This is a genomic window from Cytophaga aurantiaca DSM 3654, assembly GCF_000379725.1.
In the GTDB taxonomy this organism is placed as follows: Bacteria; Bacteroidota; Bacteroidia; order Cytophagales; family Cytophagaceae; genus Cytophaga; species Cytophaga aurantiaca.
On record NZ_KB903665.1, the window covers coordinates 14,328 to 129,670 of the forward strand.

The 115,343-nt window shown below is 37.0% G+C and carries 95 protein-coding genes and 1 riboswitch; of the genes, 55 read left to right on the forward strand and 40 right to left on the reverse strand.

From position 1 onward, the window contains the following. Positions 1 to 348: 348 nt before the first annotated feature. From A3EE_RS0118200 to ettA, 4 genes are all read right to left on the reverse strand, one after another. Positions 349 to 1,830 carry a hypothetical protein gene (locus A3EE_RS0118200; protein ID WP_018344874.1) on the reverse strand — a complete coding sequence of 494 codons (1,482 nt, stop codon included), beginning with the start codon at positions 1,828 to 1,830 and terminating at the stop codon, positions 349 to 351. A 2-nt stretch (positions 1,831 to 1,832) separates the two neighbouring features. Continuing rightward, positions 1,833 to 3,908 (reverse strand): hypothetical protein, encoded by a 2,076-nt coding sequence (locus A3EE_RS0118205; protein WP_018344875.1) that lies wholly within the window; start codon positions 3,906 to 3,908, stop codon positions 1,833 to 1,835. 39 nt (positions 3,909 to 3,947) lie between these two features. Further along, complete coding sequence (locus tag A3EE_RS0118210; RefSeq protein WP_026209860.1) at positions 3,948 to 4,613, reverse strand: hypothetical protein; 666 nt, start codon at positions 4,611 to 4,613, stop codon at positions 3,948 to 3,950. 278 nt (positions 4,614 to 4,891) lie between these two features. After that, positions 4,892 to 6,562 (reverse strand): energy-dependent translational throttle protein EttA, encoded by a 1,671-nt coding sequence (gene ettA / locus A3EE_RS0118215; RefSeq protein WP_026209861.1) that lies wholly within the window; start codon positions 6,560 to 6,562, stop codon positions 4,892 to 4,894. A 218-nt stretch (positions 6,563 to 6,780) separates the two neighbouring features. Between ettA and A3EE_RS0118220 the strand changes: the two genes are divergently transcribed. The 5 genes from A3EE_RS0118220 (at position 6,781) to A3EE_RS21085 (ending at position 11,116) form a co-directional block, all read left to right on the forward strand. Then, entirely contained in the window at positions 6,781 to 7,002 is a 222-nt protein-coding gene (locus tag A3EE_RS0118220) for a DUF2795 domain-containing protein (protein ID WP_011585228.1), read from the forward strand. Between the two features lie 42 nt (positions 7,003 to 7,044). After that, positions 7,045 to 7,689, forward strand: a complete 645-nt coding sequence (locus tag A3EE_RS0118225) for an ABC transporter ATP-binding protein (RefSeq protein WP_018344878.1) — start codon at positions 7,045 to 7,047, stop codon at positions 7,687 to 7,689. A 67-nt stretch (positions 7,690 to 7,756) separates the two neighbouring features. Next, on the forward strand, positions 7,757 to 9,415 hold the full coding sequence (locus A3EE_RS0118230) for a glycoside hydrolase family 5 protein (RefSeq protein WP_018344879.1): 1,659 nt from the start codon (positions 7,757 to 7,759) through the stop codon (positions 9,413 to 9,415). Between the two features lie 233 nt (positions 9,416 to 9,648). Then, on the forward strand, positions 9,649 to 10,119 hold the full coding sequence (locus tag A3EE_RS22215) for a cation:proton antiporter domain-containing protein (protein WP_051081636.1): 471 nt from the start codon (positions 9,649 to 9,651) through the stop codon (positions 10,117 to 10,119). Next, a complete protein-coding gene (locus tag A3EE_RS21085; protein ID WP_281166498.1) occupies positions 10,022 to 11,116 on the forward strand; it encodes a potassium/proton antiporter in 1,095 nt (364 codons plus the stop codon). Before A3EE_RS22215 ends, A3EE_RS21085 begins: the two co-directional genes overlap by 98 nt. A 69-nt stretch (positions 11,117 to 11,185) precedes the next feature. Here the strand turns inward: A3EE_RS21085 and A3EE_RS0118245 are convergent, their stop codons facing one another. Further along, positions 11,186 to 11,854 (reverse strand): pseudouridine synthase, encoded by a 669-nt coding sequence (locus tag A3EE_RS0118245; RefSeq protein WP_018344882.1) that lies wholly within the window; start codon positions 11,852 to 11,854, stop codon positions 11,186 to 11,188. Positions 11,855 to 12,025: 171 nt separating this feature from the next. Between A3EE_RS0118245 and ttcA the strand changes: the two genes are divergently transcribed. Beyond that, complete coding sequence (gene ttcA, locus A3EE_RS0118250) at positions 12,026 to 12,856, forward strand: tRNA 2-thiocytidine(32) synthetase TtcA (protein ID WP_018344883.1); 831 nt, start codon at positions 12,026 to 12,028, stop codon at positions 12,854 to 12,856. 75 nt (positions 12,857 to 12,931) lie between these two features. Here ttcA and A3EE_RS0118255 read toward each other — a convergent pair whose 3' ends face one another. Continuing rightward, on the reverse strand, positions 12,932 to 13,399 hold the full coding sequence (locus tag A3EE_RS0118255) for a hypothetical protein (RefSeq protein WP_018344884.1): 468 nt from the start codon (positions 13,397 to 13,399) through the stop codon (positions 12,932 to 12,934). Between the two features lie 219 nt (positions 13,400 to 13,618). Here A3EE_RS0118255 and A3EE_RS0118260 point away from each other — a divergent pair, with 219 nt between their 5' ends. Continuing rightward, complete coding sequence (locus A3EE_RS0118260; protein ID WP_157447115.1) at positions 13,619 to 16,708, forward strand: AsmA family protein; 3,090 nt, start codon at positions 13,619 to 13,621, stop codon at positions 16,706 to 16,708. Between the two features lie 239 nt (positions 16,709 to 16,947). Here A3EE_RS0118260 and A3EE_RS0118265 read toward each other — a convergent pair whose 3' ends face one another. From A3EE_RS0118265 to A3EE_RS0118280, 4 genes are all read right to left on the reverse strand, one after another. Further along, on the reverse strand, positions 16,948 to 17,547 hold the full coding sequence (locus A3EE_RS0118265; protein WP_018344886.1) for an HAD family hydrolase: 600 nt from the start codon (positions 17,545 to 17,547) through the stop codon (positions 16,948 to 16,950). A 36-nt stretch (positions 17,548 to 17,583) separates the two neighbouring features. Beyond that, complete coding sequence (locus tag A3EE_RS0118270) at positions 17,584 to 17,955, reverse strand: hypothetical protein (RefSeq protein WP_018344887.1); 372 nt, start codon at positions 17,953 to 17,955, stop codon at positions 17,584 to 17,586. 177 nt (positions 17,956 to 18,132) lie between these two features. Beyond that, positions 18,133 to 19,761 carry a chaperonin GroEL gene (gene groL / locus A3EE_RS0118275; protein ID WP_018344888.1) on the reverse strand — a complete coding sequence of 543 codons (1,629 nt, stop codon included), beginning with the start codon at positions 19,759 to 19,761 and terminating at the stop codon, positions 18,133 to 18,135. A 54-nt stretch (positions 19,762 to 19,815) separates the two neighbouring features. Continuing rightward, complete coding sequence (locus tag A3EE_RS0118280; RefSeq protein WP_018344889.1) at positions 19,816 to 20,094, reverse strand: co-chaperone GroES; 279 nt, start codon at positions 20,092 to 20,094, stop codon at positions 19,816 to 19,818. A gap of 209 nt (positions 20,095 to 20,303) precedes the next feature. Between A3EE_RS0118280 and A3EE_RS0118285 the strand changes: the two genes are divergently transcribed. Then, a complete protein-coding gene (locus tag A3EE_RS0118285; RefSeq protein WP_026209863.1) occupies positions 20,304 to 21,026 on the forward strand; it encodes a hypothetical protein in 723 nt (240 codons plus the stop codon). A 255-nt stretch (positions 21,027 to 21,281) separates the two neighbouring features. On the opposite strand, the gene secG is transcribed toward A3EE_RS0118285, so the two are convergent. The 5 genes from secG to miaB all read right to left on the reverse strand — a co-directional run bounded on the left by secG (position 21,282) and on the right by miaB (position 26,286). Beyond that, complete coding sequence (gene secG / locus A3EE_RS20945; RefSeq protein WP_018344891.1) at positions 21,282 to 21,596, reverse strand: preprotein translocase subunit SecG; 315 nt, start codon at positions 21,594 to 21,596, stop codon at positions 21,282 to 21,284. Between the two features lie 6 nt (positions 21,597 to 21,602). Then, a complete protein-coding gene (locus A3EE_RS0118295) occupies positions 21,603 to 22,967 on the reverse strand; it encodes a hypothetical protein (RefSeq protein ID WP_018344892.1) in 1,365 nt (454 codons plus the stop codon). Next, positions 22,968 to 23,501, reverse strand: coding sequence for an LptE family protein (locus tag A3EE_RS0118300; protein WP_245553861.1), 534 nt, complete (start codon positions 23,499 to 23,501; stop codon positions 22,968 to 22,970). It abuts the gene before it with no gap. Continuing rightward, entirely contained in the window at positions 23,476 to 24,744 is a 1,269-nt protein-coding gene (locus A3EE_RS0118305; protein WP_018344894.1) for a sigma-54 interaction domain-containing protein, read from the reverse strand. The genes A3EE_RS0118300 and A3EE_RS0118305 overlap by 26 nt, the downstream gene beginning before the upstream one ends. A gap of 96 nt (positions 24,745 to 24,840) precedes the next feature. After that, a complete protein-coding gene (gene miaB, locus A3EE_RS0118310) occupies positions 24,841 to 26,286 on the reverse strand; it encodes a tRNA (N6-isopentenyl adenosine(37)-C2)-methylthiotransferase MiaB (RefSeq protein ID WP_018344895.1) in 1,446 nt (481 codons plus the stop codon). Between the two features lie 197 nt (positions 26,287 to 26,483). Here miaB and A3EE_RS0118320 point away from each other — a divergent pair, with 197 nt between their 5' ends. After that, positions 26,484 to 27,113: a SatD family protein gene (locus tag A3EE_RS0118320; protein WP_018344897.1), complete on the forward strand. Its 630-nt coding sequence runs from the start codon at positions 26,484 to 26,486 to the stop codon at positions 27,111 to 27,113. Between the two features lie 5 nt (positions 27,114 to 27,118). Then, the gene (locus tag A3EE_RS0118325) at positions 27,119 to 27,478 is read left to right on the forward strand and encodes a hypothetical protein (RefSeq protein ID WP_157447105.1); all 360 of its coding nucleotides are present in this window, start codon (positions 27,119 to 27,121) and stop codon (positions 27,476 to 27,478) included. Positions 27,479 to 27,547: 69 nt separating this feature from the next. Here A3EE_RS0118325 and A3EE_RS0118330 read toward each other — a convergent pair whose 3' ends face one another. Further along, a complete protein-coding gene (locus tag A3EE_RS0118330; RefSeq protein WP_157447106.1) occupies positions 27,548 to 28,363 on the reverse strand; it encodes a hypothetical protein in 816 nt (271 codons plus the stop codon). Between the two features lie 123 nt (positions 28,364 to 28,486). After that, on the reverse strand, positions 28,487 to 30,091 hold the full coding sequence (locus A3EE_RS0118335; RefSeq protein ID WP_018344900.1) for an amino acid permease: 1,605 nt from the start codon (positions 30,089 to 30,091) through the stop codon (positions 28,487 to 28,489). Positions 30,092 to 30,354: 263 nt separating this feature from the next. Here A3EE_RS0118335 and A3EE_RS0118340 point away from each other — a divergent pair, with 263 nt between their 5' ends. The 6 genes from A3EE_RS0118340 to A3EE_RS0118365 all read left to right on the forward strand — a co-directional run bounded on the left by A3EE_RS0118340 (position 30,355) and on the right by A3EE_RS0118365 (position 36,751). Beyond that, complete coding sequence (locus A3EE_RS0118340; protein WP_018344901.1) at positions 30,355 to 31,626, forward strand: hypothetical protein; 1,272 nt, start codon at positions 30,355 to 30,357, stop codon at positions 31,624 to 31,626. 174 nt (positions 31,627 to 31,800) lie between these two features. Beyond that, on the forward strand, positions 31,801 to 33,042 hold the full coding sequence (locus A3EE_RS0118345) for a DEAD/DEAH box helicase (RefSeq protein WP_018344902.1): 1,242 nt from the start codon (positions 31,801 to 31,803) through the stop codon (positions 33,040 to 33,042). Positions 33,043 to 33,164: 122 nt separating this feature from the next. Next, entirely contained in the window at positions 33,165 to 33,866 is a 702-nt protein-coding gene (locus A3EE_RS0118350) for a hypothetical protein (protein WP_157447107.1), read from the forward strand. A gap of 336 nt (positions 33,867 to 34,202) precedes the next feature. Next, complete coding sequence (locus A3EE_RS0118355) at positions 34,203 to 34,844, forward strand: hypothetical protein (protein WP_157447108.1); 642 nt, start codon at positions 34,203 to 34,205, stop codon at positions 34,842 to 34,844. Between the two features lie 79 nt (positions 34,845 to 34,923). Continuing rightward, positions 34,924 to 35,742, forward strand: coding sequence for an SDR family NAD(P)-dependent oxidoreductase (locus tag A3EE_RS20950; protein ID WP_018344905.1), 819 nt, complete (start codon positions 34,924 to 34,926; stop codon positions 35,740 to 35,742). Positions 35,743 to 35,806: 64 nt separating this feature from the next. Further along, on the forward strand, positions 35,807 to 36,751 hold the full coding sequence (locus A3EE_RS0118365) for a bestrophin family protein (protein WP_018344906.1): 945 nt from the start codon (positions 35,807 to 35,809) through the stop codon (positions 36,749 to 36,751). 567 nt (positions 36,752 to 37,318) lie between these two features. Here A3EE_RS0118365 and A3EE_RS0118375 read toward each other — a convergent pair. After that, entirely contained in the window at positions 37,319 to 38,152 is an 834-nt protein-coding gene (locus tag A3EE_RS0118375) for a CvfB family protein (protein ID WP_018344909.1), read from the reverse strand. Between the two features lie 254 nt (positions 38,153 to 38,406). Beyond that, positions 38,407 to 38,509, forward strand: a riboswitch (SAM riboswitch). 126 nt (positions 38,510 to 38,635) lie between these two features. Here A3EE_RS0118375 and A3EE_RS0118380 point away from each other — a divergent pair. After that, positions 38,636 to 39,730 carry a PLP-dependent transferase gene (locus tag A3EE_RS0118380; RefSeq protein ID WP_018344910.1) on the forward strand — a complete coding sequence of 365 codons (1,095 nt, stop codon included), beginning with the start codon at positions 38,636 to 38,638 and terminating at the stop codon, positions 39,728 to 39,730. A 339-nt stretch (positions 39,731 to 40,069) separates the two neighbouring features. Here A3EE_RS0118380 and A3EE_RS0118390 read toward each other — a convergent pair whose 3' ends face one another. Genes A3EE_RS0118390 through A3EE_RS0118410 form a run of 5 tightly spaced genes read right to left on the reverse strand, consistent with a single transcriptional unit; the run spans position 40,070 to position 45,585 of the window. After that, entirely contained in the window at positions 40,070 to 40,927 is an 858-nt protein-coding gene (locus A3EE_RS0118390) for a zinc-dependent peptidase (protein WP_018344912.1), read from the reverse strand. 7 nt (positions 40,928 to 40,934) lie between these two features. After that, positions 40,935 to 42,218, reverse strand: a complete 1,284-nt coding sequence (locus tag A3EE_RS0118395; RefSeq protein WP_018344913.1) for a chorismate-binding protein — start codon at positions 42,216 to 42,218, stop codon at positions 40,935 to 40,937. Next, positions 42,215 to 43,723: a tetratricopeptide repeat protein gene (locus A3EE_RS0118400; RefSeq protein ID WP_018344914.1), complete on the reverse strand. Its 1,509-nt coding sequence runs from the start codon at positions 43,721 to 43,723 to the stop codon at positions 42,215 to 42,217. The genes A3EE_RS0118395 and A3EE_RS0118400 overlap by 4 nt, the downstream gene beginning before the upstream one ends. Positions 43,724 to 43,734: 11 nt before the next feature. Then, positions 43,735 to 44,481 carry a zinc ribbon domain-containing protein gene (locus A3EE_RS0118405; protein ID WP_018344915.1) on the reverse strand — a complete coding sequence of 249 codons (747 nt, stop codon included), beginning with the start codon at positions 44,479 to 44,481 and terminating at the stop codon, positions 43,735 to 43,737. Then, positions 44,482 to 45,585, reverse strand: coding sequence for a Nif3-like dinuclear metal center hexameric protein (locus A3EE_RS0118410; protein WP_018344916.1), 1,104 nt, complete (start codon positions 45,583 to 45,585; stop codon positions 44,482 to 44,484). A 64-nt stretch (positions 45,586 to 45,649) separates the two neighbouring features. On the opposite strand from A3EE_RS0118410, the gene lpxK reads away from it, so the two are divergent. Genes lpxK through A3EE_RS0118430 form a run of 4 tightly spaced genes read left to right on the forward strand, consistent with a single transcriptional unit; the run spans position 45,650 to position 50,144 of the window. Then, positions 45,650 to 46,690 carry a tetraacyldisaccharide 4'-kinase gene (gene lpxK, locus A3EE_RS0118415; protein ID WP_018344917.1) on the forward strand — a complete coding sequence of 347 codons (1,041 nt, stop codon included), beginning with the start codon at positions 45,650 to 45,652 and terminating at the stop codon, positions 46,688 to 46,690. A 56-nt stretch (positions 46,691 to 46,746) separates the two neighbouring features. After that, complete coding sequence (locus tag A3EE_RS0118420) at positions 46,747 to 48,684, forward strand: putative porin (protein ID WP_018344918.1); 1,938 nt, start codon at positions 46,747 to 46,749, stop codon at positions 48,682 to 48,684. A 6-nt stretch (positions 48,685 to 48,690) separates the two neighbouring features. After that, positions 48,691 to 49,167 (forward strand): hypothetical protein, encoded by a 477-nt coding sequence (locus A3EE_RS0118425; RefSeq protein WP_018344919.1) that lies wholly within the window; start codon positions 48,691 to 48,693, stop codon positions 49,165 to 49,167. Between the two features lie 50 nt (positions 49,168 to 49,217). Beyond that, positions 49,218 to 50,144: a tetratricopeptide repeat protein gene (locus tag A3EE_RS0118430; RefSeq protein ID WP_083921294.1), complete on the forward strand. Its 927-nt coding sequence runs from the start codon at positions 49,218 to 49,220 to the stop codon at positions 50,142 to 50,144. A 31-nt stretch (positions 50,145 to 50,175) separates the two neighbouring features. Here A3EE_RS0118430 and A3EE_RS0118435 read toward each other — a convergent pair whose 3' ends face one another. The 4 genes from A3EE_RS0118435 to A3EE_RS0118450 form a co-directional block, all read right to left on the reverse strand. Further along, positions 50,176 to 50,376, reverse strand: a complete 201-nt coding sequence (locus tag A3EE_RS0118435; RefSeq protein ID WP_018344921.1) for a hypothetical protein — start codon at positions 50,374 to 50,376, stop codon at positions 50,176 to 50,178. Between the two features lie 20 nt (positions 50,377 to 50,396). Next, on the reverse strand, positions 50,397 to 51,362 hold the full coding sequence (locus tag A3EE_RS0118440) for a ligand-gated ion channel (RefSeq protein WP_018344922.1): 966 nt from the start codon (positions 51,360 to 51,362) through the stop codon (positions 50,397 to 50,399). Beyond that, positions 51,349 to 53,571, reverse strand: coding sequence for a gliding motility-associated C-terminal domain-containing protein (locus tag A3EE_RS0118445; protein ID WP_018344923.1), 2,223 nt, complete (start codon positions 53,569 to 53,571; stop codon positions 51,349 to 51,351). Before A3EE_RS0118445 ends, A3EE_RS0118440 begins: the two co-directional genes overlap by 14 nt. Before the next feature lie 68 nt (positions 53,572 to 53,639). Further along, positions 53,640 to 55,850, reverse strand: a complete 2,211-nt coding sequence (locus A3EE_RS0118450; RefSeq protein ID WP_018344924.1) for a T9SS type B sorting domain-containing protein — start codon at positions 55,848 to 55,850, stop codon at positions 53,640 to 53,642. Positions 55,851 to 56,151: 301 nt separating this feature from the next. Here A3EE_RS0118450 and A3EE_RS0118455 point away from each other — a divergent pair, with 301 nt between their 5' ends. Then, on the forward strand, positions 56,152 to 57,198 hold the full coding sequence (locus A3EE_RS0118455) for a PorP/SprF family type IX secretion system membrane protein (RefSeq protein WP_018344925.1): 1,047 nt from the start codon (positions 56,152 to 56,154) through the stop codon (positions 57,196 to 57,198). A 42-nt stretch (positions 57,199 to 57,240) separates the two neighbouring features. Next, on the forward strand, positions 57,241 to 59,934 hold the full coding sequence (locus tag A3EE_RS0118460; RefSeq protein ID WP_018344926.1) for a LysM peptidoglycan-binding domain-containing protein: 2,694 nt from the start codon (positions 57,241 to 57,243) through the stop codon (positions 59,932 to 59,934). 518 nt (positions 59,935 to 60,452) lie between these two features. Here the strand turns inward: A3EE_RS0118460 and A3EE_RS0118465 are convergent. Continuing rightward, complete coding sequence (locus tag A3EE_RS0118465) at positions 60,453 to 60,806, reverse strand: hypothetical protein (protein ID WP_245553862.1); 354 nt, start codon at positions 60,804 to 60,806, stop codon at positions 60,453 to 60,455. A 142-nt stretch (positions 60,807 to 60,948) separates the two neighbouring features. On the opposite strand from A3EE_RS0118465, the gene A3EE_RS0118470 reads away from it, so the two are divergent. From A3EE_RS0118470 to A3EE_RS0118485, 4 genes are read left to right on the forward strand one after another with little or no spacing between them, the layout of a single operon-like run. After that, the gene (locus A3EE_RS0118470; RefSeq protein ID WP_033418287.1) at positions 60,949 to 62,982 is read left to right on the forward strand and encodes a BatA domain-containing protein; all 2,034 of its coding nucleotides are present in this window, start codon (positions 60,949 to 60,951) and stop codon (positions 62,980 to 62,982) included. 6 nt (positions 62,983 to 62,988) lie between these two features. After that, complete coding sequence (locus tag A3EE_RS0118475) at positions 62,989 to 64,254, forward strand: dihydroorotase (RefSeq protein WP_018344930.1); 1,266 nt, start codon at positions 62,989 to 62,991, stop codon at positions 64,252 to 64,254. Further along, entirely contained in the window at positions 64,254 to 65,225 is a 972-nt protein-coding gene (locus A3EE_RS0118480; protein WP_018344931.1) for a glycosyltransferase family 2 protein, read from the forward strand. Before A3EE_RS0118475 ends, A3EE_RS0118480 begins: the two co-directional genes overlap by 1 nt. Then, a complete protein-coding gene (locus tag A3EE_RS0118485; RefSeq protein ID WP_018344932.1) occupies positions 65,222 to 66,241 on the forward strand; it encodes a glycosyltransferase family 2 protein in 1,020 nt (339 codons plus the stop codon). Before A3EE_RS0118480 ends, A3EE_RS0118485 begins: the two co-directional genes overlap by 4 nt. Before the next feature lie 567 nt (positions 66,242 to 66,808). Here the strand turns inward: A3EE_RS0118485 and A3EE_RS0118490 are convergent. Then, positions 66,809 to 67,738, reverse strand: coding sequence for a T9SS type B sorting domain-containing protein (locus A3EE_RS0118490; RefSeq protein WP_018344933.1), 930 nt, complete (start codon positions 67,736 to 67,738; stop codon positions 66,809 to 66,811). 661 nt (positions 67,739 to 68,399) lie between these two features. On the opposite strand from A3EE_RS0118490, the gene A3EE_RS0118495 reads away from it, so the two are divergent. The 11 genes from A3EE_RS0118495 to A3EE_RS0118550 all read left to right on the forward strand — a co-directional run bounded on the left by A3EE_RS0118495 (position 68,400) and on the right by A3EE_RS0118550 (position 81,893). Continuing rightward, positions 68,400 to 69,269, forward strand: a complete 870-nt coding sequence (locus tag A3EE_RS0118495; RefSeq protein WP_018344934.1) for a hypothetical protein — start codon at positions 68,400 to 68,402, stop codon at positions 69,267 to 69,269. Position 69,270: 1 nt separating this feature from the next. Continuing rightward, the gene (locus A3EE_RS0118500; protein WP_018344935.1) at positions 69,271 to 69,927 is read left to right on the forward strand and encodes an NAD-dependent epimerase/dehydratase family protein; all 657 of its coding nucleotides are present in this window, start codon (positions 69,271 to 69,273) and stop codon (positions 69,925 to 69,927) included. 9 nt (positions 69,928 to 69,936) lie between these two features. After that, on the forward strand, positions 69,937 to 71,391 hold the full coding sequence (locus A3EE_RS0118505; protein ID WP_018344936.1) for an LptF/LptG family permease: 1,455 nt from the start codon (positions 69,937 to 69,939) through the stop codon (positions 71,389 to 71,391). Positions 71,392 to 71,488: 97 nt separating this feature from the next. Further along, complete coding sequence (rpsO, locus tag A3EE_RS0118510) at positions 71,489 to 71,764, forward strand: 30S ribosomal protein S15 (protein WP_018344937.1); 276 nt, start codon at positions 71,489 to 71,491, stop codon at positions 71,762 to 71,764. A 109-nt stretch (positions 71,765 to 71,873) separates the two neighbouring features. Further along, the gene (pnp, locus tag A3EE_RS0118515; RefSeq protein ID WP_018344938.1) at positions 71,874 to 74,027 is read left to right on the forward strand and encodes a polyribonucleotide nucleotidyltransferase; all 2,154 of its coding nucleotides are present in this window, start codon (positions 71,874 to 71,876) and stop codon (positions 74,025 to 74,027) included. 75 nt (positions 74,028 to 74,102) lie between these two features. Continuing rightward, positions 74,103 to 74,966 carry a sigma-70 family RNA polymerase sigma factor gene (locus A3EE_RS0118520; protein ID WP_018344939.1) on the forward strand — a complete coding sequence of 288 codons (864 nt, stop codon included), beginning with the start codon at positions 74,103 to 74,105 and terminating at the stop codon, positions 74,964 to 74,966. A 442-nt stretch (positions 74,967 to 75,408) separates the two neighbouring features. Further along, the gene (locus tag A3EE_RS0118525) at positions 75,409 to 77,226 is read left to right on the forward strand and encodes a type VI secretion system Vgr family protein (protein WP_018344940.1); all 1,818 of its coding nucleotides are present in this window, start codon (positions 75,409 to 75,411) and stop codon (positions 77,224 to 77,226) included. Then, entirely contained in the window at positions 77,226 to 78,023 is a 798-nt protein-coding gene (locus A3EE_RS0118530; protein WP_018344941.1) for a hypothetical protein, read from the forward strand. The genes A3EE_RS0118525 and A3EE_RS0118530 overlap by 1 nt, the downstream gene beginning before the upstream one ends. Continuing rightward, a complete protein-coding gene (locus tag A3EE_RS0118535; RefSeq protein ID WP_018344942.1) occupies positions 77,990 to 80,011 on the forward strand; it encodes a PAAR-like protein in 2,022 nt (673 codons plus the stop codon). The genes A3EE_RS0118530 and A3EE_RS0118535 overlap by 34 nt, the downstream gene beginning before the upstream one ends. A 5-nt stretch (positions 80,012 to 80,016) precedes the next feature. Further along, positions 80,017 to 81,069, forward strand: a complete 1,053-nt coding sequence (locus A3EE_RS0118540) for a DUF2931 family protein (RefSeq protein ID WP_018344943.1) — start codon at positions 80,017 to 80,019, stop codon at positions 81,067 to 81,069. A 125-nt stretch (positions 81,070 to 81,194) separates the two neighbouring features. Further along, complete coding sequence (locus tag A3EE_RS0118550; protein WP_018344945.1) at positions 81,195 to 81,893, forward strand: sterol desaturase family protein; 699 nt, start codon at positions 81,195 to 81,197, stop codon at positions 81,891 to 81,893. 94 nt (positions 81,894 to 81,987) lie between these two features. Here A3EE_RS0118550 and A3EE_RS21540 read toward each other — a convergent pair whose 3' ends face one another. Then, positions 81,988 to 87,222, reverse strand: coding sequence for a T9SS type A sorting domain-containing protein (locus tag A3EE_RS21540; RefSeq protein ID WP_018344946.1), 5,235 nt, complete (start codon positions 87,220 to 87,222; stop codon positions 81,988 to 81,990). 118 nt (positions 87,223 to 87,340) lie between these two features. Next, on the reverse strand, positions 87,341 to 87,670 hold the full coding sequence (locus tag A3EE_RS0118560) for a hypothetical protein (RefSeq protein WP_018344947.1): 330 nt from the start codon (positions 87,668 to 87,670) through the stop codon (positions 87,341 to 87,343). Positions 87,671 to 87,868: 198 nt separating this feature from the next. On the opposite strand from A3EE_RS0118560, the gene trxB reads away from it, so the two are divergent. Genes trxB through bshB1 form a run of 3 tightly spaced genes read left to right on the forward strand, consistent with a single transcriptional unit; the run spans position 87,869 to position 90,592 of the window. Continuing rightward, entirely contained in the window at positions 87,869 to 88,816 is a 948-nt protein-coding gene (gene trxB / locus A3EE_RS0118565; protein ID WP_018344948.1) for a thioredoxin-disulfide reductase, read from the forward strand. A 10-nt stretch (positions 88,817 to 88,826) separates the two neighbouring features. Continuing rightward, entirely contained in the window at positions 88,827 to 89,858 is a 1,032-nt protein-coding gene (locus A3EE_RS0118570) for a M23 family metallopeptidase (RefSeq protein WP_018344949.1), read from the forward strand. Positions 89,859 to 89,860: 2 nt separating this feature from the next. Next, a complete protein-coding gene (gene bshB1 / locus A3EE_RS0118575; protein ID WP_018344950.1) occupies positions 89,861 to 90,592 on the forward strand; it encodes a bacillithiol biosynthesis deacetylase BshB1 in 732 nt (243 codons plus the stop codon). Between the two features lie 183 nt (positions 90,593 to 90,775). Here bshB1 and pdxH read toward each other — a convergent pair whose 3' ends face one another. Then, positions 90,776 to 91,423 (reverse strand): pyridoxamine 5'-phosphate oxidase, encoded by a 648-nt coding sequence (pdxH, locus tag A3EE_RS0118580; RefSeq protein WP_018344951.1) that lies wholly within the window; start codon positions 91,421 to 91,423, stop codon positions 90,776 to 90,778. Positions 91,424 to 91,697: 274 nt separating this feature from the next. Between pdxH and A3EE_RS0118585 the strand changes: the two genes are divergently transcribed. Together A3EE_RS0118585 and A3EE_RS0118590 are read left to right on the forward strand one after the other, a co-directional pair. Then, on the forward strand, positions 91,698 to 92,246 hold the full coding sequence (locus tag A3EE_RS0118585) for a YqgE/AlgH family protein (RefSeq protein WP_018344952.1): 549 nt from the start codon (positions 91,698 to 91,700) through the stop codon (positions 92,244 to 92,246). Between the two features lie 32 nt (positions 92,247 to 92,278). Then, entirely contained in the window at positions 92,279 to 94,042 is a 1,764-nt protein-coding gene (locus A3EE_RS0118590) for a DUF349 domain-containing protein (protein ID WP_018344953.1), read from the forward strand. Positions 94,043 to 94,141: 99 nt separating this feature from the next. On the opposite strand, the gene A3EE_RS0118595 is transcribed toward A3EE_RS0118590, so the two are convergent. Continuing rightward, positions 94,142 to 95,080: a cation diffusion facilitator family transporter gene (locus A3EE_RS0118595; RefSeq protein ID WP_018344954.1), complete on the reverse strand. Its 939-nt coding sequence runs from the start codon at positions 95,078 to 95,080 to the stop codon at positions 94,142 to 94,144. 280 nt (positions 95,081 to 95,360) lie between these two features. Between A3EE_RS0118595 and A3EE_RS0118600 the strand changes: the two genes are divergently transcribed. The 6 genes from A3EE_RS0118600 to A3EE_RS0118625 all read left to right on the forward strand — a co-directional run bounded on the left by A3EE_RS0118600 (position 95,361) and on the right by A3EE_RS0118625 (position 101,240). Beyond that, positions 95,361 to 96,572 carry an ABC transporter ATP-binding protein gene (locus A3EE_RS0118600; protein ID WP_245553863.1) on the forward strand — a complete coding sequence of 404 codons (1,212 nt, stop codon included), beginning with the start codon at positions 95,361 to 95,363 and terminating at the stop codon, positions 96,570 to 96,572. A gap of 15 nt (positions 96,573 to 96,587) precedes the next feature. Then, positions 96,588 to 98,213, forward strand: coding sequence for a hypothetical protein (locus A3EE_RS0118605; protein WP_018344956.1), 1,626 nt, complete (start codon positions 96,588 to 96,590; stop codon positions 98,211 to 98,213). Between the two features lie 7 nt (positions 98,214 to 98,220). Further along, complete coding sequence (locus A3EE_RS0118610; RefSeq protein WP_018344957.1) at positions 98,221 to 98,523, forward strand: C1orf53 family protein; 303 nt, start codon at positions 98,221 to 98,223, stop codon at positions 98,521 to 98,523. Between the two features lies 1 nt (position 98,524). Further along, a complete protein-coding gene (locus tag A3EE_RS0118615) occupies positions 98,525 to 99,244 on the forward strand; it encodes a Dph6-related ATP pyrophosphatase (RefSeq protein WP_245553864.1) in 720 nt (239 codons plus the stop codon). 18 nt (positions 99,245 to 99,262) lie between these two features. Further along, positions 99,263 to 100,363 (forward strand): DNA alkylation repair protein, encoded by a 1,101-nt coding sequence (locus A3EE_RS0118620; RefSeq protein ID WP_018344959.1) that lies wholly within the window; start codon positions 99,263 to 99,265, stop codon positions 100,361 to 100,363. A gap of 169 nt (positions 100,364 to 100,532) precedes the next feature. Then, entirely contained in the window at positions 100,533 to 101,240 is a 708-nt protein-coding gene (locus tag A3EE_RS0118625; protein ID WP_018344960.1) for a DUF4136 domain-containing protein, read from the forward strand. Positions 101,241 to 101,362: 122 nt separating this feature from the next. Here A3EE_RS0118625 and A3EE_RS0118630 read toward each other — a convergent pair whose 3' ends face one another. Further along, a complete protein-coding gene (locus A3EE_RS0118630; RefSeq protein ID WP_018344961.1) occupies positions 101,363 to 102,169 on the reverse strand; it encodes a hypothetical protein in 807 nt (268 codons plus the stop codon). A gap of 112 nt (positions 102,170 to 102,281) precedes the next feature. Further along, positions 102,282 to 103,922, reverse strand: a complete 1,641-nt coding sequence (locus A3EE_RS0118635; RefSeq protein ID WP_018344962.1) for an ABC-F family ATP-binding cassette domain-containing protein — start codon at positions 103,920 to 103,922, stop codon at positions 102,282 to 102,284. A 437-nt stretch (positions 103,923 to 104,359) separates the two neighbouring features. On the opposite strand from A3EE_RS0118635, the gene A3EE_RS0118640 reads away from it, so the two are divergent. The 3 genes from A3EE_RS0118640 (at position 104,360) to A3EE_RS0118650 (ending at position 106,272) form a co-directional block, all read left to right on the forward strand. Beyond that, a complete protein-coding gene (locus tag A3EE_RS0118640) occupies positions 104,360 to 104,794 on the forward strand; it encodes a hypothetical protein (protein WP_245553865.1) in 435 nt (144 codons plus the stop codon). A gap of 145 nt (positions 104,795 to 104,939) precedes the next feature. Further along, positions 104,940 to 105,800 (forward strand): KPN_02809 family neutral zinc metallopeptidase, encoded by an 861-nt coding sequence (ypfJ, locus tag A3EE_RS0118645; protein ID WP_018344964.1) that lies wholly within the window; start codon positions 104,940 to 104,942, stop codon positions 105,798 to 105,800. 16 nt (positions 105,801 to 105,816) lie between these two features. Further along, on the forward strand, positions 105,817 to 106,272 hold the full coding sequence (locus tag A3EE_RS0118650) for a DinB family protein (RefSeq protein WP_018344965.1): 456 nt from the start codon (positions 105,817 to 105,819) through the stop codon (positions 106,270 to 106,272). 184 nt (positions 106,273 to 106,456) lie between these two features. Here A3EE_RS0118650 and menD read toward each other — a convergent pair whose 3' ends face one another. Genes menD through A3EE_RS0118665 form a run of 3 tightly spaced genes read right to left on the reverse strand, consistent with a single transcriptional unit; the run spans position 106,457 to position 109,789 of the window. Beyond that, positions 106,457 to 108,133, reverse strand: a complete 1,677-nt coding sequence (menD, locus tag A3EE_RS0118655; RefSeq protein ID WP_018344966.1) for a 2-succinyl-5-enolpyruvyl-6-hydroxy-3-cyclohexene-1-carboxylic-acid synthase — start codon at positions 108,131 to 108,133, stop codon at positions 106,457 to 106,459. Positions 108,134 to 108,156: 23 nt separating this feature from the next. Beyond that, a complete protein-coding gene (locus A3EE_RS0118660) occupies positions 108,157 to 109,368 on the reverse strand; it encodes a chorismate-binding protein (RefSeq protein ID WP_018344967.1) in 1,212 nt (403 codons plus the stop codon). 1 nt (position 109,369) lies between these two features. Then, positions 109,370 to 109,789, reverse strand: a complete 420-nt coding sequence (locus A3EE_RS0118665; protein ID WP_018344968.1) for a hotdog fold thioesterase — start codon at positions 109,787 to 109,789, stop codon at positions 109,370 to 109,372. 44 nt (positions 109,790 to 109,833) lie between these two features. Between A3EE_RS0118665 and A3EE_RS0118670 the strand changes: the two genes are divergently transcribed. The 3 genes from A3EE_RS0118670 (at position 109,834) to A3EE_RS0118680 (ending at position 113,112) form a co-directional block, all read left to right on the forward strand. Continuing rightward, complete coding sequence (locus A3EE_RS0118670) at positions 109,834 to 110,454, forward strand: histidine phosphatase family protein (RefSeq protein WP_018344969.1); 621 nt, start codon at positions 109,834 to 109,836, stop codon at positions 110,452 to 110,454. Positions 110,455 to 110,685: 231 nt separating this feature from the next. Then, positions 110,686 to 112,338 carry a pyruvate dehydrogenase complex dihydrolipoamide acetyltransferase gene (locus A3EE_RS0118675; protein ID WP_018344970.1) on the forward strand — a complete coding sequence of 551 codons (1,653 nt, stop codon included), beginning with the start codon at positions 110,686 to 110,688 and terminating at the stop codon, positions 112,336 to 112,338. A gap of 117 nt (positions 112,339 to 112,455) precedes the next feature. Beyond that, positions 112,456 to 113,112 (forward strand): DNRLRE domain-containing protein, encoded by a 657-nt coding sequence (locus A3EE_RS0118680; protein WP_018344971.1) that lies wholly within the window; start codon positions 112,456 to 112,458, stop codon positions 113,110 to 113,112. A gap of 18 nt (positions 113,113 to 113,130) precedes the next feature. Here A3EE_RS0118680 and A3EE_RS20960 read toward each other — a convergent pair whose 3' ends face one another. Beyond that, a complete protein-coding gene (locus A3EE_RS20960; RefSeq protein WP_018344972.1) occupies positions 113,131 to 114,351 on the reverse strand; it encodes a BamA/TamA family outer membrane protein in 1,221 nt (406 codons plus the stop codon). A gap of 160 nt (positions 114,352 to 114,511) precedes the next feature. After that, positions 114,512 to 115,264, reverse strand: a complete 753-nt coding sequence (locus A3EE_RS0118690) for a hypothetical protein (RefSeq protein ID WP_018344973.1) — start codon at positions 115,262 to 115,264, stop codon at positions 114,512 to 114,514. Between the last annotated feature and the right edge of the window lie 79 nt (positions 115,265 to 115,343).

Below are 115,343 nucleotides of genomic sequence, written 5' to 3' on the forward strand. Positions count from 1 at the left end.
GCAAAGTCCCCTTTAGGGGATTTAGGTTTTTTTGCTGTTGTTGGTGTTTCTGCTTGAACAAATGAAACGATAGAGGTAGCGCAATTACGCAGACCACCAACAACCATAGTCTACAACTAACAAGAGCAATGAGTTGTTGGTAGCCCGCGTTGTTCTCGGTTTATTAAAGATACAGTAGAACTGGCGGGAATACCAACAACAGCGTAAGTGGTCAGTGGTCAGTAAACAGTGGTCAGTAAAGTTCTTCTTAAGAATTTTATATTTATCATACTCTCAAAAATTACTTCACAATAAATTGTTGAGCAAAGTCCCCTTTAGGGGATTTAGGGGTAAGCGAATGTTTACTGATTACTGACCACTATTCTTCAACACCTTTACCAATTCAATCAAGGGATGACTTTCACCTGCAAATTTAATTTTAATATTTCCTGTTAGTTGATTGTTCTCTTTTTTTACATGAAGCAGGATTGAAGAAATCTGTTTATACTTTTCAACTGCTTGAAACAAGTCGGCATTTTTTATTTGGGAATCAGCTAATCCTTTCAGTGAAGCAGGATTGACTGTTACCAGCAGGGCTGCATCGAGTGGGTGCGGACCGGGAGTTCTGGCCCATTCAGACGTGTGTTTGTTGTGTACGGTCAACGTATTAGTTGAATTCAGGCTCAGCTCGCTATCAAAGTTTCCATATATAACCGCAAACGGTTGTTTCCCTTTTGACACCAGACCTTCTTTTTGCAGATAGCTTAGAAAATTCTGTGCTGCTGTTTTGTTTTTTTGTTCCAGCGAAATTTTGAAGATGGGTTCAACAATACTTGAATCTTTTTTTTGTAAAACGGTTTCAAACTCATCATTCAATACGGAAGCATAGTAGCTGCTTTTTATTTTTTTCCAACCGTTGAATTCAAGCGTAAGATTGTTCTTATCAACTGCCGTAAGAAAAGGAGCAATGGTTTCTTTTTCTTTTAAATAGGATTGCTGCAAGTCAGGAATTTTGTTGAGGAGTTGCTGTAAACCCGTAGCATTAAAATTACCTGCGCAGAAAAGCGCTGCTTCATTGTTCTGATGTGTAATAGAAGATTGATTGAGTACTGCCGCTAAAAAGCCTTTGTAGGTCCAGTTGATATCCAGCAGATCATCATTGCTCATTACATTGAACGATACCAATGCAGAATCCAATAATGGAGATTTAACAGCAGAGGGTAAAAATAATGTATTGATGTTACCGGATATCAGAATTGTTTGATCGGAAGCGAATTCTAATGTGTCTACATTCGCATCAGATGGAGCAGTAGGTAATGTATCCTTTACAGTAAAAAATCTGCAGGCTGCAAGTGAATCCGATCGACCGGAAACAAATAATAAATTTATTGAATCGTACAGCCAGATTCCTTCATTGCTTCGGAAGGAATAGATTTTTTTCTGATTGACCGTGAAGCTATCGCTTTTAAACGATCGTTTTAATGCGAGATCATTTTCTATTGAAAAGAGCAAGCCTTTATAGAATGTACTGTCTTTGCATACGGAGAAATATTGAATGTTGTCTTGCGCATTAATAGAATACGTATTAGGCGAGCGTACTATTTTAAGTAAGGTATTGCTATTGGTATCTGTTTTGAAAATTTTATTAAAATCTCCATTCAACAGAGCAGACCAGGCTATGTCTTTTTTTATCTGCTGCAGATTGATTGAACCGTAGATCCAGCTGGAATCAGGGATAGCTACACGATGCATAGGGCTTATAACAGACGTATCTCTTTTACACGAACGGTAAAAGAGATACGATAGAGCAAACGTTATAAGGAGTCCCGCAAAAATGAATCCTTTACGCATGATTATTTTTTAGTAAAATGAACATAGATCTCGTCCATCATCTGCGCCAAAATGTTGATACTGTTCTTTTTGTCGTCGTTAAACAGAATCTCTGATTTGGTATGTACATTTGTATTTTCATCAAAATCTGTAGAATAAATAGTTTCATCAAAATACTTAGCAAGTATTTCCAATACTTCAGCCGTTTCTTTGTCTTCTACAAATTGCACCGATGATGCCAGTATTTTTCCTACTTCAATATACGCTCCGGATTGGTGCGTTGTTATGCGGTTGAAGTTTTCTATTTCATACCCACTTTTAGAACCTGTACCATGTTTGGTAGGATTAAAGTTGTTGTCATTGGTAAGAATACATACCGATTTATCTACCCAGATGTATTGATTCATATCGCCAAGTACAACCAGATAACGGTTTTTTTCTTTTTGAATAAATCCTTTCTGGATCATAATAGCCAGATATTTATTGAACAAGGAATCATTGTTGATTGTTGCCGCAAACGAATACAAAGGCATTGGAATGGTATTCGATTTTTCAACTTCAACATAATTGTATTCTTCATCCATTTCGTAGACTTTCGATTTCTTCTCTACACTGGTCATGGCATGATACAGGAATATAAATTCGCCATTAAAGATGCTCCATAGTTCGTCGCCTTTAATGCCTAAGCGTTTATATGTTTGAAACGCAAGGGTGTCTTTGCGATCCCCGATCATAGTATATAAGCTGTCTTGTCTAAGCTCTAATGAATCGAGTTGATACCAGTTTAATGTTTCATGTTCGTATTTGGCATCAGAAGAATTATACTCATACGCGTAGGCGTTTGCATCATAGGTGCCGTTATCCTGATACACTGTTCCTGAATCTGTTATGGTAGAGTTTTCTTCACCATAGGGATTGCTTTCTTCATCCGGTCCATTTACCATATAGTCGATCGTATCAATCTCTTTTCTATAAGCCCGTACTAATGTATCGGTTTCAAAGACATCGCTCTGTTGCTCTCTCAATGCTTTAATAAGCAAGGTATCCATATTGTAGTTGAATGTTTTGTCTACAAATTTTTGTACTTCCACAAAACTGAATGCGTAACTGATATAACTTGTAACAGGTGTTTGATATACAATGCTGGCCAGCTTCGCAGAAGGTTTTAAATTGAATATGGGATTTAAAATATCTGCTAATTTTTTTCCGTAGAATTGATTTCCTGTAAAAGTTATTTTTCCATTATCGAAACTTGCGTAGCTGAAACTGAAATTGTCTGTAAACAGACCTGCATTGATAACCGTCGTATCTTTGATGTATTCACTTTTATTGATCTCATCAAATAACCACGGGGTCTGCATGAACGCATTTGAATTGAATGCATAGGATACGTCCGCATCAACTCCAAGACCATTCAGTAAACGTGTATTGTTTAAGACACTGTTAGATGCGAGAGGTGTTGTAACCAGTGCAACGATCTTTTTTATTTCGGCTTTTGTATAATCGTTTTTGTAACCACGGTATGGAAGTTTGCATAAAAATACTTTATCTGATTTCCATACGATCAGTGAAGTACTGCTTTGTATATAGGAAATTCCTTTACCTGCTTTGGAGATCTTCGCTTTGTTGCGGTACCAAAGATCTTTTATAAAGGAGGCAAATTTGGTGCTGTTTAAAAGCGGAATGGCTACAATATTGATTGGTTCTTCATACGTAGAATAAGTATCATATTCATAGTCGTAATCATAATCATAATCGTCATTCTTTTTCTTTTTAGAAACGTTAGGTTTTTTAACAGTAATGTCTTTGATCGTATAATAATACATATCTGTTTTAATATTTAATCCTGTTTCATCGGGTGTTTCAAACAAGGTTGTAATCGCTCTTTCTTCAGCTGTTTTATTGTTCAGCATTTTGAAAAGAAAATCTTTATACATTTCTGTTGCCCGCAATTCGTCGAAATTGACATTCTTATTTATGCGTGCTCCGTTTATTTTAATAATATATGTTGAGCTTTCAGGAATATAATTTTTAAGATCCTGTGCATTCAAAAATATAGAAGAAGATGCGATGGTAAGAAAAAGGAATATTTTTTTCATAAGAGTATAATACAAGATATACGTATGCAGATTAAAAGATTATTGACCAACCGTAATGACATTGTTTGATATGCCTTTGTCCGCAATGGTTGACCATACATCTTTTTTATAAAGCGTTGCTTTTTTGCTTGGAGATAAAGAGTAATTCATTGAATTACCCACACTGATTGTGGTGTCAAATCTACAGATAACGGTATAGTTTGCTTTTTGTAATAAATCGCGTTCCTGAGAGCCTGCTAACTGTGTCACATGTTCCAGTTCAGAACTGTTTGTGTTGCGTTTGAAAACACCGTTTTCGTAGGAATATAAGTTAAACGTTGCAGGCGCTTTTTTATCGTAGGTTTTCCAGAGATTCAGAATCGCATTATTCAGCGAAGCTACATTTTTGAAGTCACAGCTTAAATGATAAATGTAATTTGTGTGATCCTGCGTTATCACAACATTGCTGATGCCATCAATGGTTTTTAATTTATTTTTTACTTCCGTGATTTTAGCATCGGCCATTTCTATTGTAGGCACTTTAAAATGCAGGATACTGTCTTGTGTACGGATCTTATCTATTTGATTTTTACTTTGACTCAGGTTCACGATGAATTTGTATGTGCCGCTGCCGTTCTTATGAACGGTTACGTCTTCAATAACTTCAAAGCAGGAAGCCATTGTTATTGTTATAAGAAGTAGGATGGTGTGTAAGGTGTATTTCATAATTAAGTGGACAGTTGTCAGTAATCAGTTGACGGTAATTTTGCTTCTGTAGTTTGCCGTGGTTGTGTCTTTTCGACCAACCACTTGCAGGAGACAGGTGGTTGGTCGAAAAGACACAACCACGGCGAAGATAATCAGAATTATATGTAGTCAATTTTTAAAGAAAAGACATTTTAATGACCACTGATAACTATTTTTCAATATAATTGATTTATACGTTAAAAGCGGACAGATGTTAAAAAATAAAGTCACGCTTTTGGCGTGACTTTATTTAGGCATTATTTAACTAATTTTTTATATCGGATACGTTGCGGGCCAACATCACCCAGACGTTTCTTTTTATTCTCTTCGTAATCGGAGTAATTCCCTTCGAACCAGTATACTTGAGAGTCGCCTTCAAAGGCAAGAATGTGTGTAGCCACACGATCCAGGAACCAACGGTCGTGGGAAATAATTACCGCACAACCACCAAAGTTTTCCAGAGCTTCTTCCAATGCACGAAGTGTATTTACATCCAGGTCATTGGTAGGCTCATCCAGAAGCAATAAGTTAGCACCTGTTTTAAGCGTCATAGCTAAATGCACACGGTTGCGTTCACCACCGGATAATACACCTACTTTTTTCTCCTGATCTGAACCGCCAAAGTTGAAACGGCTTACATATGCACGGGAGTTTACTTGTTTATTACCAAGCATCAAATGTTCTGTTCCGCCGGATATGGTTTCAAATACAGACTTTTCAGGATCCAAGCCGGAGTGTTCCTGATCGTAGTAACCGATATCTACCGTTTCTCCGACACCAAACGAACCGGAGTCTGGCTGTGCCTGACCCGTGATTAATTTGAATAGGGTAGTCTTACCTGCACCATTGGGTCCGATAATTCCGACAATACCACCTTGCGGCAGGTTGAAGCTCAGATCATCGAATAATAATTTATCGCCAAATGCTTTAGATACATTTTGTACTTCAATGACTTTGTTACCCAAACGGCGACCCGCAGGAATAAACATTTCCAGTCTGTCTTCTTTCTCTTTTGTTTCTTCGCCCAATAACTTATCGTATGCACTAATACGTGCTTTAGACTTCGCCTGACGAGCCTTAGGAGACATGCGAACCCATTCCAACTCGCGTTGTAAGGTCTTCTGACGTTTTGATTCGGTCTTTTCTTCCTGAGATAAACGTGTTTGTTTCTGATCCAACCAGGAAGAATAATTTCCTTTCCATGGAATACCTTCGCCACGGTCAAGTTCTAAGATCCAGCCTGCAACGTTGTCTAAGAAGTATCTATCGTGGGTTACAGCGATTACTGTTCCAGGATATTGTTGTAAGTGTTGTTCAAGCCAGTCTACAGACTCAGCATCCAAGTGGTTGGTAGGTTCATCCAGTAACAATACATCCGGCTGCTGTAATAACAAGCGACATAAAGCTACACGTCTTTTTTCACCACCTGACAAATGTTCGATCTTAGCATCGCCTGGCGGACAGCGTAATGCATCCATTGCGCGTTCCAGTTTGGTATCCAGTTCCCATGCATTGTGCTGATCCAATAATTCCTGAATGCGGCCTTGCTCTTCAATAAGCTTTGTCATTTGATCGTCCGTCATTTCTTCGCCGAACTTCAAATTGATCTCTTCAAATTGTTTTAACAGGTTCACCACTTCCTGAACACCTTCTTCAACAATTTCTTTAACTGTTTTAGTAGGGTCCAGTTTAGGTTCCTGCTCCAACATACCAACGGTGTAACCCGGACTGAAAGCCACATCGCCAATGAATTCTTTATCAATACCCGCAATGATCTTAAGCAGGGTAGACTTACCCGAACCGTTCAAACCTAAGACACCGATTTTAGCGCCATAGAAAAACGATAGATATATGTTTTTAATGATTTGTCTTTTAGGTGGTATGATCTTACTCACACCAGCCATAGAGAATATAATTTGTTCGCTCATAGTACTGTTTGATTCTGATGGTAAATATCGGAAAAAAGTTGCTAGTTTCTAGCTTCTAGTTGCTAGACTAAAAGCTTATAGGTTATTTTTGTTATTACTCGTCTAGAAACTAACTACTGGTACCTAGTAACTATTTCTTATCCACATTTTCGAAAAATAGTTTGTAATACTAATTAATATTTTATTTTTGCACGGAAGTTCAAAACGAGGAACAAATTATGTATTGGACACTAGAATTAGCTTCCTACTTGGAAGATGCCCCTTGGCCGGCTACAAAAGACGAATTGATTGATTTCTCTGTACGCTCTGGAACACCGCTTGAAGTGATTGAAAACTTGCAAGAACTGGAAGACGATGGTCAACCTTATGAAAGCATCGAAGAAATCTGGCCGGATTATCCGTCTAAAGACGACTTCTTCTTTAATGAGGACGAATATTAATCGAAAACCGGGTAGTATGCCCGGTTTTTTATTTTATATCAATTGAATATACTAGAAATCAAAGATTTATCTGTTGATATTCAAGGGCGTTCCATTGTAAACGCGTTTAATTTAACAGCCAAACCGGGTGATGTAGTCTTTATTACCGGAGACAATGGATCGGGTAAATCGACTGTGCTCAAAACAATCGCCGGATACATTCCTTCTTCAAAAGGTAGTATACATTTTTCAGGGAAACAATCGGCTGAGTATTCTCTTTTGCAATGGCACCAGGTGGTGCATTACCTTCCGCAGCATAATTCTTTGGCTTTTCCTATTAAAGTGAAAGACCTGCTGATAATGGCTTTCTACAGAGATAAGAAATGGTTTGAAGAATATTCTTCTCTGTACCATCAGGCAGTAACGGAATTGGCTCAACGTTTTGGCATTACCCATTTACTGGATCGCAATGCAAAGGAACTTTCAGGTGGTGAGCTGCAATTATGCTGGCTTGTACAATCTTTTTTAGCCCGTCCGGAGGTTCTTTTACTGGATGAACCTACACAATACCTGGATGCTAAAAACAGAACCTTATTTTTTAGTTTATTAAATGAGATGCAAGCGCTCAATCCCTTTATTTGCTTGTGTGTAACGCACGATCTACCTTTCAAAAAAGAAGCCTACGGCACAATTCTCACCCTTTCTTAAATCTTCAATTTATCTTATTAATGGCACATAATCCTCATATAATTCTAAATTATATGTAAATTATGCTATGATAAAAAAACAAGTGATGCATTCAAAATTGATTGTGGCTTTAGCAATACTTCTTATCGGAACAATGAGTTGTCATAAAAAGCACGATGAGCCGACCGGAAATACTCATGCATTCATACATACAAGTGGTACCGATATTTTAGATGCTAACGGAAATAAAATCTATTTGCGTGGTGTAGCATTTGGCAACGAGGTATGGTCCAATGTTGAAGTTCCTACAACACATCATTCAGAAGCAGACTATGGTCGTGTGCATGATATGGGAATGAATGCGGTGCGTTTTTATATGAATTACAAAACGTTTGAAGATGATGCTAACCCCTATGTATACAAGAAGACAGGCTGGGATTGGATTGATCTGAATATTGCCTGGGCAAAGGCACACAATGTATATTTAATTTTAAACATGCACGTTCCGCAAGGGGGCTTTCAATCAAATGGCAACGGCGGTGCGTTGTGGAACGATCAGGCAAATCAGGATCGTTTGAAAGCATTGTGGTTTAATATTGCTAAACGTTATGCGAATGAACCTACCATTGCAGCATTTGATCTATTAAATGAACCGGTGGTTACCACTTCGATTTCTCAATGGTCAACTTTAGCACAGGATATTGTGGATACCATTCGTACCGTGAATGCAAATCAGATGATCATTGTAGAGCGCGTAAATGCTGTGGGTTCAGATTGGTCGAATAATTCGGACATGAACTTTTTTGATCTGAAAGGAGACAACATTGCGTACGAATTCCATTTTTATCAACCAATGGAATTTACACATCAGGGTGCAAGCTGGATTTCACCGGTACCTGCAATCGGACAAACATATCCAGATCCAAGTCGGATTTACATTACAGGAAGTTCCGGTTTTTATACGGCATCGTTCTCTAATCCAACGCTTGCTGCAGGTACGTATGATTGGACACAATATGTTGAATCCCCTAAGTTTACAGTAAATGATCCGCTGATAAAATTGGCAAAGCCTACTTTTGTAAATCGTGAGAATACAGGTAAAGTCTGGATAGATGATATTGTTGTAAAAGAATACGATGCTACTGGTGCTTATGTACAAACGATTCTGTCCATTGATGTTACATCTTTTGATGGTTGGTACTATTGGAGTCAGGATCTCCTGGGTACTGCTGGTACAGATAATACAACTGGACATTCCAATTCCAATTCCATCTATGTGGAAGGTTCAACAAGCGATGCAAATTTGAGTAATTCAAAATATTATTTTATACCGAAACAAGGCTATTCGTATACTGTAGGTGGTTGGGTGAAAGGCGAAGCAGTTACTTCAGGCTCCAAAGCAATGTTCCGTTTGGATTTTGAAAAGCTCAGCACAGGTGGAAGTGCATATGCTTTAAACAAAGATTATTTAGCTGCTCAGGTAGATCAATATTATAATTGGACACAAACGAAAAACAGACCTTTATTTTTAGGCGAGTTTGGTGCCATTCAGTTTGCATACGACAATGATCTTGGTGGTGTGCAATGGACAGGCGATATGATCGATATCCTCAAAGCACGTAATGCACACTTTACCTATCATTGCTATCACGAAGATAACTTTGGTATTTATAGAGGTAGTGGAACAATCGATCCTTCGAATTGCAATCAACCTTTAATTGATTTGTTTAAATCAAAATTGCCATAATGCAATTGGTGAAAAAAATAAAAGGTCTGTATGATAGCGTTATCATGCAGACCTTTTATTTTATGGAAGGATACGATTTTTTTATTGTAGAAAAACAGGATGTTGTTAAGTTTTTATTTTTTAAAAAACGAGCTATTAATAAAATGTGTATCTTCAATACTTAAATTAGTTGAAGATATTTCACAATCTGATTTGTGAAGCAGTGATGTAAAGCCTCGTGTTGACTAACGTTTATGTTAAATCTTGAAGAATTATTATTAGGTCTCTCCACACTTATTTTAGCGAGCATTTTTATTGCACGCATAAGTAATAATTTGGGCGTACCGGTACTATTACTTTTTTTAGGAGTAGGGATGCTGGCAGGTTCTCAGGGACCCGGAGGCATTGCCTTTGAAGATTATGCTCTTGCGCAATCCATTGGTATTACTGCGTTGGTATTCATCTTATTTTCCGGAGGACTCTCTACGCATTGGAAAATTGTAAAACCTGTATTGCTGCCATCATTGAGTCTGGCAACCGTCGGTGTTTTGATAACAGCTGTTTCCATAGCATTGTTCATTGTTTGCGCATTATGTATTTCATGTATCCTTATTGATCAGTTTACTATTGGGATCTATTGTGGCTTCAACAGACGCGGCAGCAGTGTTCTCTATTATCGGTGCACGCAACATAAAGATCAAAGGCAATATAACGCCTTTACTTGAGCTTGAATCAGGTAGCAATGATCCTATGGCAGTCTTTCTTACCATTACACTCATTCATTTGATCAAAGCAACGGAAACTTCTTATGCGTTGCTGGCTCTGCAGTTTGTATGGGAGATGGGTGTCGGTCTGGCAATGGGATTATTATTGGGTAAGGCAATCGTATTTGTTATTAACAGATTGAAAATACCGATTGAAGGGTTGTATCAGGTATTTGTTTTTGCATCGGCATTCTTTGTGTATGCATCTACCAATATGATCCATGGCAGTGGGTTCCTTGCAGTATATGTTGCAGGTATGGTTGTTGGAAATAACAACATTGTACATAAGAAAAACGTGTTCCGGTTTTTTGATGGGATGGCATGGATCGCACAGATCATAATGTTCCTTACCTTAGGTTTACTGGTATTTCCAAGTCATATTCTTACGGCATTCAAAACGGAATTATCGATTTCGTTGGTCCTTATTTTTCTGGCCCGACCTCTAGGAGTTTTCATTTCCTTAATACCTTTTAATTTTAGTATTAAAGAAAAGGTATTTATTTCATGGGTTGGTTTGCGTGGTGCTGTTCCGATTATTCTGGCTACATTCCCTTTGCTTGCAGGTGTTGCAGAGGCGCAGTGGATCTTCAATGTAGTATTTTTTATTGTGATCACTTCTGCATTATTACAAGGCTGGTCCATACCATTTGTATTAAACATGTTGAAATTGAAAGACGATCATACTCCGTTTATCACTTCGCCAACAGAATTTAATCATTTGGATGAAGTAGACAGAGTTCGGATCAATATGGTTGTTCCGGATAGTGATGTATTCAATAACCAGTCTATTGTTTCGATAAAAGCATTGCAGGGCTGTTTGATCATCACCGTGAAGCGTGGGGATACCTATTTTGTTCCAAGCGGAGGGACGATCTTAAAAAGCGGAGATTATCTGCAGGCACTGGTGAGTAAATCAAAAGTAGAAGAACTGGAATATATTTTAGTAGTCTCTCAATAGATTTATAATACTCTCTTAAAAGAATCAGATTTTGAAAAGAAATACCCGAGCAATCTGTAGTTGAAAAAATTACAGGCAGTCTTCTTTTTTTAATTTTTTATAATCACCCGGTTTTAAATCACCTAATACTACATATGTAATACGAATGCGCTTCAGCATCGTAACATTCAAGTCTAGCTTATAACACATTCTGCGGATCTGTCTGTTTAAGCCTTGTGTGAGAATAATCTGAAAAGAATGAGATGAGATTCTTACAACATGAGCCGGACGGGTTTTTTGTCCCATGATCACAATGCCTTCAGCTAATTTTGAAATTGCTTCATCAGTTAGTTCAGCGTCTACTTCAACAACATATTCTTTTTCTTTGAAATTTTCTGAAAATGCAATGTCTTTGTAGAGCTTTCCATCATTGGTTAAAAGGAGTAAACCTTCAGATTCTTTATCTAACCTGCCAATCGGATACAGATGCTCTTCAAATGGAAGCAAGGCCAGCAAATTATTTTCAATAGTGGCATTTAATGTACATTCAATGCCACGTGGTTTGTAGAATGCATAGTATTGATGTTCTACACCTTCCTGAAGTATATCTCCATCCAATTCAACGGAATCTGTTTTCAATACATCTTGTCGTTGAAGAGCTTTTTGTTTATTGATAAACACACGATTTTCGTTAAGCATGCTGCTTGCCTTTTCTTTCGAAATATGGAAGCGCTTCACAAGAAATTCGTTTATGTTCATTTAATTGAATCGTTGTGGTTATTTGTTTGTAAGGTATAACAATCAAAGTTCTATTTAAAAAAGAACTTTCACAAACATGGACTTATATAATCAGTCTGGCTCTGTAGACGTCTTTTTTACTATCACTCATTTATTTGTACCTTTGTAAACAATCCAAATCAATCCGAAATCATGCCTTTGCCAAGTCCCGAAGAGAAGAATACAAACCGTTTGCGTAAATGCTTTTGGGAAGCAATCGACGAGTTTACATTGATCGAACCCGGCGACAAAATTATGGTATGTTTGTCTGGCGGAAAGGATAGTTATACCATGCTTGATCTGTTTTTGCATGTGCAAAGTGTGCGCAAGAATTTTGAGATTATTGCTGTTAATTTAGATCAGAAGCAACCAGATTATCCTGAGCATATTTTACCTGAATACTTAACAAAATTAGGAGTCAATTTTAAAATTGTTGAAAAGGATACGTATAGCATTGTTATTGATAAAACACCTGTTGGAAAAACAATGTGCAGTCTTTGCTCGCGTTTGCGCAGAGGCAATCTGTATGCAACAGCAGAGGAGATCGGTGCTACAAAGATCGCATTGGGGCATCATCGGGAAGATGTGCTGGAAACATTTTTCCTGAATTTATTTTTTAGCGGAAAGATGGAAGCTATGCCAGCAAAATATAGAACAGATGATGGCAAACATGTGGTGATCCGTCCGATGGTATATTGCAAGGAAAATGAAATTGCAGCATATGCGGTTCAAAAAAACTTTCCGATCATACCATGTAATCTCTGCGGCTCGCAGGAAAACATGCAGCGCAAGTTAACGAAGAAAATGCTGTCGGATTGGGAAGTGCAGTATCCGGATCGAAAAGAAGTTATTTATAACGCATTAAAAAATATAAGTCCATCACATTTGTTTGACACGGACTTATACGATTTTAAAAATCTTGAGCATCGGGTAGATGAACTGAATCAAAAAGACTCTCCTAAAGCAGAGGAGTATATACCATAAAATGCTTGATATGCGATAAAAAGAAGAAGCTCATGGGTTAAATCATGAGCTTCTTTTTTATCGGATTGACTCTGTTTATTCAACGTCTTCGGGTGTCAGATCGCCTTCTTTCGGTTTAGTACCTGCGGCTCTGTTCTTTTGATATTCTGCTTTTTTCTGTTTTTTAATTTCATCCCATTTGGTTTTTTGATCTGCAGTCAGAATCGCGTTCAAGCTGGTATTGTAACTATCGCGCACAGATTTAGCTTCTGTTTTGGCAGCTTCCATATTGCCTTTATTCTTTGTACGGATGCTGTCGAGCTGTTTTGCTTTTGATGTATTAAGGGCCGCAACTTTTGTTTGCTGGTCACTTGTTAAATTTAAATTAGTGGTCATGTACTGAGTCAGTTTTGTTGCCTTTTGTTCAGCAGTCATTTTTTGTCCCTCCGGGTGCTGACCGCCACCTGGATGTTGACCGCCTCCGCCTTGGTGGCCATTTTGCTGTGCTAACGATGCGAATATTACGCCCGAAAGGAAAACGATTGAGAAAATGAATTTTTTCATAGAATTTAGATGGTTAATGGTTAAAACTGCCTGTCTTATACTTAGACGCCATTTGAATCTAAATCCTTCGTTTTTTCTGAAATAATTTTCAGGGTCAAAATAAAATTCCAAAAATGGAATGCCATATATTTTTATAATTAAAAGCAATAGAATATACCTTTCATTCAGTAACTTGTTGACACTATTTTGAAGAATGCTAAAATTACATTCGACCCTGGAATGATGTGGAATAAAAATATTCGTAAGTGGCTTTTTATTTTTTTAGGTACTGTTTCAGTGCTGCTGATTGCTCCATTTATTGTTGTTCAGCTTTATAAAGACGAGATCAAAACAGAGATCGAAAAGACCATCGATGAAAATATTGAAGGTACTGTTACGTTTGAAAAAATAAATTATTCCTTCTTTTTTCATTTTCCTCATTTAACATTGGCAATGAACAATGTGGATGTAGTAGGGATTAAAGAATTCGACAAAGACACACTTGCGCATGTTGAACGGATCGATTTAAAGTTAAGCTGGTTAAAAATTATCTTCTTTAATAAAATTGAAGTCGACCGCATCGTATTGAACAGACCAAAAGTTCACATGCACATTTTGCCCGATGGGTGTATGAATTACAATATTTTAAAAAAAGATACCTTAGCCAGTTCGGATGAAAAATTTGCTTCTATTTCGCTGGATGAATTTTCGATACGGGATGGAGTTGTTCAATATTTAGATCAGACAACAAACCGATGGCTTGAGTTGCATGGACTGGATCACGATGGAAGAATTAAAATTGTAGGGGATACGGTTGAATATTTAACAGCCACTACCATTGAACACGTTTCTGCTTCTGATCGGGATATTCATTATATGCAAGATAAAAAACTTGTATTGAAAATGGATATTCAATACGATATGCGTTCAAATATCTGTTTGATCAATGAGAATAGCATTCAATTGAATAAATTAATTTTGGGTTTGGATGGAACGATCGGTTTTTTGCCATCCGGTTATGATTTTGATATTACCGTTGATTCAAAACAGGCATCCTTCAGCGATATTCTGTCTTTAATACCTGCTTTATACAAGCATGGATTCAAGGATATTAAAACCGAGGGCTTGTTAACGTGTTCAGGTATCATCAAAGGAAAATATTTTGATACAAGCGATGTACTTCCCGCTTTTCATCTTGATTTCAATATTTCGGATGCAATGCTGCAGATGCCGGAATTTCCTTCAAAAATAAAAGATATAGAATTCGATCTTGTTATCAAAAACGATTACGGAATTATTGATAGTACCATACTTGATCTGCAGCGTGTGAATATGGACTTCGGTGGACATCCCATCAAAGGCAGGTTCAAGATGCAGGGGTTTCATCAAATTTATATTGATACCGAAATTCTTGCAGAACTGGAATTTGAAAACATTGAAAAAGTTTTCCCTATTGAACATTTTGATGTCAAGGGAAAATTGAATTTTGATTTAAAAGCAAAAGGGATTTATAAGCGTGAGACAACAAAGAATAAATCACACATTACCAGTATTCCTCAATTTGATCTGAATCTCTCTGTTAGTGATGGAACACTTAAATATGATAGTGCGGCTGCAATGTTTCACGGCATTCAGTTCTTTTTAAAGAGCAGTAATTCCGATGGTATACCGAATCATACAAACATTGATCTCAAAGCACTGCAGATGCATTTAGGCGACAATACGCTTTCAGGAAATGTATTGTTAAAAGGACTAAATCCATACTATATAAAATCAGATCTGAAAGCCTCAATGGATTTGGCTGATATCGAAAAACTCTACCCGGCAACCAATAATGTGATAAAAGGATTATTTCAGACAGATGTTTCTATTGATGGAGTATACGACGAAGAAAAGAAATTATTTCCTGCTGTGAATGCTTTGGTAAAACTTACAAACGGTTATTTGAAAAATTCGGATTATGCAGATCCGCTTGAAAATATAGAGATCATTGCCAAGGCTGTTAATCCGGATGGGAAAGCAGAAAATACGCGTGTTGATTTTGATCAAATCAATTTTCTAATGGAAGGAAATCCTTTTTCTGCTAAAGGATATATTGAAGATTTTGTCAAGATGAATTACGACTTTACAATAAAGGGATTATTGGATCTTGATAAACTTACAAAAGTATTTCCAATTGAAGGAGTAGCTATGTCTGGTACTGTTGATACAGATATTGAAACCAAAGGCTCAATAGTTGATCTTGAAAATAAGAATTTTTCGAATATTGCCTGTACAGGAAATATTGTACTTAACAATATCAAATACCGGACAGCTTCTTTCAGAGCGCCCTTGCATTTGAATAAAGCTTTTTTAAAGTTGACACCTGAAAAAATAATCATGACCCAATGTAATGGAAGAGTAGGAAGAACGAATTTTTCTATGACGGGTGATCTAATCAATTACATGTATTTCCTCACATCCAATAACGATATGATCACCGGAGATCTCAAGCTTACCAGCGATACCTTAGACTTAACTCCGTGGATAGATAAAACATATACAGGGAAAAGAAAAAATCTTCCTACTGTAGAACCGGCCCCGGCTCCAATAGTTGAACAGACTGCCTGGGAAGTTCCTAAAAATGTAAACTTTGTTTTTGATTCAGAAATCAAACATGTGTTTTATCAGGATCTTCACATTACAGACTTGAAAGGTGAGATCGTGATACGAAATGGTATCTTAACCTTGAATGAGACGGGATTTAATTCTATGAATGCTTTTTTTTCAGTAGAAGGAATGTATAATACTACAGATATAAAACATCCTGCATTTGATGTGCATCTGGTTGTGAAAGAATTGGATGTAAACAAAGCATATAAAGAGATTGCACTGGTTCGGAAACTGGCTCCAGCAGCAGGAGATACCTATGGAAGAGTATCGATCAATTATAAACTGGCAGGCCTTTTAACACGAAAAGGCAACATAAAATTGGAATCATTGGTTGGTGGCGGAAATATTTCTATTACCAATGCAAAGATCAATGGGATGAAAATGTTTGATGAAATTAGTCGTACTGCAAAAAAACAGGATATAAAAGATCCGGAATTAAAAAACCTTTCAATGGATTCAGAGATCCATGATAATAAAATATTTGTTAAACCATTTTCATTAAAAGTAAATGGTTTGAATGCAGATATCGAAGGATCAAACGATATTACCGGAGGCAATTTAAATTATCTTATAAAGATTGAATTGCTGCCGATCGATAAAATGAAAATTCCGTTTCACGTTACCGGCACCTATGATGATCCGAAGGTGGCGATGGGTAAAGGGAAGAAGGAAGGTTAGTGGTCAGTAGACAGTAGTCAGTGAGCAAAATGAGTATTGAGTACTCTGACGTCGATTTAATAAAGGATAGTAAATGAAATAAGAGTCTTCGATTTGTTTAAGAAAGATTAATTTAACCGTAATGGTCGCAAAGGAGAGACGCAAGGGACGCAAAAAAAACGTCACAACGTACTATACTTCTCTAGTCTAGGAGCTAGTACCTAGCAACTGGAAACAGTTCTACTTACCACTGTTTACCACTAATAAACAGGAGCATGAAACTTCGTTACATCAATCCATTCCATTCCTCCAGCTTCAGCAGCTTTAAAACCATTTACTGCATCTTCAAATACCAGACACTGCTCTGGTGCAATATTCATACGTTTCGCACATTCTAAAAACGTATCCGGAAAGGGTTTGTGTTTGGTAACATCTTCAGCACTTACTAAGATGTCGATGTATTTATCTACTCCGATCTGTTTAATGTTCGGTATGGCAATTTCAAGTGTGCCACCCGTACCCATTGACATCGGTATTTGTCCAACGTATTTTTTTACGATGTTCATTGTATACGATATCGGCAGGATAGAAGGAACTTCCTCTAAATAATATTTCTCTTTTAAGGCTGAAGCATCTTCCGATGAGATATGTGATTTGCCTTGCAGCTTTAACAACTCTCTGAAAACATCCGTTGTAGGGATGCCCGCCATTTTTATAAAGTAATCCAAAGGAAATTCGAAGCCAAATTCTTTTGCAACGCGAACGCTTGCACGGTAATGAGCAGGCATGGTATCGGCTAAGGTGCCGTCGATATCAAAGATAAGCCCCTTGATGTGATCGGGAAGAACGAAGGAACTCATGTAACGGAATTAAGAGAAGAAAGAAGGAGATAGGTATTATTTTAAGTTGTTGATCACTTTTCGGATGAAACGGAACATGATCCAGGCAGGGTTGTTCTCATCATCTTCGCCGGAAATATGACTTAATTGTGTGATTACTTTTTCGCGGATAGCAGGTGTGCGTAAAAATTGTGCGGCATTTTGAGAGATGAAATCCATGCGTTCCTCTTCAGAATGCAATAGAAATTCATTGTATACAACTTCCTGTAAAAGCTTTAGTCTATTGGCATCTACGCAGTTGAACATTTCTGTTGTGATGCGCTGTGTGTCTTCTTTGGTAACGATACAATCCGTATCGGCAATACATAAACTTAAATAATAGAGATAATGTTCGAATACCCAATTCAGTGTTGAAACAGAATGCACCATGTTTTGTTCTGATGTTTAGTACGGTAAATAACTAAATTTTAAACGGATTATATATAACTATAAGTAGGTATTCTTGTGATTATGAGTACAATTTACACATCTGTTTGGAATAAAAACAAAAAAACTCCCCTGAATTACAGAGGAGTTTTTTTAAAAGAATCGATTTTATTACATGAATTACATCATGCCACCCATTCCGCCGCCGCCCATTGAAGGCGCCGCCGATTTTTCTTCCGGTTCGTCAGCCACTACACATTCGGTAGTTAATAGAAGAGATGCTACGGATGCAGCGTTCTCTAAAGCCAAACGAGTTACTTTTGTAGGATCAATAATACCTGCAGCAATCATTGCTTCGTATCTGTCTTCACGCGCGTTGTAACCGTAATCGCCTGAACCTTCTTTTACTTTTTGTACAATTACAGATCCTTCAAGACCCGCATTGTAAACAATAGCACGTAAAGGCGCTTCGATTGCAGTACGTATAATTTGGATACCTGTTTTTTCATCTTCGTTATGGAAAGCAACTTTATCCAAAGCAGCACCTGCTCTGATTAAAGCTACACCACCACCTGGAACGATACCTTCTTCAACAGCAGCACGTGTAGCATGCAATGCATCATCCACACGGTCTTTTTTCTCTTTCATTTCAAGTTCTGTTGCAGCACCAATGTACATGATAGCTACGCCACCAGATAATTTAGCCAAACGTTCCTGAAGTTTCTCACGGTCGTAATCAGATGTAGTATTTTCCATCTGAGATTTGATCTGGTTCACACGTGCAACGATGTTATCTTTTGTACCTGCGCCATTCACAACAGTTGTGTTGTCTTTATCAATATTGATTTTTTCAGCTGTACCTAAGTACTCAAGTGTAGCGTTCTCTAATTTGTAACCGCTTTCTTCAGAAATAACAGTACCACCAGTTAAGATTGCGATGTCTTCCAACATTGCTTTTCTTCTGTCACCGAAGCCCGGAGCTTTAACAGCAGCGATTTTCAGAGCACCACGGATTTTGTTTACAACAAGTGTAGCCAATGCTTCACCGTCAACATCTTCAGCGATGATCAACAAAGGTCTTCCGGATTGAACAACTTGTTCAAGGATTGGAAGCAATTCCTTCATTGAAGAAACTTTTTTATCGTAGATTAAGATATACGGACGGTCTAATTCAACCTCCATTTTATCTGTATTTGTAACGAAGTAAGGAGATAAGTATCCACGGTCGAATTGCATACCTTCAACTGTTTTTACTTCCGTTTCAGTACCTTTTGCTTCTTCAACAGTGATAACACCATCTTTACCAACTTTGTCCATTGCATGCGCAATCATTTTACCAATTTCATGGTCGTTGTTAGCAGAGATCGTTGCAACCTGAGCAATCTCATTTGAGTTAGAGATCTTTTTAGATTGAACTTTAAGATCCGCGATGATTGCAGAAACTGCTTTATCAATACCTCTCTTAAGATCCATTGGATTGGCACCAGCTGCTACGTTTTTCAAACCGGCATTGAAAATTGCTTGTGTCAAAACCGTTGCAGTAGTTGTACCATCACCAGCTTGATCAGCTGTTTTAGATGCAACTTCTTTCACTAATTGAGCACCCATATTTTCAATAGGATCTTTCAATTCAATTTCTTTAGCTACAGAAACACCATCTTTTGTGATCGCAGGAGAACCAAATTTTTTATCTATAATAACATTTCTGCCTTTAGGACCAAGGGTTACTTTTACTGCATCCGCCAATGCATCAACTCCTTTTTTCAATTTTTCGCGGGCATCTCTGTCAAATAAAATTTGCTTTGCCATTTTAGTTTTAAGTTTTTAATATGGTTTGTTAATAGGAAGGAAGTTCTTTAAAAATTAAAGAACAGCGTAGATTTCAGATTCCTTCATGATCAGGTAATCTTTTCCATCTATAGAAATTTCAGTGCTGGAATATTTTCCATAAAGTACTGAATCTCCAACTTTAACCGTCATTGGTTCATCTTTTTTACCTGATCCAACTGCTACTACGATACCTTTAAGAGGTTTTTCTTTCGCTGTATCCGGAATAATAATGCCAGATGCTGTCTTTGATTCTGCTACTGCAGGCTCAATCACAACTCTGTCTGCTAATGGTTTGATGTTTACGTTACTCATAATCTATTTTGAACTTAAAAGATTTATTTTCTTCTGCCTCTCTGTCTACTATCGTGCCAAAGAAGGAAAGCGAAATTATGACACAAAAATAGGCTTTAAACTGACAATATTTTATTATATTTTGGTCGATACGACATTTTGTTGAAAGAAAGACTAACAAAATGACAGTATTGAGCGTTAAGTATATAGACACCAAACCCGCATACGTTATGAAACAACTAGATTCGGATTGGCTTACCAAAGGATTAATCGACTTTGAATACAAGAAATATCTACTTTTGGGGTATTTAAATTCGGTTCACGACGATTTTAGCGCTCGTAGATTATATCCACCTTTATCGGAATTGTATGGGCACTATCAAAGCCTGGTTTCGATACGAAAGAACAAACAATTTTTGAAGGAAAGTTTCCCGAAGGAGATCATTGCAGCAGACCCCGATAAGGTTGAGTTTATGTATCGGGAATTGATTGAAGATGATCGATTGATGAACGAAATCGAAGAGATTCTTGCATTCGCTATTCCTGCTATGGGTAAGGGCTTGAATGAAGGCCGTGAGATTTATGAAAACGTTGAACAGAGTTTGCAGATCGAACCGATTGGATTGGAACCGCTGTATACAGATGCAGGCTATATTCTGCTGAATCAGCCGCCCGATAAAGAAACGCACGTGTATCAATACGACATTACGATCTTTCACCATGCAGATGAGAAGTATCGAGGCATTCACACAAAAAAAATTGATTCGTTTACGCAGTCGATCAGCAATACAGTAAATTCAATGAAGCTGGGTTTGATCCGCAAATATCCGGAACTGCCAAATCCGGCAACCTATCTGATTCAGACACCAATCGGGTATCCGGAAAAAGAAACGGTGATGCCGGTGGCACAACTGGCATTGGTACGCTATCTGGCATCAAAGGCAATTAATTAGTTGCTGTTTCTAGGTTCTAGTTGCGAGACGAAATCTACTGCCTATCCTTAGAGTTAGCGAAGCGATCTAAGGATCAGTAAATGAAATAGAGTCTTTGCTCGTAATTAATAGCACGAGTCAAAGACTCTCAATAATTATTCATCCGTAGAGCCCTACGGAACTCTACGGATAGAGTATGCATAGCGTGCTATAAAAATAAAAAGTCTTCATGCATATTTGCATGAAGACTTTTTATCTTAAAATAAGTTCGGCTTATTACTTAGCTGTATCTTCTGTTTCAGCATCAACGTCTTCTGCTTCAGCATCCGTAGTTTCTTCAGTAGTTTGTTCGTCTTCCGCATCGTTTTCAGAAGGTTTTGCAACATAATTAAATGCTAAACAGATAACCAATATTGTGATTGCTAAACCGATAGAAAGATTGCTTAAAAAATCACCCGTTCTTTTAGCACCAATTACTTGAGTTGAACTGCTAAATCCATCTGCTACGCCACCTTTAGAGTTTTGAGCCAATACCACTATCACCAATAAAACGGCACATAGAATTAACAAAATAGATAATGTAATAATCATTGTATGTTATAGTTTCTTTTTTAATTCTTGAATTCGAGTTGCAAAGTAAGAATTTTTTTCGGGATTTTTCAAAATCAATTCTTCGTATATGGCAATTGCCTTTTCAATTTTACCTTGTTTTTCAAGCATTTTAGCAAATGTCTCTGAAACAAAGGTTGGTTTTGCTTGACTTTGAGTTGGTTCTGAATTTGGATCGTCTTCTTCTTTGCTTGCTTGTGTATAAGATAATGGCGAAATAATTGGGTCTTTTTCTATGAAACGGGAAATGATGGATTTTTCACGCTTTTTATCCGGTTTATTCTTTTTGTTTTTTTGCTCGCGCAGATAATCCAGATAATTCAATAATAAACTCTCACTATTGGCTTCACCTTGTTCTTCCAGTCTGCTTTCTTCTAATTTCCAGTCGTTGTTGTTGAAAGGAATAACAAATGCAGCAGAAGGAGAATCTGAAGGCGTATGATCTTTGGTTGGATCATCTTCAGATGATTTCTCTTTTGATGCATATTCATTGATGTCAAAATAATCTTTAACCCGATTATCAAAACTTAATATCAAATCTAATACATCGTTTCGCTGCACCGTATCTTTTTTCGGTACCTCTGCATCGATCAATGCCGAGAAAGATTTTTTAGGTTTTTCAACCGGTACTTCAGACACAGGTTCAATTGTTGCTGCAACTTGCTGAATGGTTTCTGTCGGTTCTGTTTTGGCAACCGATTCAATTACATCTGTTGTTTGAGTAATAGGAGAGATTGAATTCTCCGTGGTAACCTCAGGTTTTATTTTTTCAACTTCTGTTGTTTTCGGAGTAGGTTTTAAAATTCCTGCAGCGCGTGCCTTAGCTTCTTTTAGCGCTTGAAGGTTTGCTTCGAGCTCACTTAAGAAATTTGTTGCCTGCTTGTCGGCTTCATGCTTGACATTGAATGTTGGTTGTATGTCAACAATCGGATCAAGTGCAGGCTCTTGTGTCTTAGCAACAACAGGTATTTCTGTTTTAACTTCAGAAACATCTGTTGCTGGTATTTCAGTTTTTTTAATTTCTTCTGTTTGCTCTGTCGTAGAAGCAAGTGAAATTATTTTTTCCTGCAATAGTAATTTTGACGTTGCCTGTGCTTCCAACGCATCCGCAGAAACAATCTCTTGAGGTTCTACAAGTTTTTTTAGTTTCGCACGATCAGAAGTATATAGTGCAGCTTTACGCGTAAGCTTTGCCGCATGCATACTACCGCTTTCTGTTTGAATCTTAGCCAGCAATATATGCGCATTCTGACAATAAGGAAATTGTTCGATCAATTCCTCAATGTCGGGTATGTCTGCCTTGGTTATTACCGAAGGATCTTTTAAAAGCGCTATGTACCGTTGCTTATTCAATTACCAGTTGGATGTAGTTTCACTAAATACCATTAATACAAGCTGATCTAAAATCGTATTTACTAATTCTGTTTCTACTTGTGATAAAGACTGCGTTTGTGCAAAATCTGCATAGAACGAAAAATCCTTTTTAAATTCTCTGTTATTCAATTCATCTATAAACGAAGCATTGATGGTAATGGTTAACCTGGTTTGTCCGGCCGTTTGATTTGCTTGCGGAGCAATCGGTTGGACATAATACTTGGTTATCATTCCTTCTAATTTCCAATCACCGTTATCTTTAACAATCAATAGCTTTGTATTGTTTTGATAAAAGGATTTGAACTTCTCTGTCAATTGGAGACTCATAGAAGGAGGCCCATTGCCGGATTGGTTATAGAATGATTGTATTGAAATGGTTTTAATATTCGGAGGAATACTGCCACCAGTAAAGTTATAAGAAACACAACCGCCTGCAAGAATATATATCAAACATGCCAACACGATATTAAGAGAAAGAAAATGTTTGTTACCCATTGCTTTCGTTTTCGTCAATTTGATACAACTTTAATTTACGGTATAAGGTGCGTTCAGAAATACCGAGATCCTGTGCCGCATATTTTCGCTTGTTGTGATTCTTTTTCAATGCTTTTAAAATCATTTCTTTTTCTTTTTCATCTAAAGAAAGTGATTCATTTATATCATCTGTGCTGTGATCAATATCTTCAACAACTTCAATGTCTTCGTCTTCATCACGGGCATTCTTATGGATCACAAAGGCTGGTTTGTTTGCAGCCGCTTCGTCTACTGGTCCGATGCTGTGAAACAGATCACTGTGCTTATTGATGATCTGACTGCCGTATGATTCATTTTGTAATGAATCATAAACCAATTTCTTTAGATCATTCATATCCTTTTTCATATCAAAAAGGATTTTATACAGAATGTCACGCTCAGAGAAATCATCGCCTTTCTTACCGTTGCTTGTTAAAGCTGGTAAATTGCTCTCGCTTGGTAAATACTTTTTTAATTGCTCTGCAGTTATTTCACGGTCAGTCTCCAATACAGACATTTGTTCCGCAAAATTCCGTAACTGACGGATGTTTCCCGGGAAACGATATTTGATCAACAATCCTTTCGCTTCATCATCTAAACGAACAGGTGGTGTTTTATATTTTTCAGAAAAATCGGAAGCGAATTTTCTGAAAATTAATTCAATATCTGCGCCACGTTCTCTTAAAGGCGGTACATAGATAGGCACCGTATTTAAACGGTAATACAGATCTTCTCTGAACTTACCTTTTTGAACCGCTTCATATAGATTTACATTGGTTGCTGTCACAACCCGAACGTCTGTCTTTTGCACTTTAGAAGAACCTACGCGGATAAACTCGCCGTTTTCCAACACACGTAATAAGCGTGCTTGTGTACCTAAAGGCATATCACCGATTTCATCTAAAAAAATAGTACCGCCGTTTGTAACTTCGAAGTAGCCTTTACGCGCATCCTGCGCACCGGTAAAGGAGCCTTTTTCGTGACCGAATAATTCAGAATCAATTGTGCCTTCCGGTATACCACCACAGTTGATAGCAATGAACTGTCCGTGCTTGCGTGTGCTTAAATGATGTATGATCTTGGAAAACGATTCTTTACCGCTGCCGCTTTCACCTGTGATTAACACAGTCATGTCGGTAGGAGCAACCTGAATCGCAATCTGTATGGCATGATTCAAAGCAGGAGCGTTGCCTATAATGCCAAACCGTTGTTTTACGCTTTGTATTTCCTGGTTGAGAGTCATTGGGTAAGTAATAGGTTTAATGTTTTAAGTAATAAGTACTAAGTATAGAGTACTGAGTACAAAGTATAAAATACTATATACTCAGTACTCCGTACTTTATACTTTCTCAACGATTTCTCCGAACAATGTACCGCCCGAACAGCCTGTGATTAACACATCTACATACTGTCCTTTGGTATAATTTTTCTTCGGGAAGATGGCCATCATGTTGCGACTGTTTCTTCCTTTCAGATCGTTCTCTGATTTTTTAGAAACGCCTTCAATCAATATTTTTTGAATCGTTCCTATTTGAGCTTGATTGTGTTCCAGTGATAATTGTCTTTGTACCGTGATGATCTCTGATAAGCGACGCTGCTTCACATCTTCAGGGATATCGTCTGCAAGCTTCTTTGCTGCAGGTGTTCCAGGACGCTCGCTATAAACAAACTGATAACCGAAATCAAATCGTGCAAACTGAATTAACGATAAGGTGTCCTGATGTTCCTCTTCTGTTTCAGAACAAAAACCTGCAATGGTATCGGAAGAAATTCCGCAATCATCACCCAGGATCTCACGGATCTTTGTGATGCGTTCCATATACCACTCGCGTGTGTAGGTACGGTTCATCAATTCAAGGATACGGGTGTTTCCGCTTTGTGCGGGCAAGTGTATGGAGTTACAGATGTTGTCGTACTTTTTCATCGTATACAACACTTCGTCTGTAATGTCTTTCGGGTGTGAAGTTGAAAAACGTACACGCAAGGTAGTATCTACCAGAGCTACCCGTTCCAATAATTGTGCAAAGTTTACATGTTCGCCTGCATCTTCAGCCGACCATTTGTAAGAGTCTACATTCTGACCAAGCAACGTTACTTCTTTGTAGCCATTTGCAACAAGTTCTTTTACTTCATTCAGTATAGAATGTACATCACGACTACGCTCTCTGCCACGTGTATAAGGCACCACACAGAAGGAACACATATTATCGCAGCCGCGCATAATGGAAACAAAAGCTGAAACACCATCGCCGCTTAAGCGCAGCGGATTTATGTCTGCATAGGTTTCTTCGCGTGAAAGAAATACATTCACTGCTTTATGCCCACTGTCAACTTCTTGTATAAGATTAGGCAGGTCTCTATATGCATCCGGACCTACAACCATATCAACAATTTTTTCTTCTTCTAATAGTTGTGCTTTCAGACGCTCTGCCATACAGCCAAGCATACCAACAATCATTGAAGGTTTATTTCTTTTCAGACCTTTAAAATGAACCAGACGGTGACGCACTTTCTGTTCTGCATTGTCACGAATAGAGCAGGTGTTTAAAAGAATTACATCTGCATTGTCAGGTGTGGATGTGGTGTCAAATCCTTCTTGTGTAAGAATAGACATTACAATCTCACTATCAGAAAAATTCATCTGACAGCCATAGCTTTCAATATATAATTTACGCTGTTTTCCGGTATTACGCTCTTCAGTAATCCGGGGTAAGTCGCAGGCTGCTTTTTCCTCTGCTGTTGGGGCAGAAGGAAGTATGTCTAAGTCGTGAACAACTTGTTTCATGTATTGGAAAGGCAATAAAGAGGATTGGTTGATTCCTTATAGCTGTATTAGACGTAAATATAATAAAAATATGCTAAATCTGACAGAATGGCAGAAAGAAATACTTCTTTTTAGTAATTGGTTTTTTGTTTCATTAAATATGAAATAAGTTTAATTATTTCATTATATTTGAAATAATATATAAAATTTCAATAAAAATGAAACATTATATTTTGATGGCTGATATTATTGAGAGTGGGAAAAAGGACTCCAAGCAGCTTATGAAAGATTTTAAAGAACTTGTTGACGAGGTAAATAGCACTTATGTACATGGTGTATTATCGCCGTTGACCATTACATTAGGAGATGAATTTCAATGTGTTTTGAAAGACTTACCTTCATCTATAGATATTATACTTTATTTAGAAGAATTGAAAATTCATAGAAAGAAGAATTTTCAGTTACGATATGTATTGAATCAGGGAAATATCGAAACACCTATAAACAAAGAGGTAGCTTACGGTATGCTGGGTACAGGCTTAACAGAAGCCAGAGAAAAACTCTCTGAGTATAAAAGCACAAGGCATCGGTTTTTAATTTCGATTGAAAATAAAGTGTTGCAGGAGATGCTGATGAACGCATTTATAATTCTTGAAAATATAATTGATAAATGGGATATTGAAAAAGATTATGAAGTAGTTTCTAATTTCATCACATTAAAAGATTATAAATTGGTTTCGGAAGCGGTACATAAAACACGGTCTCAGTTATGGAAACGTGAAAAGACATTAAATATTGAATCGTATAATTCCATAAAAAACATTATTGAGCTTAGCATTAAAAAATAATCAACATGAACGTATTTTATTTTTTACTTTCGATTTGTATGGTTGAAGCAGCCTTGGGATTTTTTTATTATTTAATCACTCCCAAGTCGATGCGGGTTATAGGTAAGGTAGATTACAAGTCTTTAGCTAAAGGAAGTCTGGAACGGATGTTCCTTATGATTTCCTTGATCAATGGCTATCCGCATGCATTAACATTGTTTGGTACGTTGAAATTGGCAACGCGTTTAAAACGGGATTCGGAAGGGGATAAAAAGAAAGAATCTTTGTATAATGATTTTTATTTACTGGGGAATTTCGTGTCGATTATCTGCTCATTTTTTTATGTGTACCTATATGATATGTTAATTATAGCAACGATTAAATAAATGAGGCAATAAAAAATCCCTTATAAAGCAATCAACTTTATAAGGGATTTTTTATTCAGCAGAGTTTGATTATTGTGTTAATATACTGAAGTAGTATGTTTTTGTTGCTTGTCCGGTAGGGGTATTGCTCATAATCAAATTGCCATTGGCCGTAAAACTAATCGTACTTGGATCTCCAGAACAATCCGGTGCTACATCCGTTGAGCTGCCACATATTTTGGTATTTGTATTGTCAGACCATTTCCATTGACCGCTAACTATCGCGACGGTTGTACCAGGTCCATTATATGTTTCAGTCCAATATGTCCCACCCTCAGTAAGTACAAAATGTGCATACATTGTATTCGGGATAGCAGTAGTCGTGGAGCCTTGTCTAAGACTATCCATTTTCCATGCTTTTGCTAATTTAGCTGTTGTATTAACAGAATTGCTTGAAGAACCCCCAACAGAAGTAGTAACAGCGGTAGTGCTGATAGCAATTGGAGTGACAGTCGCATTTAATGTTAATTTGAAAATAAATTGTGTTGCTGAGATACTATTAATCTTTAGCGTGCCGTATTGACTTGTTGTAGAGCTGCCGTTAAATAAAGTAACAATACTATCTGCCGTATTCAGTGTGAACGTTCCGGATAGCAGAGATTTATCTGCTTTGATGATATAATAATTTCCGGCTGCATTAAATTCAAAAGATGCAAAATCGCTTGCTGCGGCATCCGTTGATATTCTTGATGTAGCAGCGCTTGTAGACCATTTCTTATTTAACTCGGTTGAGATGTTTGTTGTTCCGTTATTGTTTGTAGGAGCAGGTGTATCTGTGTTTTTTTTGCATGAAGTAATAAATGTCATACAAAAGGATAAAAGCATTAGATAAAATAATTTTTTCATTTTAATTGGGTGGTTTAAAAAGTAGTATAAAATATTTTCGAGGTGAATTTAATACAAAAAAGAATAAAAATAGGATGTTCGTTATGAAATAAATTCAGATTTCATAACGAACATCATTTCTCTTTAAGCCTTCAGCTTTTGACCTAAAACAGAATGCTTTCTTCCATACCCTAAATACACCACCAGACCTATAATAAGCCACACCACAAAACGGATCCAGTTTTCGTGGTGCATAGTGGATAACAGCAATAAATTCAGGCAAACCCCAATACCGGGAATTAAAGAAAGTTTTTTGATACTTCCATACAGGATTGCCAGGATCATTGCAAAGATGCATGCATAAAGCGGAAGTTGTGCCCATGAAAATATACGTTCTTCCAAGATGGTATGTAGATATAAATATAAAATGGGAATCATGATCAATGGCAATAAATATTGGCCATTGATAAAAGGCACAGTAAAAGATTCTGTTTTTGTGCGATCTTTTTTCAGCCAGATACCTGCACATACAATTAAAAACGCAAACAAGGTGCCAATACTTGTTAGATCAACTACTTCTTTTAGATCAAGAAACAACAAAGGTAAAATGATGCTGACGCCTGTTAATATGGTAGCTACAGAAGGTGTTTTGTATATCGGATGAATCCTGGAAAGTACCTTCGGCAATAAGCCATCGCGACTCATATTCATCCATATGCGTGGTTGTCCAATTTGAAATACAAGCAATACACCTGTCATGGATACAATAGCACTGAATGAAAGTAGGCCGGCAAATTTATGCAAACCTGTTTTCTCAAGTGCATAGGCGAGTGGATCGCCAACATTTAAATCGTGATAGGAAACCATTCCCGTAATAACCAAAGCAATTGCAATGTAGATGATGGTAGAGATCAATAATGAAGAGAAAATTGCGCGTGGCAGGTCTCGTTTGGGATTCACGCATTCTTCTGTGGTTGTAGATATCGCATCGAAACCAATATAGGCGAAGAATACAGCTGCAGTTCCTTTGAAAATTCCCGACCAACCATTGGGAATAAACGGCGACCAGTTTGTTGTATTCACAGTAGTAAAACCTACAACAATAAATAAAAGAAGCACTACGATTTTAAAAATCACCAATACGTTATTGGTGCGTTTGGATTCCTGTATACCGATATAGACAAGGATGGTAATGAGTACTGTAATTAAAATCGCCGGAAAATCGAATATGATCGGATAGCCAAATAGTTTGGGAGCTTGATCATATGCTTGCTGTGCAATGGTGGATTCCTGTTGGATGGCTGTAAAAAAATCCATACTTAACCACAAGGGGAATTCAATATGCAATCCTTTTAAAAATGCGGTGAAATAATCCGACCAGGAAATAGCAACGGCCATATTTCCCACCGCATATTCCATAAACAGATCCCAGCCAATGATCCAGGCGATCAATTCACCAAAACTGATATAGGCATAGGTATAAGCGCTTCCTGAAATAGGAGTAGAGGATGCAAATTCTGCATAACAAAAAGCCGAAAACAAACAGCCAACAGAAGTAATGATGAAGAGAAATATAATGCCCGGTCCTCCGTCGTAGGCAGCTTGTCCAATGGTACCAAAGATGCCCGCACCAATTACCGCTGCTATGCCCAGCGCCGTAAGATCTTTGAAAGTAAGCGTTCTTTTTAATGCAGTAACTTCAGTATGAAGTTCATTGGGATTTTTTGTACGAAAGAATTCTGACCACATAATTTGAAAAGTAACGCAGGCTCAAGTAACGAAAAAAGGTGGGGGAATGCAATGTTGAATGTTTAATTATTCATCGAATACAGTAACTTCTGAATAGGTTCAATTTTTATTTCCTTACATGTTTTATGAAATATTTACTACATTCAACTATAAGTGTTTTCTAATAAATGATTTTTAAATAAAATCTTATAAGGTCACGTCAATAAATTACCTAATTGTTGCAATTGGAATGTATTAAAAGAGTAAAATAATAACTGTTCACGATGAAAATAAATTTAAATATTATTCACTTCTTTATTTTGTTATTTTTCTTTTTTTCTTGTGTTAATAAAGATAGAGAAGTTAAACTAACTAATAATCTCGATTCGCTAGATATCGTTTTAAAGAAGTTCGGATTAAAGGTATTTTTGAATAAGGATGAAATATCTAAGGTTGATAAAAATTATAATTCTTTAGTTGAAAGATACTCCTATTCTTATGCATACCTTACAGATTCTCTTTTTTTAAAAGATAAAGGAGATCTTTTTTATAGCTTAGTACCTGAAGGTGCAGTTTTTGATTTTAATAATGATTATTTAGTATTTCATGATAGATCTAGGGGACCCAAAAATTTAATTTACATTTATAATAGAACAACAAAACACCTGTCAAAATATCCTTTTAAAAGGGATATTTTTGTTGTTTTAAATTTATTAATAATTGGGGAATCCGTTGTTGTATCTGAGGACGATGGAAATCATATATTTAATTTAAAAACTCATAAGTATATTTTTTTTCCGCATGGTGGCTTTTCACTTGATTCGGATTCAAATCAGTTTATAGGAGGGGTAGGCAATAGTGATGATATAATTTATCCATACAAGGGTAATTTATTTTTTAAAAGCAACTATTCTTTTACTAGAAATATTAATCAGAAGGATCAAAATTGGTATCATGATTATTATTTGTCAATTCTGGATCTTCAAAATATGAAAATTAGAAATTTAGATTCTTCTGATTTGATTTATAAAAATGCTGGTATTTCAAAGTCATTTACTATTGATTATTATAATGATTCAATTGGACTGTTGTATCATACAGATTATAATTCACCCCAGTCCTCATGTCCATGCGACACGTTCTATAGATTTGATGTTGAAGAAGGGGAGTATTTATGGAAGATCCCAATTTGTCAAAAGGATAGACAATTGTATGTAAGTATGCCATATTTATATTATGCCAAATTTGATTCTCCTAATACTGAATTTCGATTAGATATTTATGACGTTAGTAAAACAAATTTATTTAAAACGTATACTTTTTTAAGAAAGGATCAAAATGGAATACAATTTTCTAACTTACTTTTTTTTAAAAATATTTTGATCGTATCGTACATTAATAGAAAATCAAAGAATGGATATTATTCTGTAATTAATATCCTTACAGGTGAAAAAATAAATATTAATGACATTTATGATAACTTAGAAGTTATAAGATTTACTGATAAAAAGGGTAAAGATTATTGTTACATTCCTAATTTAGGCGTTTATGAATGATTTTTTATTTTTTTATCATTAGGCCTCAAATGTTTATAATTTCATTGAGTATTTTATTTGTACAAAGGGGTAGGACATATATCCTTAGAGCGCTGCGCTAACTGTAAATATCGAGTACGGACAGAGATTGATGTTTAGTCCAATATCTGATTGTTTTTCCGTACCTTTACAGCAATGAAATTTGAAAATTACGATCTTGCTCCGGCAATCAAGAAAAGCTTGGCAGAAGCTGGCTTTAATCGTCCTACTGATATACAGTTTAAATCGATACCACCTATTTTAGATGGGGAAGATGTATTGGCTATTGCACAAACAGGTACAGGTAAAACAGCAGCCTTTGTTATTCCTGTATTGAATAAATTAATTAACGTTCAGAAGTCTGAACACACCGATATATCTTGTCTGGTAATGGCACCTACACGGGAACTTGCTATTCAGATCTCAGACGTATTTAAAAAGATTGGAGAGCATACACGTTTGCGCACGGTATGTATTACTGGAGGCGTAGATCAGGAGGCACAGATCAAAGCGGCAGATTATGGTTTTGACATATTGGTTGCAACACCCGGACGAATGTTCGATCTCATCTATCAGAAACATATCAAAATCACAAAGGTTAAAATACTGGTTTTAGATGAAGCCGATCACATGCTTGATCTTGGTTTCATCAAAGACATTCAGGATGTGAAGAAATTTTTACCTTCAAAACATCAGACCTTATTTTTCTCTGCAACCATTAATGAAGAGATCAAGAAGCTGGCGTATTCCTTGGTGAAAAATCCGATCCGTATTCAGATCGCACCTAAAGATCGTGTATCAAAAAATATTACGCATTCAGTTGCTTTTATTGGTATGGACGATAAACGGTTTTTCTTAGAACGATTATTGAAAGAGCATCCGGAAAGTAAAGTAATTGTGTTTGTTCGGACACAGGTTCGTGCAGACAGAGTGCAGGCTGCAATGGAACGTGTAGGTATTAAATCTGTTACCATGCATGGTGGTAAAGAACAGGAAGCACGCGAACTTGCGATGGATACGTTCCGAAAGGGAGATGTAAAAGTTTTAATAGCAACAGATATCAGTGCTAGAGGGATTGATATTCCCGGTGTTGAATATGTGGTCAATTACGATATGCCTGAAGTTGCTGAAAACTATGTGCACAGAGTAGGAAGAACTGGTAGAGGTGTTTCTAAAGGAATTGCAATTTCATTTTGCAGCATGGAAGAAAAGCCAGTACTGGATGAAGTAGAAGAATTTTTAGGAAAAGAAATCAATGTGATTGAAATTGGAGGCAAAGAATATGATGCTACGCTTGATTTGACAGAAGATGTCAATGATAACTGGAAGGCTCTTTTAAAAGAAGCAGACGCAGAAGCAAATAAAAAGCCCATTCCAAAGAAGAAAAAGAAGAAATAAAAAAGTAAACAGCTAAATGGGAAGATTGTAACGATTAGACAATTTTCTATAAGAACATCGTTCAGGCAGTTTATACATTTGCATAGAAACAAATCGTTTTGCAAATCTTAAACTTAATGAACATGAAAAGATTATTTACGAGCATCGTTGTTGTATGCTCACTATTAACCGGCAGTACAGCATTTGCCCAATTAAATAAAAATGCCGGTCAGGATGCCGGCACAAATGAAGGCGATGTACTTTTTGATATCGGGGTTGGCTTTGGCGGAGGTGCTTATGATGGTTTCGATTATTATAATTACAGTGATGGTAACGGTTATGGCAATCATTGGAACTCCGGTTATACAAATCAGATTCAAATTCCTACATTATCTTTAACGTTACAAAAAGCAGTATGGGCAGATATTACAATAGGTGGACAAATTGCTTTTAATACGTTTGGTGCAGAACGCGATTATCATCAAAACGATGACTACTATCAGCATTCAAAATTTTTTCAAACAAATAGTTTTTTATTAGGACGTGGAGAATTTCATTTCAACCGTTTAATTGGTTGGGATAGAAAATTTGATTTATATGCTGGTCTGGTTGCAGGTGTTCGAATCAGCACAGAAAAACAAAGTGAGGTGTATGAAGGCTGGGGAACACAAGGACAGTCTGGCAGCTGGAGAAACGATTATCCGGATAGAACATATACGAATATAGGACCCACTGCAGGGCCATTCGGTGGTTTCCGTTTTTATTGGAGCAACAGTATGGGCGTATTTGCAGAAGTGGGCTGGGTGGCAACGAATTTGCGCACAGGCTTGGTTTGGAGATTATAAGTATGTTATTCTAATACAAACAAAAAAGCATTCCTTGTACATGATACAAGGAATGCTTTTTTGTTTGTATTAGAATAAATAATAATTTTTCAATGTGAATTTTGAGTTCTATTCTAATGCCGTTTCGTTGTTTCAGTTAGGATACATTCCTCCTTAATAGTAAGATCGACAACAATTGTGGAAAACAAGAAAATTCCGGAAAGTGCTAAACAAGGCTTAAAATAGAGGGAGTTGCATCAATATCAGCGGAAAAAAAAGTCGGAACAGTTTATACATTTGCATATAATGAAACGTTTGGCTAATTTAAAATCTCTAACCTTAATCGTTAAGAAAAAAATGAAAAAAATATTTACTTCTGTGGCTATTGTATGCTCATTATTTGCTGGTAGTACTGCATTTGCCCAAGGAACAAAAAATGCTGGACAAGATGCAGCAACCAATGAAGGTGATTTGATATTTGATATTGGAGTTGGTTTTGGTAGTGGTTATTACAGCCAGAATTCTTATAACAATAATGGGAGTACGAGTAGCAACGGAGGGATACCTACCTTTTCTGTTTCTTTGCAAAAAGCGTTTTGGGAAGATATTACTATTGGTGGTGAATTAGCGTTTAATTCTTATCACGAAGAAAGTACTCACTATAATGGCAATGGAAGCAAAGCTTCATACAACAAGTATAATCAATCAAATACATTTATATTGGGTAAAGGTGAATATCACTTTAACCGTTTGATTGGATTGGATCCTAAATTTGACTTGTATGCAGGTGCAATTGTTGGTCTAAGAATCAGCGGTGCAAAGAGTGAATTTACCGATTACAACGGTAATGGTTCGAATAATTCAAAAAACAACTATACTGGTTTTGAAACAGGTGCATTTGGTGGCTTTAGATATTATTTTGCTTCAAGTATGGCTGTGTATGCTGAAGTAGGTTGGGCTATTAATCCAGTACGTGCAGGTTTAGCCTGGAAATTCTAATTAATAAAAATATTATATAAAAAAGCAGCCTTTGTAACCTACAAAGGCTGCTTTTTTGTTTACACTTAAAGTAATAATAATGAAGGCTGTTAATTATCGTGAGCTGTCAAAACAATATCCCCTGAAACGTGCTCTGATAACTGGCGCGGGCAGTGGTCTGGGTTTAGAGCTAACGAAGCTGCTGTTGAATGATGGATGGTGCGTTGCTGCTTTGGATATACATGTTCAGGCACTTGAAAAGCAACAATCAGCATTGTTATTTATTTCAGAGATTGATGTTACCAATAGGGCTTCCTTGCAACAGATCATTGACGCATTTTGTAATCAACAGAATGGAATTGATCTTCTGTTTAATAATGCCGGAGTGGGAGAAGGGACGCTGTTTAAAGATTATGCTCTTAAAAACTGGGACTGGATCATTGATATAAATCTCAAAGCAGTTATTGATGCTACGCATTTTGTGTTACCATACATGCACAAAGCAAATTCGGGATTGATTGTAAATATGGCAAGTATGGCGGGTATCGCAAATCTTCCTAGAATGAGTCCGTATAATGTAACAAAGGCAGCTTTAATATCTTTATCTGAAACATTAAATCATGAACTGTGTGATACAGATATTAGTGTTACCTGTGTAACACCAACATTTTTTCAATCTTCTATTATGCAGCACAGTAAAGGAGATCCAGCGATTATTTCATCCGCCAGTAAAATTGTTTCAAGTTCTGCTTTGACGAGTCTGGATGCAGCTAACATCATTTTAAAAAATCTTCATAAGAAGAAAGAGTTTGTACGATTCCCTTTATCTGCGCATACTTTTTTTTATTCCAGAAAATTCATCCCATCTCTGTATAAAAAGATCGTTCGGAAATTTTTATATAAGAGAGCAGATGCATAAAGTATTGTGATTGACTGAATATTGTACTAACTTCAATGAAGTAAAATAAATCTCTAGACCTTTTATGATTGTTAAATTCAGGTTTGTTCCCAATGAAATATTTGAAGTTTCTAAGTACAATCTCATATATTCATTAACCATTGTTTTTTTTGCCGTTATTCTTAAAGTAACAAACTATTATATCGATTGGGGCGTTCCGGTTTCTATTACTGCGGTTTTGGGTACGGCATTATCTATTTTGTTGGGTTTCTCGAACAGTCAGGCTTACGACCGTTGGTGGGAAGCACGAAAGATCTGGGGAAGCATTGTGAACGACAGCAGATCATTTTCCAAACAGGTGATCTCGTTTATTCAATTCGAAGACGATCATCATCATCATGCTACAAAAGAAATAAGAAGAAAAATTATTTACAGACATTTGGCTTTTATTAATGCATTGAGAATGCAATTAAGAGAAGAACAAAATGCTGAAAAATTTACCGCTGTATTAAGTCCATTTTTATCCGAAGAAGAATACAATACGGTTAGAGGTGCAAATAATGTAGCAACCCAGTTGATCAAAAATCAAGCGGAAGATATACGTAAAATGTACGATCGAAAATTACTGAATGAATTTATGTTCATTCAACTTGATCAAACATTGAGTAATTTTTATACTTATCAGGGACAAGCTGAACGGATCAAAAAGACACCTTTTTTACCAACCTATCATTTCTTCTCAAAAGTGTTCTTATATTTCTTTATTACACTATTGCCTTTTAGTTTACTATCCGGTGTTGATAAAGCTGCAACAACCTGGATACTACTGCCGATCACTGTAGCTATTGGGTGGGTATTTCATATTATTTATTTAAATGGCCATGTATATGCTACGCCGTTTGACAACACTCCGTTTGATACGCCTATGACTTCAATCTGCAATACGATTGAAATTGATCTGAAAGAAATGTTGGGAGGGGATGAAGTTATGCCTGCCAAAATGGTTGCTCATAAAGGAATTTTGATGTAATTCAATCCGACAAATCCGGATTCATACAATAACAAACAAAAAAGTCCTCTTTGATATTTAAATCAAAGAGGACTTTCTATTTTATTTTTAATTAAAAAGTGCTTAGTACTGCTTCTTTAATACTACACTTTTGTTTACATCAAAACCCGTATTGTTTAGATTGCTGATGCGTAACTGGTTTGTATTGAATACCTGCGATTCCGGTTCAATACTCTTTGTGATAAATATTGTGATAATAGGATCTATATAGGTTCTATAAATGGAATTATTAATTATCGTTTTATGATTTTTAAGCTGTACTTTTGGAAAAGCCAAGTCGGATAAAATACAATTAAGAAAAGAATACCAAATAAAATATGTTTATTGTTTAAAATACCATCTAAAAATAATTTTACAATGTTGGGGGGACATTCCCATAAAAATTTCTTCATCCTGAATAATTAAGACAAGAGCAAAATCATACATCCTGTTTTTTGTTCTTACAATACGTAAAAAATGTTTCATGAAAAATCCCGGTACTATATTAGTAACCGGGATTTTTTAATCTATAAATTTATTTTAAGATCATTAAACCAAATAAATTCCATCTTCTTCCAAACGGATCAAGCCCTGTTTGTATAAACCACCGATCGCTTTTTTAAAATTCTTTTTACTCATCTGTAAACGGAACATGATCTCTTCTGAATCGCTTTTATCGGTAAGCTTTAACACACCGTTCGCAGCTTTTAATTTCGTTAATATCTTTTCTGAAGAATCTTCTACCTGACCATAGCCAAGCTTCTGAAGTGTAACATCAATCTTACCTTCTTCACGAATGTTTTTAATATAGCCTTCAACTTTATCGCCAATAGAAATATGTGTAAAGAGATCGTTGTGATAGATGATTCCTTTGTACGTATTGTTGATGATCACATTTACACCAAGATCACTTGTATAACAAATTAATAAATTTACTTTTTCTCCAACTTCAAGTTTTACATGTTCTTTTTCTATGAAGCTCTCTATCTTGCTGGACGCAGCCAGTCTGCCGGTACGTTCATCTAAATACAAATAGACAGGATAGCGTTTTCCTGCTTCCATCTTTTTACCTTGCTCGCGATAGGGAACAAGCAGATCTTTTTCTAAGCCCCAATCTAAAAATGCACCTACAGTGTTTACATCTTTACACATCAAACACGCAAACTCATTTAGTTTTATTTTAGGTTCAAGATTTGTTGCAATGATCCGGTCTTCTGAATCTTTGTATATAAATACATCAATGTCATCATCCACGTTAAAATCTTCCGGTACATATTTATTTGGCAATAAAACTTCTTCGCCTTCAGCGTTGCCTAAATACATACCAACGCTTGTCATCCGAAGTGCTCTTAGCACATTGTTTTTTCCTATCTCGATCATCATTTTCTTTATTCGAAAGTAAAATTAACGCTTTAATTTTACTTTACTTTGATTTATTTGTCCTTTTAAAATACACCTTAATTAGAGTATACATATTCAGTAACATAATCTTCAAAATTCATTCTGTGGATATCTTTATTAATTTTATTTATCAGTAAATCAATTGTTTATGATTAATCTCTATTAAATCGATAGAGATACCTGTATTATTAAAAATTATGGCTATCTTTACATTCAGTTAGTGCTAAACAGCGCAACATTTATACAGAATAGGGAAGAGAGCAGGCTCAATGATCCTATAGCAACCGACTTAAAAGAACGGTGCTAAACCTGCCCAAAAATAAAAGGGAACTATAAATTTAACACGTATGAAAAGACCACTTTTACCTTCACTCAAGTTTATTTCAAGCAACATCAGTTGTTGAAATAACACATCGATCTATTTAGGTCATCTCAAAAAAAATAATTATCTAAACGCATTCAATCATGACAGCTATAACAATATCTAACCGCACAAATCAAACCTTTTCTGATATCAATAAAATTGCTCATACAATTTCAACTACAGAATATTTACTTGAAGTAGAAAAGCAAGTTGCAATTATTGAAGGAGGCGTAAATGCAGTAGCAAAAAAATCATTTCGTTCTGCACGTTTTTCATTGATTAAAAATATTCTTTCTGCCGGAGGGAATGTATTAAGTTTTCAATCAAAACAAGCGTGGGAAAACGACGAGATTATTTATAAAAGAAAAAACATTAAGATCATTTACACTGAAAACTATTCACAGGATGAATGGGAAAATGTTTTACAAGATAAAAACATTTCTTTAGTGTATGTACCTACGATAAATCAGGAAAATTTATCGATTCAAGATTATGGATATATCATCCAGAAAGCACACCAGATCAATGTTCCGGTTGTATTCGATAATACACATGGAGGTTTGGGATATATTTATGCTCCGTTAAAAGACGGTGCTGATTTTGTCTTAACAGATCTTTCTTCTTCTGAAATATTTCAAAAACACTTGATCCACTCATTTATTGTTGAAGGATCGAATGGTATTTTGCATTCAAATACAGATAAAATATTGGGAAGAACAGTATTGGATAATCAAAAATATAATCGTGTATTAAACACAAAGTCTACCTATTTTCCTGCAGAACGTGAAGATCACATAGAAAAGACGATTAAGAAAGAAGCTATTAAAAAAGGTGACTATTCTCGCACAGCAAATTATGTTTCCCGTTGGTTAAATAATCAGGAAGAAATTATGGAAATCACGTACGCTGGTTTGAAATCTTCTGAAAGCCATATACACGCTGAGTTGTACTTCAAAGGTGGGTATGGGAATATTTTCAAATTCAGCCTTTGGGATAATGAGTACAGCTACTCATTATTAAGGGGATTTTTTAGATCTGGAAAATTCAAGGGTATTAACATTGAGGTAAATACTAACACCAAAGAGTTCTTTGTTGAAATAGAAACAGAAAACTATATGAACGTGTTGCAATACTTTCAAAAGGTATTTACAATTCTAAAACAAAATGTAGAATTCAGACAAAATCTAATCAAATAAAATAAATTGAAAAGAGTATTTGATTATGAACTGAAACAATTGCTGACTACAAATTCTTATAGAAGAAAAAATTAATACTTGAATTTACCTCTATCTGTTTTTTAAAATAATTGGACATTAAAAAAAATGTGAACTATGATATTTAATAACAACAAATATGAAAAGCGTCAAATTTTCAACTACCATGAAAAAGGTGAAGGTGAGGCAATCATATTCTTACACGGACTGTTTGGAGAGCTTAGTAACTGGAAAGCTACAATTGAGCACTTTTTAATAGAACGTTGTCAATTTGTCTGACCACTGTAAAAGTGGTCAGACATTTTTTATTCGTTTAGCAAGTTATGCTACAACAGGGTTTTGATGGATCATTGGATCAAGATTGAGTATCAATTTTAAATAATTATATACTTCAGGTTCATTTTTTCGTAACTGAGCAGGTGTTTCAAAAAAGTATTCAATGCTTACAGCAAAAAACTCTTCTGAGTTACTAAAGGCATAATCACGCATGAAGGATACTCCTTTGAAATTTTTAATACGTTCATTTGCATAACGATGAAAATTATGCAGTGCTGTTCTATTCATGAAGCAATGTTCCATATCGTGTAAGGTTGCATCTTCGATCTTCAAAGCATGCGCCATCTCGTGATATCCAACATGGATTCCGTCGTTTTGCACGGCTGCTCCTTCGGTAAATGCTTTCCAGGATAATTTAATAACTCCATTTGCTTGTACTTCGCCCAGATGGTATCTTTGTGTGGATCCTGAAAAGTATTTATCCGGATATACAACAATGTGTCTGAAGTGCTCATAAATCGTAGGGAAATGGCCAAAAGCGATTTGCGTAGCAGCAGCTGCTATGAGTAACTTCATATCTTCTGTTACACGACATCCGTCTCTGCCTTCAAATACTTTTTTACTGATAAAATATTTTACATTGCAGGCAAACTTACGTTTGTTTGAAATGCTCAAATTTCTATAAAAAGATATTTTATATTCTAACGTTGCTTTTTCCTGAGGTGATAAAGTATATGTTAGAAGTATATACCGGTCAAATAGAAAATTTGAAAGACCTGTAGCAATTTTGAAAAAAGAAAATCCCAGTAAGGTGAATGTAAGCCAGAAGGCAAGTATAAAAAGAACGATTCCGGGAAGGATGTAGTCTGAATTTTTTACCAATTCTTCTAATTCATTTTCCATTGAAATATTATTTATTGTGTGATAAAATAGTGATCATAGGGGTGATCTTTAAAATACACTCTTCATATTCTTTTGCTGCATCTGCATACGAAGTAATTGCACTTCCAGCTTCCATGAATACTTCATCTGTGGTGCTGTTATAAAAGATACTGCGTATTAATACATTGAAATCAAAATTATCTTCAGGATCCATGTAGCCAACCGTACCCGAGAACGGTCCACGTGCAACAGCTTCAATGTCATCAATTAATTCCATCGCACTTATTTTGGGAGCTCCGGTCATACTGCCCATCGGGAATGCATACTTGATAACGTCAATAGAAGAATAGCTCGTATCTATTTCAGATACTACGGTTGATATCAGTTGATGTACGTTCGGGAATGTATACATGCCGCTTAATTCTGGAACTTGTACACTTCCTGCAACAGCAGTGCGCGATAGATCATTGCGAACCAGATCAACGATCATGGTGTTTTCAGATTGCTCCTTTTGAGAATTTTGCAATATTTTTTTTAATTCCTGATCTTCCGCATCCGTGTTTCCACGTTTGCTTGTACCTTTAATTGGCTGAGATATAATCTTTGCAGCATCTTTTTTTATAAACCGCTCCGGAGATGCAGATAAAATATATTCATTGTGCGATTTATAAAAAACAGAGAACGGCATTGGGGCAACCGCATTTAATTTTAAATACGCATCTACAGGATTCAATATTCCTTTGCCAATAAACGGAATACAATAATTGATCTCGTACGCATTTCCCTCACAAATGTATTTCTGTATTTTTGTTACTTGCTCAATGTAATGTGATCTGGATACCACATGTTCTATAGAAATAGTTGCCTGTTCTTTTTTTACTTCCGTGCTGTATGCGTTGATATTACTGACAATGGAATGGCCAGTACCTTTTAAAATTCGTACTTCATTTGACGTGATTTCCCAAACATGTTCAGGTATACTAAATGTAGCCGTGCTAAAAGAGATCGCTTGTTCTTTGTTAGAAGTAATTTCTTCAACACTATTTTTTCCTTCATACGAAACAAAAACAAATAGCCAATCTTTGGAATACTTATTCCGTATGTCTTTCCAAATATCGAATATGTTTTGATTCAATTCTGCTTGTACAGAAAATTCTGACCCGAATGCAATCAGGTGTCTGAATGGTTTTTGAGGATAATTGGTATAGTTGTTAGGATTTAAATAGGTGATATGATCGTAGCGTTGTTCAAGCCACGATAACGTTTTTGAAATGAATATATCCGAAGAGCTATCTAATGCTACAGTATTCATTTGATTTCGTTCAATGCAATTTTTGCTTTTTGTTCAATACTGTTCTCATATTCGTGATTTTTATAGGCAATAGCCTGATGAAAATACGAACGAGCCACGGTATAGTTTTTTAACTGCGTATAAATGTAGCCCAATTGCAATGAAGAGTTTGGGGCATAGTAGAAATTATTTTTAGTTTCAGCGGATAGTGAAATTACTTTCTTATAATATTGAATACATTCATTTTGACGACCTGTTTTCTGATATAAACGGGCTGCTCTGTAGTAATATTCAATTTTGTCTTTCTTCGTAGTAAGATCACTTAAGTTAGTAGCATTATATATTTCAAATGCTTGTGTGAAGTTTCCTCCATCCGTAAACAACCGAATTTTGGCTAATTGTTTATTAGGAAGTTCATTGCTTAACGCAATTTTCTGCGCATACTTGTCGGACTCAAATGTTGATTGTCCAACGGTTTGTATGGATTTCCAATAAGTCATAGCTGTTGCATCTTCATCCTTCAGCCAATACGATAAAAACAATTTGTATGTAGCGTCTTTAAGTAAATTTTTACCTTTAAATGTGTTGATGTAGCGGTTGAAATAAAACCGTGCTGCAACATATTTTCCCTGCTGCATCAATAAATCTCCGTGCAGATAATCTATAAAAGGAAGTGATAGATAATTATCTTCTACAGAAATGGTTTCGATAATTGTTAATGCATCACTTGAATTTCCGTGCTTGCTGAGAATAGACGCGTAGATGTATCCATATAGAATATTGTTTGGATAGCGGCTGAACAGCTGCTTCATGGATTCCATATTGGAATCTCTGTTCAGAATGTATTGTTCCGTGATAATTTTAATCAGATACCCTTCTTGTAAGTAAATGGTTTTGCTATCAATAACTTCCTGTATCATTTGCATACCTGTAGTTACATTACCTTTGAATCCTAAGGATGATGCGAGCCATGCATGCGAGTTGGGTATGGATCCGATTATAATATTTAAAAGCCCCAATGATTTTTTTGTAGGAACAAAAGTGGGGAATGCTTTCAAATTTTCATTTAATAACACTAAGGCCTGTTTTGTTGAAAGCGCGGCGCTTACTTCGTCATTAAATTTCATTTGGGTAAAGGCCCACTGCAATTTAATTTCTGCCAAACAGAATTTATGATAAGGTGACGAAGGTAAATTATTGGATTGAATAAGTTTTAAGTAGGCAGATTCACCGGATTTTAAACGCTCATATTCACTTAGATCTTCTGAGAATAACAGGCCTGTTGTTTCTGCTAACGAACGCAGATAAATTGCAATGCCATTATGCGGATCACGTACTTGCTCTGTAGCAATACGGGCTTTGGCTTCCGATAATTTAAGCTGAAGAATTTCTTTGTAGGCAGATTCAAGTTCGGTATTAAAATAATAACTTGAATAGGAGGGAAAGCTGAAAAAAAGGCAGAATAAAAAAGGGTGTATCCACGAATACACCCTTTTTGTAATTACATATTTAGAATAATTCCTCAAGGAAGGATTATTTATTTTTTTAATGTTTCCATTACAAATTCAACATTCGCTAAAATACGACCACAGTGTTCGCACACAATGATTTTTTTTCTCTCACGAATTTCACCTTGACGTTGTGGCGGAACTGTGTTAAAGCAACCACCGCAAGCGTTACGCTTAACAGAAACTACTGCAAGACGGTTACGATAATTTTCAACTAATTTTGTATATGAATTCAATAAACGCTCTTCAATTTGCTTAGAAGCTTTTTCGCGTTCTTTATTCAATTTAACTTCTTCATCCTGACTTTCAGAAACGATTACTTCTAATTCTTCTTTCTTGTTTTCAAGATCTTTGCGACGTTCGCTAAGGTTGAAGTCTGTTTTTTTAATTTCTTCCTTTTTAAATTCAATCTGCTGTAAAGCTTCTTTAATTTTTTTGTCAGAAACCTGCATTTCTAATTGTTGCAGTTCAACTTCTTTACTGATCGCATCAAACTCGCGGTTGTTACGCACGTTTTTTTGTTGCTCTTCGTATTTCTTTATAAGTTTTTCAGACTCTTTAATACCATTCTTAAGGTTTTTAATACCTTCTTCCATAGTAGTAATTTCACCTTCATGTTTAGCTAAACGGGTTTCATAACCAGCTAATTCATCTTCAAGATCTCTTACTTCTTCAGGTAGATCTCCTCTTACCTTGATGATTTCATCTAACTTTGAGTCGATTGATTGAAGCTTGACTAAAGCATCTAATTTTTGAGCGATTGTAGATTGTTCCATTTACAGTTTGTAATAACCGATTGGGTTTGTATGAATACTCGATAAAACGACTGCAATATTAACGAATTTTTTTGTCAAAACACTCATTAAAAGTTCTTTTGTGTGAATTTCGCTCTCATAGTGACCAATGTCACATACCAGTATGCGATCTTCTGCATCAAAAAAATCATGATATTTGAAGTCGGAAGTGATTAAAACGTCTGCTTTTGAGGCAATTGCATTTTTCAATAAGAAGCTGCCCGAGCCACCACACAGGGCTACTTTTTTAATTTCTCCTTTAAAAGAAGTTGTAAACCGTACACACGACAAGGATAACTTTTTAGAGATATAGGCCAAAAAAGCATCCGTTGACATAGCTTCATCTAATTCACCAATAGATCCGCTACCAACATGCATAGTTGCATTTCCAAGAGCAACCAGATCATAAGCCGGCACTTCATACGGATGGTGTGCATGTAAAGCAGATACCACCTTATTTTCAAGATGATTCGGGTATATAATTTCGATCCTGTTTTCAGAAACATGTTCAGCAGTATTGGCTTGTCCGATTGACGGATTTGCTTGATCATTTGGCTTGAATGAACCGGTACCGGTAACAGTATAAGAACACTCGCTGTAATTGCCTATAGTGCCTGCACCTGTAGCAAAAAGACCTTGCAATAGCTTGTCTGTATCAGCAACCGGAACAAATGTAACGAGCTTAGAAAGAGTACCTTTTTTAGGCGCCAGGATCTGTGTATTTTTCAATTCTAACTTTTTAGCAAGCATGCCGCTTACACCATCTTCCAAATTATCTAAGTTGGTATGAATGGCATAGATAGAGATGTTGTTTTGAATGGCTTTTATAATAATGCGTTCAACATAGTTTGCACCGGTGATTTTTTTTATCCCGGAAAAAATTACCGGATGATGCGCCACAATAAGGTTATAACCTTTTGCAATGGCTTCATCTACAACGTCTTCAATTACATCCAAACACACAACTACACCTGTACATTCCTGTTGTTTGTCGCCTACCAATAAGCCACAATTATCATAGGATTCCTGATATGCAAGCGGGGCATATTGTTCTAAATAAGAAATAAGATCAAGGATACGTGGCATAAGATTTGTGATAATGGACCTGACTTTGCAATTTGCTTAAAATTTAACCAGCTATAAATATAACGTGATTTTTCTTAAAATTTTATTGTGGCCGTTTTCAATTCTGTATGGTTGTATTGTAACCGGCAGAAATAAATTATATGATTTAGGCTTATTTACAAGTACCGATGTACCTGTTGCGGTTGTTTGTGTAGGCAATCTGAAAGCCGGAGGGACCGGTAAAACTCCATTTACACAGTATCTTCTGGATACCTATTCTGAGACCCATAAAACCGCTGTACTAAGCCGTGGTTATGGCAGAAAAACAAGAGGTTTTGTACTTGCACAGGCTCAATCAACGGCTGTTGAAATAGGTGATGAGCCATTGCAGTTATTTGCTCATGCGCAGGATCGCTATCATGTAGCTGTGTGTGAAGATCGAATAGAAGGTGTTAAGCGTTTGCTCGAACTAGTGCCGGACTTAAAACTGGTGATTTTAGACGATGGTTTTCAGCATAGAAAGATCAAGCGCGATGTTAATGTTTTGCTGACAGAATACAACGATCCTTTTTATACAGATATGCTCTTGCCGTCAGGCAGATTGCGTGAATCCAGAATTAGTGCTGCAAGAGCGGATGTAATTGTGGTAACAAAAACTCCGCCTGTATATAAACCATTGCCGCATCAGCGATTTATTTCTTATATCAAACCACGTGTACCGGTACATTATACCGGTATTATTTATGGAGATATAACACATCAAAAGGGAAAAACAGATCAGGTAAAATCAATTATTCTTGTTACTGGCATTGCAAACACGCAGCCATTAGTAGATTATTTAAAGGAAAAACAACTTGATATAATCAAGCATTTTAATTTCTCAGACCATTATTCATTTTCGCTTCAGGATATTGAAAAAATCGAAAACGCACGAAATAAGGATGAATCAATTCAGATCGTAACCACTGAGAAAGATTGGGTTAAAATTGTACCTTTGTTGGATCAATTAAATATTACTTCCGGCTGGAACTACTTACCGATTAGCTTGGGGGTTTTCAGCAACGAAAAAGTATTACTTGATCTGATACAACAAAAAATCAGTAAAAGACTTTATAGTCTTTCGTAAATTATAGAATGCTACATACAATACGTTTACACTTCTGCTATCTGTCAGCATTTATCATGTTGGGAATATTTGGTTCTGTTCAGGCCCAAATATTAAATGATACCACACAGCAATTATACGGATACCATAGCTTGCGTTATGGCACAGAAGCAGATGTGTTTTTAAACAGAGGATTGAAGCGTGAAATAGATAGCAGTCTGGCAAGTATCCAGCGTTATGGTTTTATCTACAAGAACAGTCAATTTAGCCAGGATCTTGGCAATTGGGCAACTCCGTTGAAGTGTGTGACATCTAATCTTCCCAATCAATTGGGTGTGCAGACCGGCTTTGGCGTATTTGATGCCTATGAATACAAAGCAGATGATGTAAAGTATTTTGATACCCGTTCGCCATATGCTGAGTTGAAGTATTACCAAGGCAGCAGAGGACAACAGAGTCTGGATATAGCTTTTTCGAGAAACATTAATGCGCAATGGAATGTTGGAATTGATCTGCGACGCATTGTTTCAAAAAAAATTGTAGGATATGTACAGCGTAACGATAGACAAGCAGAAAACTATGCTTTTGACTTTTATGTTTCGCATCATTCCAAAAACAATCGATACTTTTTATTGGCAACATTTAATTATTTAGAAGCACATAATTTTGAGACAGGCGGTATTCGTCCGGATTCAACCGATGGTAAAGCGGATGATAAGAATGATTTGTTTGAGAATCAATTGGAAAAAGTTTGGTTTGCTTATCAAAGTACACGTTCACTTGATAAACGCTATAATTACAGGGTGTATCAGCATTATGGAATACTACCAAATCAAAAGCTGCAGGTGTTTTACCGCTTTGATTATTCATACAGAGTAAATCGTTACAATGATAATGCATTGGTTTCGAACGATACGTTTTATACGCGTTTTGCAGATTATAATACAAAAGGAGTTTACAGCAATACACAGATTTCGGATCGCAGCGATTTTAATCTATTTGATAATCGAATGGGGCTCAAAGGTTCTTCCGGAAAGCTTTTCTATGCTGCTTATTTAAAGAGCAGATATGTAAAGATGCGTCAGGGCTATGATTACAGAGATTCTATTCCTGTACTTAATAGTTACACAACAGAATGGTATTTGGCCGGACAAGTAAGACGGTATTTCGATACAACGAATACAGGATATGTAGAAGCTCTTGGAGAGTATGGTTTCGAAAGTAAAAATAATTTAAACCCGGATCCGAAAAATAATTCTATGGCAGCCTTTAATCTGAAGTATAAAGGGTTTTCAGCTGTAGCATCTATGTGGGCAGTATCTCCAACGTTGCTTCAAAGTGGTTATAGAAGCAATCTGGTATCTTGGGATACGTCGTTCAATTTACAAAAAACAAAGCATCTGTTTGTTCAGTATGCCTTCACCAAAAGAAAGGTGGATATCATCCCATCCATTGCATATAACTCATACAGTGATCTGATCTACTTCACCGAAGCAGGAACACCAACTCAGTATACAGATGGCGCAATCATGCACATACAGCCTAAATTAGGATTACGTTTTAATTTGTGGAAGATTCATATCTATAATGAATTTCAATACAATTATAAGGATAGCAATAAGGGCAATGGAAAGGATATTTTACAAATGCCGGAATATGTTAATGCAACGCAATTGTTCATAGAAGCCTGGTTGTTTAAACGTGCTACGTTACTACAGACAGGTTTTGATGTGTTTTATAAAAGCTCATACAGAGCAAATGCATACAATCCATTGTTACAGCAATATTATGTAACCACACAACATGGCAGTGGTGCATCTGATTTTAATTACGTGAATGAATATGTAGTGGTAGACTTTTTTGTGAACATGCAGATCCGCACGGCGCGTCTGTTTATTAAAATGTCAAACCTAGCAGCGGGCTTAGGACAACCAAAAGGATATTTCACTACGCCATATTATACAGGTATTCCCAGAACAGTTGATTTTGGTATCAGCTGGAGATTCTTTGATTAGCAGACTATGAAAGCCGCTACATTAAATGAATTGAAAAAAGAATTAACCGGTTTACCTGCAAAGGAATTGGTTGAGATCTGTTTGCGGCTTGCTAAATACAAAAAGGAAAGCAAGGAACTTTTAACTTACCTGATCTTTGAATCGGACAACGAAGCCAATTACATTGCCGCGATAAAAGCCGACATCGACGAACAATTTGAATTGCTTAATACAAGCAATCTCTATGTAGCTAAAAAAGGACTTCAGAAAATTGTTCGATCCATTTCAAAATACATTAAATACTCGGGCATTAAGCAGACTGAAATTGAAGTACTCATCTATTTTTGTCAGATGGTGAAAAAATCAAGGATACGCATCACTCAGAATACCGTGATTGAGAATCTCTACAACAGACAACTAGCTAAAATAGAAAAAGCATTGAACAGCCTGCACGAAGATCTACAGTTTGATTATCAGCAGGAGGTTGAAGGGCTTTATTTGTAAAAGAAATCTGTGTTCTTATTACTATGATACAAGCTTAAATAATTTTCATCATGAAGTTTAATAGTCTAATTGCGTTTATTTTTCTGATCATAATGGCAGGATGTATTGGAGGTAAAAGACTGACCGAAATAGAAAAGGCAGATGCAGAACGTTATTACATAAAAGCATGGACAATTCTTCAAAACACCACGCAAAATACCTTATCTAGGGCCTCCGCTACCGAAGCATTGGAGTATATAAATAAAGCCATCAAATTGAATGATTCTGAATCCAAATATTTTCGTGTAAGAGGAACATCTTATTATCATCTTAAAGATTACGATTCGGCACTTAGTGATTTTAATAAGGCAATATCATTAGATCATACCAATGGACTTGCATGGATGAACCGTGCAATTTTGTATGAGAATACAGCCAGATTTGATCTTGCAGAAAGAGATTATTTATCTGCATTAAATTATGATATGGAGAAGACAACCGTATATTATAATTTAGGTTTGCTTTATGATAAATGGGGGAAAGATAGTTTGTCATTACATGCATATGATGAGGTAATTAAACTGAATCCCGCATATGAAGGAATTTACGTGAATCGGGGTGAAAAGCGCATGCGATGTAGGTTATACGAAGGAGCAGTTTCGGATTTTAATAGTGCGCTGAAGTATGATTCAACAAATAAGATGGCTTTTAATAACAGAGGTCTTAGCAAGTATTACTTGAAACAATATGAAAGTGCTATCCCTGATTTTAAAAAGGCATTGTCTATTGGCGCAGATGCAGCTTTTTACGAACACTTTGATACGGATCTATATTCCTATAATAATATGGCCAATTGTTATTTTGCTTTAGGGAATATAGAAGAAGCGTGTAAGAACTGGAAAATTGCTATTCAAAAAGGATACAAATATCAAAAAGAATGGAATGAAGAGTATAACATAGACGATCCGAATGAACTGATATTAAAATACTGTCATTAATCTAGTGAATGATAGTATTTATTAAAGTTTGCTACAATTCAAACAACTCAAAATCATCGCCTTTTCCATAGGCAATAAATTCCTGTAGCTCATATTTTTCAAGGCTCAGCAGATCTTTTATCAAAAAATTATTTTCAGAAATTCGTTTTAATACAATAAACTCATGGCGTTCACCATAATTAATTATGTAGTATTTTTTTCCTAGGCGTATTGTATCGATTGAAATGGACATGCTATGTTATACTATAATTATTAAAAGAATGCAGCCATCGAAACAAAGAATATATTTAATGATATATATATTGAAATCATAACTCGTGAACCGTAATGATTTAAATCGTGCGCTTTTTTAAGCTTTTTTTGTTCATATAATTTCACACAATAAGCATTTAGAAATATAGTGAAGAAGATGAATAGAAATGTGATTGAATGTAAGGTGTCAACCAATGTATAGTCGGATGTTTCAGGTAATAAAGAATCAATAATGTATTTATTACCCACTGCAGCAAACAGACCACCTACAGGTAAGGCAAAGCGTGATTCGACTTCTTTCACATCAATAAAGAAACTGATACTGCCAATAAAGAATGCAATGTACATCCCCAAAAAGATCTTCATGAACAGCCCCATTGCATCGCGCTCTAAGGTCATTTTGATATTAAATGTGTCGTATTCGGATTTAGAATTTTTAACCCGTGGATCGCCAAAAGAAGTATTGTATTCATTGGTGCCACGCATCACATGGAAATCTTTTATTTTCCAGCCGTCAACATTCATAGTAGGAGCAAAGCTACTTCCAACCGAATCAACTTGATATACCAGCCAGTTTTTATCGTACATGGTATTTTCGATCGATACAACAATATTCTGTTCATCAAACGGGTAATCATTGACGTTCCATGATTGCTTCATTACAGATTTCATTTTCATCAATACCCACGTTTTTCCATTGATCGTATCAACCAGTACATCCGGCTTCTCAATGTTTTTTGCATTGGGTACTTCTACCTGATTGGTAAAATCGAAGTTTGGATTATTATGTAAAAACCACAACCAAAAGCGCATGGTATATTCTTTATCATGAAAATTGATATCATGCAAACTCAAGATGTAACTGCCAACCATTACAGTATCGGGAGTTCTGGGTATTGCCTGCAATTGAAGTGTTGTAAAAAGCAGGAATAAAAAAAAGAGTATTTTATTTTTAATGAAGCACATGCAGCCAACCTTTAAAGTTCTTTTTATTTTTATGATGTGTTAAACTGAAATAATAGACGCCATATTCTAATGGATCTGTAGTCCAGTCGTTGTTGTAATTGTCATTTGAATAAACCAATGCTCCCCATGAATTATATATTTTTAATGCATAGGTATTTTTTTGCAGATCTTTAATTTCAAAAAAGTCATTCATGCCATCTCCATTGGGAGTAATTAAATTATATACTTCAATGTATATAGAGCAATCAATTTCTGTTGAAATTTTATTTATACAGCCTAAACTATCTGTCAATCTAACCCAATACATTCCATCTTCCGTTTTTACGGTTTGCAGATGTTGATTGAAACTTCCATCAAACCATTCGTATCTGGAGTAGTTTGATGGTGCAATTAAATCAATCTGTGTTGTAGAACAAAATAATTTTTCATCTCCGGGTAAATGGTTGATGGTACCGTGAGGAAGAGGCAGTATACTGATTTGAACAGAATCTTTAACAGTACATCCATACATATCTGTTGCCGTGATCTTGTAGGTATTTTGATTGGATACAACAATACTATCCGTGGTAGCGCCGTTAGACCAGTTGAAGTTGCTGAAATCAGGGTATGTTTTTATTGTTAAGCTTGTATTTCTACAAATACTGTCGTCGTCGTTTACAATGATCGACCCTGACGGAGGAAAGAATCCAATGTGGATGGTATCTTTAAATGGACAGTTTTCTTTTTTTACAATTACAGAATAGGTACCGGAATCCTGTGTGAAAATCTTTGCAGTTGTTTCTCCATTAGGTGACCACAAATAACTGTCCTTTTGTATTCCCGCAGAGAGTTCAATAGATGAATTGGAACAAATAATTGTATCTGAACCTAGTTTTGTAAAACCAAAATCAGAAAAATATCCATAACGGAATCCGGTCTTATCGGGCAAACCATTCATAAGTCCTAAATGAAAATATCCGCTTGTGTTTTTTAATAGGTTTGCTTTGAGTGCAGGAATTTGTGTATCAGAATATTCAATGCTTGCAAATAGCCAATTGCTTGATCCGGGAACAACGCTAAAATCGGTAGCTTTCACAAAGGTTGTACTGCCGTTTAATACAAAACTTCCTTCGGATCCGCTTCGTGTTAAAATATTCAATACAAGATTTTCATCGTTCGAGCGGATAAAGCCTACCTCCTTAGATCCTGTACAATTGATCTGCGGTAGAATTGCTTCGGCTAACTCATCACCGAATCCGGTAACATGCAATACATATATAGGCTTCGAAGATGTAATATACATAGTCTCCAAAATTTCGATCTCCACTTGTGCTCCTTTATTAAGTGTTGTAATTGGAGTTGGATTTCCTTTTGTAAAAATTTCAGTATTGTCTTCGGTTGCAAGTATGTATGCAAAATCGTTTCCTGTTTGCGTATTCAATATATGTCGTATAACAATGTATTCTGTGCCAAGCTGAGAAACGGGAATTAGTTGATCACCTCCCAGATCCCAGTTATTTCCTTTAAACATAGAATCATCTTTTACGGTCACACCAATTGGTTTGTCTGAGCTGATATGAGAACCGGTAGGTCTATTGATTGCTTCGATGTAAAACGCCTGACAACTCCACGTTTCACCTTTGTTTAACGTAATCGTAAATGGTACCAATGGTATATGACCAATGATGGGAGTAGTCGGAGTAATGGTAATGTGTGTATTATCTTCCGTAGCTACAATGTCAAAGGTAGCACGGGCATTGATACCTGGATAGTTATCAAACCGGGTTTGAAACGGTGTGTAAAATTCTGTTCCCAAAGCATTCCGGCCTTTGAATGCAAACAAATCACTATTTGTTCCAGGTGCATAGCTGCTGGCTCCATAGACTTCATAGTAAATATATATTTCATTTGTTGAAACAATATGCAAGCCATTGGGTAATGCAACATTGGTTTGCTCGTTTTCAATTTGATTCAGCCAGGATGAAATATCGAGTGAATAAGCACTATTGGCCGCTAGTTGAATCTGAATAGGAGTAAAGCTGCTCTTTGCAGGAATGTCAACTGTTATGGTTGCTGCAGCATCGAATGACTGAAAACGAATATAAACAGGCACTCGCCCGTTTGTTGGGTTCACATAAGGAGCAGCAAACCAAAATTCTTTGTCTATCTGAGCAAAAGATGCGTTTGATAGAAATATAAATAAAATAGCCAGTAGCTGCCTGTACATCATAAACAAAAATACTAAGTATTTAATACAAATTAAACACCCTGTAGCAATGATGTATTAAATACCTGAATTTAGTGCAGCATGGTTGCTGTACCTGTTTTGTTGAATGTGAGGCCATCAAAAAATTTACCTTCAACCGTATAGGTATATACGTTATTGGATTGTTTGCCCTCGTTGCTTTTTATATCGCCCGCCCAGCCGGTAGAATTGGCTTCAACAAAAGATGTTGTATGGTAGACCAATTGTCCCCATTGATTGTAAATTCTGAAATTGAAACCGTTTTCCTGAATCAATGTGCCATATACCTTTAACTGTTTATTCTCGGGGTTTGTAGCCTGAGGCGAAAATACATTCGGAATAAATAATGCGTGAAGATCTTCAAGTCTGTGTGTAATATTTACCGTATCACTGTTTGTACATGTGTAAAAATTGTCTGTTGCAAATGCATACACAGATTCATCAGAAGTAGATGTATACTCTAATCCGTATGCTATGATTGAGTGGGTAAATACCTCGTACCAAACTACCGTTACACTGGGCTTATTATGAATGTCTGCTTTTAACACAAGCGGGTTGCCGCCATATCCAATGGTATCAGATCCGGAAGCAATTTGAATATACGGCCGATACCCAACCAGATTTACTGGTACAGCAGGACTTACACAGCCATCTCCATCTGTGGTACTTACAGATATTAAATAGGTACTGTCTTTTAAAGAAATGTTCAATTGGTTTCCCGAGATTACTCCTTGTGCCGGAGTGAAATTATATATGTATCCGCCTCCGGATCCCCCGGTTGCAAAAGCTTCTAAAACAATGGGGGTATCTACGCAGCTTAGCGTATCTGTAAAATTGGTTGTAGTAGTTAATTCAAAAAGGTTTGTCACATTTAACGAATCTTTTAATTTACAACCTCTGCCATCTGTTGCTGTTACAACGTATTTAAATACACCGGCTGTATTAAGAGTTGCTGTAGGATTTTTGATATTTGCATCACTTAAGCCTGTTATGGGCGACCACTTCCAGGTGTAGGTGGATGGGTAAGACGGTGTTAAAATAGTTGGGTTTAATTTAGCCGGAGAGTTGAAACAGACTACTGTATCATTTCCCGGATCTAAACCAAAATATGGATTTACAAAAGGAGCTAATTGTGTGATTTTAGTTGATACAGAGCTTGCACCTCCACAGCCCATCGGATCTGATACAATAACTGAATAGGTGTTCAAACCTACTATTGAAGGGGTCGCAACCGGATTGCTTATATTCGTAGCAGAAAGATCTGAATTGGCTGTCCATGCATAGGTGTATGTACCTGTGCCGTTTGTTACGGTTGCATTGAGTTGAACAGAAGTACCGTTACAAATAGTAGTGTCTTTGGTAATTTTTACAATCGGAGCAGCATTAAACGCGACTTTTACGGTATCGGATTGTGGACATTTTGTTCCGCTGTTTGTAACAACAAGCGAATAGGTACCGCTGGTGTTTACAACAATGGATGTAGTGGTTTGACCGGTGTTCCATTTATACGAATACAATATACCCGTCGGAGAAGTAGGTGATGAAAGAGATACATTTGTGCCTGAACATTTAACAAGGTCCGGTCCAAGGTTTACTGAAAATGAATTGTCGCGACGGAAATTTTTCTGAGCAGTTACCTCACAGCCAAATGAATTTGTTGCTGTAACAAAAAAGGAGGTCGTAGGTTCTGAACTACTTAATAATGCTGTTGTGAAGACAAGAGAATTTGATGTGCCCACCAGATTTGAAGTACTGTTTTTATACCATTTATAATCTGTATGATTGGGACTTGCTAAAAAGGTGCTGTCCTTCAATCCGCATATATAAATGTTCGTAGCTGCAATAGGTACACCGGCTGTTGTCGTGATCTGCAAAGTTGAAGTGGTAGCATACACGAGCTTAACTGTATCCGATGCTATTGTCCATGTAGATGTCGAAGTATTGTAATACTTGATGGTTGCGACCCATCTGCCTGCATCTGGAGTATTTATTTGATCTCCGGTTTGTCCACGTAGTGAATCTAAGTTTTGCCATTCAGTAGGAATATTTATTCCTGTAGGTGGTGTTGGAGAAGTGTTTGAAGCTTGTAAGTTGTAAACAGAGTTAAAACATACATTTACTGTTTTAGAAGGCCCCGGAATGATTGTGACTCCATTTACTTTAATAGACACAACGATTGGAGCTGCTGAATAAGTTGTAAAACTTATTAAAACAACAAACAATACTGCTAAAAATACACGCGATATGTGAGTTAAATATCTCATTAAAGTCGGGAACTTGATCTTACAAGATACGAAAATTTCGTTCTCAGGTTTTAGATGTGTTTAAAATACACTATTTGGAATTATTCCCCTGTGGATTTTTTTTATACAAAACCATTAAATTGATTGATTTGCAGATATTTTTTTGTATTTATGTATGAATTTCAAATTTTGGATACTGTTTTTAAGTGAATTGAGATGCTTTAATATGTAAACCATTATTTGGCATTACGTATACCTAGTAAAAGTTATTAACATAAATTTAATTATGAATTAATGCTTTTAGAACAGGTTAACTAAATATATGATTAAAAAAATTGCATGTAGTGTTTACCTAACTTTTTTCACGTTGATTTTTGCAACGGTGGGACAGGACGCTATTTTTTCTCAATATTATGCATCCGGATTATATTTGAATCCTGCCTTAGCTGCCGCTGAACCTACAGTGAGCCTTGGTTTTAACTCTAGAGTACAATGGAAAAGTATCATTACTCCATATACTACAAATCAAGTATCACTTATCGCTCCTATATACAAGTCTTCAGATAAAAGTGTTAACCTCGGAGGCATCGGTGTTTCTGTTTTTCAAAACAAAGCAGGCGAGATCGGCTTAGTAAATACTGGAGCGAACATCACGGGTTCCTATGTAATTCGCCTCGACGAAAAAAATCATATTCTTACAGGTATTCAAATTGGTATATTGCAGAAAACCATTGATTTTACTAAAGGACAGTGGGGGTCTCAGTTTGATGTTTCCAATGGATACGATTCAAATATTCCTTCGGGGGAATATAATTTCGTATCTTCTAAAACTTATATGGATGTTAATTTTGGCGCCGTGTACTACCACAATCCGCGACGAAATATAACGGAAGTAGGTAAGAGTTTTTATGCAGGCTATTCGGCGTATCACTTTAACAGGCCCAACGAATCTGTTATTGGAGATCAAAAAAGTGCCTTGCCGGTTTTGAATAAATTTATACTTGGCGGTGAATATTCATTCAATTCTTCATGGAATATTTCTCCGAATGCATTGATCGCTATGCAAAACGCTTCCATGCAGATCAATGTTGGTTTGTACGGTACTTATTCGTTTGGCAATGCCGAAACAAATACGGTTTTACCTACGAAGTTATTTGCAGGTACATGGTATCGTGTAAAGGATTCCTTTATAGGTTCAATTGGTTTTGGAAATAAATTTTATACGTTTGGCTTAAGTTATGATTTAAATAGCTCAACCCTCAGACAAACGTCTACATCCAAAGGCGCGGGTGCATATGAGATTTCAATTAAAATTATGTCACCTAGAATTGAAAAAGTACATCGTGTGTATCAAACTCCAAGGATCTAAAGCAACGTATCGTTGAGTTTGTCCGTTTAATTAAAGCATATCATGAAAAAGGTATTTTCACTCATAGCAATTTTGGTTCTTGCAGCTTGTACTGCAATGCCTCTATATGCCCAGAAAAAGAAGGGTGCAGGTAAAACGCATGCATCTCAAATTAAAGGGGATGAGCATTTCTCTAGATATGAATATTATCTTGCTGCCCAGGAATATAAGCTGGTTGTTGATGTAGAACCCAATAACTATTATTGTGTATACAGACTCGCTGAATCGTATCGCGAGTATTTTGATTATGCATCCGCTGAAAAATATTATAAAATAATTATTGCCAAAGCTTTACTGGAATACCCGCTGGCTCGTTTTTGGTATGCAATTACCCTAAGGGATAACGGCGATTATGAAGATGCTCAGGCCCAATTCAAACTGTTCGTTAACGAATATAAAGAAACAACGTTAGCGGCCGAAGAATATAAAGATCGTGCTCGTAAAGCAATTGTCGGTTTGACGTTGGCTAGAGAAGAAATGAGTAAACCGCAGCGCGATTATACGTTTCATTGCATGCCTGAACCGATCAATACCATTTATTCAGAATATTCTCCGGTTATTGTTGGACAAACGGATTCCATCATAGCATTAACTTCTTCCAGAGAAGGAGCAACGGGGCACGTAAGTAACAACATGCTTGGTGGAAATTTAAGTGATACCTATCGTTTTATTTACGATGGCACCAATTGGGTGCCGTATGTACCGGAAGATAATTTTGTGTTAGCAAACTCTATTTACAATGAGAGTCCAGGTTCATTTACAGGAGACGGTAAGAAATTTTATTTTACACGTTGCGATGAAAAAATAATCATTGGCAATTACGAAGAATACAACTGTGTTATTTATGTAATGACAAAAGATGCAGCTGGACAATGGACTGCACCTGTTCGTCTGAACGAAAATATCAATATGAAAGGCCAGTGGAATAGTCAACCTTCTGTTTCTCCGGATGGTAATATTTTGTTCTTTACGTCTAAACGTCCCGGTGGTATTGGTATGCACGACATCTGGTTCTCTACATGTACTAAAAATGATAACTGGGGACCTGCATCTAACTTAGGACAAGGTGTCAATACCATCTTTACAGATATGTCGCCAAGATATTATGCTGAAGATCGTTTGTTGTATTTTGCATCCAATGGACATGAAGGTTTTGGAGGTTTGGATATTTTTGTTGCGAAAGAAGAAGACAATTTTGAAACGTCTAAAAACATCGGAATGCCCTTTAACTCTCACCGCGATGATTTCTATTTTGTATTGGGAAATAAATTCGGTTACCTGTCTTCTAACAGACAAGGCGGTGTAGGTAACGATGATATTTATAAATTCAATATTATACCAAAAGAAGAAGCTGTAATAAGTAAGATCGATGTAGACTCTATTCCGGCAGATGTTAAAAGCATTGCGGTGGTAGGTACCATTGTAAATGACAAAGGAGAGAAGGCTGCTAATGTTGAAGTGGCTCTAACAGACGAACACGATACACATCTTAAAGTAACGAAAACAAACAGTGAAGGGGTTTTCAGATTTGATAACTTACCTGCTGATAAAAGTTACAAAGTTGTATTGATCGAAAAGAATTCAAAGGTTACACAACAAATTACATATTCTGTGGATACCGTTATGGTACTGTCATCTACCGTAGCTGCAAACAGAAAATTGTTTGAAAATATTTATTTTGATTTTAATCAGGCTGAACTCAGACCGGAAGCAACGAAAACACTCGATGATCTGGTAGCTTATGCAAGCCACAATCCTCAGATACAAATTGAATTGAATGCAAATACAGATGGTTTGGGTACAGATACATACAATCGTGTACTATCTGAAAAACGTGGTCAGGCTGCAATTGATTATCTGGTGAGTCATGGGGTAGACCGTTCTCGTATTGTAATGAACCCATTGGGTAAAGAAAGACCGTTGACTTCGAATGATAATGAGATCGGCAGACAGCTAAACAGACGTGTAGAGTTTTATATTCTTGGCGGTGTTGGTTATGAAACGAAGAACATGACCTATGTTGTTGAACCGCAAACTACAATTTACGCGATCGCTAAAAAATTCAATATGACAGTTGAAGAAATACGTGAAATAAACGCATTAACTTCAGATGATGTCATACCATTTACACCATTAAGAGTGAAACGTAACGTAGGCGATAACGACATCATTGCGCAGGTTTCTATGACTGAGTCTATGACCCTGAAAGATGAGAAGAAGAACAAGAAATACTACAACAACCTTGCTGCTAAAAATGCTGCTGTAGATGAGTCTATGAATAGAAACAACATTGATATCGCTGAGAAGAATGAAATCATAGCAGAGAAGAATGTTGAGATCTCTAAAAATATTGAATTAAAGAAAAGTCAAAAGGTTTCATTGAAAGAAGGTGAAGATTTGTATAAAGTAGCTCCTAAAAATACCTTATTCTCAATTGGTAAATTGTACCACATGACAGTTGCTGAAATTAAGACATTGAATAATTTCTCATACGATACTATTTATGTAAACCAATTGGTAAAAGTAAAAATTGGCATCCATCAGCCTACAGCCAATGAATACCTGGTGAAAGAAGGAGATACCCTTGAGAACATTGCTTATGCGCATGGTATAACGGTTGAACAGATCATGGCATTGAATCCAATTCAGGGATATACATTACAGCGCAACATGATCCTGAGATTGCGAAAAGATTAATCAACTTTATGGATAAACAAAAACGGACAGCTTCCACTGTCCGTTTTTTTGTTTATATCCGGTTATACGAATGCTAGTGTTTACCTTACTTACCTAACCACTACTCAACCCATTGTTGTGCCATCGGCCAACAACCCGGTACTCTGTGATGTTAAGTTACCTCAGCTGATAACCTCTGTTCTCGCCGTTGTTGTGCCTTTTCGGCCAACTACTAACTGCTTATTACTCCTTAAAATAACTACTATAATTCTTATAATAGAATAAAATATTCTTCACATGCGTGCTTGTTTCCTGACCGAGGCAATATCCATGTTTACAGACTGAGGTTATTATAAAACTTCAACTCACTTTGGGCTAAGACTATTTTTAAGGGATTTGTAACGAAGCTCTTCTGGATTTGTAATCCAGAAGCCAGATAAAAAGGATTTGTAATCCGATTAAGAAATATTAAAAAGCGAATGCCCATTTCTGAACATTCGCTTTTTAATACTCTGTACTTAATACTCTATACTCCGTACTTATTTCTTCAATCTCAAGAATACTTTCGTAATGAAACCTGACTTATCGCCCAAACCACCAGCAGTAGAAACAACTTCGTATCCTTCGCTATCTAATTTGTTTAATGTTTTTACAAGTAAGTCACCGTTATCATCTATATGATGATCTTTCATTTCATTTGCATATGGAAAGAATTCAGTTTTTCCATTACCGTAATGTACGTGAAGACCTTTATCTTCGTAAGCAGGCAACTCATAGACATCAATCACTACATACTGACCTTTATCTTCTTGTTTTTCATCTTTAGCTCCAGTAAAAGCGGAAACACCTATAAATAAAGAGGCAGCCGAAAGAGCAACGATTGAATACTTCATGTATTTATTCATAAAACATGTGATGTTTAAATTGTTAATTAATAAGGCATGAAACTACGTATTTAACCTGAAATATTCAATTTTTTTAGTATTTGATTCTTTAAATAGCCAAACTCTGATAAATTTTATAGATTTGTCTGTTATGACCTTTCTGAATCCATTCTTTTTATTTGGCCTTTTAGCTATTGCAATACCCATCGCTTTGCATCTATTTGATTTGCAGAGGCCCAAGAAGATGATTTTTACCAATGTGGCATTTTTACGAGAAATCATTCAGCAACAATCTTCAGCCCGCCGCATCAAACATTGGCTTACGTTATTAGCTCGTATTCTATTCATTACATTTCTAGTTCTTGCTTTCGCTCAGCCGATTATTAACGCAACTTCAAATCAAAAAACACCGGTTGGTTCAAGTGTTCAGGTATATGTAGATAATTCATATAGCATGCAGAATGAGTCGGATCAGCTTGCATTGCTGGATCAGGCTTCAGGCTTCGCCCAACAGCTTCCAAATGCCTACAGCGCTTCTACAACATATCGTTTATTTACCAATGAATTTTCAGGTAATGACTGGCAATACCACACCCGCGATGGATATCAGGATCTGTTAACGGAGCTGGACTATAACGGACAATCAAGAACAGCTAAAGAGATTGAGAGAAGAGTCGTTTCTTCCGCTTCTAAAAATATCAAGTCGAGTCAGGATGTATTTGTATTCTCAGATTTCCAAAAAAGTTATTGGAATGAATTGCTTGCTTCCAAACCCGACTCTCAAATTAACTGGCATTATATCCCGATTCAAAGTTCAGAATTATTGAACATTGCGATTGATTCGATCTGGCTTGAAACACCTTTTATACAAGCCGGTAAACCGAATAAATTGTTTATGCGTGCAAAAGGTTACGGCAAAGGAAAGCGTGAAACGATTTGCAAGCTTCTCATAAACGATGTACAGGTTAGTACTACTGGGATTGAAGTAACGGGCGGACAAGAGTTAACAGCAGTGTTTGATTTTACGTTGGATCAGCATTCAACTTATAAAGGTGTGATTCGTTTTGATGATTCACCGATTACGTTTGACAATTCTTTTTACTTTACATTGAATAGTGCGCAGTCGATTAATGTTACAAACCTATATCAATCAGGTGGTAATTACCTGACGAAAGTATACAGCAACGAAAAACTGTTTGTATTGAATTCATATTCGTACGCTACCATCGATTACTCCAAATTAAACCAGTCGAATCTGGTTGTTGTGGAAGAATATTCGAACACAAATAAAGCACTGGCCCAAAACTTGAAACAGGTATTAGCCAAAGGAGGCAATGTAGCATTGTTCCCGCCAAATACTACAGATTGGGTGGCTTGGCAGGATTTTATGAAAGAACTCTCTGTATTGGTTAAACCTACATCGCTTGTAGATTCCACAGCTAAGCAGGCATGGTATGTACAGTTCCCGGATACCGATCAGCCGTTCTTTAAAGATGTGTTTGCAGATAAAAGAAAGTCATTAACAGAAATGCCATTCAGCATTCCTTTATTCGAAACCGTTTCTCCGGGTACAGTATTGTTGCGCTATCAGCAAGGCGCTCCGTTTCTTACGCAGATTCCTGCAGGTAAAGGAAACATCTTTGTCTTCAGCGGTTGTCTGAGTGATAAAATGTCGTCGTTACAGCGTCATTCTATTTTTGTACCTGTAATGTATACCATTGCCTTTAATGCACTTCCTAAGAGCAATCAGTTGTATTACCGAACAACCGATCAAAGTGTTGTTGTGAAATCTGCATCAACCAATCTTTCACAAGTACAGGTTACGAAGGATTCCTTATCGTGGCTTCCCATACAAAATATCCGTGAAGGGGAGATTATTCTGGATCTGCCTGATGAGATCAAGACTTCCGGATTCTATTCTATTAAACAAGGGGATAGTACACAAGCTATATTGGCGATTAACTATGGCCGCGGTGAATCAGATTGTACTCCCATATCGAAGGATGAATTGTCTGCATGGGCAGAAGGTAAATCAAATGTTCATGTGCTAGATGCTGGAAATCAGATCGATTTTTCTGATGAATTAAAAAGCTTGCGCGATGGCAAGCCATTGTGGAAATATTGCATTATTTTAGCATTGTTTTTCCTGTTGGCTGAGGTTCTATTATTGAGATTTCTGAAATAAAAATATATGGCTGGTATCGTAATCCGTTCTGCTGAAATAATCGATTCAACATCTGAGTTGAATGGTAAGGTCCGTTCAATTTTAATTGAAGACGGAATTATCAAAAAGATAAGTGAAAAAGAATTATCGGCAGATACCATTATAGAAGGAAAAGGGTTGAAAGTGTCGTTGGGATGGATGGATATGCGTGTTACTACAGGCGATCCGGGCCACGAATACAAAGAAGATCTACACTCTGCATGCAACGCGGCTATGCAAGGCGGATTTACTGCCATAGCGGTATTGCCAAACACTACACCGCCGATGCAAAGCAAAGAATCGGTTGAGTACGTTAAAGGAAAAACAAGAGAGAAATTAGTTGATGTATATCCCATTGCTGCCTTAACGCTAAACAATAAAGGCGAAGAGCTTACAGAGATTCTGGATATGAATGCTTCAGGCGCACTGGCATTCACAGATGGTGTAAAACCGATCTGGCATTCGGATTTATTATTACGTGCGTTGTTATATCTGCAACCGATCAACGGACAATTGATCGAACATGCAGAAGATAAATATTTGAGCCATGGCGGACAAATGAACGAAGGTAAGACCAGTACCATGCTGGGCTTGAAAGGAATTCCGAAATTGTCTGAACAGATCATTGTGGAACGCGATCTTTCTATTTTAGAATATACAGGTGGCAAAATTCACTTCGCACATATTTCCAGTCCGAAGTCATTGGAGTTAATTAAAGAAGCGAAGAAAAAAGGCTTGAATGTAACATGTGATATTGCATCATACCAATTGGCGTTGGATGATACCTTACTGGATTCATTTGACACCAACTTAAAAGTAAATCCTCCGTTGCGTTCCAAAAGAGATATCGACGTATTCTGGAAATACCTGAACGATGGGACAATTGATGTGATCGTATCGGATCACATTCCGCAGGATACAGAATGCAAAGACCTTGAATTTGATCAGGCTGATTTTGGAATGATCGGTATGGAAACTTTATTTAGCGTTGTTCACGCCCACAACACCAAAGTGGAGCTTTCAAAAATTATTGAAAAAATTACCATCGCACCAAGAAATGTACTAGGTATCGCTCTTCCGCAGATCAAAGAAGGAGCAAAAGCAAACCTGACTGTTTTTGATTCGGAAAAGGAATGGATACTAAGTAAATCAGATTTACGTTCTAAGTCGGTTAATACTCCTTTCATTGGCAAAAAGATGAAGGGCAGAGCTGTAGCTGTAATAAATAACAAACAACTGACTCGTGTACAATAATGAATAACTACCCTAAAGATATATCTGTTGTTATTCCTCTTTATAATGAAGAAGAATCCTTACCTGAACTGGAATTGTGGTTGAGGGAAGTGATGCTGAAAAACAATTATCGGTACGAACTGATCTTTGTTGACGATGGAAGTACAGATAATTCCTGGGATGTACTTACAAAGTTGTCATTGCAAAATTCAAACATTCATGCAATACGTTTCAATAGAAACTATGGCAAGTCTGCCGGCTTGAACGTAGGATTTAAAGCAGCTAAAGGCGAAGTGGTTATTACCATGGATGCGGATCTGCAGGATAGTCCGGACGAAATTCCGTCTCTATATAAAATGATTATCGAAGAGAAATATCATTTGGTATCTGGCTGGAAAAAGAAGCGTTACGATCCGCTAAGTAAAACAATTCCTACAAAATTATATAATGCTGCAGCACGTGCTATGTCAGGCATACAGTTAAATGATTTCAACTGTGGATTGAAGGCATATCACAACAGAGTAATTAAATCGGTTGATGTATACGGAGAAATGCACCGATACATTCCGGTCATTGCAAAATGGAACGGCTTTAATAAAATAGGTGAGAAGGTAGTTGAACACAGAGCTCGTAAATACGGCGTTACAAAGTTTGGTCTGGAACGTTTTCTATATGGTCCATTAGATTTACTTTCTATTTCTTTTGTAAGCAAATTTAAAAAGCGCCCGATGCACTTTTTTGGTACTATGGGCATGTTGTCTTTTCTCTTTGGTTTTGGAAGTACCATGTATCTGATTGCAGATAAATTATATCACATTTATTTAGGTGATGGCCACTACAGAGATGTAGTGAACAATACCTGGTTTTATCTGGCATTAGTGGCAATCATCATTGGTGTGCAGCTGTTTTTATCCGGCTTTATCGGTGAAATGATGATTCAGCAATCCGATAAGAAAAATGATTACCTGGTTTCAGAAGAAATTGGTTCATGAGATTTTATTCCATTGTAATACCGGTTTATAACCGTCCGGAAGAGATCAAAGAACTTCTGGAGAGCTTAACCAAACAGACATACACAAACTTTGAAGTTGTTGTTGTTGAAGATGGTTCAACAGATTCTGCTGAGCAGATTGTTAAATCGTTTCAGGATCAATTAAACATTAAATATTTTTTCAAAGAAAACACCGGTCAAGGTTTGTCACGCAACTTCGCTTACGAGCGTGCTTCCGGAGATTACTTCATTGTTTTTGACAGTGATTGTTTAATACCTTCTCATTACCTGCAAGCAGTAGAGGATAGATTGAACACAGACTATCTCGATGCTTTTGGCGGTCCGGATAGAGCAGATACATCTTTTACACCGGTACAGAAAGCCATTAGTTATTCTATGACGTCCTTGTTTACAACAGGTGGTATTCGCGGAAATAAAAAAGGAGTAGGTGTATTCCATCCGCGAAGTTTCAATATGGGAATTTCAAAGGAAGTATGGTTACGCACGCAAGGCTACATCATTACTCGCAAAGGCGAAGACATAGAATTTAGCATTCGGATCATGAGCTATGGCTTTAAAGTAGGCTTAATTGAAAATGCCTATGTATATCATAAACGCCGTACGAGTCTGAAACAATTCTACAAGCAGGTACATTTCTTCGGTACCGCACGAATCAATATTTTCCGCTTTGCACCGGCAGAATTAAAGCTGACACATTTCTTTCCAATGTGTTTTGTCTTGTACTCTTCACTTACTGTATTATTAGCAGCATTGAATACATCCATTGGCTTATTGTCATTCTTCTTTTTAGTATGTTATACCGCAGCCATTTTTATAGATGCGACCTTGAAAAATAACAGCATATCCATTGGTGCGTTAAGCGTACTTGCAGCCTATACACAGTTGTGGGGTTATGGCATCGGCTTTATGAAAGAAGGTCTGAATGAACTTGTTTCACCAACCCGTAATGTGATGAAAGAGATGTTGCGGAAGAAAAAGGAGAGCGCGGGGGAGTAAGGTTTTTATAATATACAACAGGCCACGGTGAGGAATGAAAAAAGATTTAATAGGAATTTTACTTTATATAAGTATTCCAATAAATATTATTTTATCAATATTGACACTTTGCATGAATGTTGGTTCAATTATAGAAATCTATAATTGTAGCGTGTATCTAAATCTGCTATTTGCATTAATTAGTTATGTATATCACATAGTAGAATATCAAAAAATCATATCTTTTAAAATAGTTTTAATTTCTATGTATTACTTAATTAGTATTTTACTTTTAATGATACTGGTAGATATATCTGGATATGGGCCTAGTTGGCAGTTTAATTAATTTGGTAATGAAATTTCACAATTAGTCCCGCTAGGGACAAAATATCTGTAGTGAAAAACAATCCCTTTATACATTATGTACAAGTCCCAGCGGGACGGCATATCGTAACGGCTGTTAGTCGCTCCTAGACGGAGCTCCGTGCGTGAAGATTTAGTGGTGGTTTGTTTTCTACAGATATATTACTCCGCTGGAGTAATTACTGATATAAATAAATTTGATGTTATTCCCCATCTTTGTTGTAATCACTGCTTGATTACGTGCACCCACCCTTTATAGGTATTACTTTTATTTGTTGTGATCTGGTAATAATATACACCCATCGTATCTCCTGTCCACTCGAAAGTCTGAGATGTTGACTCAAAGACTTTTGCGCCCCAGCAATTGTAGATAGATACTTCAAAAGCAGTAAAATTCCGATTTGTGGAAATTTTAAATGAATCATTCATCTGATCACCGTTGGCAGTAACCAGATTGGGAATTAATAAATATGGTATATAGTCTGGATCTTTAACGATTTCTACATAATCAATATACACATATGTATAATATTTTGCATATATACCCGGATTGGCTTTGTAATACATAGCATGGGTTTGGTTGTCGGGATAAAAGTTTCCAATGGCAATAAATTGTTCTCCTCCGTTTGCAATGTAATCACCAGAAATGGTGTTCCAGTTGACGGAATCTGTTAAAAAAATGCCTGTGGGATTTTCAATCTGTGGCATATAATTTAACACACCAGATCCCTGAATGGGATCTTCCGATAAAACAATACCAAGTCTGTCACACGTATAACCTGCATTCTCAGCTACGCTATATTTAAAACTTACCTTGTATTTAGAATCTCTTTCAAGGGGCTGAATAAGTTTTACTGCAAGGTATTCCCTGTATTGAGGATACACTGACCATTCTTCCGGACCGGAGTAGGTACGGATACCACAATAGCCGATGCCATCAAAGGGATTTTGAATGCCAAAATAATTTACAGGTGTCTGTCCACTGCAAGCACTTAGAAAATCAGTTGTTTCTGAATTAGGTGAATACCAGTTGTCAATTAAATAAGGACATCTGTATGGGGTTAAAAATTCAATGCTGGGATTTGGTACCAGGTTTTGAGCATGAATACAAAATATACAATGTAAAGACAGAAAAAATGTGAGGGATATTTTCATAAATGAAAATCGAATAATGTGAATTTAAAAAAGATTAAAACAAATGTAGTAAAATGTATTGAAAAAATAGTGTTGCCCGTTAACGCAAGGTTTTAATAGTTTGTGGAACACAAATCCGACCTACTAACTATAACAAAACCTTGTAGGCTTTGTTTCAAGCAACAATCATTTTTTCTCTTTTGTTAACACCCCTCAATCCCTCACCGTGGTCTGTGGCACAGAACACCCACTACTCAAACAAGTTTCTGCAAATCCACCTTAATTTTACAGTCATTTAAGTATGGTTTATGTATGCCGATAGTATGAGGGAAGTATGCGTTAAGTATGGATATAGTATGAGGGTAGTATGAAGTATGTATGAACCTAGTATGAGGCATGTATGAACTATGTATGAAGAGTGTATGGTATTAGCCTGTCATTAGCCACCCATTAGTATGAAGCCAGTATAGAAGCAGTATCCTTCACCATGTTCTGTTCTACAAATAATACCAGATCCCAAAAGCATTTTTTCACCTTTGTTAATCCCTCTCAATCCTTTTGGTAACATTCGTTAACCACACTAATCTTTCCAATAGCATACTTTTGTTGTGTGTCCGCCGCGGCGGACACACAACAATTTTTATTCAACCTAACACAATAGGCTCCCAGCCTTACACATGCTATGAACAAATTCTTTTGGCTATGTTATGCATTGCTGTCTTTTTATCCATGCACCTATGCACAGACACAACTTCAACCGGGCGACGTTGCCGTTATCGGATACAACTTTAAAGATCCGGATCAATTTTCATTTATCTTTTTAAAGAACGTAGCTGCCGGTACCATTCTGCATATTACAGACAGTGGCTATGATGCAGCCACTTCTGCATTTCGTGTAGGAGAAGGTTATTTAATTTACACAGTTCCTGCAGGTGGTAAAAGAGCAGGTGAAATTGTAACCTTTCCCGATGATTTAGGTTTTGTTACTAAAGGAGTAAGCGGCTTCTTCGGTTTATCAGCAGATGGCGATCAACTGATCTTTTTCCAAGGCACTTTTTTAGCTCCGGTGTTTATTTACGCCTTAACCGTTTCAGATGATAACTGGACAAACAGTCCGATCACCAATAACAACACCAATTTGCCTCCGGGTTTAACCAATGGAATATCTGCGCTGAGACAAACAAAAATTGTTAACAGCAGATTGAATTGCACGGGTGTTGCCATTGATAAATCGCTCTTCTTGACCCAGATCACCGATGAAGCACGATGGGACAGAAGTAGTGCAACGCGGGTAACATTGCCGGACATTACCTGTGATTACACACCACTTAGCATTGATGTCGATGTGTTACAAATAGAGGAGGTTGACAGTAAAAGAGTTATTGCATCTGGTGGCTACACACAGATCGATGTATTGGGAGCAGATGGTTTTTATTATTTTTCAACCGACAGTTTAGATGAAGCACTTCGTGCGATAAATAGAGAAAAAATGTATATTTTTAAGGTGTATTATCCGGATCGACTGGAAGTACAGAAGGTAATCTTAGAATAATATGTCAAACGTCGCGTTAATTGCAGGGGCAACAGGATTGGTCGGCAGCTCTTTGCTGGATCAGTTGTTGAATAGTGACCGCTATTCAAAAGTTATTTCGCTGCAACGCGGACAGACGACAGTAAATCATCCTAAGCTTGTTACGATACAAACAGATTTTGCTAATCTGGATGAACTTATTTTGCCTGCCGTGACCGATGTGTTTTGCTGTTTGGGTACAACCATTAAAAAAGCAGGCAGCAAAGAACAATTTAAAAAAGTAGATTATTCCTTTCCACTGGCTTTGGCTCATTGCGCTGCAAAAGCAGGTGCTGCACATTTTCTGATTGTAACAGCGATGGGGGCGAATGCTTCTTCTTTCATTTTCTATAACAAAGTAAAAGGAGAAGTAGAAGAGCAGTTGGCAGCATTCAAAGGCATTTCAATCATTTCAGTTTTACGTCCATCGTTGTTATTAGGTAAGCGTGCAGAAAAAAGAGCAGGCGAATCTATTGGCATCATTTTAGCAGAAGGCCTGAACAGTATATTCAAAGCAGGTTTGGGGATACAAGCGAAAGATGTTGCAAAGGCAATGTATATCCTGGCAAAAGATCCAAAACATACCGGCATTGCTTATTACTCTTCGAACCAACTAAAAGAAATTGCTGCATCTGCATAATTGCACATCATGAGACTTCTAAAACGATTAGACATACTTGTATTAAAGGCATTCTTCGGTCCGTTTATCTTAACGGTATTCGTTGTAACGTTTATTTTTTTAATGCAAACCATTTTAAAGTACATCGATGAATTGGTAGGTAAAGGTCTAAGTTATTTAGACTATGCCGAACTGATGATGTATTTCAGTATGAATATCCTACCTGTGGCTTTGCCGCTTGCTATCTTGCTTTCGTCTTTAATGACCTTCGGAAACCTGGGGCAATTCAATGAATTGACTGCGGTGAAATCTTCCGGTATTTCGTTGCTGCGTGTGATGGTTCCGATTGCTGTATGGGTGTTGGGCTGTACGGTAGGTTTGTTCTTCTTTAATAATTATGTAGTACCCAAAGCCAATCTGAAAGCCTTCAGTTTGCTTTATGATCTGCGACAGAAAAAACCATCTCTCGATCTAAAACCCGGTGTATTTTACAACGGTATTCCGGGATACAGCATTAAGGTGGTACAAAAGTTTGATAACGATACTTCTATAAAAGGAGTGATCATATACGATCATACACAGGGCAGAGGCAATACGGATATTATTATTGCAGATTCAGGTGCTATGTATTTATTCAACAATAAACAGTATCTGGCTTTAGAGCTGTTTAAAGGAAACAGTTACAGCGAATTCAAGTCCGAAGGCAGTGGCGGCAGAGGCTATATGATGCCGGAAGAGTTTATGAGAAATTCATTTGATAAGACACAGATCGTTTTTGATCTTGCCTCTTTTGATTTGAGTCGAACGAAAGAAGAATTGTTTACAGGCAGCCGGCAAATGAAAAACACCGGCGAGCTTAGTGATCATATTGATTCCATTCATACAAGTTATATACAGGTTAATATGCATACCAGTGGTATGCTGCAGCCATTTTATTATTATGTAAATGTAAATCCCAAAGACACAAGCAGGGATGTTGCTAAAACAGCGGGCGTTACTGTAACAAAAGCAGCCTTGTTGAAAGAAGCTTCAGCAAAAGAAGTTGCCAAGCGTGCAGCAAATCAGGCACGTTCGATCAAATCATATCTGCAAAGCAATGTGGATCGGGATAAAAATATGCAAAAGGAGATTCATGAGTTTGAGGTCACCAAATATCAAAAATACACACAGGCTGTAGCCTGCTTTGTATTGTTTTTGATTGGTGCTCCATTGGGGGCAATTATAAAAAAAGGTGGACTGGGTGTACCTGTACTTATATGCATCATATTTTTCATCTTTTATTATGTATTTAGCATTACCGGAGAAAAATGGACAAAAGAAGGGGTATATCCGGCAAATTTCGCCATGTGGTTTGGTAACGGCATTCTCTTTTGTATTGGGTTATTCTTTATGAGACAGGCTAAAAATGACTCCAGAATACTAGAAAGCGACTTTTATCTCATTTTCTTCGATAAAGTGAAAAAAATGCTTCCAGGCAAGAAATAATTTTTCCACGGCTATTTGTTTAAAAAGTTGATTAGTGTTATATTTGCAAAGTATAAGAATGTATAAATAGAAAATAAGAATAATAAATACAGCTACAATGTATCTTACAAGCGAAATCAAAAAAGAAATCTTCAAAAACAACGGTACTGCTAAAAGTACAACTGATACAGGATCACCTGAATCTCAAATTGCTTTATTTTCTCACCGTATCGCTCATTTAACCGAGCATTTGAAAGTTAACAAAAAAGACTTTTCAACTCAATTAGGTTTGATGAAATTGGTTGGTAAAAGAAGAAGATTGTTAAACTACCTTCAGAAAACTGAAATTTCTCGTTACAGAGCAATTATTGCTCAATTGAATTTGAGAAAATAATCTTTGATTATAAAAAATATACTCTAACAGAGGGGATTCCTACGAATTCCCTCTGTTAGTTTACATACATACGTAAAATTCTTTTTAGATTTAATACTATCATAGAAATATGTCATATCCTGGATTAACAATCATAAACAAAACTATTACTTTACCTGACGGTCGAGAAATCCAAATCGAAACAGGCAAGCTTGCAAAACAAGCGGATGGGTCTGCTGTTGTTAAATTAGGAAACGCGATGATCTTAGCTACCGTTGTTGCTGCGAAAGAAGCAAAACCGGGCGTTGACTTCATGCCTTTGTCAGTTGATTACCAAGAGAAATTTGCTTCTAACGGAAAGATACCAGGTGGTTTCTTGAAAAGAGAAAGCAGATTATCTGATTACGAAATATTGATCTCTCGTTTAGTGGATCGTGCAATGAGACCTTTATTCCCGGAGGACTTCCACGCAGATACACAAGTTGCAATAACATTGATCTCAGCAGATGCTGAAGTATTACCTGATGCACTTGCTTGTCTTGCTGCTCAGGCTGCAATGTCTGTTTCAGATATTCCATTCAACGGTCCGGTTTCTGAAGTTCGTGTAATTTCATTAAACGGAACATTCATCGTAAATCCAACACCTGCTCAAATTGAAAAAGCAGAACTTGAATTGATCGTTGCCGCTTCGTATGATAACGTTATCATGGTAGAAGGTGAGATGAATGAAGTTTCTGAAGAGTTGATGTTGAATGCGATCAAAGTTGCGCACGATGCAATCCGCGTTCAGTGTACTGTTCTGAAAGAACTTGAAGTTACTGCAGGTAAAACGGAAAAACGCACATACAGTCATGAAGTTAATGACTGGGACTTGAAGAAAAAGATCAGCGATACAGTATATCAGCAAGTTTATGAAGTTGCTAAATTAGGCAACGCAAATAAAAACGAACGTGCTGAAGGCTTTAAAGCTGTTAAGAAAGCATATATCGAAGCGCTACCGGAAGGACATACTGAAGATTTAGGGTTGATCTCTAAATATTATCATGATGTTGAGAAGGATGCGGTAAGAAACTTAATCCTTGATGAACGCAAGCGTTTAGATGGCAGAAGCCTTGAGCAGATCCGTCCGATCTGGTCTGAAGTTGGTTATTTACCTTCTGCTCACGGTTCAGCAATCTTTACACGTGGTGAAACACAATCATTAACTACAGTTACTTTAGGAACGCGTCAGGACGAACAAATGATCGACAGTGCGATGTTCTCAGGTAATAACAAGTTGATGTTACATTACAACTTCCCTGGTTTTTCTACAGGTGAAGTAAAACCAAACAGAGGTCCTGGACGTCGTGAGGTTGGACATGGTAACTTAGCATACCGTGCAATTAAAAAAGTAATGCCTCCTGAAGTTGAGAATCCATATACAGTTCGTATTGTATCGGATATTCTTGAATCAAACGGTTCGTCTTCAATGGCAACAGTTTGTGCAGGTACATTGGCTTTGATGGATGCAGGTATTAAGATCTCTGCACCTGTTTCAGGTATTGCAATGGGGTTGATCACAGATACAAAAACAGGTCGTTGGGCTGTATTATCCGATATCTTAGGAGATGAAGATCACTTGGGAGATATGGATTTTAAAGTTACAGGTACTGAAAAAGGTATTACAGCTTGCCAGATGGATATTAAAGTAGACGGTTTGTCTTACGATATCTTATCTCAAGCATTGCAGCAGGCAAACAGGGGTAGACTTCACATTCTCAATGAGATGAAGAAGACTATTGCTCAGCCAAATGCAGAGTTGAAACCACATACACCGCGTATGATCATGATTCAGATACCAAAAGAATTGATTGGTGCTGTTATCGGGCCAGGCGGTAAGATCATTCAGGAAATGCAAAAAACTTCCGGAGCAACAATTAACATCGAAGAGAAAGACAATGCCGGTTGGGTAAGTATTTTCTCTAAAGACAAAACTGCTTTGGATAGTGCTTTAGCTCAAATAAAAGGAATTGTAACATTACCAGAGGTAGGTGAAGTATACGAAGGCAAAGTGAAATCAATCACAGCATTTGGTGCATTTGTCGAGTTCTTGCCAGGAAAAGATGGATTGTTACACATCTCTGAAATCAAATGGGAACGTTTGGATACAATGGATGGTGTTCTGGAAGTAGGAGAAACTGTTAAAGTTAAATTGGTAGAAGTTGACAAAAAAACCGGTAAATACCGCTTATCGCGTAAGGTATTAATACCTAAGCCGGAACAACAAGCAACGCCAAATTCATAATTAATCAGTTATTTACTTTAAAGAAACTATCAGACACTGTTTTACGTTTAATAGTAAGGTGTTTAAAGAAAGCCGATGAGACAGCTAAAGATCAGTAAACAGATTACCAACAGAGAGAGTCAATCTCTTGATAAGTACTTACAGGAAATTGGTAAAGTAGATTTGCTTACTCCTGATGAAGAAGTAGACTTAGCCAAGCGTATTCGCGACGGGGATCAGCTTGCATTAGAAAAATTAACAAAAGCGAACTTACGATTTGTCGTTTCAGTAGCAAAACAATATCAGAACCAAGGCTTATCTCTTGGGGATTTAATTAATGAAGGAAACTTAGGTTTGATCAAGGCTGCACAGCGTTTTGATGAAACACGTGGTTTTAAATTCATCTCATACGCTGTATGGTGGATCCGTCAGTCTATTCTTCAGGCATTGGCCGAACAATCTCGTATTGTACGTTTGCCATTGAACAGAGTAGGTTCGTTAAATAAGATCTCAAAAACATTCTCTGAGTTAGAACAGAAATTCGAAAGAGAGCCATCACCGGATGAGCTTGCTGAAGTATTGGAAGTTTCTACTGCAGAGGTTGTGGATACACTTAAGATTTCCGGTCGTCACGTATCTATGGATGCACCTTTTGTACAAGGTGAAGAAAACAGTTTACTGGATGTATTGGAGAACAGCAGTGAATCATCTCCGGATTCAGGTTTGATGAATGATTCATTAAGAAGAGAAGTACAGCGTGCCTTGTCAACGTTGACACAACGTGAGGCAGATGTTATCTCTCTTTACTTTGGCTTGAATGGAGAACACTCTATGACTCTTGAAGAGATCGGTGAGAAGTTCAACCTTACAAGAGAACGTGTTCGTCAGATTAAAGAAAAAGCAATACGTCGTTTAAGACATACCTCAAGAAGCAAAGCATTGAAACCGTATTTAGGTTAATATTCTTTATACTCTTATACAAAACAAAAACACCCCAGTCCCGATAGCTATCGGGATCGGGGTGTTTTTATTTATAGGCAAACATGGAAACGAATTTCATTTTTTGTGTTGTATTTTAACATATGATAACAAATATTGAATAATTGTGTAAAGTGGTTTTTCGCCTATATATTGTATATTATTTATCATCTAAATAATATGAATTGTTTATAGTAATTTACTGTAAGCTAATTTATTGGTCCTTTGTTCGATTGAGTTTTAGATGTATATTAAAAATTTACTGGTTGAGTAAATAAGCTGTAATTAAGCAGAGGTTTTACAATAAAATTCAATACTGTGATTTATTGTTTTGTTTAATTAGAGCGAGGGGATTACTCAAGCAGGAAGTTGTTGTTTTCATTTTTAGTTACTTTTTAAATCCATTGTTAATTATTTACCAGCTATGTCTAAAGAAATTATTTTTGAAATTGTTCTTGACGGAAAGTCTGTCCATCACTGCAATTCCATTACCATTCATCAATCGTTTAATGCACATCATACTTTTGAACTTGTACTCGATCAGGATACACTAGGAAAGCTTGCTTCACACGACTTGTATGACTATCAGGATTATGTTGGAAGAGATCTGTATATAGGTTTTGGTGAACGCAATACCGATGATAATTCTTTCCAGGGAATCGTTACGGAAGTAAGCTTGCAGCAACAGGAAGGAGCCTGGGGGAAGCTGGTTTTAAAAGGCAAGAGCACAACCTGTTTACTCGATGCAGGTGCTACATACATATCGTATGAACAAATGACCCTGAGTGATATTGTGAACTACTGCATTGATTACACAACTACAGCAAAGCTAAATCTTAAAAATAATCCATACTATAGCGATACCATTGCCTATATGTGTCAATACGGAGAAAGTGGTTTTGATTTTTTGAATCGTTTGTCTGCAGAATATGGCGAATGGTTTTTCTATGATGGAAAGGACCTGTGTTTTGGAAGACCCAGCAAACAAAAAAATATTGAATTGGTTTATGGAAGTAATCTTTCTTCTATGAATTATGCGATGCAGGTATTGCCTGTACATGCAGAAAAATACAGCTACAAATCGGTTGACGATGAAGTATTAATATCCAGCTTGCCATCCGATATTGAAGGAGCATCAAGCCTTACAAAGACTGCCTTAAACCGTTCAGCCGAATTGTATGCAAAACCTGTAAAGCAGCCTGCTGTTATCCGCATAAATGATAAAAGCGAGTTGGATGCATATGTTAAGTTACAAAAAAGAAAAATTGCCGCATCTACCATGCTGTTAACTGCAAGCGGAGATAGTCCCAAAGTTGCATTAGGTAATTTTGTAACGATCAAATTATCAAAAAAGGCAGGTGTAGGTTATGAAGATCATGGAGAATATCTTGTAACGAAGGTCTCACATTTTTTAACAGGTACAGGAAGTTACACAAATACCTTTGAAGCCATTCCTTCATCGAATGAAGTAATTCCTTTTTCAGTATCCAAACCTGTTGCACAAACGCAGATGGCATTGGTAACCGACAATAACGATCCACAAAGCTTCGGCAGAGTACGTGTACAAATGTTGTGGCAGCAGAACACCGACCAAAAGACTGACTGGATCAGAGTGATGACGCCCGATGCTGGCGGGACAGGAGAAGTAAGTAAAAACCGCGGACAGGTATTCATACCTGAAGTTGGTGATCAGGTATTGATTGCATTTCGTTATAATGATCCAAACAGACCATTTGTATTGGGTAGTTTATTCCACGGAACAACGGCAGCCGGCGGTCAGGCCGACAATACCATCAAATCCATCCAAACCCGCAGCGGACATATACTGGAATTTAATGATACGAGTAACGGCGAAAGCATTACCATTAAAGATAAAAACGGCAACATGATTTTTGTAGATACCGCCGGCAAAAACATTACCATCACCGCTCCTGAAACCATGACGTTCAATGCGAAGAATCTGGTGATGAATATTGATGATAACATGACAATCGAAATAGGAAAAGATATGAAAACGACTATTGGTGCGAATCATACATTGAATATTACTGAAAATCATGAAATTAATTCAAATGAAACAACTGAAAATGTAAAGCAAGATAAGCAAGCTACAATTGGTGGTGATTTTGATCTTTCTACATCTTCAATAACTATGGATGCAAGCGGTGGTGATGTATTAATTAAAAGTTCTGCTTTAGCAACCTTGCATGGTAAATCGGATGCATTAGTAAACAAAGGCTGATGATGATTTCAAATCATGTAGAGAAAAAAGTTAAGCATGTGAATGCAGGCTTTGATCAACTTATTTTATTTACATCTTCAATAGAAGAATTACTTCCGAGAGGTGTGTGGTCTATCTATACAATGAACCGAAAAGTTCGCATATGTTATGTGGGAATAATAGATGGGCTTCATAAATATCAATTAGGTTGTATTGAAACAGATTATAAATTAGAAAGGAAAGCTGATTCAACAGCAAGTCTTGTAAAGAAACTACATACTGTTTTCAGATTACTTGTTTTAGGTGCTGATTCTTATGGAAAACTTCAGAAAATATACAATTACCCATATATAAAAGAAGAATGGACAGTCATAAAAATGAATCTCTTGACAGAGTATGATGACACAGATATTGAAAAATGGAATTTGATTCAAAAAATGGATTTATTATTAGATAGCTATGATGCAGTCTTATGTTATTTGGCGCTGCCTAATATGTATGGTTTATTTTTCAATGGATATTGGACAGATGTATTTTCAGAAGAAAAAATTATAATAGAACAAATGTATGGTGAAGAATTTGGTAACAAACAATTCGAGGAATCCATTCAGTATTCCATTCAGGAAACATCCACACAACAATTAGTTACGATTTCTATAAATGAAAATATCACATCTAATGAAGGAATAACATATAGCGGTACTGCTATTTTTTTAGATGGAGCTCTTGATATATGCAAAAAGAAAATAGAAAATGATTCATTAATATTTAACTATTCAGCAAAATGGGTTGGTTTAAAACAATTATTTCAACTATAGCTGCATTTTTTTTCTCTCCACAAAGTCTATTACCAGCTAAGCCATCAGCAGCGGGTGATGGAGCCAGTGACGAGGAAAAAGATAATATGGCTAAACTTGAAGAAGAAACTTCAGAAAGTAAAAAACAAGCGAAGGCTAAAGAAGATCAGAAATTAGTAATTAACGGAGCTAAGATTCAGTGTACCTTATGTACAAATCCATTAGGTACATTGATGGTTACATACAATACGCCAAGCTTACAAGGAATGCCTATTGCAACAGCAAAAGACAAAGATAAACCGAATCTGCTATTTATGGGGACATGTATGAAAAGTCCTAATGCAGCTTCTCCTTGTGCAGCAGTGATTCAAACAGGAGAATGGAAAAGCACGGGCAGTTTTAAAGTTCAGAATCAATCACCGTTATTACTTAAAAGTACAAATACATGTACTTATGGTGGAGTAGATATTAAAGTAACAGATAGCGGACAGCGAAATACGTTTGCTTATGATGCTCCAACAGAAATAGAACACGATGTTGAAGAATATATAGATATTACACTGGGAGCATTTTTTGACGGTACTCTGAATAATAAAACTAATACCGAACAACGGGAGGCCAATACAGAGACATTTAAAAAATATAGTAAGGACAAAAGCAATAGCTATTATAATTCTTATTCAAATGTTGCAAGGTTGTGGGACTTTTATAATAAAACAAATAGTGTTTACATAGAAGGTATCGGCACGGAAGATTTAAAAGATGATAATACCAACGGCTATGCATTTGGAGCAGGAGAAACAGGTGTAAGAGGTAAAGTAAAAAAAGGGTGTGAAAAAATATTTGAAAAGACTCAAAAACTTGCTCCTAAAGGTAAAATCAATACACTGACTTTTGATGTATTTGGGTTTAGTCGAGGAGCGACTGCCAGCCGTAATTTTACTTATGAGGTAACGAAGACAGCTTATAAACCGACTCAGCGATATATACAAGGAGGACGATACTCTCAAGGACGGTATGAAAAAAAGGACAGTTTTGGTAATGTTACTCAATTGGATTTGATGCCTATGCATGGACACTTAGGCCTGTTATTTCAACAAAATGGTTACATAGTAAAAAATATAAGGATACGTTTTCTTGGTATTTTTGATACTGTTTCTTCTTATCACGAAGGAAGTGGAACATTAGGTAATGCTGCAACTTATGATTTTACAAATGATGTGGAAGAGTTGCATTTGGAATCCATTTATCATGCCGATAAAATTATTCATTTCACAGCAGAAGATGAACATCGTGTAAATTTTGCATTGACAAAAATCAAAACTACACCGGTAGAATATAATTCAGATCCTAAAAAGAAAATAGCAATTGAGAAATCGCTTCCGGGTGTGCATTGTGATGTGGGTGGCGCATACATTGATGGAGATGTAGAAATAGTCAAGCAGATAGATTATGAAGCATTTGGTACTGAAGAATTAGAAAAGGAGCGCAACCGGTTGATCGCGGAAGGCTGGTATAAGCGTGAACAATTAGAAATTATAAAACATAATACGAAAACCAATTGGTTGAAGGGAACTCGTAAATTATATAATACCTACAGTTTTATCCCCTTACATTTTATGTGTGAATTTGCGATAAACCATAAAAAAAGTTTACCTTTTGATCAAGGGGAATTAGAAAAAAGGTATTCTCTAAAGAAACTTGATGCGGAAACAAACAAAAAAGTAACCGATGAGTTATTAATAAAAATTAAAGAACGACTACACAACTATGTATTTAAAAATGGACCTCCTATAGAACTTAAAAATTTGTATGTATTAAGCCAGCAATATAAAGACTCTAAAATCCCCGATCAGCGTTATGCGGATTATTTACGTGAACAACAAGAACATTACGAGTTGCTACAACTTCGAAACGAATATTTTCACTGGTCCGCTAATTATAAAGGATTTGGTATGGAACCCAATATGAAAGATGGAAAACGAAAACGCGTTCATTATCCGAATTAAAAAATATGAAACAAACAACAATTTTATTCTTATTTATTATAAACAGCTTATTAAGCTCTTGTCAAACAAACGAAATGAAAAATAAATCTGAAAATAAAAAATTCGATTGGACACATAGTGTTTCAGCCCCTACAAATTATCCAATGCGTATATATAGAGGAGAACTAAAAGGACTTACCGAAAACGATTATTCGGCAAGCTTTGGTTTATGGGGAGTGGCAAATGAAGGTTGGGGAACAGAAAGCGGTATGGTAGTAGTTGGTCCGGATACAAAAGCAATACCGGATAGTTTGTTGATCACCTGGCTCTCTTTTCGGGAAAATAAATTTTATACAGGGAAATTTCAATTACCTAGAGAAAAAATAATTGAGCTTTTTGAAGCAGGGTTTTATGAATACGATATCAAACAAAAAGACACCTATAAAGATATTCTTATAGGTTTAGCACCTGGAGGAGTCGTTGTAGTTTGGCTTGTTGGCGGGCAAGTTGAAACAGAAGTGGCACGATTTCAAGGAAAGGAAACAATTATTAATAACGTAAATGTATCTGATAGTAATTATGATATGTTTGAAGATGATTATGTGGATTTTGTTTTGACAAATAGGGGAATTGATAAAGGTCCAATTCCTTTTGGATTATGGGATATGTATAGAGAAAAATATAGCTGGTGTCCTGTTTTAGTTTTGCCTGAAGGATATGAGTTGGCAATTGAATGGATGACATTGTTTAACGGTGAAAAGGAAAAAAATTATAAAGAACATCCGGATTTTGGTAACTATAAACAAAGAGCATTGCCTTCTTATATGCTTTTTAATTGGTATGCATCAGATGGAAGAAAATACGGCGTAGATGTTTTTTTTGATGAAGTAGAAATTTTTGATGCGTTTAAACAAATTTATAAAGCTAATAGAGAACAAGATGTTGAATTGGTTTTTGAATTGAATGATGCTAAAACAGCATTTATAATTTCCTTACGAAGTAAAACGCAACAAATCGAATTACATAAGGTAAAAGCCAAAATTTATAAATCTGAAGATACCAGACCGGTAAAACAATAATAGGGGTATACATAGAGATAATAAATATCTGCTACAACACGAAAGCCTTCTTTGATTGTACCAAAGAGGGCTTTTTCATCAATTCTCCATTTGATTTCGTAGCTTTGCACAAAAGTAATCTTCGCATGCAAGCATTTCTGGAATATTTGAATACATTAAACCTGTTTCAACTATTCGCATTATTTTTAATTGAAAATGCATTCATAGCAGCAGCAGCTGTTTTGATTGGCTTTGCCTGTGATGGGTTGTTGATGCAGATCAGACGATTGATCACAGTAGAAGAGATTTACTGGGCTTGTTCCACCGTTTTCTTTAATACACTTATAACACTTGCCGGCTATCTGCTTTTTAAAAATGGATATGTAGTTTTCCATTTATCTGTTAATCCCTTGGAAATCTTCGTTGATTTTATTGTGTTGATTCTTGCCATGGATTTTCTGATGTATGTGTTTCATTGGGCCATACACAAACTAAGCTTTGTATACCGCTTTCACGATCTGCATCATGTGTATGATACACCCACTGCTATTTCACTGTTTGTATTGCATCCGGTGGAGGTGATGGGATTCGGCATGCTGTGGCTGTTCTTATTGTTTGTGATGAACTTCTCTATCTACGCTGTGATGCTGTATCTGGTATTTAATGTAGCTATGGGGATCATCGGACATCTTCGCAAAGAAATTGTACCGGAGGTGGTAAAAAATAATGTAGTGTTTCAATGGCTCGCCAATACAGGCTTTCATGTAGATCATCATCAGAACGAAGACCACAATTATGGTTTTTATACCAAGGTCTGGGATCGCTTGTTCGGGACGTTAAAATAAGTGGACAGTAGTCAGTGAACAGTACAAATAAAAAAAGAACGTTGTCCATCGACAACGTTCTTTTTTTATTTGTACTTGTATCAAGCTGGCTGTTTTAACGAACAATGATATTATTTTCAATCACTGTCTGGTCTTCTGACTGAAGTACAAAATGATACAATCCGGGAGGAAGTGCAGATACGTCTATGCGCATCGTAGATTGTGCTTGTACCGTGCTTTCCTGCACACGCTGTCCGGCAACATTGTACAATATTATTTTACACATTCCGGATGATACTTTTGTGTTTGTGATATTGAAAAATCCCGTACACGGATTCGGGTAGAAATTTGCTGCAGATTCAGCAGCGGCATCTACATCTGTTGTTACACATTCCTGTACTGTTATGATTGTATAGCTTTTTGCCACACAACCATTGCTTTCGTAGGTGTAAGTGATGCTGTACTGTCCGGCATCCAGAGCTACATAATTAAAGGCTCCATTTGATGTGCCGTCACCGGAAAAGCTACCACCCAGTGGTGTTGCGAGCGGACGATTGAGTGACTGACCTTTGCAAATTGTATTGATATCCGAATAGAAATATACGGGCGGGGCCTGAACAAGTGTTGCGCTCATATAATCGTAGTTTATACAGCCGTGTTCATCGGTATACTTGTACTGAATGAGAAAATCATATCCATATTCAAATCCATAGCTTACGTAGGAGCCATCAAATTTATTGTTGACTACGCCTGCACCATAATATATACCTCCGGGAGGAGTAGCGGCAGGTAAATCCGTAATTCCGGTTTTACACACGTTTATGTGTTTTTTTGATATAGATACATCCGGAATGGGATTTACAGGAATACTGTATTTTTTTGTAATGTAACATCCGCCGCTTTCACTAAAGCCTTTCACATCGAACTGATTTCCTTTTATAACCTGGTCAAATGAATACACATCGCCTCTGTATGTGCCTGTATAGGCAGGCCATTGGTAGCTTGCGGCACCAGTTGCATGAACCAATATCGTACCTCCTGCGCAGACGGTATCTGAATAAATGTTGAGATCAAGTGTTGGGTCAATGGCTATTTGTTTGGAAAATGTTGAACCGCTTCCTGTCGCATTTGACGCTGTCAGGCTTATGTTGTATGTACCTGCAACATTAAATGTTACTACAGGGTTACGGAGCGTTGATGTTGCGGGAGTACCTCCTTCAAAGGTCCATAGCCATGAATCAGGGTAGTCACCGGAGATGTCGAAAAAGGTTACATTCTTATTTGCACATGCACTCCAGGGAATGGTAAAGGCCGACACCGGTGCTTTTGCAGGCAGTAGACAATTGATTGATGAGACATATAATACAGAACTGTTTGGCACCGTTGATTCGGGGAGTGCGGATTGCTTCACAATTGATTGTCCGAATATTGGAGATGCAGCATTTCCGTCCGCATATATTATTTTATTATTTTTGTTCAAACAAATGAGATTATAATTCATTCCTCCGAAACCTGAGTAATACTCAGTTGGCCAGGATGCATTGTCTTGTGCTTTTTCCATTTTAACAACTCCGTCAGCACTGGTATCTGTCAGGCAAATAAAATTTCCGCTATTTGTAATGATGATGGAGTCTGCAAAAATTTCTTTATAAAAACCTGAAAACATATCCTTGTAAGAAGAATCAATGCCTTTATAATTATATCTTAATTTTGCTTCATTTGGATCTGTTTGTCCGACAAATATTAATTGACCGTTTTTATAATCCATTCCTTTTAAGAAAGGAGTTCCACTTATATTAATACGTTTGATCCATTCATCCTGATTGTGTGCGTTAATTTTGCAGAAAAAATAATCATTGGTTGTATAAGTGGCATTATAATATGCATTTATTAAGGCTTCATTTTTAAAATCCATGCGAATATTAAATTGACCTGTAATATAAACGTTGTTTTGTTCATCCAATTCTATGTATTGCGCGTTGATATTATCTGCATAGTCCCATGCTCTGGAATATAGAATATTTCCTTGTCCATCAAATTTTTCCAGTACAAATGCATCTGAATGTATTCCTACAATATTGTCTTCGGAATCTGCTTTAATATCTGCGTAGCCAATGTCTTTTTTCCATGTGAAGCTTCCTGCCGCATTAAATTTATATAGCTCGCTAGCGCTTGTTACATATAGCTCCGATTGTTTGTTTAATGTGAGTGCAATTTGAGATTGAACGCTTTCATAGTAGCTGTTTTGCCATTGAACAATACCGTTTTTGTTGTATTTTATAATTACAACACTTGAGATGTTGTATACACCGTAGTTCGGCATGAAGCTGATGTAGGTGCCATCTGTGGAATAGGCACGAATGCTGTCTTTGGTACGTATAAAAAACGCATAATATACGTTTCCGGCAGCATCTGTTAACAGATTGTTGCTGCGAATTCCGTCATATTGATTGTGTCGTATGGTGGTTGACCATTGAAGTGTTCCTTTTGCATTGTATTTATTCAATGGCTGTATGTAATTACACTTTTCAATATCTTCATATTGTGAATAGATACTATCGCCTCTCTGGCTGTAATTATACATTCCATTGGTTAGCGTTTCAAATACCTGAAATATATTATCGTCGTTGTCGGTTGTTACAGCAGCCGGTTTGCTTGGTGCTGCTTCACTACCAGCTGAAACAGAATACGAACAGTCTGCAGCATTCACAGGAGCAATAACGTGCACTTGTTTAGACACAGAATCTACACAGTTATCTTTGTCTGTTACCGTGAGTTTGAATATGCGGCTGCCTGTTGTATTGTATGTTACAGGAAGCGGGTTCTTTGCATTTGAACTTGTTTTTTCAGATCCTGTTCCAAACGTCCAGTTGTATAGTGTACCAGCCGGGTTAGATGGATTGAGTAAAATATTAATCGGATTTCCGGTCTCAACATTATATGATTCTACTGTAAAGTTTGCTTTAGGTCCGGGAACAGTAATGTCAACAGTTTGAATAAGCGTTCCGCCACACGAACTCGTTGTACCTACTACAGCATATCTTCCTGAAGTCTTTAACGATCCGGTAGATAAAAATAATGTATCGCCGTTTCCTTTGATCAAATTTCCTACAAAGTTGCTGCCGCTTAATAACTGGTACGAAACACTTTTTTGGGAATTTACAACATATATAAGAGCTGTTTCATTGCGGCATATAAGCGGAGTTTTTGTTCCTACAGAAAGGCTTAAGTCTACAGCAGGGTATATGGTATAGGTTTTTGTTACTGAATCGGCACCACAACTGTTTTTTTGAACTCCTTTAACTGTGTAGGTTTTATTCCGATCTGAATAGGGGGTTCTGTAAGCTGTATTGGAATAGGAATAGTATTGTGCGGTATATAACAATACATTGTTGCTGCTGAATTCATAACTGGTACCGGTTGCTGGGTAAAGCACCGGATTTACTACATTCAGAAAGGTTACTTGTGTAAAACATACGGTATCTTTATCAGCCTTTAATGTAAAATCAGGCACCTTTGGAGTAGGTATTACATACACATTTTTTGTGTCTGTAAAATTGCAGAATGTGTATGTCAGAACTACGTTACCTGATCCAACCAATGAGGGATCAAACATTCCATCTGCACGTACGCCAGTACCTGTCCATACTCCACCGGCAGGTGAAAAACCTGATAGCATATAGGGTGCTTTGCTGTTACATACGCCTTCGTCAGGCCCAGCATTTAGGATGGGCAGCACATACGCAACTTTAACGGGCTCAGAATACCTGGTAAAACAACCAGTGGGACTATCTTTAACACGTACTTTAACTATACCGTCTGCACTCATGGTGATTGTTTGCGTAGTTAATCCGTTTGACCATTCATACGCAGCCATGCCTGCAGGCGCTGATAACTGAACGGTTCCACGTGTAAGTGTACACATTGTTGTAGGGCCGTTGGCAACAATTACAGGCGTTGCAATAGCAGGTATACGAATATTTACAATAGCGGTATCTGTTAAGTAATAAGCAGCACAACCAGCTTTTACTGCCTTTACTTTTATAACATGAATACCTGTTGATAGAACAGTCGTGGGAATTGTCAATGAAAGAGCAGTACCATTACCCACATATATATTGCCGGAAGGCTGGTTGCCGATATAGGCTTCATAGCTAACCATGTTTTCAGTAACAGGCATTGTAACGCTTGCTGCACTGCCATTACAGCCTGGATTTCCTTTTACTTCCAACGAAATGTTGGGGGCAGTACAGCCAGCAAATGCATCCTGTGAGACAAGAAGGCATTTGGATGAAGCGCCACTTCCAAGTGTCAATGACCCGCCTGTTAAAAGTACTTTTCCGTTGTTGAGCATATTAATAGTTGCGTTGAATGCTCCTAAAAAATTATAGACTTTTGATTCCCAGATACCCGAAGAAGCATTGTAAATCTGAATACACTTTGAATCTAATGGATTAAAATAATCACCAGCATTGTAAAGCAGCACGTTCCCATTATCAAGTCGAATCGTTCTGGCTTCAACAACATTATTCAAAAGATTTCCTGTTTGTGTAAATGTATTTGCAATGGGGTCATATATTTCACTACTCAGTTCTTCTTCTGTTGTAACACCTCCTGTACCAACAATCAAAAACTTTCCATTATTTAAACGGGTTATTGTATGAGATGAACGATCGAATTTTGTGGTTGCAGTTAAAAGTGTCCATTGTTCGGTAGCGGGATCATAAATTTCGGCGCTTGTAGGAGCGTCATCTCCACCAATAGCTAATACTTTGCCATCATCCATAAGCGTCATGGCCATATAAAAGCCATGTGTTACTTTTGTTTCTCCGGTGTTTCTCCATGTATCTGTTTCCGGATCGTATAGTTCCACTTTGGAGTCACCACCACCCACTACAAGAACTCTTCCATCTCTTAATTTTATAGATGCATGAAGAAATCTTTCCTGATGCATGCTGCCTGCAAATTTCCATGTGCCGGTAGCTGCATCATATATTTCACAGCTACTAAATCCATCATGATAATTCCACCCACCCATAACCAGTACATTCCCATTATTCAATAAAACAGAAGTACAATTAAGGCGTGGCACATTCATATTGCCACTGTAGGCCCATGTTTGTGTTGAAGGGTTATATATTTCTGAAGAAGAATAAATGATGTTGTTTGCAGCAACATCATTATGTCCACCAAATATTAGCACATTACCATTGGAAAGTATTTCTGAACAATGATATTGACGTCCGCTATTAAGAGAGCCTGTTACTGAAACTGTTTGCCCGGAAGAGGTAAGTGTATAAACGAAGAAAAACAAAAAGCACAGCTGATTTCTAAATGAGAAGGTTTTCATTCCTTGATTTTAAATGAGTTGAAAAAGATTATAGACAGGTAAAAATACTATTTTAAAGTAGCTTTTTTACTATGTAAATGCTATAAAATTAATAAACATATTTAGATGCAGAAGAGATTTATTCGTGCACCTCTATCGGCACACTTATCACCACACCATCCCTTTGTGTCAATTGAATTAAACACTTTCGATTAGACTTCCATTGGAAGGAAACATTTTGCTTAGAAACATCATCTGCATAAAATTCCTGAAATACCTTACTGTTTGTACCGTCATGTGTCAATTCAATTTCGAGCATCCAGGAATCCAGTGCATTTGCTCTGCTTGCCGATACAGATATTTTCATCAGTTTATCAGCCGAAAAAGATTCAATCGGAGCAATGACTTCTTTTGTACAGGAATAGAAACCTGTAATTAAAAATAGCACGATATACGATACAGTTTTCATAAGCGTTTTTTATTACATAATCCGCTACCATCTTAAAAGATACAGGCACTCTTACAGAATAATTGTTTAGAATTCGTATTTGCCTGTAAACGAGGGGCAGTAAAATTCTTTTTTCCACAGAACCATACTCAACTGCTTTATGTTTTGCTTAAAAAGCTAAAATTCACGAAATTGAGAAATCTATTATTATAAGCGCTTATGTCAGTGGAAAAAGTACATTGTTTAATTATTGGTTCAGGTCCTGCAGGATATACTGCAGCTATATATGCTTCTCGTGCAGGTTTAAAACCTGTTATGTATCAAGGTGCTCAGCCGGGCGGTCAATTAATGATCACCAATGATGTTGAGAATTTCCCGGGATACCCCGACGGTGTTATGGGACCGGAGATGATGGAACATTTCAAAAAACAAGCAGAGCGTTTTGGCGCAGACATCCGTTACGGTACCATCAGTTCTGTTGACTTTACAGGACCGGTGCATAAAGTAACGGTAGATGAAAAAGAAGTGATCGAAGCAGATACGATTATTATATCTACTGGTGCAGCAGCGAAATGGCTTGGGATTGAATCTGAATCACGTTTAAACGGTCGCGGTGTTTCTGCATGTGCCGTGTGTGATGGATTCTTTTTCCGTGGACAGGAAGTAGCAATTGTAGGTGCAGGTGATACTGCCTGTGAAGAAGCTAGCTACTTATCTAAATTATGTAAGAAAGTATATATGCTGGTGCGTAAAGATAAATTCGTGGCAGCATCTGTTATTATGCAGCAGCGTGTATTAAATACACCAAACATTGAAGTATTATTCAGTACTGAAACGCAGGAGATCCTAGGTAAAGAAGATGTGGAAGGAATGCGTGTTAAGAACAATGCAACAGGCGAGGTACGTGACATTCCGGTTACAGGATTTTTTGTTGCGATCGGACATAAACCAAATACAGACATCTTCAAGGGATGGATCGATATGGATGAGAACGGGTATATTAAAACCATACCGGGTACATCTAAAACGAACATAGAAGGAGTGTTTGCTTGCGGCGATGCTCAGGATCATGTATACCGTCAGGCAGTAACAGCAGCAGGTACAGGCTGTATGGCTGCTCTTGATGCAGAAAGATATTTAGCAGCGAAAGAAGCTGTAACAGCGTAACCGATACAACATGCGAATTGCTTTATTTATCGTCTTTTTTGGTGTTTTCTTTACTGTAAAGGCACAAGGCCCAAAAAAAGGAGATAAAGATTTTGATAAAACTCAGGCTCCGGCAGTTGAGTACCAAACACCCAATATAGACGAGACGCTGTTTACAGACGAGATCGTTGATACAGTTGCCGGTGGTTTACAATCGAACTATAGTTTTGATGCTGAAAAGGATTGGTCTATAGTTGACGAAGATACATCGTCTTGGCAGGAAGGGGAAGAAGTCGGTGAAGAAGAATTTGCTATTGTTGAAGTGGAAGAACAGCAGCAGATCGATTCGGCCTGGATTACCATTGCCCAGTATTATGCAGTTTGGGATACCCGTTCCATCAATCCATATAAGATAGATCCTACATCTTTTAAAGATACCATCTCCATGGTATTGTATGATTCTACACAGGGCCATTACTGGTCTATGCCTTTAAGTTACAGCAAAACAAATTCAGGTTTCGGTATGCGCGGTGCTCGTTGGCATTATGGCATCGATCTGGATCTGGAAGTTGGAGACCCAGTTATGGCTTGTTTCGATGGCATTGTGCGTCTTGTACAATATAATTCGGCGGGATATGGATATTATGTATTGATTCGTCATTACAATGGTTTTGAGACACTGTATGCACACTTAAGCAGACAGGATGTTAAGGTTGGACAGACGGTTAAAGCAGGTGAAGTAATTGGATTGGGCGGAAACACAGGACGAAGCAGCGGACCGCATTTACATTTTGAAGTACGTTATGCAGGTAATGCTATCAATCCGGTGTATATGTATGATTTTCCAAATCATACATTACGTTCATCACATTTCTCTTTAATGCCCGAACATTATGCGTATGCAAAAACATATCGTCAGGTATTCTATCATACAGTTAAGTCTGGTCAGACGTTAAGTTCTATCAGTAAAAGATACGGTGTTTCCGTTAGTCAGATTTGCAGGCTGAACGGCATTACAACACGTACGATTCTAAAAGCCGGCAGAAGACTTCGCATCCGATAAGTATGAGCAACAAAGTAGATATATTGGTATTTGCAGCACATCCCGACGATGCTGAGCTGGCGTGTTCAGGCACAATCCTGAAACACATTCAGCTGGGTCGTAAGGTTGCCATTGTTGATCTTACAAAAGGTGAACTGGGTACCCGCGGAACTGCAGAGATCCGTGCAGAGGAATCTGCTGCTGCTACGAAGCTATTAGGTTTACATGCTCGTGCAAATGCAGGTTTTGCAGATGGTTTTTTTGAATCAGATAAAGAACATTGTTTGAAGTTGATTGAATACATCCGATTGTATCAGCCTGAAATTGTTTTATGCAATGCAATCGACGACAGACATCCGGATCACGGTAAGGGATCAGAGCTTGCTTCGCGTGCGTGTTTCTTATCCGGGTTAATTAAAATAGAAACTACTATCGATGGTAAAGCACAACAGGCATGGCGTCCGAAGAACGTTTACCATTACATTCAGGATAGATTTATTCAACCGGATTTTGTTGTAGATATCAGTGGGTATTGGGATAAAAAACTGGAATGTATACTTGCATTCAAGTCTCAATTCTACAGTTCAGAAGCTACAAATAACAACGAACCACAAACCTATATTTCAGGTAAGTCATTTTTGCAATCCATTGAATCTAGATCCCGAGAGCTTGGACACTCCATAGGTGTTGAGTATGGCGAAGGGTTTACGAAAGAAAAGCAAGTGGGGGTTGAAGATCTATTTCATCTGTTGTAGCTAGCATAAAATTCCAAATAACAAAAAACAAATCCCAAACTACAACAGAGTAAAAATACCAAACGGGTCTATATATCATTAGCACTATAGATCTTTAGTACTACTTAGTACTATCTTAAAAACAAATCCCAAACGATACCTGAGTTCGTTTGGGATTTGTTTTTTGTTATTTGGAATTTGCCATCACGGGCAGATCCTATACACATTCCATCTGATATCACCTTCCAGATCATATACAATGCGGTCGTGCAGACGGCTTGGGCGGCCTTGCCAAAACTCAAAATAGTTGGGCTTTAATGTATATCCGCCCCAATGTGCAGGCCTTGGCACAGTGCTACCTTCGGGATATTTGTTTTGATAAAATGAAACCTTTTTTTCTAATTCTTCCCGGCTAGCAATTTCTTTGCTTTGATCCGAAACCCATGCACCAATCTTACTTCCATACGGACGGCTTGCAAAATATGCATCCGATTCTTCTGCAGAAACTTTAACAATAGATCCTTCAATACGCACCTGACGTTCCAATTCAGGCCAGAAAAAATTTAATGCTGCTAAAGATTGATGTGCAATATCTTCCCCTTTATGGCTGTGATAGTTTGTATAAAACACAAACTCCGCATGTTCAATTCCTTTTAATAAAACGATACGTGAAGTTGGTTTTCCTGTCGTATGTACCGTTGCAAGATTCATCGCCGTAGCTTCTAGCGCACCGGCTTCAATAGCCTGATTTAACCACAGAGAGAACTGTTCGATCGGAGAGGAAAGTACATCTTTGGTATCCAGATTTCTGCTCGAATAGTCTTTTCGAATGTCTGCTAAATTGGTTTTCATAATCTAAATATATTCTCTTAATTCCAGGATATATGGACGCGGAGCATAATCATACAATCTTTTTGTACAATATGCCACTAAAGTTAACGAAACGATAATTAAAAAAACTATATAATTGATAGAACGGTTCTTGATCCTGACTGGTTTAAAAGCTAAATATGAATATAATAATATTTTATTTTGAAATTAAATGAACCGTAGAATAAATAGTCCTACTTATTTTTATCATTGCCAATTTTTTCGATATTGAATCAAGAATAAAAAGATAAAAGATTTGTTAACCAAAGGGAAAATATTGATTTCAGAACCTTTCTTAGGAGACGCTACTTTTGAGAGAAGTGTGGTATTGCTTTGTGAGCATAACGACAGCGGAGCTTTCGGATTTATGTTGAACAAGGCTACAACGCTAACGGTGAATGCAGTACTTGAAGAAAAACTCTCTTTTGAACAGGATTTGTATTTAGGCGGACCTGTGGCGCAGGACTCCTTATTCTTTTTATTGAGACAGGACACGGCAACACTGAAAGATGCGGTTCATATTAAAGATGATTTGTATTGGGGAGGTGATTTTGATCATTTAAAATTATTAATAAAAGAAGGTGTCCTTGATATAGAAAACTGTCGTTTTTTTTTAGGATATTCGGGTTGGAGTGAAGATCAATTAGAAGGTGAATTAGAGAAAGCTTCCTGGATCATAACAGATATTAATTCAGAAGATATGTTTGTTAAAAATCCGGAGTCCATGTGGCAAAACCTATTGCGTAATATGGGAGGCAATTATAAAGTGTTATCGAATTATCCAATCGATCCAAGATTAAATTAACTATTACCAAATATCATTTAATACAAAGCGTGATGAGTGTTTCAGAAGAATTGAATAACGAAATTCAAGATTCAGTAGAGTTGGCTAGCCATGAAGAGGTGCACAAGGAAGACTTTAGTCAGTATTCTAAAGAGGAACTATTGAATTTTTTGAAAGAACTTAAACTTGAAAATAATTTTCAGGAAGGAAATTCTATTCTTAAAAATATCCGCCAGCAATTCGATCATCTTCACGAAGCAGAAGAACATACTGCACTTGTTAAATTCATTGAAGATGGAAGTTTAGCAGAAGATTTCAAATACCGTAAAGATGAAATCTCAACCGCATTTGAAGCTGCATACACTTCAGCGAAAGAAAAGATTTCTACGTTCTTTTCAGGCTTAGAAAAACAAAAAATTAAAAACCTGGAAATTAAAAAGCAATTGCTTGAACAGATGCGTGCCATCATTGCATCCGATGAAAGTGCAGATTCGTTTCAGTCATTTAAAAAACTGCAGGAAACATGGAAGTCTACAGGTCAGGTACCGCTTGCAGATGCGAAAGAATTGTGGGCAAATTATCAGGCATTGACGGACATTTTTTACAACAACCGCAGTGTATATTTTGAATTAAAAGAATTAGACCGAAGAAAAAATCTAAGCTTAAAGCAAGAGATTGTAACGAAGGTTGAACAGTTATTAGCACATCCAAATGTTCAGACAGCATTTAATGAACTGCGGAAGCTGCAGGATGAATTCAGACACATTGGTCCTGTTCCTAAAGAAGAACATGAGCCGATCTGGACGAAGCTGAAAGCAGCAAGTGATGCATTGCATGCAAAACGTCAGACTTTTCTTGAAGAGCTTACTAAAATCAAAGAAGCAAATTATGCTCTGAAAGTATCCTTGATTGAAAAGCTTAAAGAACATCAGGATTTTGTTTCTGAAAAAATTGATGAATGGAAAGAGAAAACAACGGTTGTTTTAGCCATTCAGGAAGAATGGAAAAAGATCGGACAAGTACCGGAAGATAAACTAAAAGAATTGTCAAAAGATTTCTGGGCACTTGGTAAAAAATTCTTTTCAAATAAAAATGCCTTCTTCAAAAAGCTGGATGCAAAACGCCAGGAGAATTACGATAAGAAAGCGTTGCTATGCGAGAAAGCAGAAGCATTGAAAGATAGCGATGATTTTGCAGCTACATCTAAAGCGTTGATTCAATTACAAAAGGAGTGGGCTAAAGTCGGACAGGTACCGATCAAATATAAGGACAGTATTTATGTTCGTTTCAAGAATGCATGTGATTCATTCTTTCAACAGCAGCGTGATCTTAAAGTACAGGCTGAAACAGCTTTACTTGATAATTTAAAAGCCAAAGAAGCATACTTAGTTGAACTTGAGGCGAAGCTGAAGGCGAGCATTGCAGAAACAGAAGAGAGTTTATTGAGCCACGTACAAAAGTGGGAAGAGTTTGGCTATGTACCGATGGATCATAAAAAAACTATCCAGGAAAAATTCCGCTCAGCTTTATTAGCAATCATTGAAAAGATGCCGCTTGATGCTGAAGCAAAAGAAAAACTTCAATTAAAAATTGAAGTAAAACAAGGCGGAACAAAGCAAGTGGAAACGCTTGTAAAAGATTTACAGAAAAAGGCCGGAGCGATAAAAGCTGAAATAGAACAATATAATAACAACATGGCTTTCTTTGCGAATTCACCAAAAGCATCTGCATTAAAAGAACAGATCACAGCGAAAATCACGGAAGCAGAAGTAGAGTTGAAAAAACTAAATGATAAGCTGCGTATATTGAAGGGGTAATATCTTTTCAGATAGATAAATAAAAAGGTCGTTGCGACCCGATCCCGATAGCCATCGGGATCGGGTCGCAACGACCTTTTTATTTTCTGTCAGCCTTTGTTAAACAGGTTTGTGGATGGAGTCTGAGAAATACGTAATGTTTTTGATTTCAATATAAATGCGCTTAACTTCCGGAAATTTAAAGCGTATGTCTTTTTCAATGTGATCTATTGTATTTGCAACTTCATTCATTTGTAACTTGTCATCAAACTGAATATCTAGTGCCAATAAAATATCCTTAGGTCCGAAGTGCATTGTTAATGGACTTCTAACATTTATAACAGCAGGGTTTTCTTTCACAACTAAAACAATTTTATCAATCATTGCCTGATCTGCACTTTCACCAATCAATAAACTTTTGGTTTCATAAGCAAGCATTAAGGATAAACTGCATAATATTAAACCAATAATTATAGAAGCTGCGCCATCAATATATGGATTGTTAAGTGTATGGCCCAAGTAAACGCCCAAGAAGGCAACAACCAAGCCCAAGATATCTGCAGCATCTTCAAACAGGATACTGAATGTGCCGGGATCTTTACTTTCTTTAATGGCTCTTAAAAAAGATTTTCCTGGATTGTCTTCAACGAATTTTTTAACCGCTACAAATAACGATCCACCGCTTAATACAAATGCAAGTGTAATCACAATATAATTCCAAAAAGGATCTTCCATCTCCTCCGGATTCTGAATGTGCAGAATACCTTCGTAAATAGACATACCACCACCGACTGCAAACAGGGAGATGGCTACAACAAGACTCCAAAAGTACAGCTCGCGGCCGTAACCAAAGGGATGGCTGGGTGTGGCTTGTTTTTTACTTCTATAATCGCCGAATAAAAGTAATCCGGTGTTACCTGTATCCACTAAGGAGTGAATCCCTTCGGATAACATGGCTGAACTTCCTGTAATACCTGCTGCAATAAATTTGATAACAGCAATTAACAAATTGGCGGTAAATGCCCCAACGATCGCAATGTTCGATTCTCCCTTTGACATAATTGATTGTAAATGAATATCCGAAAATAAAGATAAAAATGTATACTTAACATTTCGGTGGATATTTTATTTTGATAAGCATATGCAAATGACTTGAACCATTTCGTTTTATATTCATAATAAATGGTACAAATTCACATTCATGAATTTCGCTTGGCTTCATTCATAAGAACGTGTATAACTCCTTTATTTTATTATAGTTGAATTCTTTAAGAAGCTGGTTATTTTGATTATGTTCGTTTAAGTTATCTCCCTATTTTATCCAATATATTTTATGAGTATGATGAATGCAGCGCTTCGGTTATCTCAGATCGAACGTTCGATTATAAACAAAGAATGTCATCGGACTACATGCAGTCTGATGGACTTTATTCGTGATTACACCCTTGTGCCTGCTGATCTGGAAGAGGCAGTGCAATTACGGAAAAAATACAACTCCCTTCGCCAGCTGGGAGAGTCTGATATAACAGAACAGGACGCCATTGCTGTGTTGCAGCAGGCTACAGTGATTTTTAACCGCATCAGAGCATATTCGTATCAGGAACCGGAAGAGTATTTATTGAAGGCCTATCCTCAATTCCCTGTATTAAAAGCCGTAGATGTTATTAAAAGATATTCTCAGAAAGGCAATTTCAAATTAGGACCTGTAAGTACGGTTCTGAAAGCCGGCGAGATCACAGGTATTGTAGGAGAGAACGGTAACGGGAAAACAACCTTACTGCGTATACTTGCCCGTCTATTAAGTTATGATACGGGTGTATTGGAATATCATTTTGATGGAGAGGAAATTTCTGAAGATTACCTGATTAAACATCATATCGCGTATATCCCGCAGCGCCTTGAAGGCTGGCAGGGAACTTTACGCGAGAACTTACAGTATGCAGCTACCATACATAATATTGTTGGAGAAGAAAATGAAAAGATTGTTGAGTTTGTAATTCATCGCATGGGCTTATCAAACTTTGCTGATCTGGGCTGGAAAGAATTGTCGAGTGGGTATAAGCTTCGGTTTGAACTGGCAAAGATGCTGGTATGGTCTCCGAAAGTATTGGTGCTGGATGAACCGCTTGCCAATCTTGACATCAACGCGCAGGAATGGATCCTGCAGGATTTTAAATCGATGGCCAACTCCATTAAAAATCCGGTGAGTGTTATTTTAAGTTCTCAGCAGCTGCATGAAGTAGAACATGTTGCTGATAACATTATTTTCCTTCGTAACGGCCGTTGTGACTACAGCGGTGCTATGAATGAATTCATGCAGGAGCGGGAAGGAAATGTTTTTGAACTCTCAGGAAATTTCAGCAGCAAGGAGTTACAGCCGTTGTTTTCATCCGATGCCGTTCAGTTTTCTGAAAGCGGTATTACGATTATTCTTCGTACAGATAGATCTATACAAGCATCGGATGTATTATCGAAACTTATTTCGAACGGGTATTCGATCAAATATTTCAGAGATATCAGTACTTCTACAAAACAACTTTTTCAATTATAATATTCGTAAGGCATCATGAGAAAATTTATTCATAAAATTACGCCATCATTTATTTTATCTTATAATGAACGGTTATTAAAAAATGCTCCTCTGGGGTGGCAGCTGCAATTGCCAACGATCACCTGGATGTGGCTGCTCGTTACGTTACTTACAGTACCCATTCCGTTTTTTATAAATCTGGATAACCGGGGAGATGATGATATCGTTGCTGTGATATTGATCTCTGTATTAACTGCAGTACTCGAAGGATTTCTCTTTGTATACATATTGATTCAGTTCAACAATACAAAGTCATTTGGAAGAAGAGTCTTTATCAATGGATTTAAAGAGCACCTTGCATATGTGTATGTATTTATGTTGTGTATGCTGCACATTATTTTTTATCCGTTGATTGTTGATATTCGAAAAGGGAATCTGATGACAGATGAAGAGATACGTACAGAAGCTATCACATACAATCAAGCGGTGTATTATTTTATGGGAGATTCGAAGGCGTATAGATATTTTCCATCGGATTCAACGTTCTTGAAGTATGAATATTTAGAAGGATATCCTCAGTATAGAGGTGACTATAGCCAGGATGATGATAATTCGAATACAAAAGAAACCTATTACATCGAATATGTAAAACCTAAGATGCGTTCCTATTTTCCGGGAGAATCAGATGAGCTTGAATCTAAGTATACACGTGATGTAGCGGGTGTTCCAAAGTTGTATATGATTGAAGATAATTACATCCCTGAATCTTACTATGATTATTCAGATCATGATTATAAACCATTAGACACATTATACTTTGAAAAATATCAGGTAAAATATAAAACGGATGCAGAACGGTTAAAAGATATTCAGAATTTTATAACGCTGTATAATAAATATAGCGATGGTTATGTCGATGTTCGTTTTGAGAAACCGGATATAATTTTGTTGAATTATAAATTGAATCGCTTCATTCCTGCTTTCTACGAAACGGATGATATATCTGCAAACTATCCGGTTACCTCTGTACACGGCGAAACATATGCATCAACCAATCCTCGACAACTGGATCAATATCGCATAGGTGAAGTACATAGTACGATTACGTCAGCAAAACACCAGAAATGGAACGACTTGCTCTTACGCTTGATCGTTACGTTTCATGTTGCTTTATGTTTGTCGGTATTGTTGTTCATCTTCAAAAATATTCGTTTGAGAGAATTCATACTTATGTTTGTGTATACTGCTTTGTTGGCACTTGCTGTAATCATTTTAACGATTGTAATATGGGATGATGAAGGGTTTGGTATACATGTTATTATGATCGTGTTTTTCACTGGTATTTATTTTAGTTTCTTCAACCGGAATTTGCAACACTATTCTTCTTTGAAAACAGTCTTCATCTTACTCTCGAATGCTACGTTTGCTTTCGCTCCGTTATTTCTGTATTTGTATTTTCATGAATACCTTGACATAGGACAGTTGCCGGATGAATATCAATATTGTACAAATAACCCTAAGATCTGCGAAGACTATTATGCAATGGAAAATCTCATACTCAATTGTGCATGGTGGGGTGGTATAGCATTCTATGTATTACTAGGTACGAGCTTGTATAAAAAAACATACGAGCGTTTGTTGGCGTTGCCATTAGCTAAATAATAATATCATGCAACTGAAATCCTGCTCTGTGTGTTCAGCAGATATGACCTGCGGGAGTACGGATGAGCAGTGCTGGTGTATGGCTTACGAACCAATATCTGGTGTTGAAGATGGTAAGGATTGTTTGTGTGAAGCATGTTTAAAAGAAGCTTTGGCAAAAGAAGAAGCAGTCTTAAATAAATTCCTTGTGCAGGAAGATGATTATTATATTGAAAATGGTTTCTATGTATTTACACGCAGTTATCATTTAAAGCGCGGTAGTTGCTGCAAGAACGGTTGCAGACATTGTCCGTATGGATACAAAAAATAATATGAGTACATTACCTAAAGCACTCTTTTGCTGGAGTGGTGGGAAAGATTCTTCCTATTGCCTGCATAAAGTGTTATCGGAAAAACAATTTGATGTTGTGTATCTGATGACAACTGTAAACGATGCCTTCAAAAGAATCTCCATGCATGGCGTGCGTGAGGAGCTGCTTGACAAACAGATTGAATCTATTGGTATTCCTGCGATCAAAGTACGTATCAAAGATGGAACACATGCTGAGTATGAAGAACTGATGCGGGATACATTGCTGCGGGTAAAAGCCGAAGGAGTAACTCATGTTATCTTTGGAGATATTTTTTTAGAAGATCTACGGTCTTATAGAGAAGAGAATTTGAAGAAGGTTGATCTGCTCGGCGTTTTTCCTTTATGGAAAATGGATACAAAGGCATTGATCCAGGATTTTATAGCAAAACAATTTAAAACGATTACCTGTTGCATCAATGATGGATATTTAGAAGAGTCTTGGGTGGGCAAGGAGATCGATACAGATTTTGTAAATGAGTTGCCTGCCTTTGTAGATCCTTGCGGTGAAAACGGCGAGTATCATACGTTTTGTTATGACGGTCCGGTTTTTAAAACTCCCATTACATTCACAGTAGGTGAAAAGATCTATAAGCCTCTGGAATATCAATTTGATGATGATGTATGTAAGTCGCCAATAAAGACCAAGGGATTTTGGTATTGTGATTTGATCTCGGTTTAAGTATAGAAAATTATTTTCATGGAGCCCCTAAAAAATGTTTATTCACCTGCATTTATTGATTCATTAACAAAGTCTTTAAAACATGTTTATCCTGAACTTAATCAAAAAGCATTTGTAAAGGCTGTATTTGATTCGGATTGGGATGCACGAGAATTAAAGCAACGTATGAAACATCTGGCGAACGTGCTGCAGCAATTCTTGCATCAGGATTACGCTAAGGATATACAAACGATCATTAATTGGGTGCACCATTTAAGAGGTGGTTCAGATAACCATCAGAGTTTTCATTATTTATTTTTAGCAGAGTATGTAGAAATATTCGGACAAGAGCATGTAACGCTTTCGTTGAAAGCCATTGAAGAGATCACGCAATACACAAGCTGTGAATTTGCTGTGCGTCCTTTTCTGATCAAACATCCTGAGAAAGTAATGAAGCAGATGTTGAAATGGTCTACGCATAAAAATCCGAGTGTTCGCCGTTTCTCAAGCGAAGGCTGCAGACCACGTTTGCCCTGGGGAATGGCAATTCCTGTATTCAAAAAAAATCCTACACTGATCTTGGCGATTCTGGAAAATCTTAAAAACGATGAGTCGTTGTATGTGCGTAAAAGCGTTGCAAACAATTTGAATGATATTGCAAAAGATAATCCCGATGTGGTAATTTCTTTAATTAAAAAGTGGAAAGGAAAATCGGAATATACTGATTGGATCATTAAGCATGGCGCCAGAACACTATTAAAGAAAGCACATGCGGAAGTACTTGGTTTGTTTGATCTGAATACTTCTGTTCGTTGTTCTGTATTAAATCTTAATCTGAATAAAAAACAGATAGCCCTGGGTGAAGAGATTTCTTTTTCATTTGAACTGGAAACAGATGCTAAAAAGGAGAGTAAATTGCGTATTGAGTTTGCGGTTTACTACGCAAAAGCTGCTGGAAAAAATAGTCGTAAACTGTTTAAGATCACAGAAAAAATATATCCAAAAGCCAGCAAGCATATGATCAGTAAACGTATTTCTTTTAAAGATCTTACAACACGTAAGCATTACAGCGGTAAGCATAAGATTGCCATTGTGATTAACGGAAATGAACTAGCTGAAAAGGAGTTTGTGGTAAGATAATCGATATCGAAGGTAAACTGTTTCCGCAACTTACCTAATCACACATGTTGCCGAGGTTGTACCTTTTCGGCCAGCCACCCAGACTCTGTGATAAGGAAAAGTTGATCTAAATCATTGCAAGCTATATCTTTACAAATGTGTATATTGCGAAATATTTAATAGAATAGAAATGAAAAAAATACTTTTATCCATACTTGTAGTTGCTGCCATTTTACTGACTTCTTATGTTACAAAGCTGAAAATATTTTCAAGCTACGATAAGAAAACAGACTTTTCTAAGTATAAAACGTTTGCATGGATCGCACCTTATGATACGGTTATCGACATGCACAGAAAGGACAAACCTTATGGGAATTACATCATCAAAGTTTGTGATGCAGAATTGATAAAGAAAGGGATGAAGTTGGATACAATCAATCCGGATGTGGTTTTTATGTTTGATACCCGTTTGAACGAAACAGTTGAATATAAGCAATCAGCTACAACAAGTGTAGGTATTTCGGTGTATGCACCTGCATATTACGGACAGAATTATTACGGTGGACCAGCTTTCGATCCGAATGGTTATAACATGGGACAAAAGACACCTGTAAGTCCTAATGGAACAACTGGCTACCCGGCTAATTCAACAGGATACTATGGCGGATATTATTATGGCGCTGGCGTTTCTGTACCGGTTGCCGGCGGTAAAGTTACAGAGCATCGTGTAGAAGAAGGTGCATTGATCGTAAACATGTATGATACGAAGACACGAAGATATATCTGGGGAGCAGGCGCAAACGACAAAGACATGACCATTTCAACAGACATCCCTACAGAGATCAATGCAGCTGTAATCGAAATATTTAAACGATTACCGATCAATCCTAAAAAGTAATTCAATCTGACAAAGACTGTTTCTTACAAATCTGGGCATAAAAAAGTGAAGGCTTATGCCGATCCCCATAGCTATTGGGGATCGGCATAAGCCTTCACTTTTTTATGTGTAAACCGTTGTTCTTATAAGTTCACCTGAACATTGTATACGTTGTTGTTCAGCTCAAAACTAACAGTAAAGAATTTTGGAGAAATTGAAATTAAACGGAAGGACGTTGCTTTGGGAAAACCTTTTAGTTCTCCGTTTATATACACGAAACCTTCGCTTTCTGTAATTTCACTGATAATAAACTTACCATTAAAGTACAGCTGATAAACGTCTGGTTTTCCTTTGGGTAAATACCATTGTTCAGTCGCGTTGAACTCTGTTTTGTCACCGATCTTTTTATCGAATTCATCTAGTGTTGGAACGCTGCTGCAATAAGCAATGCCGTGTAAATCTGTCATGGAGCTGTCTGTAATACCTGCAGCGCTCAGCGCACCTTGCTCTGGTATGTATACAATATTAGCACCAAGCATTGACGCATGGATCTTTAGTTGTTTATATGCTTTTTCAAGATACTTTGATTGTCCGCTTTCCTCAAAATCAAAGGAGATGTTGAGATCTGTAATTTTTGTGCTTTTAATTGTATCTCCGGGAGTAAATGTAATTACTACATCATTAAAATTCGAAACACCATCAACATGTACTATTCGTATATCTTCCTTTACGGAAAAGACTTTTCCGTTTTTATAAATAATTTTATCTACGTCTTTTTTCGCAACGGCATATTGCGTTTCAGAAGTAACTAATTTATAGTTTATAGAATCTGTTTTGATTTTAAGAACTTTACAGGATATTTTTTGATTTTTAAAAAAGATCGTATCTGTCTGACAGAAGCCCGTTAGATACGTGAAAAACAAGAGGGAGAATATTATGATTTTATTCATATATGAATGTAACCAATGATATACTGTAAAACGAGGAAAAGTTATCAATCGTATGTGTTAACTGAATTAAAAACAAAATCCCAATCACGGTTTTACATGATTGGGATCGGTATTATTTTGCTTTGCGTTCGATCTCTTTCAGGTTATCCATTTTCTTATTTCGTAAGAAGCCATTGATATCTTCGAAGTGTTCTTTGATACGTTTGTTGCCGAATTCAAAGACTTTTGTTGCCAGACCATTCAGGAAATCTCTGTCGTGAGATACAAGGATGATCGTACCATCAAATGCTACTAAGGCTTCTTTTAAAATGTCTTTGGTTTTAATATCCAGGTGGTTTGTAGGCTCATCGAGGATCAATAGATTAACAGGTTCCAGCAATAATTTAATCATTGCCAAACGCGTCTTTTCTCCACCCGAAAGCACTTTCACTTTTTTAGCAGAAGCTTCTCCTCCAAACATAAATGCTCCTAAGATGTCGCGGATTTTAGTACGCATGTCTCCGATAGCAATGTTATCAACTGTTTGGAATACGGTTAAATCTTCGTCCAATAAGGCAGCCTGATTTTGAGCAAAATAACCGATCATACTATTATGACCAAGTTCCAACTCTCCATCATAGTCGATCTGGCTCATGATAGCTTTGATCAGCGTTGATTTACCTTCACCGTTTTTACCAACAAATGCAACTTTTTCACCACGTTCAATGGTAAGTGATGCATCTTTAAAAACCACATGATTTCCATAGGTTTTAGTAAGCTCTCTCGCGATTACCGGATAATTTCCGGAGCGTGGAGCAGGAGGGAACTTCAAACTTAAGGAGGATGTATCTACTTCGTCAACTTCAATCGGCTCAAGCTTTTCAAGCATTTTCACACGCGACTGAACCTGCAACGTTTTGGAATATGTGCCTTTAAAACGATCAACAAATTCCATTGTGTCGGCAATAAATCGTTGTTGTTCGTCGTATGCTTTTTGCTGATGCTGACGGCGTTCTTTACGTAATTCTAAATAATGCGAATAATTTACTTTGTAATCGTAGATGCGACCCATTGTAACCTCAATCGTACGGTTTGTGATGTTATCTACAAATGCTTTATCGTGAGAAATCAGCATTACAGCTTTTGCATTGTTAACCAAAAAATCTTCCAGCCACTGAATGGATTCAATATCCAGGTGGTTGGTAGGCTCATCCAACAAGATCAAGTCGGGCTTTTGCAATAGAATTTTAGCAAGCTCAATGCGCATCCGCCATCCACCGCTGAATTCAGAGCATGGGCGAGTGAAATCTTCGCGTAAAAAGCCTAAGCCTAGTAATGTTTTTTCAACTTCTGAATCAAAATTAACTTCTTCAATAGAATAATATTGCTCGCTCACTTCGGATACACGCTCAATAATTTTCATATACGCATCGGTTTCATAGTCGGTGCGCGTTTCTAACTGATGATTGAGTTCATCAATTTCTTTTTTCAAAGCTAATACTGTTGCAAATGCTTTTGATGTTTCTTCAAATACATTGCTGTCGTCTTTAACCAATAAATGCTGAGGTAAGTAAGCAATTACAGCACCATTAGGCGCAGTTACTTTACCGCGTGTTGGTTTATCTACACCTGCTATAATTTTGAGCATGGTAGATTTACCTGCTCCGTTTTTACCCATCAAGGCAATTCTGTCATTGTCGTTGATGTTGAAGGTAACATCGCTAAATAGCGTATTGCCACTAAAAGCAACTGCTAAACCATCTATTGAGATCATGAAAATTAATTTAAGGCTGTAAAGATAGCTAAAATAGGGCTAAATCGGATGGGAATGACTGAGATTAAAGGAACTGATTGCATTTTGTTTCACACAGGTGAAAATCTATTTTCAAAACAGATTCAAGTCATATGCATTTAGAAAGACAAGGTTTGAAAAATGCTTAATACGTAACTTCTTGTTTTTCGTTTTAATTCAAAAAAATATATATTACTGGTTTTTATAATTAATTTACTTATATTTAATTAATTAACATTTTAGCCCACAAGCCACTGTGGAAAACTTCATGTTATAAATAAAATAGCTTCAATCTATTCAAACAGATTTTCTATTAACTTTATAAAATAAATTCTAAATAAAATTTAATTAATTATATGAAAAACAATATTCTTAAACTGTCGATAGTTTTTGTTCTTGGTTTAATAAGCATGTTTGTTATGCTAAGTTTCACAACGAACGAAAAAGTTGCTGCTCCAATATCGTATAATGTATTAGGAAAAGATACTGCTCATGCATTTGTTAAACTAAAAAAGATTACAAAATATTATACGAAAGAAGAATTGACTGCAATGCCAAAGTTGGAGCTAATTAACATCTACAAAGCCAGACTTGCATATTTGATTGAAATTTTACCGTTCTTATCGTTACATCCGGAGCCGGGTGCAACATTCAACGATATGTCAATTCCTGAAACAGAAGTTAATATTGCACATTTAGAAAAAGAAGCAAAAAACAAATCGGATTTTGTTAATTCTTTGAATGAAACATTGGATGATGTTATTCCTTATTCAGAAAAAACAAATATTGTTTGGTCAATTCTTTATTTTGATGAAATGATCAAAAATTCAAACTATACAGAAAAGAAAAAATAATCTGATTTCTATCATTTATTGTAGAAGGGCTGTTACGGTAACGTAGCAGCCCTTTTGTTTTAACTTGTTTTATAAATCAATGATTTAAGCTATCTTTAGTAAGGTGTGTTTTTACAAAAAAATGAATTAAAAAATACAGAAAATTATGAAATGGCTAAACAGACGTGGCAGTGATAACGTAGAAGATCGTAGAAGCGGAGGTGCAGGAGGCAAAATAGCATTGGGAGGCGGTGCTATAGGTATTGTTTTTTTGTTGGTACAATTATTTTTAGGAGGTGATGGTACTGAAGTATTAAATCAGCTGGAGCAACAGGTACATGTTTCGCAAGAGTCAGCATCTGATGAGCCACTGAGTGCTGAAGATCAGGAAATGGGTAAAATGGTGGGCGTAATGCTTGCAGACAATGAAGATGTCTGGAATAAATTATTTGCTGAAGCAGGAAAAACCTATGTTGAACCCAAGCTGGTACTTTTTAGAAATGCTACTACATCGGGCTGTGGAGAAGCAAGTTCTGCGATCGGTCCGTTTTATTGTCCGGCCGATCAAAAAGTATACATAGATCTATCTTTCTTTGATGAACTGAAAAATAAATATGGTGCTGAAGGCGGTGATTTTGCTATTGCCTATGTGATTGCACATGAAGTGGGGCATCATGTACAGAATTTATTAGGAACATCTGAAAGAGTTTATAATGAACGACAAAATTTAAGTGAGAAAGAATCGAATAAATTATCTGTTGCGTTGGAATTGCAGGCTGATTTTTATGCAGGTGTTTGGGCACACCACAATCAGGAGATGAAGAATGTACTGGAGCCGGGGGATATAGACGAAGCAATTAGCGCAGCAGGTGCCGTGGGGGACGATCACTTGCAGAAAATGGCTCGTGGATATGTACAACCGGATGGTTTTACACATGGTACTTCAGAGCAGCGTATCTATTGGTTTAAGCGAGGCTTTGAAACGGGAGACATGAGTAAGGGGGATACTTTTGCAGAACTTTTATAAATAAATTTTTACAGCTATGAGAACACAAATTGAAATTATCCGAAAGGCACGCTCATTTGTATTGGGTATGGTAAACGATATGTCAGATGATCAATTGAATAAAATTCCACCGGGATATAAAAATAACATCATCTGGAATATGGGACATCTGATCGCCAGTCAACAGGATGTATGTTACATACGCAGCAATGTGTCGATCGTAGTGGATGAAGGCTATATAAAGTTATTCAAATCAGATACTAAACCTCAGGGTATTATTTCTTCAGATGCAATTGACACGATTAAAAAATTGTTGCTGCCGACAATTGACCGTTTGGAGAGTGATTACAAGCAGCACATGCTCACATCGTTCAAACCTTTTAAAACCAGATATGGAGTAAGCTTACAAACCATTGATGATGCTATTAATTACCTCGTCTTTCATGAAGGTATACATGTTGGATACATCATGGCGTTAAAAAAAATAGTATGAACAAGAAGTAAATTCCAAATTACAGCGTTCTACGGATGTTTAATAATTGAGAGTCTTCGACTCGATTATAAAACATCCGTATATTAAAAACGAGTCAAAGACTCTATTTTATTCTATAATCCATAGAGCGCTTCGCTAATTCTACGGATAGAGTGGGACAAGATTTGGAATTTACTTTTTGAGTTTATATATAATGTTGTTGGATTGTTTTCTTAAAGCGTTTAAACACTTCTGTGTTTTTTCTTGAATCGGTTTCTATTTCTAAAATTTTTCCAAACATAGATGGCTGGAAGAAGTCTTCCAGCGCTTTGTTCAGATCATTGAAATTTTTGCATAAGGTGTATTCCAATCCCTGCTCCGTAGCCAGATGCTTCGCACTTAATGGTTGTTTCGTTTCAAAAAACTCATCCAATTCCGGTAAGGCAGAAGGACCGTCGATCATCCGGAAGATACCACCTCCGTGGTTATTCAATAAAACAACACGCAGGTTGGATGGTTTATAGTTATTCCAAAAAGCATTGCGATCGTAGAAGAAGGCCATATCGCCAGTAATTATGGTTACAAGCTGTGTGGTTTTCAATGCATAGCCATATGCAGTACTGATCACTCCATCAATACCGCTTGTGCCTCTGTTTGCAAATACTTCCGCTGAACGCTGCGTAATACCAATAGTGTTGGCATAACGTACCGACATACTGTTAGCTAAATGAAGCTTGCCAAAAGAGGGAAGATGGTGCAGCACATCTGCAAGGGCTGTAAATTCATTGAATATTTTTTCCTTCGTATTGAAATCACGGATTGCCGGAACGATGTGTGTCTGTTGTTGTATCCAGCGTTGAAGGAATTGATCCTGGGTTGCAGAAGCAATGCTTGTCTGAGAAAGAAACTCATTTAATTGCACCGGAATAATTTCCGTGAGCTGCTGAAATACATCCGGTGTTGTTACATCCGGACCTACATACCAATGATCAATTGAATCATTGGTACGGATATACTGTTTCAACCATTTTGATAATAAAGCACCACCAAAAGATATTACCAGATCCGGCTTTAATTCTTCCAGATCGCTTAAGGGAATTGAAGTGAGCATGGTATCGTGTGTATGGATTACATTACGCACGCCATGCAGGTTGGAAACAACCTCGCCGATAAAAGGTGCTTTGATGTTGCCGATCTTTAAGCGCAGTGATTCATCATACGGATGTTGACCACCAACAAATAAGATCTTTTTATAGGAATCTAATTTATGCTGAATGTTTTTCCATTGATCGGTGCTTAATGTATGAACAGGCTGTTCGCGTTTAATAACCGTTGGAGATTCAGAGAACGTGATATCCGTTTTAGGATAAAAAGGTTCTCTGAATGGAATGTTAATATGCACTGGCCCTTTCGGGTATGCTTCAGAGATTGAAATTGCTTCGTTTACTTTGCGGTAGGTTTCCCATTGTGTTGCGGGCAGTTCGTGCTCTGCAGAGAGTTGAAAAAATGCTTTACTGTGTTTGCCGTATATTTCCTGTTGACGAATCGTTTGTCCGTCGTTCTGATCGATCCATTCAGGTGGTCTGTCTGCCGTTAATATGATTAACGGTACACGCTGATAATACGCTTCTACAACAGCAGGAGCGTAGTTGTATAAGGCAGAGCCCGATGTGCAGATCAATACCGTAGGTTTTTGAGTCTGTAGTGACATACCTAAGGCAATGAATGCAGCAGAACGTTCGTCGGGTACAACTTTGATCTGAAGTTTTTTGTGGCGCGCAAATGCAATGCTTAAAGGTGCACAACGTGAACCCGGCGACAGTACTACATCTGTTACACCATGCTGAAAAAGTATTTCGGGTATATCGTAGATTGCTTGCACAGTGTTTCTCTAAAAAGTTGAATTTATAAATTACTAAACGCTTTACCGATTACATCCATTTTCAGATTCGTTTCATCAAATTCTTTTTGCGCTACAGAGTAGGCTGTAATTCCAGCTCCTGCATATAACGTAATACTGTTTGAATGAATCTGTGCACAGCGCAATGTTACATAAAGAGCCGTTTCTCTATCCATGTTCACCGGTCCGGAGTAACCGCTGAATAAATTGCGATCGAAATGTTCGTATTGTTCAATGAATTCGGTTGCAGGTTTTTTAGGCATTCCGCATACCGCTGAAGTCGGGTGCAGCAGCTGCAGCATGGTTGTTCCAAGTTCCTGCATGTTTACTTCGGTTGTATTCGCTGTGTAAACAGTTTTTAAATGCAGCAGATTACCGGACTGAATGGTACGCGGACCTTCTTCAATGTATTCGCGTAAACGTATTGTTTTAAAACAATTAATGATGTATCTGCCAACCAATGCCTGTTCTTCAATTTCTTTATGCGTCCAGGATACATCACGGATCGGAATATCGGGATTGTATTTTTGTGTACCTGCAAGCGCAACGGTTTTGAAAGTACCATCGCTATCTGTTGCCAATAATAATTCAGGTGTAGCACTGATCCACAAACCTGTTTCAGGATGAAAGAAAATTGCTACATACGCCAACGGATACTGTTTGCGCAGATTCAATACAACGGTTTCCAGATCAGCAAGCGATATCGGTTGTTCTTTCGAACGTGCCAATACAACTTTCTGCAATTCGGTTTCTATAATAACTTTCTTTGCAGCTTCAACGCCGGCAATATAATCATGATCCGTAGAAGTATTTTGAATTGTTTTCTCAGGAAGCAGATCTGCTAAAGACAAACCCTTTGTCTGGCTGCTTGTCTGAAACACATCCTCCAGAATCATTGAATATTCGGGCTGTGCTTCACTGTTTACGGTTTCTCCAACCTGGATATGTATTTTTTTCTGTATAAAATATTTTGCAGCATTTGATTTGAATGGAGCAATCAAAAAACCCGAAGGCAATTTATACAGGTAAGGCGTTTTATTTTCGGCAAGCTCTAAAGGTTCCGGGTCTAGTATGATGTCCCAGCTTTTTGATTCCGGACAAGACCAGCAGGCAATTGCATACGAGCGTTGCATGGCAGTATATAAGCTGCCTTTGATCAAATCTTTTTTACAAAGATTCTCCGATATGTCTGTCTGTACAACTGTTGAAGAATTCATACTACTTTTTATCCAACACCATTACAGTTAATCTGCTGCTACAAACCAGTTGTTGTTGATCGTTTGTTATATCAATGTTCCAGATATGTGTCTTTCCGCCTTTGTGTATCAAGACTGCTTTGCCTGTAACAATGCCGTCTTTTGCAGCACGAACATGATTGCATGAAAGATTCAATCCCACACAAGCCTGCGTTTTCACATCTACACATAAATACGAACCGATGCTGCCAAGTGTTTCGGCCAATACTCCGGATGCGCCGCCATGCAGCAATCCCATCGGTTGTTTGGTACGGTTATCAACCGGCATGGTACCACAGATATAATCGGTACCCACTTCAGTAAATACAATTCCAAGGTGTTCACCTATGGTGTTCACACTCATTTTATTTAATTCTTCAAGTGTTATGTTTGTATTTATCATTATACTTGTAAGCAAGATTGAAGGCTAACAAAAGTAGAATAATTTTGAGTACCAAAAAAATATACCTTGTCCGTCATGGACAAACTGAATTCAATAAAAAGGGAATCGTACAAGGCAGTGCCGTAAACTCATCTTTGAATGATACCGGTCGTGCTCAGGCAGATGCATTTTATCAAGCCTACAAACACATTCCGTTTGATGTTGTGTACACCTCTGCTTTAAACAGAAGTATTGAATCTGTACAGGCGTTTATTGATGAATCCATTCCGCATTACATTCGTCCGGGTTTAAATGAGATCAGCTGGGGAGATATGGATGGTAAACTTGCTACAGCAACCGAACACAATGAATATAAAGATCTTCTGCAACGTTGGCAGCAGGGAGATATAGAATTCAAAATGTGGGGCGGAGAAAGTCCGGTGGATGTACAGAGACGACAAGAACCTGTGATACAAGAGATTTTGAATTCTGAGTATGAAACCATATTGATGTGCATGCACGGCAGGGCAATCCGTATCTTATTAAGCCATATTACGAATACCAGTCTTGCGAAGATGGATCAATTTGAACACAGTAATCTGTGTTTGTATGTACTGGAAGGTATAGGGGAAAGAATTGAAATTGTTTGCAGTAACGACCAGCGGCATTTGCTTGGCTTGGCTTAAATTTCCTTGGGAAACCTAAAAAATCAAGTTGTTGTTAAAGAAAGAAAATTAGAATCGGATTAGGATCTAAAAGCAATCGGTTAACAAACAGTCCTTTAAATGAGGACGAAGAATTTAAAAAAGAAAACTACGAAAAAGTACGTAGATAAATTCTATACTTAGTAGTGGGAATTTATTGTAAAAACCGTATTTTTGAATTCTAAGCATACGTTTAATCTCTATAGAAAGATAATGGCAGAATTGATTAAAATGCCTAAAATGAGCGATACCATGACAGAAGGTGTGATCGCGGCATGGCACAAAAAAGTAGGAGATAAGGTGAAATCCGGCGACCTGTTAGCAGAAGTTGAAACGGATAAGGCGACCATGGAAATGGAATCTTATGAAGATGGAACGCTCCTATATATCGCAGCTGAAGCAAAAAGTGCAGTACCTATCGATGGTGTAATTGCAGTTATTGGTAAAGACGGTGAGAATATTGATGCCCTGTTAAGTCAGATCAAAAATGGTGGTGCTCCGGCAGCTGCTCCAAAGGCAGAAGCTAAAGCAGAAGCGCCGGCAGCAGTAGCTGAACAGGCAGCATCTTCTGCACCGGCGGTAGATCTTTCTTCTATCAAAGCGGAAGCTATTTTAATGCCTAAAATGAGCGATACAATGGTTGAAGGAACGATTGTAGCATGGCATAAAAAAGTAGGCGATGCAGTTAAATCTGGTGAGTTGCTTGCAGAAGTAGCTACAGATAAAGCTACCATGGAAATGGAATCGTATGAAGACGGTACGCTTCTTCACATTGCGGTAAACGAAGGTGACGCAGTTAAAATCGATGGACTTATTGCCATTATTGGTGCAAAAGGAACAGATGTAACTCCGATCATCAACGCATATAAAAACGGTAAACCTTCTGCAGCTCCGGCAGCAGCAAGCGCACCGGCTAAAACAGAATCAGCTTCTGCACCTGCAGCAGCAAGTGCTCCGGCATCTAACGGTTCTGCATCTTCAGATGAAAGATCTAAAATTTCTCCCTTAGCTCGTAAAATTGCTTCGGATAAAGGAATCGATATCAGACAGGTTAAAGGTACAGGTGATCACGGGCGTGTTGTAAAACGCGACGTTGAGAACTTCAAAGCAGCTCCTGCAGAAGCAGCACCGGCCAAAGGTGCAAGTGCTCCGGCAGCAGCTTCTTTACCAAATGTTGTTGGTCAGGAAAGCTTTGATGAAGTACCGGTTTCGCAAATGCGTAAAGTAATTGTGAAGCGTTTATCTGAAAGCTTATTTACTGCTCCGCACTTCTACTTAACCATGGAAATCAACATGGATAAGGCAATTGAAGCACGTGGCAGCATCAACGAAGTAGCTACTGCGAAAGTATCGTTCAACGATATGGTTATTCGTGCATCAGCAGCTGCACTTCGCAAACACCCTATGGTAAATGCTTCATGGCAGGGAGATAAAATCCGCGTGAATCACCACATCCACATCGGTGTTGCTATTGCAATTGAAGACGGTTTAGTAGTTCCGGTAGTTCGTTTTGCAGATTCTAAATCACTATCTCATATTTCTCAGGAAGTAAAAGAACTTGGAGCGAAAGCAAAGAGCAAAAAAATTCAACCGGCAGATATGTCTGGTAATACCTTCACGATTTCAAATTTAGGTATGTTTGGTATTGATGAATTTACATCAATCATCAACTCCCCGGATGCATGTATCTTATCTGTAGGTGGGATCAAACAAACACCGATCGTTAAAAACGGACAGATTGTAGTTGGTAACATCATGAAAGTAACACTTGCTTGCGATCACCGTGTAGTAGATGGTGCAGTAGGTTCAGCGTTCTTACAGACATTGAAAAGCTACCTTGAAGATCCGGTTCGTATATTAGCGTAATAGTGGTCAGTTGTCAGTGATCAGTAGAGAAGAGTTCTTCTTATATTCTTATACAAAATAAAATGCCACCTGAGTAAGGTGGCATTTTATTTTAAATGTCCTTTTCAAAATCATTTTATGAAAAAAATAACATTAGCATTCTTCGTTGTTATCACTTTATGTATTTCCTGTTCTAAGCCTAAAGGAGCTTCAGCTTCTTCCGGAAATACAGTCATGCTATATTCCTATGAATCTTCAAGAGGTGATGCAGTATTCAGCAGGATTGTTCCCAATAACAATGGCGGGTTGGCTGAAGACATTCATTTGTACGCATGGACTCAGAATGATATTCTGAATATTAATCGGGTTACATTGGATTTTAACACCTCTAATATTTCACAGAATGTGAAAATCAAATCTGCTTATTTGAATCTGTATTTTAATCCGACATCAAAATACGATAAAGTTTTACCAGGAGATGGTAACTCAGGTAATGTTGGTTTTATGATTGAACAAATAACATCTGAATGGAATGAAACAACCGTTACATGGAAAACACAGCCTGAAGCTACAGCTGTCGATAGAGTGTTAGTAGAGAAGAAAACGGATGCGAAAGCAAATTATTTAAAGCTGGATGTGACAAAGCTTGTTCAGAACATGATCAATAAACCAACCGATGAACGTTTCGGCTTCTTGTTAAAGCTTGCAAAAGAAGAACCGTACAATGTATATTTCTTTGCTTCGGGTAATCATCCGGAAGTGAGTATTCGACCTTCTTTGCAGATAACGTATTGAACTCATCCGTTTGGTTCGTTAAAATATTTCACCGACATCCAGGTAGAATCCGTTTGAATGCTTTAGGCCAATAGCAAAATCAATCAACAGATTGGTATTGGAATCTTTATTTAATTTTACACGAAGGCCAGCGCCTACAGCCGGATACACATATTTGTACTTACCGTTTCCCGGTTCTGAATAGGTGGCGGCATTCACAAATAATACACCTCCCAATAAACCATTTTTTGTGATCCGGTAACGGTATTCTGCTTCTGCATACAGCATATTGATGCTCCTGAATCTGCCTTGCACATAACCACGCGCGGTATTGGTATACGTGTCCCAGCCATTGCTTGGGAGAAGGAGATACGGAGCAGTTCCCTTGGGTGCTCCCCAGTAAAACAGCCAGAAGCCTAAAATGTTTTTTCCTTTTGACGGCAATTGAATGTACTTTCTGAAATCCGCATAAACAGAGGCCCATGGCTTACTGTTTCCCATAAAGTTAGGATAGAAGCGGTACACAATATTTACATAACTCCCTTTCTCCGGATTGATGGTGTTTTTACGATTGTCCCATATACATTGCACATTCAATCCATCGGAAAATGACTCAGTACCTGTACCAACTCCATACGTTTCAAAATCGCTCGGTGCACTACCGTTCCATTCTTCTTTTATGTTATAAAAATAATCTACATTAACACCGCCTCCAAAATAAAGCTTGGAGTAAAGATTCCGTAATGCAGATTGATAGAAGCGTACATACGAGAAATCAATCATATTGGCATCTGACTTTTCAGTTCCACCTCCTAAGCCATAAGTGTATTGCGGATATTTCATAAACCTCCAGTCGCCAATGAGGTTCCATGAATTATCTTTTAGCCAGATGTTCGAACGAACAGGAAGTATGAACTGTTTGTTTGCCGTATACGTAGCACTTGTAGCAACAACAGATGCATAGGTAGTTTTAGGATCTCCAGTAAAAAAAACAACATTCGCTGCTAATACAGCAGCAAGACTTGTAGCAGGAGTGTAGCCAACAGCAGGCAATACGGTAATATATACTTTCTTGTCTTTTTTTATTTTAACGGACTGTTTTTCGGGATGTTTTTTGAATATAATTTCTATCAGATCTGTTTGACGTATGGAGTCTTTTTTAGAAGTGATGCTATCTTGCGCAACGGATGCATGTATACAATAGATGCATGCAAAAAGGTTAATGAAAATTTTTATCAGACCCGATAGCGTAGAAGTCATTGCGTGGCTGGCACATGGAATAGTATGTAGAACAAGTTAAAAAGATTTTGTGTTGAAGACTAAACTTTGTGTGAAATAAATCGGAGTAGATAAAATCTACTCTAACACCATTCCCATAATATAACAGCGATTGGTGTTAGAGTGGTTTAAATGATGAAATTCAGTACGCTACCTGTTGAGAGAGCATATTTATTGGCTGTTCGCTAAATGCAACTCTGTGCAATGTTTTAAAATATTTGTACTTCATTTTTTCTATATATTTTTTAAACCCAACTGCTCCGGCTTTGAATAGTTTTTTATGTGCGTACCATACAACCAGGGAAGTAGCAAAGAAAAAAATAGGGTAGACCATGCGGCTTATCAATCGGGTGATTGAAGATTTTGATTGGAATATAATTGTCATTCTTTCCGTTTGAAAATCGATGTGATAGGCTTCATCAATTAATATATCTGTGCAGATCTGCTGTAAGAGTTTGCAGCCTGTTGCATTCTTAAGACATTGATAAAATACCTGAGCAGCACTTTCCACGGTAATTACAGCCAATGTCCAGATCTCCATGTTGGTATTGAAATAGCGGATCTTTCTAAATAAACTATCTCCCCAATCTTTTTTGATCCGTGGCTTACCAATTGCATCGAGATAGCTTCCTAAATTATTACCGTGTTTTTGTTCTTCCTTAATAAACAGTTTTACCGCATCTATGTAATCCGGATCATTGATATTGTTTGCATAGATCGTTGATGCATGAATGAGATGTGTTCCATCAGACGTTTCACCTAATTGCCATGCCTGTAGAGAATTCAATATTGAATCTGTTTCACATTCTGTGATCATGGGAGGACGATTCCATTCTACCCGTTGCTCTAATGCATTTGCTTCGAAATGCTCGATCCATTTTTTACTTGTTTTCATATTCGTAGTTTTTATTAGTTTTAATTATAAAGTACTTTGTATTTCAAAGTAAATGGAATGTTTTGATTAAACAAACAAA

Coding starts and splice junctions, on each gene's coding strand:
- A3EE_RS0118200 (WP_018344874.1), bottom strand. CDS start 1,830: ATGCGTAAAGGATTCATTTTTGCGGGACTCCTTATAACGTTTGCTCTA.
- A3EE_RS0118205 (WP_018344875.1), bottom strand. CDS start 3,908: ATGAAAAAAATATTCCTTTTTCTTACCATCGCATCTTCTTCTATATTT.
- A3EE_RS0118210 (WP_026209860.1), bottom strand. CDS start 4,613: ATGAAATACACCTTACACACCATCCTACTTCTTATAACAATAACAATG.
- ettA (WP_026209861.1), bottom strand. CDS start 6,562: ATGAGCGAACAAATTATATTCTCTATGGCTGGTGTGAGTAAGATCATA.
- A3EE_RS0118220 (WP_011585228.1), top strand. CDS start 6,781: ATGTATTGGACACTAGAATTAGCTTCCTACTTGGAAGATGCCCCTTGG.
- A3EE_RS0118230 (WP_018344879.1), top strand. CDS start 7,757: ATGATAAAAAAACAAGTGATGCATTCAAAATTGATTGTGGCTTTAGCA.
- A3EE_RS22215 (WP_051081636.1), top strand. CDS start 9,649: ATGTTAAATCTTGAAGAATTATTATTAGGTCTCTCCACACTTATTTTA.
- A3EE_RS0118245 (WP_018344882.1), bottom strand. CDS start 11,854: ATGAACATAAACGAATTTCTTGTGAAGCGCTTCCATATTTCGAAAGAA.
- ttcA (WP_018344883.1), top strand. CDS start 12,026: ATGCCTTTGCCAAGTCCCGAAGAGAAGAATACAAACCGTTTGCGTAAA.
- A3EE_RS0118255 (WP_018344884.1), bottom strand. CDS start 13,399: ATGAAAAAATTCATTTTCTCAATCGTTTTCCTTTCGGGCGTAATATTC.
- A3EE_RS0118260 (WP_157447115.1), top strand. CDS start 13,619: ATGATGTGGAATAAAAATATTCGTAAGTGGCTTTTTATTTTTTTAGGT.
- A3EE_RS0118265 (WP_018344886.1), bottom strand. CDS start 17,547: ATGAGTTCCTTCGTTCTTCCCGATCACATCAAGGGGCTTATCTTTGAT.
- A3EE_RS0118270 (WP_018344887.1), bottom strand. CDS start 17,955: ATGGTGCATTCTGTTTCAACACTGAATTGGGTATTCGAACATTATCTC.
- groL (WP_018344888.1), bottom strand. CDS start 19,761: ATGGCAAAGCAAATTTTATTTGACAGAGATGCCCGCGAAAAATTGAAA.
- A3EE_RS0118280 (WP_018344889.1), bottom strand. CDS start 20,094: ATGAGTAACGTAAACATCAAACCATTAGCAGACAGAGTTGTGATTGAG.
- A3EE_RS0118285 (WP_026209863.1), top strand. CDS start 20,304: ATGAAACAACTAGATTCGGATTGGCTTACCAAAGGATTAATCGACTTT.
- secG (WP_018344891.1), bottom strand. CDS start 21,596: ATGATTATTACATTATCTATTTTGTTAATTCTATGTGCCGTTTTATTG.
- A3EE_RS0118305 (WP_018344894.1), bottom strand. CDS start 24,744: ATGACTCTCAACCAGGAAATACAAAGCGTAAAACAACGGTTTGGCATT.
- miaB (WP_018344895.1), bottom strand. CDS start 26,286: ATGAAACAAGTTGTTCACGACTTAGACATACTTCCTTCTGCCCCAACA.
- A3EE_RS0118320 (WP_018344897.1), top strand. CDS start 26,484: ATGAAACATTATATTTTGATGGCTGATATTATTGAGAGTGGGAAAAAG.
- A3EE_RS0118325 (WP_157447105.1), top strand. CDS start 27,119: ATGAACGTATTTTATTTTTTACTTTCGATTTGTATGGTTGAAGCAGCC.
- A3EE_RS0118330 (WP_157447106.1), bottom strand. CDS start 28,363: ATGAAAAAATTATTTTATCTAATGCTTTTATCCTTTTGTATGACATTT.
- A3EE_RS0118335 (WP_018344900.1), bottom strand. CDS start 30,091: ATGTGGTCAGAATTCTTTCGTACAAAAAATCCCAATGAACTTCATACT.
- A3EE_RS0118340 (WP_018344901.1), top strand. CDS start 30,355: ATGAAAATAAATTTAAATATTATTCACTTCTTTATTTTGTTATTTTTC.
- A3EE_RS0118345 (WP_018344902.1), top strand. CDS start 31,801: ATGAAATTTGAAAATTACGATCTTGCTCCGGCAATCAAGAAAAGCTTG.
- A3EE_RS0118350 (WP_157447107.1), top strand. CDS start 33,165: ATGAAAAGATTATTTACGAGCATCGTTGTTGTATGCTCACTATTAACC.
- A3EE_RS0118355 (WP_157447108.1), top strand. CDS start 34,203: ATGAAAAAAATATTTACTTCTGTGGCTATTGTATGCTCATTATTTGCT.
- A3EE_RS20950 (WP_018344905.1), top strand. CDS start 34,924: ATGAAGGCTGTTAATTATCGTGAGCTGTCAAAACAATATCCCCTGAAA.
- A3EE_RS0118365 (WP_018344906.1), top strand. CDS start 35,807: ATGATTGTTAAATTCAGGTTTGTTCCCAATGAAATATTTGAAGTTTCT.
- A3EE_RS0118375 (WP_018344909.1), bottom strand. CDS start 38,152: ATGATGATCGAGATAGGAAAAAACAATGTGCTAAGAGCACTTCGGATG.
- A3EE_RS0118380 (WP_018344910.1), top strand. CDS start 38,636: ATGACAGCTATAACAATATCTAACCGCACAAATCAAACCTTTTCTGAT.
- A3EE_RS0118390 (WP_018344912.1), bottom strand. CDS start 40,927: ATGGAAAATGAATTAGAAGAATTGGTAAAAAATTCAGACTACATCCTT.
- A3EE_RS0118395 (WP_018344913.1), bottom strand. CDS start 42,218: ATGAATACTGTAGCATTAGATAGCTCTTCGGATATATTCATTTCAAAA.
- A3EE_RS0118405 (WP_018344915.1), bottom strand. CDS start 44,481: ATGGAACAATCTACAATCGCTCAAAAATTAGATGCTTTAGTCAAGCTT.
- A3EE_RS0118410 (WP_018344916.1), bottom strand. CDS start 45,585: ATGCCACGTATCCTTGATCTTATTTCTTATTTAGAACAATATGCCCCG.
- A3EE_RS0118420 (WP_018344918.1), top strand. CDS start 46,747: ATGTTGGGAATATTTGGTTCTGTTCAGGCCCAAATATTAAATGATACC.
- A3EE_RS0118425 (WP_018344919.1), top strand. CDS start 48,691: ATGAAAGCCGCTACATTAAATGAATTGAAAAAAGAATTAACCGGTTTA.
- A3EE_RS0118430 (WP_083921294.1), top strand. CDS start 49,218: ATGAAGTTTAATAGTCTAATTGCGTTTATTTTTCTGATCATAATGGCA.
- A3EE_RS0118435 (WP_018344921.1), bottom strand. CDS start 50,376: ATGTCCATTTCAATCGATACAATACGCCTAGGAAAAAAATACTACATA.
- A3EE_RS0118440 (WP_018344922.1), bottom strand. CDS start 51,362: ATGTGCTTCATTAAAAATAAAATACTCTTTTTTTTATTCCTGCTTTTT.
- A3EE_RS0118445 (WP_018344923.1), bottom strand. CDS start 53,571: ATGATGTACAGGCAGCTACTGGCTATTTTATTTATATTTCTATCAAAC.
- A3EE_RS0118450 (WP_018344924.1), bottom strand. CDS start 55,850: ATGAGATATTTAACTCACATATCGCGTGTATTTTTAGCAGTATTGTTT.
- A3EE_RS0118455 (WP_018344925.1), top strand. CDS start 56,152: ATGATTAAAAAAATTGCATGTAGTGTTTACCTAACTTTTTTCACGTTG.
- A3EE_RS0118460 (WP_018344926.1), top strand. CDS start 57,241: ATGAAAAAGGTATTTTCACTCATAGCAATTTTGGTTCTTGCAGCTTGT.
- A3EE_RS0118465 (WP_245553862.1), bottom strand. CDS start 60,806: ATGAAGTATTCAATCGTTGCTCTTTCGGCTGCCTCTTTATTTATAGGT.
- A3EE_RS0118470 (WP_033418287.1), top strand. CDS start 60,949: ATGACCTTTCTGAATCCATTCTTTTTATTTGGCCTTTTAGCTATTGCA.
- A3EE_RS0118475 (WP_018344930.1), top strand. CDS start 62,989: ATGGCTGGTATCGTAATCCGTTCTGCTGAAATAATCGATTCAACATCT.
- A3EE_RS0118480 (WP_018344931.1), top strand. CDS start 64,254: ATGAATAACTACCCTAAAGATATATCTGTTGTTATTCCTCTTTATAAT.
- A3EE_RS0118485 (WP_018344932.1), top strand. CDS start 65,222: ATGAGATTTTATTCCATTGTAATACCGGTTTATAACCGTCCGGAAGAG.
- A3EE_RS0118490 (WP_018344933.1), bottom strand. CDS start 67,738: ATGAAAATATCCCTCACATTTTTTCTGTCTTTACATTGTATATTTTGT.
- A3EE_RS0118495 (WP_018344934.1), top strand. CDS start 68,400: ATGAACAAATTCTTTTGGCTATGTTATGCATTGCTGTCTTTTTATCCA.
- A3EE_RS0118500 (WP_018344935.1), top strand. CDS start 69,271: ATGTCAAACGTCGCGTTAATTGCAGGGGCAACAGGATTGGTCGGCAGC.
- A3EE_RS0118505 (WP_018344936.1), top strand. CDS start 69,937: ATGAGACTTCTAAAACGATTAGACATACTTGTATTAAAGGCATTCTTC.
- rpsO (WP_018344937.1), top strand. CDS start 71,489: ATGTATCTTACAAGCGAAATCAAAAAAGAAATCTTCAAAAACAACGGT.
- pnp (WP_018344938.1), top strand. CDS start 71,874: ATGTCATATCCTGGATTAACAATCATAAACAAAACTATTACTTTACCT.
- A3EE_RS0118520 (WP_018344939.1), top strand. CDS start 74,103: ATGAGACAGCTAAAGATCAGTAAACAGATTACCAACAGAGAGAGTCAA.
- A3EE_RS0118525 (WP_018344940.1), top strand. CDS start 75,409: ATGTCTAAAGAAATTATTTTTGAAATTGTTCTTGACGGAAAGTCTGTC.
- A3EE_RS0118530 (WP_018344941.1), top strand. CDS start 77,226: ATGATGATTTCAAATCATGTAGAGAAAAAAGTTAAGCATGTGAATGCA.
- A3EE_RS0118535 (WP_018344942.1), top strand. CDS start 77,990: ATGGGTTGGTTTAAAACAATTATTTCAACTATAGCTGCATTTTTTTTC.
- A3EE_RS0118540 (WP_018344943.1), top strand. CDS start 80,017: ATGAAACAAACAACAATTTTATTCTTATTTATTATAAACAGCTTATTA.
- A3EE_RS0118550 (WP_018344945.1), top strand. CDS start 81,195: ATGCAAGCATTTCTGGAATATTTGAATACATTAAACCTGTTTCAACTA.
- A3EE_RS21540 (WP_018344946.1), bottom strand. CDS start 87,222: ATGAAAACCTTCTCATTTAGAAATCAGCTGTGCTTTTTGTTTTTCTTC.
- A3EE_RS0118560 (WP_018344947.1), bottom strand. CDS start 87,670: ATGAAAACTGTATCGTATATCGTGCTATTTTTAATTACAGGTTTCTAT.
- trxB (WP_018344948.1), top strand. CDS start 87,869: ATGTCAGTGGAAAAAGTACATTGTTTAATTATTGGTTCAGGTCCTGCA.
- A3EE_RS0118570 (WP_018344949.1), top strand. CDS start 88,827: ATGCGAATTGCTTTATTTATCGTCTTTTTTGGTGTTTTCTTTACTGTA.
- bshB1 (WP_018344950.1), top strand. CDS start 89,861: ATGAGCAACAAAGTAGATATATTGGTATTTGCAGCACATCCCGACGAT.
- pdxH (WP_018344951.1), bottom strand. CDS start 91,423: ATGAAAACCAATTTAGCAGACATTCGAAAAGACTATTCGAGCAGAAAT.
- A3EE_RS0118590 (WP_018344953.1), top strand. CDS start 92,279: ATGAGTGTTTCAGAAGAATTGAATAACGAAATTCAAGATTCAGTAGAG.
- A3EE_RS0118595 (WP_018344954.1), bottom strand. CDS start 95,080: ATGTCAAAGGGAGAATCGAACATTGCGATCGTTGGGGCATTTACCGCC.
- A3EE_RS0118600 (WP_245553863.1), top strand. CDS start 95,361: ATGATGAATGCAGCGCTTCGGTTATCTCAGATCGAACGTTCGATTATA.
- A3EE_RS0118605 (WP_018344956.1), top strand. CDS start 96,588: ATGAGAAAATTTATTCATAAAATTACGCCATCATTTATTTTATCTTAT.
- A3EE_RS0118610 (WP_018344957.1), top strand. CDS start 98,221: ATGCAACTGAAATCCTGCTCTGTGTGTTCAGCAGATATGACCTGCGGG.
- A3EE_RS0118615 (WP_245553864.1), top strand. CDS start 98,525: ATGAGTACATTACCTAAAGCACTCTTTTGCTGGAGTGGTGGGAAAGAT.
- A3EE_RS0118620 (WP_018344959.1), top strand. CDS start 99,263: ATGGAGCCCCTAAAAAATGTTTATTCACCTGCATTTATTGATTCATTA.
- A3EE_RS0118625 (WP_018344960.1), top strand. CDS start 100,533: ATGAAAAAAATACTTTTATCCATACTTGTAGTTGCTGCCATTTTACTG.
- A3EE_RS0118630 (WP_018344961.1), bottom strand. CDS start 102,169: ATGAATAAAATCATAATATTCTCCCTCTTGTTTTTCACGTATCTAACG.
- A3EE_RS0118635 (WP_018344962.1), bottom strand. CDS start 103,922: ATGATCTCAATAGATGGTTTAGCAGTTGCTTTTAGTGGCAATACGCTA.
- A3EE_RS0118640 (WP_245553865.1), top strand. CDS start 104,360: ATGCTAAGTTTCACAACGAACGAAAAAGTTGCTGCTCCAATATCGTAT.
- ypfJ (WP_018344964.1), top strand. CDS start 104,940: ATGAAATGGCTAAACAGACGTGGCAGTGATAACGTAGAAGATCGTAGA.
- A3EE_RS0118650 (WP_018344965.1), top strand. CDS start 105,817: ATGAGAACACAAATTGAAATTATCCGAAAGGCACGCTCATTTGTATTG.
- A3EE_RS0118660 (WP_018344967.1), bottom strand. CDS start 109,368: ATGAATTCTTCAACAGTTGTACAGACAGACATATCGGAGAATCTTTGT.
- A3EE_RS0118665 (WP_018344968.1), bottom strand. CDS start 109,789: ATGATAAATACAAACATAACACTTGAAGAATTAAATAAAATGAGTGTG.
- A3EE_RS0118675 (WP_018344970.1), top strand. CDS start 110,686: ATGGCAGAATTGATTAAAATGCCTAAAATGAGCGATACCATGACAGAA.
- A3EE_RS0118680 (WP_018344971.1), top strand. CDS start 112,456: ATGAAAAAAATAACATTAGCATTCTTCGTTGTTATCACTTTATGTATT.
- A3EE_RS20960 (WP_018344972.1), bottom strand. CDS start 114,351: ATGACTTCTACGCTATCGGGTCTGATAAAAATTTTCATTAACCTTTTT.
- A3EE_RS0118690 (WP_018344973.1), bottom strand. CDS start 115,264: ATGAAAACAAGTAAAAAATGGATCGAGCATTTCGAAGCAAATGCATTA.